This window comes from Pseudomonas sp. 18058, assembly GCF_902706155.1.
Classification (GTDB): Bacteria; Pseudomonadota; Gammaproteobacteria; order Pseudomonadales; family Pseudomonadaceae; genus Aquipseudomonas; species Aquipseudomonas rustica.
The window spans coordinates 1-91,024 of sequence record NZ_CACSJY010000024.1; the positions used below are offsets into that span (position 1 = coordinate 1).

Genomic DNA, 91,024 nt, shown 5'->3' on the forward strand with positions numbered 1-91,024 from the left:
GCCCCGCCCTCCCCTTCTGCAAGCCTGGATGCCATGCTGACTTGGTTACAACGCAACTCCCTGACTTTTCCGCCATTGGAAAAGGCCATGCGCGAACCCAACGGACTGCTCGCCGCCGGTGGTGATCTGTCCGCCGATCGTTTGATTCAGGCGTATCGTCACGGCTGCTTTCCATGGTTTTCCGAAGGCCAGCCGATTCTCTGGTGGTCGCCGGATCCGCGCACGGTGATGTTTCCCGACGAACTGCACGTCTCGCGCAGCCTCGGCAAACTCCTGCGCAAGGAACGCTACCAAGTCACCTTCGATAAACACTTCGACGCGGTCATTCGCGCCTGCGCCGCACCCCGCGATTACGCCGATGGCACGTGGATCACCGAAGCGATGCAGGACGCCTACGTTGAATTGCATCGACGCGGCTTCGCGCATTCGGTGGAGGTTTGGGATCAGGGCGAACTGGTCGGCGGCCTGTATGGGTTGGCGATGGGTCAACTGTTCTTTGGCGAGTCGATGTTCAGCCGCGCCGACAACGCCTCCAAGTACGGTTTCGCCACGCTGGTGCGCCATCTGCAAGATTCGGGTTTCGTGCTGATTGACTGCCAGATGCCGACCGATCATCTGCACAGCCTTGGCGCCCGCTCGATTCCCCGTCAGGAATTTGCTGACTATCTGGCCCGACATCTGGATCAACCCAGTCGCGCCACTTGGGTTTGCTGAGCGACTTTTGCGCGCGTGGCTTACACTTAATTCACCAGCTTATCCCGAGGGTTGATCATGACCGAGTTGGCGCGTCTGAAGTTCTATGCCACTCAACCTCACTCTTGCAGTTATCTGCCTGAGGAGCAGGCTACCACCCTGTTTCTCGACCCGAGCCAGCCCATGGATGTGCATGTCTACGCAGACCTGTCGGAAATGGGCTTTCGTCGCAGCGGCGATCATCTGTACCGTCCGCATTGCCAGAACTGCAATGCGTGCGTGCCTGCGCGCATCCCCGTCGCACAGTTCACCCCCAATCGTCAGCAGAAACGCATTTTCAAGCGCAACGCCGATTTGCAGGTGCGCCCGGTCAAACCGCAATTCAGCGAAGAATATTTCGATCTGTACCAGCGCTACATCGAACAACGCCACGCTGACGGCGACATGTACCCGCCGAGCCGTGATCAATTCTCGACGTTTCTGGTGCGTGATCTGCCCTTCTCGCGTTTTTATGAGTTTCGTCTCGACGGACGGTTGCTCGCCGTCGCGGTGACCGATTTGCTGCCTAATGGCTTGTCGGCGGTGTACACCTTTTACGAACCGGCGGAAGAGCGCCGTAGCCTTGGCCGCTTCGGCATCCTCTGGCAGATCAGCGAGAGCCAGCGCCTGGGGCTGGAGGCGGTTTACCTTGGTTACTGGATCAAGAACTGCAAAAAGATGAACTACAAAACCCAATATCGCCCCATCGAACTGCTGATTAATCAGCGTTGGGTCATCCTCAACTAAACCAAAGCCCTAAACCCCTTGGCGTAAACCCCATTTTTCGGGCACAATGCACGCCGCTTTTGCCTGGCGCAGTTGCACCGGGCCATTCATTGGATACCGAGGGCTTTACTGCATGTCGAAAGAAGACAGCTTCGAAATGGAAGGCACTGTCGTCGACACCCTGCCCAACACCATGTTTCGTGTGGAGTTGGAAAATGGGCACGTCGTAACCGCGCATATTTCCGGCAAGATGCGCAAGAACTACATTCGTATTCTTACCGGTGACAAAGTGCGCGTCGAGCTGACGCCCTATGACTTGAGCAAAGGGCGCATTACTTACCGCGCTCGTTAATCAGGTCAATACAAGACGCCCGGTTTATGCCGGGCGTTTTTGTTTGTGCGTTTTTTGGGGTTTTGGGGGCATATCCGTTGCTGCGGGTGATGCCGCTGGCGGTTTCGCTCTTACAGCGAGTCACCTTTTCCAGACGCCGAAAAGGTAACCCAAAAGGCTTAGCCCCGGCGTACGGCACTTCGCTTAGGCTCAGCGTTCCCTCGCTACGGTGCCCATCAGGGGGCATCGCCTACGGTTTGCTTCGCTGCACCTCCTCTCGATGTATGCGGCTACGCCGCATGGCGCTACGCGCCTACCCCTGATGGACACCTACGCTCGGCCTGCCGAAGGGGCTTGAGATCAAAAGCCACGTCAAAAGCCAGATCAAGATCAAGAGCCCCTCACCCTAGCCCTCTCCCGGAGGGAGAGGGGACTGATCGGGCTGTTTGGGCGAAATACGCCGACTTGAAATACCGAGTCGAACACACATTCTGAAAAACCCACCAATCGGCTCCCTCTCCCTCGGGAGAGGGCTGGGGTGAGGGGCGAATCCAACGCAAATCAAAAAGCCGTGCGCGCCCCGCTCTTCACCACTCAATAGGCCGAGTGTCAGCTCGCCTGCTTTTGATCTTAGAGCCCGTCGGCAGGCTGAGTGGAGGGATTGATCCGGGGGTGGGAGCGTAGCGACCGTTTGGCGCAGCCAAACACAGCGAGAGGAGGTGCAGCGAAGCAAACCGTAGGCGCTGCCCCCCGGATCGATCCCGCAGCGAAGGAACCCCGAGCCCCAGCGAGCGGGCCGAACGTCAGGGCACAGACCTTTTGGTTACTTTTGGGGCGTTTGCCAAAAGTGACCCGCCGTAAGGGCGGAACCCTAACCAGCCATCACCACAACAACGGATATTCACCCAAAAACACCAGACAACAAAAAGGGCGCCCGAAGGCGCCCTCAGCGTAACAACAACGATCAAGCCATCTCAGCAGTGGTCTCGAAATCAAAGGTCAACTCACCATCCTTGATATCGATATGAACAACCCCACCATGCTCAGCCAACTCACCAAACAAGATCTCCTCCGCCAGCGGACGCTTGATCTTGTCCTGAATCAGACGAGCCATCGGACGCGCACCCATCGCCGCATCATAACCACCCGCCGCAATCCAGCTACGCGCCGCGTCAGTCACTTCCAGCAACACACGCTTGTCTTCCAGTTGCGCCTGAAGCTCGGTAAGGAACTTGTCCACCACACTTTTGATAACCTCATGACTGAGGCGACCAAACTGAATAATGGTGTCCAGACGGTTACGGAACTCCGGCGTGAAGCTCTTCTTGATCACTTCCATCGCATCAGACGAGTGATCCTGATGGGTGAAACCGATCGAAGCCCGCGCCGCCGTTTCAGCACCGGCGTTAGTGGTCATGATCACAATCACGTTGCGGAAGTCCGCCTTGCGCCCGTTGTTATCGGTCAGCGTGCCGTGATCCATCACCTGCAGCAGCAGGTTGAAGACTTCCGGATGCGCCTTCTCGATTTCGTCGAGCAGCAATACGCAATGCGGCTGCTTGGTGATCGCTTCGGTCAACAGACCGCCCTGGTCGAAACCGACATAGCCTGGAGGCGCACCGATCAGACGCGATACGGTGTGGCGCTCCATGTACTCGGACATGTCGAAACGAACCAGTTCAATGCCCAACGCCTTGGCCAATTGCCGCGCGGCCTCGGTTTTACCGACACCGGTAGGGCCGGCGAACAGGAACGAACCGACTGGCTTGTCAGGCGACTTGAGGCCGGCACGGGACAGTTTGATCGCAGTCGACAGCGAATCGATCGCCGCGTCCTGACCAAACACCGTCAGCTTCAGGTCACGCTCCAGGTTACGCAGCAGTTCCTTATCGGAACTGGTGACGTGCTTCGGCGGGATCCGCGCGATCTTCGCCACGATGTCTTCGACGTGCGGCACTTCGATGCGCTTGGCGCGCTTCTCGACCGGTTGCAGGCGCTGATAGGCGCCCGCCTCGTCGATCACATCAATGGCTTTGTCCGGCATGTGCCGATCATTGATGTAACGCGACGCCAGTTCAGCAGCGGCACGCAGTGCTTCGTCGCTGTATTCGATGTTGTGGTGCTGCTCGAAACGCCCTTTCAGGCCGCGCAGGATACCGATGGTGTCTTCCACCGACGGCTCGACGACATCAACCTTCTGGAAGCGACGCGCCAAGGCACGATCCTTCTCGAAGATGCCGCGGAATTCCTGGAACGTGGTCGAACCGATGCAGCGAATGTCGCCAGACGACAACAGCGGTTTGAGCAGGTTCGAAGCGTCCATAACCCCGCCCGACGCAGCGCCCGCACCAATAATGGTGTGGATCTCGTCGATAAACAGAATGGCTTGCGGACGTTTTTTCAGTTCATTGAGCAGCGCTTTGAAACGCTTCTCGAAATCACCGCGATACTTGGTGCCCGCGAGCAGAGCACCGAGATCAAGCGAATAAACGACGCTACCCGCCAACAGATCCGGCACCTGGTTGTCGACAATACGCTTGGCCAGGCCTTCGGCAATCGCGGTTTTACCCACGCCTGCTTCACCGACCAGCAGCGGATTGTTTTTGCGCCGACGCGCGAGAATCTGCGCGACACGCTCGACTTCCGACTCACGGCCGACCAGCGGATCGATACGACCCTGGCGCGCAAGTTCGTTGAGGTTACTGGCATAAGCATCCAGAGGATTGCCTGAAGAAGAAGACTCACCGCCCTCGTCGTCCTGCATATCTTGTTCACCTTCAGAGTGATCGCCATGCCCCGGCACTTTGGAAATGCCATGGGCGATGTAGTTGACGACATCGATGCGCGCAACGCTCTGCTGTTTCAGCAGGAACACCGCCTGACTCTCTTGCTCACTGAAGATGGCAACCAGCACGTTAGCGCCGGTTACTTCGCGTTTGCCCGAGCTCTGTACGTGAAAAACAGCACGCTGCAGTACACGCTGGAAGCCCAGGGTTGGCTGGGTTTCGCGATCTTCGTCATGAACGGGGATCAGAGGCGTGGTGGAGTCGATGAACTCCTGCAGGTCATGCTTGAGTTTGTCGAGGTTTGCGCCGCAGGCACGCAAAACGGTGGCGGCAGCCTCATTATCCAATAGGGCCAGCAGGAGATGTTCGACGGTCATGAATTCATGACGCTTCGAACGAGCCTCCTTGAAGGCTAAATTGAGGGTGACTTCGAGCTCGCGGTTTAACATAGCTTCACCTCATACCCAAGTGGTCGGCGATTAACCGTCCTTCTCGATTTCACAGAGTAGCGGATGCTGGCTTTCCCTGGCGTACTGGTTGACCTGCATGGCCTTTGTCTCGGCGATGTCGCGGGTAAACACTCCACATACTGCCCGTCCTTCTGTATGAACGGCCAGCATGACCTTGGTCGCCAGCTCGCGATTCAGGTTAAAAAACACCTCGAGCACTTCGACGACGAAATCCATCGGTGTGTAGTCATCGTTGAACAAAACCACCTTGTACATCGGCGGCGCCTGTAATGCAGGCTTTGCTTCCTGAACAGCAACGCCCGCCGAACCGTCGTCGTGTTCCTCCGGGTGATCCTTTTGGAAAGTCGGGCGATCCTGATTGAATGTTAGTCGAATCTGGCTGATTGCATGCATGGAAAGAAAGGTTCGTCAGTTGTGCAAATACAGTGGTGGGGGCGGTTGTACACGTTTTCAACTCCGACTGCCCGGTCACCTTGACTATCGGGAAAACGGTGTTACAACCAATAGAGCCCACAGTGGGTAAAAAAGATCCGCGGAGTCAATCCTTTTAACGGATTAGATTGCGGATGAATTGGATGATACTCCAGCGATGGAATCTGTTGCAGAGGGATTTGAGCATGGCAGTCGGCAAGGTGAAATGGTTCAACAATGCCAAGGGATTCGGTTTCATCAACACCGACACCCATGAGGGCCGCGATGAGGATGGCAAAGACATCGACTTCTTTGCCCATTATTCGGCCATTGAAATGGACGGGTACAAAACCCTTAAAGCAGGTCAAGCGGTGAGATTCGATATCGTGCAAGGCCCCAAAGGCCTACACGCAGTGAAGATTACTTCGGCCGAAGTCTCGCCGGTGTCGAGCACGGTCGCCGCCGAGGAACAAACAGCGACCAGCTGACGCCGCAAACATTCAGCCATAAAAAAAACCGCCTGACTCAATTCATCGAGTCAGGCGGTTTTTGTGTACCTGCGTTTTACATGTGCGAGATCAGCGCATCACCGAAGCCCGAAGACGACACCAGTTTGGCCCCGTCCATCAGACGTTCGAAGTCATAAGTCACGGTTTTGGCCGAGATAGCGCCGTTGGTGCCCTTGATGATCAGATCCGCCGCTTCCGTCCAGCCCATGTGGCGCAGCATCATTTCTGCCGAAAGAATCAACGAACCCGGGTTGACCTGATCCTTGCCGGCGTACTTCGGTGCAGTGCCGTGGGTGGCTTCGAACATTGCCACGGTGTCGGACAGGTTGGCGCCCGGCGCGATGCCGATACCGCCCACTTCTGCCGCCAGGGCATCGGAAAGGTAGTCACCGTTAAGGTTGAGGGTCGCGATCACATCGTATTCGGCCGGGCGCAGCAGGATCTGCTGGAGCATGGCGTCGGCGATGGCGTCTTTGACCACAACGTTCTTGCCGGTTTTCGGGTTTTTGAACTGCATCCACGGGCCGCCGTCGAGCAGGGTCGCGCCGAATTCTTCAGCGGCCACTTCGTAGGCCCACTCTTTGAAGGCACCTTCGGTGAACTTCATGATGTTGCCTTTGTGCACGATGGTCAGCGAATCGCGGTCGTTATCGACCACATATTGCAGAGCCTTGCGCGCCAGACGCTTGGTGCCTTCCAGCGAAACCGGCTTGACGCCGATGCCGCAGTTTTCGTCGAAACGGATCTTGGTGACGCCCATTTCTTCTTTAAGGAATTTGATGACCTTGGTGGCTTCCGGCGAACCGGCCTTCCACTCAATGCCCGCATAGATGTCTTCGGAGTTCTCGCGGAAGATCGTCATGTCGACGTCGCCAGGCTTTTTCACCGGGCTTGGCACGCCTTCAAACCAGCGCACCGGGCGCAGGCAGACGTACAGGTCGAGCTGCTGACGCAGGGCCACGTTCAGCGAACGGATGCCGCCACCGACCGGCGTGGTCAGCGGGCCTTTGATGGAAACCACGTAATCCTTGACTGCGTCCAGGGTTTCCTGAGGCAGCCAGGTGTCCTGATCGTAAACCTGAGTGGCTTTTTCCCCGGCGAAGACTTCCATCCAGGAAATCTTGCGTTTACCGCCGTATGCCTTTTGAACTGCAGCATCGACAACCTTGATCATCACCGGGCTGATGTCGACACCAATGCCGTCACCTTCGATGAAGGGGATGATCGGGTTATCAGGAACATTGAGAGAATGGTCTGCATTGACGGTGATTTTGTCGCCGACGGCTGGAACCTGAATCTTCTTGTAACCCATGCTGAACTCCATTGTTTGGATTGAACATCTGGCTTGGTTCGAGCGTAACCCAGTTAAATCAACACGCAAACCCTCTGTTCCCGGCAATCGCACAACTCGTTTCGTACAACCCTGAAAGCAAAGGGAAAAGCGCCAAACTCAAGCATTCGCAACGACTCTACGCGCCCCCCTGCCCTGCGACCTTTAGACCAATGGACGAGATTGGTTGCATATGAACCATCGGCAGATTGCCAGCTACCTATGTATAATGCCCGCCGCTGACCACAGGGTCACGACGGCTGGCCTCTCTAGAACGAGACTTTCCGCCTGATTGGTCGGGTTGTTACCGCAGCCTGACTGCTTGACGCTCTACTGATGCACCCAACATCACCGCGAAGAATCTCGACATTCGGTTCATGGATGACTTTGAACGAACGCGCTTACCCGGCGCCCCTCGAGTTTCTGCGCACGCTTTAGCAAAGAAGAGAGAGTTAATCCGAATATGCCCACCCGCTCGAAGATCATCTATACCTTCACCGACGAAGCCCCAGCCCTCGCCACCTATTCCCTGCTGCCGATCATCGAGGCCTACACCGCTTCGGCCGATATCGCCGTGGAAACCCGCGATATCTCTCTTGCAGCACGTATTCTGGCCAGCTTCCCCGAGCAACTGGGTGACAAAGCCGTAGCCGACCACCTCGCCGAACTGGGCGACCTGGCCGTTACGCCTGAAGCCAACATCATCAAGCTGCCGAACATCAGCGCTTCGGTGCCTCAGCTGCAAGCCGCGATCAAAGAGCTGCAAGCGCAGGGTTACAACCTGCCGGACTACCCGGAAACCGTGACCAGCGACGCCGACAAAGACGCCAAGGCGCGTTACGACAAGGTCAAGGGCAGCGCCGTGAACCCGGTTCTGCGTGAAGGCAACTCCGACCGTCGCGCTCCGCTGTCGGTGAAGAACTATGCGCGCAAGCACCCGCACAAAATGGGCGCCTGGGCCAAAGACTCCAAGTCCCACGTCGCTCACATGAGCACCGGCGATTTCTACGGCAGCGAAAAAGCTGCCCTGATCGACGCCGCTGACGCCGTGAAGATCGAGCTGATCGCCAAAGACGGCACCGCGACCGTTCTGAAAGAAAAAACCACCGTTCAGGCTGGCGAGATCCTCGACTGCGCCGTGATGAGCAAAAACGCCCTGCGCGCGTTCATCGCTGCTGAAATCGAAAGCGCCAAGGCCCAAGGCGTGCTGCTTTCGGTTCACCTGAAAGCGACCATGATGAAGGTCTCCGACCCGATCATGTTCGGTCAGATCGTTGCCGAGTTCTATAAAGACGCGCTGACCAAGCACGCAGCCGTGCTGGCCGAGATCGGCTTCAACCTGAACAACGGCATCGGCGATCTATACGCTCGCATCAAAGCCTTGCCGGCTGAGCAGCAAGCACAGATCGAAGCTGACATGGCCGCGGTCTACGCCGCTCGTCCGTCGCTGGCGATGGTCAACTCCGACAAAGGCATCACCAACCTGCACGTGCCGAGCGACGTTATCGTCGACGCCTCGATGCCAGCGATGATCCGTGACTCCGGCAAAATGTGGGGCACTGACGGTCAACTGCACGACACCAAGGCTGTGATTCCGGATCGTTGCTACGCAACCATCTACCAGGCCGTGATCGAAGATTGCAAAGCCAATGGCGCTTTCGACCCGACCACCATGGGCAGCGTGCCAAACGTGGGTCTGATGGCGAAGAAAGCCGAAGAGTACGGCTCGCACGACAAGACCTTCCAGATCAAGGCTGACGGCGTGGTTCGCGTGACCGACAGCAAAGGCACCCTGCTGATGGAACAGGCTGTTGAAGCCGGCGACATCTTCCGCATGTGCCAGACCAAAGACGCGCCGATCCAGGACTGGGTCAAACTGGCCGTCAACCGTGCTCGCGCCAGCAGCACGCCAGCGATTTTCTGGCTCGACCCAATGCGCGCTCACGACGGCGTAGTGATCGAGAAAGTTCAGGCTTACCTGAAGGATCACGACACGGCCGGTCTGGACATCCAGATCATGGCGCCAGTCGACGCGATGAAGTTCACCCTGCAGCGCACCCGCGAAGGCAAGGACACCATTTCGGTGACCGGCAACGTACTGCGCGACTACCTGACTGACCTGTTCCCGATCATGGAACTGGGCACCAGCGCCAAGATGCTGTCGATCGTGCCGCTGATGAACGGCGGTGGTCTGTTCGAAACCGGCGCCGGCGGTTCGGCTCCGAAGCACGTGCAGCAATTGGTTGAAGAGAACTTCCTGCGCTGGGATTCGCTGGGCGAGTTCCTCGCACTGGCAGCGTCCCTTGAGCATCTGGGCGTGAACTACAACAACCCGAAAGCGCTGGTGCTGTCGAAAACCCTGGATCAGGCCACTGGCCAATTCCTCGACAACAACAAGTCGCCATCGCGCAAAGTCGGCAACATCGACAACCGCGGCAGCCACTTCTACCTGGCGATGTACTGGGCTCAGGCCCTGGCCGCCCAGACTGAAGATGCGGCACTGCAAGCGCAGTTCGCGACTCTGGCCAAGACTCTGACCGAGAACGAAGCAACCATCGTTGCCGAACTCAACGCCGTTCAGGGCAAGCCAGTCGACATCGGCGGTTACTACCACGCCAATGCCGAGCTGATCAGCAAGGCCATGCGCCCAAGCGCAACCCTCAACGCGGCGATTGCTGCGCTGGTTTAAGGTTGTAAAGGGAACATCACAAACCCCGGCCTGGTGCCGGGGTTTGTGTTTCCGGGTTTTATGATCACCACAAACCCTGTGTGGGAGCGGGCTTGCTCGCGAATGCGGTTTATCATTCAACCTCTTCATTGACTGACCCACCGCTTTCGCGAGCAAGCCCGCTCCCACAGGGGATTGGGTTTCAATTCAATATTTGAGGAAGACTCATGGAATGGCTCCCCCACATCACCGTCGCCACCATCGTCGAGGACAACGGTCGCTTCCTGATGGTTGAAGAACACAAAGCCGGGCGCAATGTGCTCAACCAGCCCGCCGGTCATCTCGATCCGGACGAAACCCTGATCGACGCCGCCATCCGCGAAACCCTTGAAGAAACCGGCTGGGACGTCGAACCCACCGGCGTCATCGGTATTTATCTGTACACCGCCCCGAGCAACGGCGTGACCTACCAGCGCGTATGTTTCAGCGCCAAAGCCGTTAAACACCACCCGGATTACCAATTGGACGACGGCATCGTCGGCGCCAAGTGGCTGACCCGCGACGAATTAATCGCCCAGCGCGACAACTGGCGCAGTGAGCTGATCATCCGTTGCATCGACGATTATCTGGCCGGGCATCACTTCAGCCTCGAACTGATCCGCCCTTCTCTTTAGCCTTGAGGCCGCGAGCCTGCTAGAATCGCGTCCTTTTTCAAGACACTCATTGAATCCCTATGCGTGATCCAGCCCCTTCTGACACATCCAAGAAGCGCGTCATTGTCGGCATGTCCGGCGGCGTGGACTCTTCCGTTTCCGCTCTCCTGCTGATCGAGCAGGGCTATGAAGTGGAAGGCCTGTTCATGAAGAACTGGGAAGAAGACGACGGAACGGAATACTGCACCGCCATGGACGACCTGGCGGATGCTCAGGCTGTCTGCGACAAGATTGGCATCAAGCTGCACACCGCCAACTTCGCCGCCGAGTACTGGGACAACGTGTTCGAGCACTTCCTCGCCGAATATAAGGCCGGTCGTACACCGAACCCGGACATCCTCTGCAACCGCGAGATCAAGTTCAAGGCGTTCCTCGACTACGCCATGATGCTCGGCGCCGACCTGATCGCCACCGGCCACTACGTGCGCCGCCGCGACATCGATGGCCGCACCGAACTGCTCAAAGGCCTCGATCCGAACAAGGATCAAAGCTACTTCCTGCACGCCGTTGGCGGCGAACAGATCGCCAAGACCCTGTTCCCGGTCGGCGAACTGGAAAAGCCGGAAGTCCGTGCAATTGCCGAGAAATACGAGCTGGCGACCGCCAAGAAGAAGGATTCCACCGGGATCTGCTTCATCGGCGAACGTCGTTTCAGCGACTTCCTCAAGCAATACCTGCCGGCGCAACCGGGCGAGATCAAAACCACCGAAGACGAAGTCATCGGCCGTCACCACGGCTTGATGTACCACACCATCGGTCAGCGTCAGGGCCTCGGCATCGGCGGCTTGAAAGACGCCGGCGACGAGCCGTGGTACGTGCTGCGCAAGGATCTCGACACCAACGAGTTGATCGTCGGCCAAGGCAACAACCATCCGTGGCTGTTCTCCGGCGCCCTGCTCGCTTCGGAAATCTATTGGGTCAACCCGATCGACCTGAGCCAGCCGCTGCGCCTGACCGCCAAAGTACGTTATCGCCAGAGCGACCAGGCCTGCACCCTGGAAAAAACCGCCATTGGCTACCGCGCCGTGTTCGACGAGCCGCAACGCGCGGTGACGCCGGGCCAGTCCGTGGTGTTCTATGACGGTGAAATCTGCCTCGGCGGCGGCGTGATCGAAGTGGCCGAGCCGTGGAGCGGCCAGGCATGAGCCCGACTCAGGAGCAACTGACGGCGCTGGGCGGCGTGTTTCTCGCCGCCGTGCTGGTCGACCGGATCGCCAAAAGCGGCCAGACCAGCGAAGCCGGCCTGACGTGCATGCTCGGCAGCCTGTTGGTGCGCGACCCGAAAGACACGCTGGACGTGTACGGCGGCGATGACCTCAATCTGCGCGAAGGCTACCGCGCGCTGATCGGCGCCCTCGAACGCGACCCGAGCACTTTGCAGCGCGAGCCATTGCGTTATGCGCTGTCGATGCTCGGTCTGGAACGCCAACTGGCGAAACGCGGCGACATGCTCGATGTGATCGGCAAGCGTCTGCCGCAGATTCAGTCGCAGGTCGAACACTTCGGCCCTGCCCATGAAAACGTGATTGCCGCTTGCGGCGCGCTGTATCAGGACACCCTGAGTACCTTGCGCCAACGGATTCAGGTGCACGGCGACATGCGCAACCTTCAACAGCCGAGCAACGCCTCGAAGATTCGCGCCCTGCTGCTCGCCGGAATCCGTTCGGCACGCCTGTGGCGACAGCTCGGCGGCCATCGCTGGCAGTTGGTGATCAGCCGGCGCAAGCTGCTCAAAGAGCTGTATCCATTGATGCGCAGCGAGTAAACGCTACGCAATAAACACTTTGTAGTCTGTAACGCGTAATACGCCGGTCAGTTGGCAACGGACCGGCGGATTTTTTCATGTATGATACGCGCCCCATTTCGTTGCCCGACTGTCCGAGAACACCCCATGCAGCTTTCTTCGCTCACTGCGGTTTCCCCTGTTGACGGCCGCTACGCCGGCAAAACCCAGGCCCTGCGCCCGATTTTCAGCGAGTACGGTTTGATCCGTGCCCGTGTTCTGGTTGAAGTGCGCTGGCTCCAGCGCCTGGCCGCCCACGCTGGTATCCCAGAAGTGCCAGCCTTCTCCGCCGAGGCCAACGCCGTTCTCAATGAACTGGCTGAAAACTTCTCGCTGGAGCACGCCGAGCGCGTCAAAGAGATCGAGCGCACCACCAACCACGACGTCAAAGCGATCGAATACCTGCTCAAAGAGCAGGCGGCCAAGCTGCCGGAGCTGGCCAATGTCAGCGAGTTCATCCACTTTGCCTGCACCAGCGAAGACATCAACAACCTGTCCCACGCCCTGATGCTGCGCGAAGGCCGTGACGACGTGATGCTGCCGCTGATGCGCCAGACCGCCGAAGCCATCCGCGAACTGGCCATCCGTTTCGCTGACGTGCCGATGCTGTCGCGCACTCACGGCCAACCAGCCTCCCCGACCACTCTGGGTAAAGAGCTGGCGAACGTGGTTTACCGTCTCGAGCGTCAGATTGCTCAGGTCGCTGCCGTACCGCTGCTGGGCAAGATCAACGGCGCTGTCGGCAACTACAACGCGCACCTGTCGGCCTACCCGCAGATCGACTGGGAAGCCAATGCCCGCGCCTTCATCGAAGACGAGCTGGGCTTGGGCTTCAACCCGTACACCACGCAGATCGAGCCGCACGACTACATCGCCGAGCTGTTTGACGCGATCGCGCGCTTCAACACCATCCTGATCGACTTCGACCGTGACATCTGGGGCTACATCTCCCTGGGTTATTTCAAGCAGCGCACCATCGCTGGCGAAATCGGTTCGTCGACCATGCCGCACAAGGTCAACCCGATCGACTTCGAAAACTCCGAAGGCAACCTGGGCATCGCCAACGCGCTGTTCCAGCACCTGGCGAGCAAACTGCCAATCTCCCGCTGGCAGCGCGACCTGACCGACTCCACCGTACTGCGTAACCTCGGTGTCGGCTTCGCTCACAGCGTGATCGCGTACGAAGCCAGCCTCAAAGGCATCAGCAAACTCGAGCTGAACGCTCAGAAGATTGCCGCTGACCTCGACGCTTGCTGGGAAGTATTGGCTGAGCCGATCCAGACCGTGATGCGCCGCTACAACATCGAAAACCCGTACGAGAAGCTGAAAGAACTGACCCGTGGCAAGGGCATCAGCCCTGAAGCGCTGCAGACTTTCATCGATGGTCTGGACATGCCAGCCGAAGCGAAAGCCGAGCTTAAGCAACTGACCCCGGCCAACTACATCGGCAACGCTGTAGCGCAAGCCAAACGCATCTGATCGACCGTTTGCCCCGTTTGAGACGCCCGGCCGCGCCGGGCGTTTTTATTCCCGTCTGAAAAGTGCTTTTTTTCAATAGGTTACACATGAATCCTGATATTCCTCTGCAACTTCTGGGTGGCATCACCGCACGCGAATTCCTGCGCGACTACTGGCAGAAAAAACCGCTGCTGATCCGCCAGGCAATCCCTGACTTCGAAAGCCCGATCGACGCCGACGAGCTGGCGGGTCTGGCCCTGGAAGAAGAAGTCGAATCGCGTCTGGTGATCGAGCACGGCGAGCGCCCATGGGAATTGCGTCGCGGCCCGTTCGCTGAAGACGAGTTCAGCAAATTGCCGGAAAAAGAGTGGACGCTGCTGGTTCAGGCCGTCGATCAGTTCGTGCCGGAAGTCAGCGAGCTGCTGGAAAACTTCCGCTTCCTGCCGAGCTGGCGCGTCGACGACGTGATGATCAGCTTCGCCGCCCCGGGTGGCAGCGTCGGCCCGCACTTCGACAACTACGACGTGTTCCTGCTGCAAGGCCACGGCAAGCGCAACTGGAAAATTGGCCAGATGTGCGACTCCGAGAGCCCGCTGCTGCAACACGCAGATCTGCGCATCCTCGCTGAATTCCACGAGAGCGAAGAGTGGACGCTGGAACCGGGCGACATGCTCTACCTGCCGCCACGTCTGGCTCACTGCGGTGTCGCAGTCGACAACTGCATGACCTACTCGGTCGGTTTCCGCGCGCCGAGCGCCTCTGAAGTGCTGACCCACTTCACCGACTTCCTCAGCCAGTTCCTGACTGACGAAGAGCGCTACACCGACGCCGACGCGCAGCCGGCCGCTGACCCGCATCAGATTCAACACGATGCGCTGGATCGCCTCAAAGCCCTGCTCGCCGAGCACATGAGCGACGAGCGTCTGCTGCTGACCTGGTTCGGCCAGTACATGACCGAGCCGCGCTACCCGGAACTGGTCAGCGGCCCTGACGACGTCGAGGAAGAAGAATTCCTCAACGCTCTGCAAGACGGCGCCGTGCTGATCCGCAATCCGAGCGCGCGTCTGGCGTGGTCGGAAGTCGATGACGACCTGCTGCTGTTCGCCAGCGGCCAGAGCCGCTACCTGCCGGGCAAACTGCGCGAGCTGCTGAAACTGATCTGCGCCGCCGACGCCCTGCACGCCGACAACCTCAGCGAGTGGCTGAACGACGAAGACGGTGCCGGTCTGCTCTGCGAACTGGTCAAGCAAGGCAGCTTGGGGTTCGCTGATGAATAAGATTCGCGTTCGTGTCGCAGACTGGCAGAAGGACATCGCCGAGATCCGGCGCATTCGTGAAACGGTGTTCATTGCCGAGCAATCGGTGCCACCTGAGTTGGAATGGGACGCGGACGACGCCAGCGCCGTGCATTTCCTGGCGTTTGAAGGCGACTTCCCGATCGGCACTGCGCGCCTGTTGCCTGACGGCCACATCGGCCGCGTGTCGGTGCTGAAAGACTGGCGCGGGATGAAGGTCGGTGATGCGCTGATGCAAGCGGTCATCGCCGAAGCAGAAGCACGCGGCTTGAAAGAGCAAATGCTCAGCGCGCAAGTGCAAGCCACGGCGTTCTATGAGCGCCTGGGCTTCAGCCTGGTCAGCGAGGAATTCCTCGAAGCCGGGATTCCGCACGTCGACATGGTTCGCCATTCGGCCTGAACCCCGCCCTGATCGTTCCCACGCTCTGCGTGGGAATGCCTCTCGGGACGCTCCGCGTCCCATGCGGCATTTGACGCAGAGCGTCACTGGCTGCATTCCCACCAGAGCGTGGGAACGATCATGTAAACCCTGTGGCGAGGGGATTTATCCCCGTTCGGCTGCGCAGCAGTCGCCAACCCGACAAACTCGGTCTACCTGATGCACCGCGTTTGAAGGATTTGGGGCTGCTTCGCAGCCCATCGGGGATAAATCCCCTCGCCACAAAGACCCTCGCTAAACACCACAGACCTGTGAACCCCCTGTGGTGAGCCACAAAAGCAGTTCTCGAAACGCCTCGGCATCCAACGATGCCGGGGCGTTTTGTTGTTCAGCATTCAACTTGCCCCACCCGAGGCCGACAAACTGGCAATATCAAGCCTTTCGAACGCGGAGATAACGGACATGTCCCTACGCACCCTGCTCACCACCCTGCTGCTCGGCTGCAGTTTTTCGGTGATGGCAGCCACAGAAATCGTCCCCCTCAAGTACCACACCAGCGCCGATATGTTGCCGGTGGCGCAGGACTTCATGGGTCAGGACGGCCAGGTCAGCGCCTACGGCAACCAGCTCATCGTCAAAGCCGAGCCGGGCAAGATTCAGGAACTCAAGGATCTGCTGTCACAACTCGACACCGCGCCCAAACGCCTGCTGATCACCGTCGACACCAACGAAAACAATGGCCGTGGCGATGAAGGCTATTCGGTCAACGGCGCCCCACCGAACCAGACCCGCATCATCAGCCGCAGCACCACCAGCCGTAACGGCGGCATCCAGCAAGTGCAGGCAAGTGAAGGCGCACCGGCGCTGATTCAAGTAGGCCAAAGCGTGCCGATCACCAGCAGCCAGAGTAATTCCTACGGCGATTACAGCAGCCAGACCCAATATCGCAACGTCACTCAAGGGTTCTACGTCACCGCCAGCGTCACCGGCGACACCGTTCACCTGGCGATCAGTACCAACCGTGACCGCATGAGCCAGGAACGTCCCGATGTAGTGAACGTGCAAAGCACTGACACAACCGTCACCGGCCGCCTCGGTGAGTGGATCACCCTCGCCGGTGTCAACAGCCAGACTCAGGTCGACAAACAGGGCCTGACCCGCAGCTACTCTACTCAAGGCCGGGATGACATGACCTTGCGGGTGAAAGTCGACACCTTGGACTAACTCACCGAAAACTGACTGATTAGTCGTATTAGACGAAAGATGTAGTGCTTGAAAAAAAGCACTACAAAACGTTTGACGAGGCAAAAAAGCAAAGGCATGATGGCCTCGCTCCCGCTAATCAGAGGCCCTGGCAAGGGCCTTCGAAGCGATGTTCGCACCTACCCCGCGAACCGCTTCGTGTCTGTACCGCCCACAAGGTGTGTTTGACGAGGTTGCCGACTGGAACGAAGTTGTCCCGAGGGACGGAAGCGTAATTAGGTAACCCGGCTCCACACTGTAGACCGTATAGAGGCCCACGACGCCCGAATGCGCCCACAGTCCGCCACTACCTGCTCACTTCCCCTCGAGCCCATCGTTCATCCCGTCGCCTACCCCGCCGAATCCGACTTGACCACCTAAGCTTCTGGTCAGCGAGCGCAGGAATTTTCCACCGCAGAACAACTTTTCATAAAAGACGCGACGAGGTTTATCTCCATGGCACTGACACGCGAACAGCAAATTGCAGCCCTCGAAAAAGACTGGGCTGAAAACCCGCGCTGGAAAGGCGTGACACGCGCTTACTCCGCTGCTGACGTCGTCCGCCTGCGTGGCTCGGTTCAACCTGAGCACACTTTTGCAAAACTGGGCGCCGAAAAGCTGTGGAACCTGGTGACCCAGGGCGCCAAGCCGTCCTTCCGTCCTGAGAAAGATTTCGTCAACTGCATGGGCGCCCTGACCGGCGGCCAGGCTGTGCAACAAGTCAAAGCCGGCATCCAGGCGATCTACCTGTCGGGCTGGCAAGTAGCTGCGGACAACAACTCCGCCGAATCGATGTACCCGGACCAGTCGCTGTACCCGGTGGATTCGGTTCCAACCGTGGTCAAGCGCATCAACAACTCGTTCCGTCGTGCTGACCAGATCCAGTGGAAAGCCGGCAAAGGCCCGGGCGACGAAGGCTACATCGACTACTTCGCGCCGATCGTGGCTGACGCTGAAGCGGGTTTCGGTGGCGTGCTGAACGCTTACGAGCTGATGAAAAGCATGATCGAAGCAGGCGCCGCCGGCGTTCACTTCGAAGACCAACTGGCTTCCGTGAAAAAATGCGGTCACATGGGCGGTAAAGTACTGGTTCCAACTCAGGAAGCCGTACAGAAGCTGACCGCTGCACGTCTGGCTGCTGACGTTGCCGGTACCCCGACCATCATTCTGGCCCGTACCGACGCGAACGCCGCTGACCTGCTGACCTCCGATTGCGACCCGTACGACCAGCCGTTCGTGACTGGCGAGCGCACTCAGGAAGGTTTCTACAAGGTACGTGCCGGTCTGGATCAAGCCATCGCTCGCGGTCTGGCTTACGCGCCATACGCCGACCTGATCTGGTGCGAAACTGCCAAGCCGGATCTGGACGAGGCTCGTCGCTTCGCCGAAGCGATCAAAAAGGAATACCCGGACCAACTGCTGTCGTACAACTGCTCGCCTTCCTTCAACTGGAAGAAAAACCTGGACGACGCGACCATCGCCAAGTTCCAGCGCGAACTGTCCGCCATGGGTTACAAGCACCAGTTCATCACCCTGGCCGGCATTCACAACATGTGGCACAGCATGTTCAACCTGGCGCACGACTACGCCCGCAACGACATGACTGCTTACGTGAAACTGCAAGAGCAGGAATTCGCTGACGCCGCCAAGGGTTACACCTTCGTGGCTCACCAGCAGGAAGTGGGCACCGGCTACTTCGACGACATGACCACCGTGATTCAAGGTGGCTCGTCTTCGGTAACCGCACTGACCGGTTCGACTGAAGAAGAACAGTTCCACTGATTCTGCTTCGCCTGAGCAAACGGCCTCTGCGGATCGGATAGAAAGCTAACCGCAGAGCCGCAAAACTGACGCCCCGACTGGTTCGGGGCGTTTTTTTGTCTGGGATTTGGCGGTCTGCTGAGGTGCTTAAACACAAATCCGCATGCGCGTTTAAATTACACAAACCGTTACGCCATAAAGGCTACAACGCCTTGCGCCGTTACCTACGCGCACCTCAGAATCCGCCGGCATACGCCGCTATGGGTCGGGTTATATCGTCTGCCTGTCACTGAAAAACAGTGATCGGGTTTGGTAGCCCGTCTGTAATAGATGTATGGCGACACCTTATGCAGCCTCTTTTTTGCGGCTCTGCTTTATATGGTGGTCATGCGGGGGGCTCTTTCGGGAGCGCCGGGTTCCTATTGCAGCCGGTCTACCAACCCGCGTATGGCCGCCACCCTCGTTTGGTAGCGAGAAGTGATGGCTCCTGAAACTGCGATAGGAGCTTCATTCATGTTCAAAGCCACACCGAATCCGCCGGAAACCAATGCAATCCCGTTTGACCCGTCGCTCGAACCTCAAAAGATAAAAGAGGCGACAGACCGGGCCATCAATTTCTACCTCAACCCCGATTCACTGAAACTCTCAATCCCCTCCCGCAAAACCAGCAAAATCTTCCTGATCGACCCCGCCGTGGACGAAGAAACATTACTCGTCGAAGCCTGTGAATCGTTGGCCGCCGCCAACGACATGGCGCGTGAAATTGGCGATGTCGTCGACAACACACAACGCCGATCCCTGTTGATGCTGCATCAGGTAATCATGCTGAGTGAACTCATGGTCAATCGAGTCCTGGACGGCCGACGCCTGCCGCACTAACAAACTCCGCCAATCCCCTGTAGGAGCTGCCGAAGGCTGCGATCTTTTGATCTTGGTTTTATGAAAAAAGATCAAAAGATCGCAGCCTTCGGCAGCTCCTACAGGGTGTCATTTATCCATCGGAGTTTCAGTTGATGTCCGAAACCACAAACAATCCGCCGGTCACAGACCCGGCGTCACCCTATGAATCACTCAATTCGAAAAAGCTTCATGCAGCGGCTGAGCGCGCGCTCGATCATTATCTTGCGCCTGAGAAAATCATGGCCACGCCGTACAGCCCCAGCACGTTGTTTATGGTTAATCCGCAATCTGATACTGAATCCCTGCTGGCTAATGCGTGCGAGTCGTTAGCCTCGGCCACGGTGATGCTGGGTGATTTTGCCGGGATGTTGGAGGGGCCGAATCGCAATACGTTGCTGGGGATTGCGCAGGTGGTGATGCTGGGGGAATTGGCGGTGAACAAGGCGCTGGATAATGTTGTGCCGAGTGCCTGAACCGCTGCCCTCACCCTAACCCTCTCCCAGAGGTAGAGGGGACTAACCGAGTTGTCTGGGCGTTATACATCGACCTGAAATAACCAGTCGATTATGGATTCAAAGCAGCACGTTCAAGTCGGCGTATCTCGTGAGCATCCCCCACTCAGTCCCCTCTCCCTCCGGGAGAGGGCTAGGGTGAGGGGCTTTTCAAGCTGACCGCTGATCGCGCAGGCAGATCTGCTCAACAGCATCCGCGCAATCTTCAGTAAACGTCTGTAATGGATCAACGTCCTTTCCCCTCACCCCAGCCCTCTCCCGTAGGTAGAGGGAGCCGACCGAGGTATCTGGCGTTATACATCGACCTGAAAAATCCAGTCGATTATGGATTCAAAGCAGCACGTTCAAGTCGGCGTATCTCGCGAGCATCCCCCATTCAGTCCCCTCTCCCTCCGGGAGAGGGAGCCGACCGAGGTGTCTGGCGTTATACATCGACCTGAAAAAACCAGTCGATTATGGATTCGGCAGAGCGTCCGCCCTCCATCCCCCGTCTTTGACACTCCCCCACCTAACACCCGCCACCTGTGACGACAGTTCACACCCTCTTTGAACCATTTAGGGCTAATACCCTCCCCTCTATCCGCTTAGGGTACGGCCCATCGCCGTGTCGTTGCGGCGTTTCAGACAATAATAAAGACGTTCATTCGAGGTACGAGCCGATGCGTGATGACAAAGACAAGGCTAACAACGAGCTAGGGAATGGCTTGAAAGGACGGCAGGTCACGATGATTTCGATCGGCGGCGTGATTGGCGCCGGTCTGTTTGTGGGTTCGAGTAATGCCATTGCCACTGCTGGCCCTGCGGTGTTGGTGTCGTATGTCTGCGCCGCGATCATTGTGGTGCTGGTCATGCAGATGCTCGGCGAAATGGCCACTGCGCGGCCGGACACCGGGTCGTTTTCTTCCTATGCCGATCAGGCGATTGGTCGCTGGGCCGGGTTTTCCATCGGTTGGTTGTACTGGTGGTTTTACGTGTTGGTGATTGCCATTGAAGCAATTGTCGCCGGCAATATTCTGGGCGACTGGCTGGGGATTTCGCATTGGGTGGCGGCGTTCGGCGTCACGTTTGCGCTGATCCTGTGCAACAGCCTCAGCGTCGGTTCGTTCGGTACGCTGGAATATTGGTTGTCGCTGTTCAAAGTCGTGTCGATCGTCGGCTTCATCATCCTCGGCGTGCTGGCGATTTTCGGGGTTTTGCCGGGTTCCTCGACCAGCGGGATTTCCAATCTCTACGCCAACGGCGGTTTTGCTCCCAACGGTAATGTGGCGATTGTCGCCGGTCTGCTGACAGCGATGTTCAGTTTCCAGGGCAGCGAAGTGGTGACCATCGCCGCCGCTGAATCCAAGGATCCGAAAGCCAACATCAAGAAAGCCATTCGTGCCGTGGTCTGGCGTCTGGGCTTGTTCTACCTCGGTTCGATGTTTGTGGTGGTGTGCCTGATTCCGTGGAACGCGCCGGATCTGGCGAAAGGTTCTTACCAGGCTGTGCTGAGCGCGATGAACATTCCGTGGGCGCCGCAGATCATGGGCATTGTTGTGCTGGTGGCGGTCACCAGTTGCCTGAACTCGGCGATCTACACCGCTTCGCGCATGGCCTACTCGCTGGCCCGTCGCGGTGATGCACCGAATGCGGTGTCGCACACCACCCGTCAAGGCGTGCCGCTGTTGGCCGTCGCGCTGACATCGGTCGCGGCACTGACGGCGCTGACTGCCAACTACCTGCTGCCCAAGCAAGTGTTTCAGTTTCTGCTGGCCACCAGCGGCGCATTGGCCTTGCTGATGTACCTGGTGATCGCCGTCACGCAACTGTGCATGCGCCGCAAACTGGTCGCACAGGGCAAGAAACTCGAAGTGCGCATGTGGATGTTTCCGTATCTGACGATCCTCACAATCGTGTTCATCCTCGGCGTGTTCGCGATCATGGCGGCTTTCCCCGGTCAGCGTGCGGAACTGCTCTCGACCCTTGGCCTGACTGCGGTGCTGGTGATCATCGGCGCGTATTTGCAGAAGTCGCAGCCCGAGCTGTCGGCACGACGCAGCGCCATGGCGCCAGTTGAAACCGCCACCCCGCAAGTATTGGCCTGAACACCGCCCGCCGCTGTGACTGAGCGTCACAGCAAGTGTGCCGGCGACCTGCTTTTTCACGACTGATCACCACACTACTCTGCTTGAAACCCCGGCCAACAACCGGCCGGGGGTTATCAAAACTTACAAGGAACGCCTCATGAGTATTGCGCCTAAACCCGACGAACTGGCCATCCCCTATCAACTGCCGCAAGTGCCGTACATGGCGCCCGACATGGTGCACCCCGGCGTCCTCGGCCAATGGCTGGAAGACGATCAACTGTGGGTGCCGGTGACCGATTCGGTGTCGTTCAAACCGGTGTTGCTCAGCGTGTCCGGTGGCTACTACATCAACCTGCTGCGCGTGCGCAAAAGCGGTGTGCTCTCGCGTCATCGTCATACCGGCGGCGTGCACGCGATGGTGCTTAAAGGTCGCTGGTACTATCTGGAGCATGACTGGGTCGCCGAGGAAGGTTCGTTCGCGTTCGAGCCACCGGGCGAGACGCACACCCTGTTCGTGCCGGAAGATGTCGAAGAGATGATCACCTGGTTCCACGTGCAGGGCGGCTACACCTACGTTGACCCGCAGGGTGTAGCGGTCGGCTACGAAGACGTTTTCACCAAACTGGAAACCGCTCGCGCGCATTACAAAACGCTCGGGCTGCCAGACGATTACATCGAACAGTTCATTCGCTGATCGACGCCGTGGCTGGCGTCGGATCGACACGGGAGGCATGCCTTGGATAACTACTCGCAGCTGCTGGCGTTTCTTTGGGCCACGGAGCACGGTAACTTTTCAGCGGCCTCTCGCGCCCACGGTCTGACGCCGTCGGCCATCAGCAAGCTGATTTCGCGTCTGGAAGATCGCTTGCAGGTGCGCCTGTTTCAACGCGGCACGCGCAGTTTGTCGCTGACCGAAGAAGGCGCGGCCTATCTGGTCAGCGCCCGCGCGGTGATCAACGCGATGGCCGAAGCCGACTCGCTGGCCGAAGCGTTTCCGACGCGGGTCAGTGGCATGCTGCGGATTCACACGATGTCGACGTTTGCCAAACACCAGATCATTCCGTGGCTGCCGGAGTTTTTGGCGGCCTACCCCGGGTTGACGATTGATATCCAGATCGGCGCGCAATTTTCCGATCAGTTCGATCAAGGGCTGGATCTGGCGATTCACAGCGGCGTGTTGCCGGACTCCACGCGCATCGCCCGCAAGATTGGCCAGAGTCGCTGGATCATCTGCGCCTCCCCGGACTACCTCGCCCGCCAAGGAACGCCCGAGCACCCGCAGCAATTGCTCGATCACACCTGTTTCAGCTTCGGCTTCAACAGCGTGTGGAACGACTGGGATTTCCTCATCGATGGCAATCCGACCAGCATCCCGGTGATTCCCAAAGCGACTTTCGCTCAGGGTGATCTGCTGCGCGATCTGGCACTCAGCGGCGCGGGCATTGTGCGCTTGGCCGAGTTTCATATCGGCCACGACATCCGCGAAGGTCGCTTGATACCGTTGCTGCAGAGCTACAGCCCGGACAGCTTCGAACCGATTTACATGATCTACACCAATCGCAAGCACCTCAGCCCCAGGATCCGCGTGTTCCGCGACTTTCTTGAACAGAAACTCGCGCAGAGTCCGTGGAACACCGAGCGCGGCTGAACGCTCACCTATTAATAAGCACAGAGGCTTCTATGCGTAACCTGATTGGCGATGTTTCCAGCGCCGCGCGCATCCTTCCGGAACTCAATGGCGAAACCCTGTTTATCCGCAATGGCAAGGATGCCTACGTGTATGACGATCAAGGTCGTCGCTACATCGACACCGCGCTTGGCTTTGGCGCGGTGCTGTTGGGGCATGCCAATAATCGTGTCAACGAACAGGTGGCGGCGGCGTTGGCCGATTCTGCCGCGCCGTCCTGGGCGCATGTTCGTGAACACGCGGCGGCTTCTGCGCTGGCGGCGCATACCGGCGCGCTGAGCAAAGTGATTTTCACCAACTCCGGCAGTGAAGCGGTGCACCTCGCCTGCCGCGCGGCTCGCGCGTATACCGGGCGTGGGCGTATCGCGAAAATGGCGGCGGGTTTCGACGGTTGGTTTGATGACGTCAGCTTTGGCAATGTGTCATCCAGTGAGGCGAATTTTGCTGACGGTCAGCGACCTTCTACGCCGCGCACCACGTTGCTGCGTTTCAATGATTTTGCTGATGTTGAGCGGTTGTTTGCTGAGGACTCGGACATTGCGGCGGTAATTCTTGAGCCGATGCTCGCCAATGCCGGCTGCATCATGCCGGCGGCGGGGTATTTGCTGCATGTGCAGGAAGTCGCGCATCGGCATGGCGCGCTGGTGATCTGTGATGAAGTGTTGATGGGGTTTCGTTTATTCGCCGGGCTCGCGGGTTTGCAGGCGGGGCTGGATCCGGACATCGCCAGTGTTGGCAAGGCGATTGGTAATGGTGTGCCGGTATCGGCGATTGTCGGCAAGCCGCATATTTTGGCGGGGTTTGAAGAGGGTCGCGTGCTGCGTGGCGGTACGTTCAGCGGCAACCCGATGGCGTGTGCTGCGGTGATCAGCACGCTGGCGCAACTGGATGACGCGGATTATCAGATTTTGATTGCTCGGGGTGAGGCGCTGCGCGTTTCGGTGGAAGCCTCGTTCAAGGCGCATGGGATGACGGTGAGCACCAGCGGTTACGGCAATGTGTTCGGGATCTGGCCTTCGGCGCAGGCCCCGACGAATTATGCCGAGGCGCTGGAATGTGGCGATGCGGAGTTTAGTAAGGCGCTGCATTTGGCGTTGCGCGAGGCCGGGGTGTTGGTGATGCCTTCGCCTTATGGGCGGGTTTATTTGTCGTTTGCGCATGATGATGAGGTGGTTGAGGAAATGAAGGCTGCTTTTGAGGTCGCGGCTTCGACGCTAGCTGGGCGGTTTGGCTGAGAGGATTGGAGGAGACAGGCCTGGCGTGCAAGGCGTCGGGTCTGGGGGTGGTTGATTTACCGCTTTCGCGAGCAAGCCCGCTCCCACAGGGGTTCTCGGTAGTACGCAAAACCTCGGGCGCACCACAAATCAATGTAGGAGCCGAGCTTGCTCGCGAAGGCGGTGTGTCAGGCGATAAATGGGTTGGCTGATCTGGCGCTTTCGCGAGCAAGCTTTGCTCCTACGGGTTCTCGGTAGTACACAAAACCTCGGGCACGCCACAAATCAGTGTGGGAGCGGGCTTGCTCGCGAAGGCGGTGTGTCAGGCAATAGATGCGTTGGCTGATCTGACGCTTTCGCGAGCAGGCTCGCTCCCACAGGGATCTGCGGCGCTCGGACAAAACATTGATCCAGAGCGGTAGCGGCGTAGGAAAATTCGTGTAAAACGGGCGCCGTCGCTACTTGCAGTAACGTGCAAGTAAGACAACTTCCCAATACCTCACCCGTTAAACAGTTACAAAACCGCGCCAAACAGTATTGATTATCATTTAGCAGCAACTATGTTCGTTACATTTCAAACAAAACTTATTTCCCGCAAAACCGGCTAATGCCCGCAACGCATGGGCTGGCGGGGCCTGGACGTGCGCTATGTCCTTATTCCAATAAATAATTTCGCTATAGGAATTTTACTTGCCGGGTGTTTAGCCATAAAATCAGCGCGATTGATTGCTGCGACATATCGTCACTGCCTTATTTCTTTATCAAGCTCAGAGACCTTTGCTCTCTGTTAAGGATTACCAGCATGCCCGAAGCGACAGGACTCATGGCCCACAACTGGGGCTTTGCCATTTTCCTTCTGGGTGTCGTTGGCCTGTGTGCCTTCATGCTCGGTGTCTCCAGCCTCCTTGGGTCAAAAGCCTGGGGCCGCAGCAAAAACGAACCGTTCGAGTCGGGCATGCTACCTACCGGTGGCGCCCGCTTGCGGCTCTCAGCCAAATTCTATCTGGTCGCGATGCTCTTCGTGATCTTCGATATCGAAGCCCTCTTTCTCTTTGCATGGTCTGTGTCCGTCCGCGAAAGCGGCTGGACCGGATTCGTCGAAGCTCTCGTTTTCATAGCAATTCTGTTGGCAGGTCTTGTCTACCTGTTCCGAGTGGGCGCCCTTGACTGGGCTCCGGAAGCTCGTCGCAAGCGGCAGGCGAAGCTGAAACAATGAGGCTTTGGCAATGCAATACAATCTCACCAGGATCGACCCCGATGCTCCTAACGAGCAGTATCCGATTGGCGAACGGGAAACCGTTTCCGATCCGTTAGAAGATCAAGTCCACAAAAACATTTTCATGGGCAAGCTGGAAGACGTGCTGAGTGGCGCGGTCAACTGGGGACGTAAGAACTCCCTGTGGCCGTACAACTTCGGCTTGTCGTGCTGCTACGTGGAAATGACCACCGCCTTCACGGCGCCCCACGACATCGCGCGCTTTGGCGCCGAGGTTATCCGGGCATCGCCGCGTCAGGCCGACTTCATGGTTATCGCCGGTACCTGCTTCATCAAGATGGCGCCGATCATTCAGCGTCTCTACGAGCAGATGCTCGAGCCGAAGTGGGTGATCTCCATGGGTTCGTGCGCTAACTCCGGTGGCATGTACGACATCTACTCTGTGGTTCAAGGGGTGGACAAGTTCCTGCCCGTGGACGTCTACGTACCTGGCTGCCCTCCTCGTCCGGAAGCATTTCTGCAAGGCTTGATGCTGTTGCAGGAATCGATCGGCAAGGAGCGTCGTCCGCTTTCCTGGGTCGTTGGCGATCAAGGCGTTTATCGCGCCGACATGCCTTCGCAGAAGGAACAGCGCCGCGAACAGCGAATCGCAGTCACCAACCTGCGCAGCCCTGACGAAGTCTGATCCAGATCTGTTCTGACAAAGAAACGAGAAGCTGGCTTCATTCTTTACGTTGACCGAAAGCGAAAAAATAACCATGACTACAGGCAGCGCTCTGTACATCCCGCCTTATAAGGCAGACGACCAGGATGTGGTCGTTGAATTGAACAACCGTTTTGGCGCCGAAGCGTTCACCGCTCAGTCGACCCGCACCGGCATGCCGGTGCTGTGGGTGGCGCGCGCCAAACTCGTCGAAGTCCTGACCTTCCTGCGTAACCTGCCCAAGCCGTACGTCATGCTCTATGACCTGCACGGCGTGGACGAGCGTCTGCGCACCAAGCGTCAAGGGCTGCCGAGCGACGCTGAGTTCACCGTGTTCTATCACCTCATGTCGCTGGAGCGTAACAGTGACGTGATGATCAAGGTCGCCTTGTCCGAGAGCGACCTCAGCTTGCCGACCGTTACCGGTATCTGGCCGAACGCCAACTGGTACGAGCGTGAAGTCTGGGACATGTTCGGCATCGATTTCAAAGGTCACCCGCACCTGTCGCGCATCATGATGCCGCCGACCTGGGAAGGTCACCCGCTGCGCAAGGACTTCCCGGCGCGTGCGACCGAATTCGATCCGTTCAGCCTCAACCTCGCCAAGCAACAGCTTGAGGAAGAAGCCGCGCGTTTCCGTCCTGAAGACTGGGGCATGAAGCGTTCCGGGACGAACGAGGACTACATGTTCCTCAACCTCGGCCCGAACCACCCTTCGGCGCACGGTGCGTTCCGCATCATTCTGCAACTGGACGGTGAAGAAATCGTCGACTGCGTACCGGATGTCGGTTACCACCACCGTGGTGCCGAGAAGATGGCCGAGCGTCAGTCGTGGCACAGTTTCATTCCGTACACCGACCGTATCGATTACCTCGGCGGCGTGATGAACAACCTGCCGTACGTGCTCTCGGTCGAGAAGCTGGCCGGCATCAAGGTGCCTGAGAAGGTTGACGTCATCCGCATCATGATGGCCGAGTTCTTCCGGATCACCAGCCACCTGCTGTTCCTCGGGACTTACATCCAGGACGTCGGCGCCATGACTCCGGTGTTCTTCACCTTCACCGACCGCCAGAAGGCGTACACGGTGATTGAAGCCATCACCGGTTTCCGTCTGCATCCGGCCTGGTACCGCATCGGTGGCGTTGCCCACGACCTGCCGCGCGGCTGGGAAAAACTGGTGAAAGACTTCGTCGAATGGCTGCCAAAACGCCTCGACGAATACACCAAGGCTGCCCTGCAAAACAGCATCCTCAAGGGTCGTACCATCGGCGTCGCTGCCTACAACACCAAAGAAGCCCTGGAATGGGGCGTCACCGGTGCCGGCCTGCGTTCGACCGGTTGCGACTTCGACCTGCGTAAAGCGCGTCCATACTCCGGCTACGAGAACTTCGAGTTCGAAGTGCCGCTGGCTGCCAATGGCGATGCCTACGACCGCTGCATGGTGCGCGTTGAAGAGATGCGCCAGAGCATCAAGATCATCGACCAGTGCATGCGCAACATGCCGGAAGGCCCGTACAAGGCGGATCACCCGCTGACCACGCCGCCGCCGAAAGAGCGCACGCTGCAGCACATCGAAACCTTGATCACGCACTTCCTGCAAGTTTCGTGGGGCCCGGTGATGCCGGCCAACGAATCCTTCCAGATGATCGAAGCGACCAAGGGCATCAACAGTTATTACCTGACGAGCGACGGCGGCACCATGAGCTACCGTACCCGGATCCGCACTCCGAGCTTCCCGCATCTGCAACAGATCCCTTCGGTGATCAAAGGCAGCATGGTCGCGGACTTGATTGCGTACCTGGGTAGTATCGACTTCGTTATGGCCGACGTGGACCGCTAAGCATGAACAGCACGCTTATCCAGACAGACCGTTTCACCCTCAGTGAAACCGAGCGCTCGGCCATTGAGCACGAGCTGCATCACTACGAAGACCCGCGCGCGGCGTCGATCGAAGCCCTGAAGATCGTTCAGAAGGAACGCGGCTGGGTGCCGGATGGCGCCTTGTACGCAATCGGCGAGATCCTCGGCATCCCGGCCAGCGACGTTGAAGGTGTGGCGACGTTCTATAGCCAGATTTTCCGTCAGCCGGTTGGCCGTCACATCATTCGCGTCTGCGACAGCATGGTCTGCTACATCGGCGGCCACGAGTCGGTGGTCAGCGAAATCCAGAACAATCTGGGCATCGGCCTGGGTCAGACCACCACCGACGGTCGTTTCACCCTGCTACCGGTCTGCTGCCTCGGCAACTGCGACAAGGCACCGGCGCTGATGATCGACGACGACACCTTTGGTGATGTGCAGCCTGCTGGCGTCGCCAAACTGCTCGAGGGCTACGTATGACCCTGACATCTTTCGGTCCTGCCAACCGCATTCAGCGTTCGGCCGAGACTCACCCGCTGACCTGGCGTCTGCGTGACGACGGCGAAGCCGTGTGGCTCGACGAGTACCAGGCCAAGAACGGTTACGCCGCTGCGCGCAAAGCCTTCGCCGACATGGATCAGGACGCCATCGTCCAGACCGTGAAAGACGCAGGCCTTAAAGGTCGCGGCGGTGCAGGCTTCCCCACGGGCGTGAAGTGGGGCCTGATGCCCAAAGACGAATCCATCAACATCCGTTACCTGCTGTGCAACGCGGATGAAATGGAGCCGAACACCTGGAAAGACCGCATGCTGATGGAGCAACTGCCCCATCTGCTGATCGAAGGCATGCTGATCAGTGCTCGCGCGCTGAAAACCTACCGTGGCTACATCTTCCTGCGTGGCGAATACACCACCGCCGCCAAGCACCTGAATCGTGCTGTGGAAGAAGCCAAGGCTGCGGGCCTGCTGGGTAAAAACATTCTCGGCAGCGGCTTCGATTTCGAGCTGTTCGTCCACACCGGTGCCGGGCGTTACATCTGCGGTGAAGAAACCGCACTGATCAACTCCCTCGAAGGCCGTCGCGCCAACCCGCGCTCCAAGCCGCCCTTCCCTGCCGCCGTCGGCGTGTGGGGCAAGCCGACTTGCGTGAACAACGTCGAAACCCTGTGCAACGTGCCGGCGATCATTGCCGACGGCGTTGACTGGTACAAATCGTTGGCCCGCGAAGGCAGCGAAGACATGGGCACCAAGCTCATGGGCTTCTCCGGCAAAGTCAAAAACCCGGGCCTGTGGGAACTGCCATTCGGCGTCACCGGTCGCGAGTTGTTCGAAGACTACGCCGGCGGCATGCGCGACGGCTTCAAGCTCAAGGCCTGGCAACCAGGCGGCGCCGGTACCGGTTTCCTACTGCCTGAGCACCTCGACGCGCAAATGTACGCCGGCGGCATCGCCAAAGTGGGCACCCGTATGGGTACCGGCCTGGCGATGGCGGTGGATGACAGCGTCAACATGGTCTCCTTGCTGCGCAACATGGAGCAGTTCTTCGCTCGCGAGTCGTGCGGTTTCTGCACCCCGTGCCGTGATGGTTTGCCATGGAGCGTCAAGCTCTTGATGGCCATCGAAGAAGGCCGCGGTCAGCCAGGCGACATCGAGACCCTGCTGGGTCTGGTCAACTTCCTCGGCCCAGGCAAGACCTTCTGTGCTCACGCACCGGGTGCCGTGGAACCGTTGGGCAGTGCCATCAAATACTTCCGTCCAGAGTTCGAAGCCGGTATCGCGCCAGTCAGCGCCGCCGTCCCGCCTCTGGCAAGGCCGATCGTAATCGGCGCGTAAACGCTTAATAAGGTGAAGGGCCTGAGCCCTTCGCCTCCTGCGATGACGCCTTTCGAGGCTGGTTTGATTCGCACGGATAACAAGATTCCATTAGCCACGCCCGCTGACACCGGGCCAACGAAGACCTTTGAACCATGGCCACTATCCACGTAGACGGCAAAGCGCTCGAAGTCGACGGGGCAGACAACCTGTTACAGGCATGTCTGTCGCTGGGCCTCGACATTCCATATTTCTGCTGGCACCCCGCGCTTGGTAGCGTCGGGGCTTGCCGCCAGTGCGCGGTCAAGCAGTACACCGACGAGAACGACACCCGTGGTCGCATCGTCATGTCCTGCATGACCCCGGCCACCGACAACACCTGGATCTCCATCGAAGATGAAGAATCCAAGGCGTTCCGCGCCAGTGTTGTTGAATGGCTGATGACCAACCACCCGCACGACTGCCCTGTGTGCGAAGAAGGCGGTCATTGCCACCTGCAAGACATGACAGTGATGACCGGCCACAACGAGCGCCGTTATCGCTTCACCAAACGCACCCACCAGAACCAGCAACTGGGCCCGTTCATTTCCCACGAAATGAACCGCTGCATCGCTTGCTACCGCTGTGTGCGTTTCTATAAGGATTACGCTGGCGGCACCGACCTCGGTGTGTTCGGCGCCCACGACAACGTGTACTTCGGTCGCGTTGAAGACGGCACCCTCGAAAGCGAGTTCTCCGGCAACCTCACCGAGGTCTGCCCGACCGGTGTGTTCACCGACAAGACTCACTCCGAGCGCTACAACCGTAAGTGGGACATGCAGTTCTCGCCGAGCATCTGCCATGGCTGCTCGAGCGGTTGCAACATCTCCCCGGGCGAGCGTTACGGTGAACTGCGTCGCATCGAAAACCGTTTCAACGGTTCGGTGAACCAGTACTTCCTGTGCGACCGTGGCCGATTCGGTTATGGCTACGTCAACCGCACCGACCGTCCACGTCAGCCGCTGCTGGCCGACGGCACCAAGCTCAGCCTGGACGCCGCACTGGATAAAGCCGCTGACCTGCTGCGCGGTCGCAACATCGTCGGTATCGGTTCGCCGCGCGCCAGCCTTGAAAGCAACTACGCGTTGCGCGAACTGGTCGGCGCCGAGCACTTCTACTCGGGTATCGAAGCGTCCGAGCTGGAACGCATCCGTCTGGTCTTGCAAGTGCTGAACGACAGCCCGCTGCCTGTGCCGAACATGCGCGACATCGAAGACCACGACGCGATCTTCGTCCTCGGTGAAGACCTGACCCAGACCGCCGCTCGCGTGGCGCTGTCGCTGCGTCAATCGGTCAAGGGCAAAGCTGAAGACATGGCCGAAGCCATGCGCGTTCAGCCTTGGCTCGACGCTGCGGTGAAGAACATCGGTCAGCACGCGCTGAACCCGCTCTTCATCGCCAGCCTGGCGGAAACCAAGCTCGACGACATCGCTGAAGAATGCGTACACGCTGCTCCGGACGACCTGGCGCGCATCGGTTTCGCCGTTGCCCACGCACTGGACGCCAGCGCCCCGGCCGTTGAAGGTCTGGACGCCGAAGCACTGGAACTGGCTCAGCGCATCGCCGACGCCCTGCTCGCGGCCAAACGTCCGCTGATCATCGCCGGTACTTCGCTGGGCTCCAAAGCCCTGATCGAAGCCGCCGCGAACATCGCCAAAGCACTGAAACTGCGCGAGAAGAACGGTTCGATCAGCCTGATCGTGCCGGAAGCCAACAGCCTCGGTCTGGCCATGCTCGGTGGCGAATCGGTGGATGCTGCGCTACAAGCAGTTATCGACGGTAAAGCTGACGCGATCGTCGTGCTGGAAAACGATCTGTTCACCCGCACCGCCAAAGACAAGGTCGATGCCGCACTGAACGCTGCGAAAGTAGTGATCGTTGCTGACCATCAGAAAACCGCGACCACCGACCGCGCGCACCTGGTTCTGCCGGCCGCAAGCTTTGCTGAAGGCGACGGTACGCTGGTCAGCCAGGAAGGTCGTGCTCAGCGCTTCTTCCAGGTTTTCGATCCGCAATATCTGGATGCGAGCATTCTGGTTCACGAAGGCTGGCGCTGGCTGCACGCCCTGCGCGCGACCCTGCTGAACCAGCCGATCGACTGGACGCAACTCGACCACGTCACCGCTGCCGTTGCTTCGAGCACCGCGCAACTGGCGCGTATCGTCGACGCAGCACCGTCGGCAGCGTTCCGTATCAAGGGTCTGAAACTGGCGCGTGAGCCGCTGCGTTACTCCGGTCGCACCGCGATGCGCGCCGACATCAGCGTTCACGAACCGCGCACTCCGCAAGACAAAGACACCGCGTTCGCCTTCTCCATGGAAGGTTACTCGGGTTCGGTTGAGCCGCGTCAGCAGGTTCCTTTCGCCTGGTCTCCGGGCTGGAACTCGCCACAAGCGTGGAACAAGTTCCAGGACGAAGTCGGCGGTCACATCCGTGCTGGCGACCCGGGCACCCGCCTGATCGAAAGCACTGGCGATTCGCTGAACTGGTTCGCTGCAGCACCGCGTGCATTCAACCCGGCAGCGGGTACCTGGCAAGCCGTGCCGTTCTTCCACCTGTTCGGCAGCGAAGAAAACTCTTCGAAAGCCGCGCCGGTTCAAGAGCGCATCCCGGCCGCTTACGTGGCACTGGCGAAATCCGAAGCGGATCGTCTGGGCGTCAACGAAGGTGCATTGCTGAGCCTGAACGTGGCCGGTCAGACTTTGCGTCTGCCGCTGCGCATCAATGAAGAACTGGGCGCCGGTCTGGTGGCATTGCCTGCGGGCATCGCCGGCATTCCATCGGCATTCGCCGGCGTATCCGTCGACGGTCTGCAGGAGGCAGCGCAATGACCTGGTTCACCCCTGAAGTGATCGATGTGATCCTGACGGTCATCAAAGCCATCGTCATTCTGTTGGCCGTGGTGGTCGCCGGTGCGTTGCTCAGCTTTGTCGAACGTCGCCTGCTGGGCTGGTGGCAGGACCGTTACGGTCCGAACCGCGTTGGCCCGTTTGGTATGTTCCAGATCGCCGCCGACATGCTGAAGATGTTCTTCAAGGAAGACTGGACGCCGCCGTTTGCCGACAAAGTGATCTTCACTTTGGCGCCGGTGGTGGCCATGTCCGCCTTGCTGATCGCGTTTGCGATCATCCCGATCACCCCGACCTGGGGCGTCGCGGATCTGAACATCGGCTTGCTGTTCTTCTTCGCCATGGCCGGTCTGTCGGTCTACGCGGTGTTGTTCGCCGGCTGGTCGAGTAACAACAAGTTCGCCCTGCTCGGCGCGTTGCGTGCTTCGGCGCAGACCGTGTCCTACGAAGTGTTCATGGGCCTGGCCCTGATGGGCATCGTGGTGCAGGTCGGCTCGTTCAACATGCGCGACATCGTCGAGTACCAGGCGCAGAACCTGTGGTTCATCATTCCGCAGTTCTTCGGCTTCTGTACCTTCTTCATCGCTGGCGTCGCCGTGACTCACCGTCACCCGTTCGACCAGCCGGAAGCGGAACAGGAACTGGCCGACGGTTACCACATTGAATACGCCGGTATGAAATGGGGCATGTTCTTCGTCGGTGAGTACATCGGCATCATCTTGATCTCGGCGCTGCTGGTCACCCTGTTCTTCGGTGGCTGGCACGGTCCGTTCGGCATCTTGCCGCAACTGTCCTTCCTCTGGTTCGCACTGAAGACCGCGTTCTTCATCATGCTGTTCATCCTGCTGCGCGCGTCTATCCCGCGTCCGCGTTATGACCAGGTGATGGATTTCAGCTGGAAATTCTGCTTGCCACTGACCCTGATCAATTTGCTGGTGACCGCTGCGGTCGTGTTGTGGAACACGCCTGCAGTCGCGGTTCAGTGAGGATTTGACCCATGTTCAAATATATTGGCGACATCGTTAAGGGTACTGGTACCCAGTTGCGCAGCCTGGTCATGGTCTTCGGCCATGGCTTTCGCAAGCGCGACACCCTGCAATACCCGGAAGAAGCGGTCTACCTGCCACCACGCTACCGTGGTCGTATCGTCCTGACCCGTGACCCCGATGGCGAAGAGCGTTGCGTTGCCTGCAACCTGTGCGCCGTGGCTTGCCCAGTGGGTTGCATCTCGCTGCAGAAAGCTGAAACCGAAGACGGTCGCTGGTACCCGGACTTCTTCCGTATCAACTTCTCGCGCTGCATTTTCTGCGGTCTCTGCGAGGAAGCCTGTCCGACCACCGCAATCCAGCTGACACCGGATTTCGAGATGGCCGAGTTCAAACGTCAGGATCTGGTGTACGAGAAAGAAGATCTTCTGATCTCCGGCCCCGGCAAAAACCCTGATTACAACTTCTATCGTGTTGCAGGTATGGCAATCGCTGGCAAGCCGAAAGGCTCCGCACAGAACGAAGCCGAACCGATCAACGTGAAGAGCTTGCTGCCTTAAGGAAGAACGATGGAATTCGCTTTCTATTTCGCATCGGGTATCGCTGTTGTGGCCACGCTACGTGTGGTCACCAACACCAACCCTGTGCACGCCCTGCTCTACCTGATCATCTCGTTGATCGCTGTGGCCATGACCTTCTTCGCACTCGGCGCACCGTTCGCCGGCGTGCTGGAAGTGATCGCCTACGCCGGCGCCATCATGGTGCTGTTCGTGTTCGTGGTGATGATGCTCAACCTCGGCCCCGCCGCGGTTCAGCAAGAACGCGCCTGGCTCAAGCCCGGTATCTGGGCAGGGCCGGTGATTCTCGCCGGGCTGCTGCTGGCCGAACTGCTGTATGTGCTGTTCGCTCACCAGAGCGGTCAGGCCATCGGCCACACCACCGTAGACGCGAAAGCCGTGGGCATCAGCCTGTTCGGCCCGTACCTGCTGGTGGTCGAACTCGCCTCGATGCTGCTGCTCGCTGCAGCCGTCACGGCGTTCCATTTGGGCCGTAACGAGGCGAAGGAGTAAGTCATGCCTGCTATCCCTCTCGAACATGGACTGGCCGTTGCCGGCATCCTGTTCTGCCTTGGTCTGGTCGGCCTGATGGTCCGCCGCAACATTTTGTTCGTGTTGATGAGTCTGGAAGTGATGATGAACGCCTCTGCACTGGCGTTCATTGTCGCGGGCGCCCGTTGGGGCCAGCCGGATGGACAGATCATGTTCATCCTGGTGATCAGCCTTGCAGCTGCCGAGGCCAGTATTGGTCTGGCGATCCTGCTGCAACTGTATCGCCGCTTCCATACGCTCGATATCGACGCTGCCAGTGAGATGCGCGGATGAACCTGATCTTTCTGACTTTCGTATTCCCTCTGATCGGTTTCCTGCTGCTGTCGTTCTCTCGTGGACGCTGGTCGGAAAACCTCTCGGCGCTGATCGGCGTGGGTTCCATTGGCTTGTCGGCGATTGTCGCCGCTTACGTCATCTGGCAATTCAACGTCGCGCCACCCGAAGGCGGTCACTACACCCTGGTGCTGTGGAAGTGGATGGCGGTCGAAGGCTTCAAGCCTGACTTCGCCCTCTACGTCGACGGCCTGTCGATCACCATGCTCGGTGTGGTCGTTGGCGTCGGTTTCCTGATCCACCTGTTCGCGTCCTGGTACATGCGCGGCGAAGCGGGCTACTCGCGCTTCTTCTCGTACACCAACCTGTTTATCGCCAGCATGCTGTTCCTGGTACTCGGCGATAACCTGTTGTTCCTGTACTTCGGCTGGGAAGGCGTGGGCCTGTGCTCGTACCTGTTGATCGGTTTCTATTACAGCAACCGCAACAACGGTAACGCGGCACTCAAAGCCTTCATCGTGACCCGGATCGGCGACGTGTTCATGGCCATCGGCCTGTTCATCCTGTTCCAGCAAGTGGGCACGCTGAACATCCAGGAACTGCTGGTGCTGGCACCGCAGAAATTCCAGGTCGGCGACTTCTGGATCACCCTGGCAACGCTGATGCTGCTGGGTGGCGCGGTCGGTAAATCGGCGCAACTGCCGCTGCAAACCTGGCTCGCGGACGCGATGGCCGGCCCGACCCCGGTTTCGGCACTGATCCACGCCGCAACGATGGTGACTGCCGGTGTTTACCTGATCGCCCGTACCCACGGCCTGTTCACCCTGGCGCCGGAAATCCTCCATCTGGTGGGCATCGTTGGTGGTGTGACGCTGGTACTGGCCGGTTTCGCCGCGCTGGTACAAACCGACATCAAACGTATCCTCGCCTACTCGACCATGAGCCAGATCGGCTACATGTTCCTGGCGCTGGGCGTTGGTGCTTGGGATGGCGCGATTTTCCACCTGATGACCCACGCCTTCTTCAAGGCCCTGCTGTTCCTTGCTTCCGGTGCGGTGATCGTTGCCTGCCACCACGAGCAGAACATCTTCAAGATGGGCGGTCTGTGGAAAAAACTGCCACTGGCCTACGCCAGCTTCATCGTCGGCGGCGCGGCACTGGCTGCCTTGCCACTGGTCACCGCAGGCTTCTACTCCAAGGACGAAATCCTTTGGGAAGCGTTCGCCAGCGGCAACCACGGTCTGCTTTACGCAGGTCTGGTCGGCGCGTTCATGACGTCGCTGTACACCTTCCGCCTGATCTTCATCACGTTCCACGGTGAAGCCAAGACTGAAGCCCACGCCGGTCACGGCATCGCTCACTGGCTGCCGCTGTCGGTGCTGATCGTATTGTCCACCGCCATTGGCGCGATGATCGTTCCGCCACTGCACGGCGTACTGCCAGAAAGCGTTGGCCATGCCGGTGGCGAAGCCAAGCACAGTCTGGAAATCGCTTCGGGCGCCATCGCCCTGGCCGGTATCCTGCTGGCAGCGCTGCTGTTCCTCGGCAAGCGTCGCTTCGTCACGGCGATCGCCAACAGCGGCATCGGCCGTTTCCTTTCGGCCTGGTGGTTCGCTGCCTGGGGCTTCGACTGGATCTACGACAAACTGTTCGTCAAGCCTTACCTGGCGATCAGCCACGTACTGCGTAAAGACCCGCTCGACCAGACCATCGGTCTGATCCCGCGTATGGCCAAGGGTGGTCACACTGCCCTGAGCCGCACCGAGACCGGTCAACTGCGTTGGTACGCTGCTTCGATGGCTGCTGGTGCCGTGCTGGTGATTGGCGCCATCGTGCTGGTAGCGGTCTGATATGAACCTTGCGAATTTGCGAAAGGAAACGAGCCCGTCATGATTCTGCCTTGGCTAATCCTGATCCCCTTCATCGGCGGCCTGCTGTGCTGGATGGGTGAGCGCTTCGGCGCTACCCTCCCGCGCTGGATTGCGCTGTTGACCATGACCCTGGAACTCGCCCTCGGCCTCTGGCTGTGGGCCCATGGTGACTATTCATTTGCCCCGGCGCCTGGCGCCGATCCGACCTGGGCGCTTGAGTTCAAGCACATCTGGATCGCGCGTTTCGGCATCAGCGTGCACCTGGCCCTCGACGGCCTGTCGCTGTTGATGATCCTGCTGACCGGTCTGCTGGGTATCCTCTCGGTACTCTGCTCGTGGAAAGAGATTCAACGTCACGTTGGCTTCTTCCACCTGAACCTGATGTGGATCCTGGGCGGCGTTGTCGGCGTGTTCCTCGCCCTCGACCTGTTCATGTTCTTCTTCTTCTGGGAAATGATGCTGGTGCCGATGTACTTCCTCATCGCGCTCTGGGGTCACAGTTCTTCGGACGGCAAGAAAACCCGGATCTACGCGGCGACCAAGTTCTTCATCTTCACTCAGGCGTCCGGCCTGATCATGCTGGTGGCGATCCTCGGTCTGGTGCTGGTCAACTTCAACAACACTGGCGTGATTACCTTCAACTACGCCGACCTGTTGAAAACCAAGATGTCGATGACCACCGAGTACATCCTGATGCTCGGCTTCTTCATCGCCTTCGCGGTCAAGCTGCCGGTTGTACCGTTCCACTCCTGGTTGCCTGATGCTCACGCCCAGGCGCCGACTGCAGGTTCCGTCGACCTCGCCGGTATCTTGCTGAAAACCGCTGCTTACGGTCTGCTGCGTTTCGCCCTGCCGCTGTTCCCGAATGCTTCGGCCGAGTTTGCGCCGATCGCCATGACCCTCGGTCTGATCGGGATCTTCTACGGCGCGTTCCTCGCGTTCGCACAAACCGACATCAAGCGTCTGATCGCCTTCTCGTCCGTTTCCCACATGGGTTTCGTGTTGATCGGCATCTACTCCGGCAGCCAACTGGCCCTGCAAGGTGCAGTGATCCAGATGCTCGCGCACGGTGTGTCGGCGGCGGCACTGTTTATCCTCAGCGGTCAGTTGTACGAGCGTCTGCACACTCGTGACATGCGTGAGATGGGCGGTGTGTGGTCGCGTATCGCTTACCTGCCGGCAATCAGCCTGTTCTTCGCAGCCGCGTCCTTGGGTCTGCCGGGTACCGGTAACTTTGTCGGTGAGTTCCTGATCCTGATCGGCTCTTTCGCGAGCTGGCCGTGGATTACTGCGATTGCCACTTCCGGTCTGGTGTTCGGTTCGGTCTACTCGCTGATCATGATCCACCGTGCCTACTTCGGCCCGGCGAAATCGGATTCGATCCTGCACGGTATGGACGCTCGCGAACTGATCATGGTGCTAGGCCTTGCGGTGTTGCTGATCTACATCGGCGTCTACCCGCAACCGTTCCTCGACACTTCTGCCGCCACGATGCATGGCGTTCAGCAGTGGCTCGGCACCGCCTTCACTCAACTCGCTTCGGCCCGGTAAGAGCGCTATGGAATTCACGATTCAACACTTTATTGCGCTTGCGCCACTGTTGATCACCAGCCTCACCATTATCGTGGTGATGCTGGCAATCGCCTGGCGCCGCAACCACTCGCAGACCTTCCTGATCTCGGTCGCCGGTCTGAACCTGGCCCTGTTGTCGATCCTGCCAGCCCTGAAAGTCGCGCCTCTGGCCGTGACCCCATTGCTGCAGATCGACTCGTTTGCCTGCCTGTACATGGCGCTGATCCTGGTCGCCACCCTCGCCTGCGTCACCCTCGCCCACGCTTATCTGGGCGATGGCGGTTCGGGTTACCCGGGCAACCGTGAAGAACTGTACTTGCTGATCCTGATGGCCGCCGCCGGTGGTCTGGTTCTGGTCAGCGCGCAGCACCTGGCCGGCTTGTTCATCGGTCTGGAACTGCTCTCGGTACCGGTTTACGGTCTGGTGGCTTACGCCTTCTTCAACAAGCGTTCGCTGGAAGCCGGCATCAAATACATGGTGCTGTCGGCGGCCGGTTCCGCGTTCCTGTTGTTCGGTATGGCCCTGCTCTACGCTGACGCCGGTTCTCTGAGCTTCACCGGTATCGGTCAGGCACTGGCCGCGACGGGTCTGCCTAGCCCGCTGGCACAACTGGGCCTGGGCATGATGCTGATCGGTCTGGCGTTCAAGCTGTCGCTGGTGCCGTTCCACCTGTGGACGCCGGACGTCTACGAAGGTGCTCCGGCGCCGGTGGCCGCGTTTCTTGCGACTGCGTCGAAGGTTGCAGTGTTTGCGGTGATGGTGCGTCTGTTCCAGATCTCCCCTGCCGCAAGCAGTGGCGTACTGAGCGACGTGCTGACCGTTATCGCCATCGCCTCGATCCTGTTCGGTAACCTGCTGGCCCTGACCCAGAGCAACCTCAAGCGTCTGCTCGGTTACTCGTCCATCGCGCACTTCGGCTACCTGCTGATCGCACTGGTGGCGAGCAAGGGGCTGGCGGTGGAAGCCATTGGCGTGTACCTGGTCACCTACGTGATCACCAGCCTCGGCGCCTTCGGCGTGATCACCCTGATGTCCTCGCCGTACAACGGCCGTGACGCGGATGCCCTGTACGAATACCGCGGCCTGTTCTGGCGCCGTCCGTACCTGACCGCCGTGCTGACCGTGATGATGCTGTCGCTGGCCGGTATCCCGCTGACCGCTGGCTTCATCGGCAAGTTCTACATCATCGCCACCGGTGTTGAAGCGCACCAATGGTGGCTGGTCGGTTCGCTGGTGCTGGGCAGCGCCATCGGCGTCTTCTACTACCTGCGCGTGATGGTCACCCTGTACCTGATCGAACCAAACCTGCGTCGCCACGACGCCCAGCTGCACTGGGAACAAAAGGCAGGCGGCGTGATGCTGCTGGCCATCGCCCTGGTCGCATTCTTCCTGGGTGTGTACCCGCAGCCATTGCTGACATTGGTTCAGCAGGCGGGGCTGGCGGGCTGATTGCTCGGCTGGCTACACATGAAAACGGCACCTTCGGGTGCCGTTTTTGTTTTTGTGGGATTTAACATTTTCATTGCCTGACCCACTGCTTTCGCGAGCAAGCTCTGCTCCCACAGGTTATGTGTCGTGCACCAATTCTGCGGTTATCCCGGATCATTGTGGGAGCTGGGCTTGCCCGCGAAGGCGTCGGCACATTCAATATCTTCATTGCTTGACCCACCGCTTTCGCGAGCAAGCTCTGCTCCTACGGGTTATGTGTGGTGCACAAATTCTGTGGTCATCCCGGATCATTGTGGGAGTGAGCCTGCTCGCGAAGGCGTCGGCACATTCAACATTTTCATTGCCTGAACCACCGCTTTCGCGAGCAAGCCCGCTCCCACAGGTTATGTGTCGTGCACCAATTCTGCGGTTATCCCGGATCATTGTGGGAGCTGGGCTTGCCCGCGAAGGCGTCGGCACATTCAATATCTTCATTGCTTGACCCACCGCTTTCGCGAGCAAGCTCTGCTCCTACGGGTTATGTGTCGTGCACAAATTCTGTGGCCATCCCGGATCATTGTAGGAGTGAGCCTGCTCGCGAAGGCGTCGGCACATTCAACATTTTCATTGCCTGAACCACCGCTTTCGCGAGCAGGCTCGCTCCCACAGGTTATGTGTCGTGCACCAATTCTGTGGTCATCCCGGATCATTGTGGGAGTGAGCCTGCTCGCGAAGGCGTCGGCACATTCAACATCTTCATTGCCTGACCCACCGCTTTCGCGAGCAAGCTCTGCTCCCACAGGTTATGTGTCGTGCACCAATTCTGTGGTCATCCCTGATCATTGTGGGAGCCGGGCTGGCCCGCGAAGGCGTCGGCACATTCAACATTTTCATTGCCTGACCCACTGCTTTCGCGAGCAAGCTCTGCTCCTACGGGTTATGTGTCGAGCACAAATTCTGTGGCCATCCCGGATCATTGTGGGAGCTGGGCTTGCTCGCGAAGGCGTCGGCACATTCAACATTTTCATTGCCTGACACCCCGCCGCTATCGCTATTCGGCGCTGGACACTGCTGTGGGATTGTTCTGACACGTGAGTTGCGAAGCTCTTCACAGATTAGTCGAACGATCCTACCTCTCCCGTCTACTCGTCCTACAGGTGATTTTACGACCGACGTCTACCGTTGAAAAAGGGGAGAAAAGCAAGGCCAGCAGGCCTTGACCTATTCGATTATCGGTACAACACTATACGCAGGCAACGTACAGAACATGGATGCTCTATTTATCGAATTACCTGTGATTCAGAAGCACCGAGACGACTATCTGGACGACGATCTGTTTCGCAGCTTTCAACTGGAGTTGCTGAAAAATCCGGAACCGGGGATCTCATCGAGGACACAGGCGGGCTTCGTAAAATTCGCTTTAGCGACCAACGAAGAGGGAAAGGTAAACGCAGCGGATTACGAGTGATTTATTACTGGTGGTCAGGCTTCGATCAGTTCTGGCTCTTTACCGTTTACGGCAAAAACGAGCAGGACGATTTGACGCCTGCCCAGAAAAAACTTTTCAGACAAACACTCAATAAAGAACTTAACGCGAGAACCCGCTATGAAACGTGACATTTTTTCCGAACTGATGGATGGACTGGAAGCACTGGCCGATGAACGCCAAGGCAAAATCACCTTGCGTACCCATAAGGTTCAGCTGCCAAAACTGATGCCGATCACTGCTGAGGAAGTGATAGCCATCCGTCAGCAACTTAACCTTTCCCGCTCAGTATTCGCGATGTATCTACGCACCAACACGCGAACGCTCGAAAACTGGGAGCAAGGACGAGCAACACCCAACGCTCAAGCCACAACCCTGATCCGTCTTGTCGAGCGTTTTCCACAGACGATCGAACAACTCGCAGCCCTGACCTGACATAGGTTTTCATTCCGGCCACATGACGAAATTGTAATTCCCTCATCACCTTGGCGTTATCCGCAGCTTGCAACGATGTCACCCGGCGACCATGCCGGCGGGCCCTCGCCCGTCGAACAATAAAACTCACGCCGAAGCACGTTCCCGTTCTGCCGAACTCCAGGAGTGACTGATGCTTAACCCTACAAAAATATCGATGGCCGCTTTAACGGTGGCGATCAGCGCCGCACCGTCCATGGTAGTGGCGGAGGAAAAAGCCGAAGGCTTTATCGAAGGCAGCAGCCTCACCGTCCTCAACCGCAATTACTACTTCAATCGTGATCACCGCAACGGCCAGTCCAGCCCTACCGGCAATGGCTATTCCGAAGCCTGGGCGCACGCAGTAATCAGCAAGTTCGAATCCGGATTCACTCAAGGCACTGTCGGCTTCGGTGTTGATGCATTTGCCATGATCGGCCTGAAACTCGACACCGGTGACGGCCGTAACGGCGCTCGTAGCTCCTTCGACGTGTTACCGGTCAACAGCGATGGCCAGGCGCAGGACGAGTACACCAAATTCGGCGGGGCCGCCAAAGTGCGCGCGTTCGATACGATCGTACGGGTCGGCGATGTGTTCCCTGCCACCCCGGTGGTCGCCGCCGGTGACTCGCGATTGCTGCCCGAGAGCTTCAAAGGCGTGACAGCCATCAACACCAGTATCGAAGGCCTGTCGGTACAGGGCGGTCGACTGCATGCAATGAGCCAACCGACCTCCAGCGACCTCAACGATAACTTCGCCACCTTCTACGCCGGCCCGGTCAATTCCCCGTGGATCGCCTACGGCGGCGGCGATTACGCGTTGAACAAAAACCTCACGTTCAGCCTGTATTCCAGCCGTCTCAAGGAGGCCTGGAATCAGTACTACGCCGGCACCGCATGGACGTATCCATTGGCAGATGACCTGTCATTGTTCGGCGACCTCAACTATTACAAGGCTGTCGACGAGGGCAAAAAACTGCTCGGCGAATTCGACAACAACATCTGGAGCGGCCGCGTCGGCGTCAAACTCGGCGCCCACTCCGTCGCCCTCTCCCACCAGCGCAACAACGGCAACGACGACTTCGATTACCTGCGCCAGTCCGACTCGATCTTCCTCGACAACTCCATCCAGTACAGCGACTTCAACTCGCCCAAAGAACGTTCCTGGATGGTGCGCTATGACCTCGACATGACCCCGTACGGCGTGCCGGGTCTGTCGTTCATGACCCGTTACGGTCGCGGCACCGATGCTGATTATTCCAACGCCAACGCTGTGTACATGCGCCGCGACGCGGAGGGTAATCCGCTCACCGATCAGAAGCGCTGGGAGCGCGATGTTGAAGTCAAATACGTGGTGCAAAGCGGCTCGATGAAAGACCTGTCACTGCGTTTGCGTCAGGCCACGACCCGCGCCACAGCGTTCGAGTCCGATCTGGAAGAAGTGCGGGTGATCGTCGAATACCCGCTGGCGATTCTGTGAATTTCATGAGCGATCAGATTCACCTTTAGAAGCTCCTTGCTCCTTTGGAAAGAGGTGAATTTTTTGGCGTCCTTCGGGGCGCCTTTTTTTACTCTGTGAAACACGAAAAACCTGTAGGAGCCGGTGCAGGCTGCGATCTTTTGATCTTGAAAGACACAACCAAAAGGTCGCAGCCTGCACCGGCTCCTACAAGTTTTGGCGATAGATCGGTTATCTGTTGAGCGAATTTGATCTAAGAAAACTGCACCACCCTGTCAGGTCTGACAGGTTACACCGCCGGTCTTTACCGCTAGCGTTAACCCGCCGGGCATCCTATCGATGCCACCCATCTGGCAGGGAGATTCACTGATATGGCCGTCGCCACCTCCATCATCGCTTACATACGTTTCACGGCCAGACGCAACGGCGGTTCGCTATGAGTGAGCAACCGCAGCAACAGTCAACGATGCAGATCAACACTCCCTCCCTGCCCAAAATGGGCGGAGCCATTCAAAGCATCGGCAAGGGTTGGGGCGGCGTCGGCACCACCGGCGCGGCATCGCTTGAATTGCCCCTGCCGATTTCCCCCGGCCGTGGTTTTGCCCCGGCGCTGGGGCTGGGTTACAGCAGTGATGTCGGCAACAGCCCGTTCGGCATCGGCTGGCACCTGACGGCCAACGCCATCACCTTGCGCACAACCAAAGGTGTTCCGGCCTACACCGGCAACGATATTGTCACCGGCCCCGGCGGCGATATGTGGATGCCCGAGCGCAGTGACGGCGACGGCAGCGTCATCTCCAGAAACGTCATGCGCTACAGCGAGTTCAATGCGGCACAGGTTCTGTTGGCCGATCTCGACGGCTCCGGCGCGGCGGATCTGATCTACCTGGAACCCAAGCGTCTGCGTGTGTTCATGAACCACGCCGGTAGTGGATTCGAGCAAAGCAGTGTCGACCTGCCGTGGCCCGAAGGCGTGCTTTACGACCGACTTACCCAGGTCAGCACCGCCGACCTGCAAGGGCTGGGTTGCTCAAGCCTGATCGTCACGGTGCCGTACATGGCCCCTCGACACTGGCGCTACGATTTCGTCAAAGCCAAGCCGTATCTGGTCAACCGCACCTGCAACAACATGGGTTCCAGCAGCGGCGTGACCTACCGCAGTTCGGCGCAGGAATGGCTGGATGAAAAAAACCAGCAACACGCGGCGGGCATCGAAAACCCGATCTCCCAATTGCCCATGGCGTTGCATGTGGTCAAGCAGCAGACCCAGCACGATGAGATCACCGGCAACACGCTGACGCAGGGTTTCAGTTATCGCGGCGGTTATTACGACCGCTTCGAGCGCGAGTTCCGTGGCTTTCGCCTGCTCATGCAGACCGATACCGAAGCGACGCAAGCCGAACGCGCGAGAACCGGTTTCACCGCACCGATCCTGAGCAAAACCTGGTTCCACACCGGCGAGGATATCGACCCTTCCCGCGACGGTTATTACACGGGCGACCCGTCTGCGGTGGCCCTGCAACCCACGCTGCTACACGATCACGCGGCGCAACCCATCGAGCCACCAGACGAAGACCTCCAGCGCGAAATTGCCCGCTGCCTGAGCGGCAGAGTCCTGCGCTCGGAGGTCTACGCCGCAGACGACGATCCCGCCACTGCCGTGCCTTACGCTGTTCAGGAAAGCCGCGTCGCCGTGCGCGTGTTGCGGCCCAAAGGTGAGCACAATCCTTACGCGGTGGTGCAGCCGCTTGACCTGGAATCGATCAGTTATCAATACGAGCCAGACATCGCCGATGACCCGCTATGTCAGCACACACTGAACCTGGAATGGGATGAGTACGGCAGCGTCATTCATGGCTTTACCGTGCACTACGCACGGCGCAAAACCTTGAGCGATACACCGCCGTTCAGCGACGAATATCACCAAACCTGGTGGAAGGATGCCCACGACGATGCCCAACAAAAGTGGTACCTGACGCAAACCAAAGCGCTGCACCTTCACCTGCCAAATCCAGAAGCCTGGCGCCTTGGCCTGCCTTATCAGGCGCGCGGCAACGCACTGGTGCTCGACAAACCGGCGATCACCGCCACCAACATCACCCATGAGTATTTTCTGCGACAAAGCGCCGACGACGGCGCGTGGGCGAAACAATCCGTGCTCACAGGCTTGTCGATGCAGCTCTACATGAACCCCGCCAACAACCAGCCCCTTGCACCCGGCCAAGTGACGTTCGAAGGTTTGCCCGCGCACATAGAAACGGCGGAGCTGGATGCCATCGCCCTCAGCGCTTACGACAAACTCAAGGACGCCGAGGGCAACATGCCCTTCAACCTGAAAGAAAAACTCGAGTCACCGGAAGTCGGTTACCACATCATGGATCTGTTCCTGCCTGAAGTGAAAAACACCCCACCGACCGATCCGGACGATGCAAAAAATTACCTGTGGTCGGTCCGCAAAGGCTTCCCCACCTATCACGCGCTGGACGGTTTTTTTAACATCCAGAAGTATCGCGAAACCCTTAGCCACGGTGAGACCCAGGTCTTTTACGACGACTATTGGTGCCTGACCAATGCCGTCACCCTGCCCGATGGCTGCACCACCCGCACGCTCGATGTGGATTACCGGAGCTTTCTGCCGGCCGCCATCGAAGACGCCAACCGCAATATTCAGGAGGCGCGTTACGACGCATTAGGCCAAGTGTTGGTCACCAGTTTCCACGGCACGGAATTAGGCCTGCCGGTGGGTTTTGATCGACTGGAAACCTACGTCCCGCCTCCCGACCGCCACCCGGCGATTGCCATTGCCGACCCGAAAAAAGCCATCGGCAATTTCGCCAGTGTCAGCTTCAGCGATCCTTTCAGCTGGATGGGCCATGTCTCACGCACCTCACCGCCCTCCCCTGAATGGCAGACATGGGCCAGACGTGAAGGGTTCATCCTGCCCGGCGGCCACTTCTGCGACAGAGCGCGGCAGTATCTCGCCGACGTGCAAACCCCAGACGCAAACGAGAAAATCCTCAAGCAACAACTCGACGCGGCCCACCGCGAACCGATCCATGCCGTCGCGATGCTGGCTGACCGCTACCCCGGTGATCCGGAGATGCAAGTGCGGGTCAGCATCGCCTGCTGGGACGGCTTCGGTCGGTCGCTGCAAACCAAACAGGAAGTCGAGCCAGGCAAGTCGTGGCAGGTCGGGGAAAACGGTGAATTAATCCTCGACTCCGACGGCAAGCCTGTCGAGGCCGATGTGCCACGGCGCTGGCGTGTCAGCGAGCCGGTCGAGTACAACAACAAGGGCGAAAAAGTACGCATCTACCGACCCTACTTTGCCGATCAACCGCGCTACATCAATGATCGCTCGATGCGCGAGCACGCCTTCCACGATCAGCAGTTTTACGACGCGGCCGGTCGCCCGACTGAAACCGTGCTGGCGAAAAAAATGCTCCAAGGTAATCCGCCGCAAATGAAGCCGTTACGGCGGGAGACGTGGTACTGGATCTGGTGCAACGTGGCGTTTGATGAAAACGACCTGTTTGAGCCGCCGCCGGAACAACCGCGCAAAAAAATGCCGTTTCCATGAGTTATTGGGTGGATGCGCAGACCCCACAGCTGACGGCGAATGACAGTCGTGGCTTGCCGGTGCGGCAGATTGCGTATTGGCGCCAGGATCTTAACGAGCTTGAGGCGCGGGTAACGACTCAGCAGCATGATGCGGCTGGTCGGCTGGTGGCGCAGCGGGATCCGCGGTTGATGGCGGATGCTTCGGCACCGGCCAATCTTGCGTCGATCTGTTCGTTGTCCGGGAAGGTGTTGAGCAGTCTCAGCGTCGATGCCGGGTGGCAAGTCAGTTTATTGGGTGGGGCCGATCAGACTGTGTCGGGATGGGATGTTCGGGGGCGTCAGCGCATTACGGAATATGACGATCAGGTTCGACCGCTGGCGGTGTTTGAGCAAGGGGTTGATGGCGAGTTGTTGTGTACCGAGCGTTTTGACTATGGCGACGACGATCCGGCATTTTCCGCGCGTAACCAATGCGGGCGACTGATTCGCCACGATGATGCGGCGGGTACACAGCTGTTCGAACAGTTCGGTTTGGCGGGAGAGGTGTTACAGCAGACACGCCATTTTTTGCAGACGCTGGAGTCCCCCGACTGGCCGGAGCCCATTGCCGAGCGTGACAAATTGCTTGAGCCTGGCGCCGGGTTCAAGGCGCGCGCACGGTTTAACCCGCTGGGTGAGGCCATCGAACAAACCGATGCCAGAGATAACCGGCAGATGTTCAGCCACACTGTTGACGGCCCGTTGCGCGAGGTTCGTTTGCAATTGGCGAAGGACGTCGCGCTGAAGGTATTAGTCAGCGCCATCCAGTACAACGCCCTCGGTCAGACTGTGCGGGAGACAGCCGGTAATGGCGTGATCACCTTACTGGATTACGCCGCTGAAGACGGTCGTCTGACGCGGTTGCGCATTTCGTCAGGGACGCGCATGAGCGTCGATAAGCTAACCCCAGACTGCACAGCCATCGACAGCCGTGGCATGGTGGTGCGGCAGATTGCCTATTGGCAGCAAGATCTCAGCAAGCATGAGGCAAGGAAAACCGTTCAACAGCGTGATGCGGCGGGAAGGATAACGGCCCAGCAGGATCCACGATTGATGAAGGATCCTGCTGCACCTGCCAACCTGGTGTCGACGTATTCGCTGTCCGGAAAGGCGTTGAGCACCGTCAGTGTTGATGCCGGATGGCGTGTCGATCTTTTCGGGGCGGCGGGTCAGAGTATTTGGGGATGCGATGCAAGGGGAAGTCAGCGTCAAGCGGGATACGACAACCTTCTTCGCCCGATCGCGGTATTTGAGCAGGCGAATGATGATGCGTTGTTGTGCACCGAACGCTACGAATATGGCTGGGCTGATTCAGCATTTTCCGAGAGAAACCAGTGCGGGCAGTTAATCCGCCACGATGAGTCGGCTGGAGCTCTGCGATTCGAACAGTTTGGCTTGGCGGGTGAAGTTCTGATGTTAACCCGGCATTATCTGCTCGCACTTGAAGTGCCCGACTGGCCTGAGCCAGTGCCTGAACGTGAGACTTTGCTTGAGCCGGGCACCGAGGCCACAAGCCGTTCGCGGTTCAATGCACTGAGCGAAGTCATCGAACAAACTGACGCCAGAGGTAACCGACAGTTTTTCAGCCAGACCCTCGCCGGCCAGTTGTGCGAGGTTCGTCTGCAATTGGCAAAGGACGTCGCGCCGAAGGTGCTGGTCAGCGCAATCCAGTACAACGCCCTCGGTCAGACTGGGCGGGAAACGGCCGGCAATGGCGTGATCACCTCGCTGGAATACGCCGCTGAGGATGGTCGTCTGAACCGGCTTCAAAGCAAACGTGGCAGCGACGCTCTGCAAGATTTGCGTTACGTCTACGACCCGGTAGGCAACGTGGTCAGCATTGAAGACGCTGCCCTGCCCGTTCGCTACTTTGCTAATCAGCGGGTTGAACCGGTTAATCGCTACGTTTACAACAGCCTCTATCAGTTGATCAAAGCGACGGGATGGGAGGCTGGCGGTTCTGATCAAGGCCCGGCATTTTCGCGGTTTGACGATCCGGCATCGTGTGCCAATTATTCGCAAACCTACCGCTATGACCATGGCTGTAACTTGCTGGAACTGACGCATGACGGGCCGCAGAGTCACGGTCATCGACTGGTGGCGGCTGCGCAGAGTAATCGCTGTTTGCCGGTGATCAATGGCTTGGAACCGACCGACGAGGACTTGCGAAAAAGTTTCGATGCCAACGGCAATTTGCTCAACCTTCAACCGGGGCAGGTTTTGCGATGGGACCTGCACAACCAATTGCGCGAAGTCAGCCCCGTGGCGAATGACCGTGAGGGTTACGTTTACGGCGCCGACGGTATGCGCGTTCGTAAAGTGCGCTCTACACAGACCAACGCCCGAACGCTGATTTCGGAAGTTCGTTATCTGCCAGGTCTGGAACTGCGCACCCACAGCGGAACGGGGGAAGCGTTGCAGGTGATCACCGTTCAAGCCGGACGCAGCAGCGTGCGGGTTTTGCATTGGGAGTCCGAGCCGCCGAAAGACATCGCCAACGATCAATATCGTTACAGCCTTAATGATCATCTCGGTTCCTGCGCGCTCGAGCTGGACAGCTCAGGCGACATCATCAGCCAGGAGCGCTATCACCCTCTCGGTACGACCGCATGGTTTGCCGGGCGCGGTGAAGTTGAGGCGAGTTACAAAACCGTGCGTTATTCGGGGCAAGAGCGGGATGCGACGGGGCTTTATTACTATGGATTCAGGTATTACATCCCGTGGTTGCAGCGCTGGCCAAATCCGGATCCAGCAGGGACGGTTGATGGCCTTAATATCTATAGTTTCGTTAAGAACAATCCTTCCAGTGGATATGATGATCAAGGGTTGGTGTATAGAGGGACAAACGACAGAATCGAAAAGCTATACACCAAGAAAAAGAACGGCTATCACTTCAAATACCGAGGAAACACGGACACCCTTACAGCTCAGCACACTGAATTATCGCACATGTTTAATTCAGCGATCACCTTATTTAGTCAGCTACTTAAAGAGACGACTGACGAATTAGAAAGTGGCAACACTGAAACATTCAGAAAATACTTAATGGGTTATAAAGCCCGCCAGACCTCAGAAAACAAGACCATTAGAATCATTGAAAAATACAAAACAGATTACAACGCCGTCCTTAAAGAAATACCACGATATCAACAATCCGGGGATCTTTACGACCAGGTTGCTTATATTCAAAACAAACGTGAAAACTTACACGACTACATCGCTTTCATGCACGGCAACGATCCTTATCAGCGAATATTCATCAGAGGGGCCAAATTCAGAAATTTAAATGTACTTGGCCAAGCAAGAGTCGTTGGCCACGAGCTCTTTCATATATTCCTTAAAAAAGCAGACTTTTTCTATTACCCCCTTGAGCTCTCAAGTAAACAATCCGAGAACGATGTCAGCAAAGCAATCAAAGGGCTGGCAACCGTAGTCGACCACACCCACGTACAACATAAAACCGTTTTCAACGTCATCAGATCGTTTGAAAGCGAGCAATTGGGCAATGCAGATACGTTTGCGGTATATCCAATATATAGATTGAAAGAATCTCAGATAAAGAATGCTCTCCGAAAAACTGCTATTTCCCCCTAGGAATGTTTTTGTTTGCATTCGAGATCGAGCTTGCTCCCGAAGACGTCGGCACGGACAACTTCTTCATTGCCTGACCTACCGCCATCGCGAGCAGGCTCACTCCTACAGGAGTTAGGCAGCGGGATCGACGTTATCGAGGGCTTTATTTACCGCCAATTCACCGAGCATGACCACTTGCGCAATACCCAGCAGGGTCTTTCGATGCGTGCCTTCGAGTTGCGCGGCGAAGTCGCCGAGCATGACGGTGGCCGAGGCGAGGGATTCGCAGGCGTTGGCCAGTAAGAATTCGCTGAGGGCAAATGCGCTCCACAGAAATCGACATAACACTGAGCAACCCAGAAAAACATCCAAGAGTCTACTGTCAACTATAACAGTAGATCACCGAATAAAAATATCGATACTATCGAACGGCTGCTTTTAGAAGCGGCTCAATATATTCATTACGTAAAGGAATAGACATGAGCAACTCTACTGAAATCTCTACCACGTCGTTGACCGGCCACTTTAAAGCTATTACCACACACGACAGCAAGCCGTACTTGACCAGCGATACAGTGACTTACGGCAGCGACAACGTGACCGGAAGCCAGGGCGCACGCAAACTCGAACTGAAATTTAAAAAAGGCACTCCACCAGGCGAATATCAATTTGACAAAGGGCATTTTACAGGAGGACGACTCACGAGCCAGCTTCCAGGCCCAGGGATCACCAACACACAATTCATTGTTATCCAAGGTGACTTAACGTTAACTGAAACAAGTCTTTCTAGAGTCACAGGCGCGTTTCATATCAAACTGATTGGCACACAAGACCCCAACGAAAAAATCGAACTTAAGGGCACATTTGATATTCAAGACATTTAATAACCAACCCCTTCATTTTCGTTATAAACAGCGGCATAGAGCCAGAATTGATGCCGAAATAAAATCCGTTCACTGGAGCTGCCGAAGGCTGCGATCTTTTGATCTTAAAAACCAAGATCAAAAGATCGCAGCCTCCGGCAACTCCTACAGGGGATCGTGGGGTTTTTTCAGGTTCCGCCGTTGCGACACACGCCCGCCACGCTGTATTTGATTGTGTTGAGCTGTCCCTTCGAATCTTCGTATGTCATCGCCGTCGGCACCACGGCACAGGCCGCCTCGGGCTTGACCACGCTCACCACTTTGACCACGTCGAGCTTCATCCCGTACGCGTAATCCTTCACCACCGGCGGCGCTTTGCCCTGGCTGGCGGCGTACTGTTCCATGGCTTTGCTGTTGGCGCTGAGTGCGCGTTCGAAGGTGCGATCACCGCCGCCCTCGGCCAGTGCACTCACCGACACTGCCATCGCTGCAGCGAACGCCATCCGTTTAAAAATCTTCATGTCCATTGCCTCATCGAAAAGCCCGGCATCGGCAGTCGATGACAGGCTTGCTCATTTTCCGAACGCTTACAGCGCTTTGGTTTTCTCGTCTTTTTTCTCGTTCAACACGACAGGGTCGCGGGCCTGTTCCTTGGCGACGAACAGTTCGACGGAACGGTCGTTGGCGGCAATCATTTTGGCGAACGTGCGGTCACCGCCACCTTCGGCCATGACCAGGGAAGACACCGCGAGCGCGGCTGCTAAGGCACTGAGTTGGGCAAGTTTCATGGTTGATTCCTCGTTTAAGTAGCTGACGGGATCAAGGTAACAAGGTGAACCTTTCGTGACGGTGGCGGGGAAATTACAGATCCGTTATCTGCCGAAACAGCCTTTTAAGTCCGCACACAAAACCAATGTGGGAGCGGGCTTGCTCGCGAATGCGGTGGGTCATTCAAATAATGTTTTGACTGATACACCGCTTTCGCGAGCAAGCCCGCTCCCACAGGGGGATTACCTATTTAGTTGGAACGTCGTCCTCATCCCGGCGATGGGCGAGTTGGTAGAGGGCCGGCAAGATCAACAGTGTGAGGATGGTCGAGGAGAGGATCCCGCCGATCACCACGGTCGCCAGCGGACGCTGCACTTCAGCACCGGTGCCAGTCGCGAGCGCCATCGGAATGAACCCCAGCGATGCCACCAGCGCCGTCATCAACACTGGCCGCAAGCGTGTCAGTGCGCCTTCGTTAATGGCATCGGAAAGCGAACGCCCCTCCTCCCGCAAATTACGAATAAACGCGATCATCACCAAGCCATTCAGCACCGCCACACCCGACAGCGCGATAAACCCGACCCCCGCCGAAATCGACAGCGGAATATCCCGCAGCCACAGCGCCATCACACCGCCGGTCAGCGCAAACGGGATCCCGGTAAACACCAGCAGACCATCCTTCAGATTGTTGAACATCATGAACAACAACCCAAACACCAACAGCAAGGCCACCGGCACGACAATCTGCAAACGCTTGGCCGCCGATTGCAGTTGTTCGAACTGCCCGCCCCAACTCGTCCAGTAACCAGCGGGCACCTGCACGTCACGCTCAATCACTGCGCCGGCCTCGCTGACAAACGAGCCAATATCACGCCCACGCACATTGGCGCTGACGATCACCAGGCGTTTACCGTTCTCGCGGCTGACCTGATTCGGGCCGAGCACCAGATCGAGGCTGGCGACTTCCTTGAGGGCGATAAAACCGATCTGACTTGCCGAGCCGTTCACTGAAGGCACCGGAATCAGCAGCGCCGAGAGCCCGTCGATGTCCTTGCGCATCGCATCGGACAAACGCACGACCATGTCGAAACGCCGATCGCCCTCATACAAAATCCCCGCCTGCCGCCCGCCCACCGCAACGGCAATCGTGTCCTGCACATCGCCAACATTGAGCCCATAACGCGCCGCTTTATCGCGATCAATATTGATGGTCAGCACCGGCAAGCCAGTGGTTTGTTCGACCTTCACTTCAGACGCGCCGTTGACCTTTTGCATGGCTGCGGCAATCTTCGCCGCCGTGGCGTTGAGCACATCCATGTCATCGCCAAACACCTTCACTGCGACATCGCTGCGCACCCCGGAAATCAGTTCGTTGAAGCGCAACTGAATCGGCTGCGACAGCTCATAGTTGCTGCCCGGCAAGGTCGCGGCAGCGGCTTGCAGTTCCGCCATCAAGGTTTCGCGCGACTTGCGCGGATCCGGCCACTGCTCTTTCGGCTTGAGCATCACGTAGCTGTCGGAGATGTTCGGCGGCATCGGATCGGAAGCGATTTCGGCAGTACCGGTACGAGCGAAGACGCGTTCGACTTCCGGCACTTTCGCCAGAATCAACGTCTCCAGGCGCTGCTGCATGTCCACCGATTGCGTCAGGCTGGTGCCCGGCACGCGCAGCGCTTGCAGAGCAAAATCCCCTTCGCTGAGGCTCGGCACAAACTCGCTGCCCATGCGACTGGTGAGCACGCCGCTGAGCACGATCACGGCCAACGCAGCGCTCACCGCGACAGCGCGATGACTCATCACCCAGGCCAGCGCCGGCGCATAAACGCAGCGTGCACCGCGCATCACCGCGCCCTCTTCTTCCTTGACTTTGCCGGTCACGAACAACGCAATCGCCGCCGGCACGAAGGTCACCGACAACAGCATCGCGCCAAGCAAAGCGATGACCACGGTGAACGCCATCGGATGGAACATTTTCCCTTCGACGCCGCTCAACGCGAAGATCGGCAGGTACACGACCATGATGATCAACTGCCCGAAAATCAGCGGCCGCCGCGCTTCTTTCGCCGCCGCAAACACTTCCTTGAAACGCTCGGCACGCGTCAATAAACGCCCATGATGCTGCTGCGCATGGGCCAATCGCCGCAGGGTGTTTTCAACGATTACCACCGCACCGTCGACAATAATCCCGAAGTCCAGTGCGCCGAGACTCATCAGGTTGGCGCTGACTTTGTTGCTGAACATCCCGGTGAAGGTGAACAGCATCGACAGCGGAATCACCATCGCAGTAATCAGCGCCGCGCGGATATTACCGAGGAACAAAAACAGAATCGCGATCACCAGAATCGCGCCTTCAATGAGGTTCTTTTTCACCGTGGCGATGGCTTTGTCGACCAGGTGTGTACGGTCGTAAACCGGCACGGCTATCACGCCTTCCGGCAGTGATTTATTGATCTGTTCAAGCTTGCTGGCCACCGCTTGCGAGACCGTTCGACTGTTCTCGCCGATCAGCATGAACACGGTGCCGAGCACCACTTCGCGACCGTTTTCCGTGGCCGCCCCGCTGCGCAATTCGCGGCCGATTTCTACCGTCGCCACGTTCTTCACGCGGATCGGCGTGCCGTCGACATTGGCCATGACGATGTTGGCGATGTCCTCGGTGCTCGCCACTTGCCCCGGTGCGCGAATCAGCAATTGCTCGCCACTGCGCTCGATGTACCCGGCGCCGACGTTGGCGTTGTTGCGCTCCAGCGCCGTGACCAGATCAGTGAGCGTCAACTTGTACGCCGCCAGCCGTTTCGGATCCGGCGCTATCTGATATTCCTTGGCGAAACCGCCGATGGTGTTGATCTCGGCCACGCCCGGTACGTTGCGCAATTGCGGCTTGATGATCCAGTCCTGAATCACCCGCAGATCGGTCGGCGTATAGGGCATGCCGTCGTCCTTGAGCGCGCCCTCCTTGGCTTCAACCGTCCACAGAAAAATCTCGCCGAGACCGGTGGAAATCGGCCCCATCATCGCTTCCGCGCCTTCGGGCAATTGCTCCTTGGCGATCTGCAAACGCTCGTTGACCAACTGACGGGCGAAGAACAGGTCGGTGCCGTCCTTGAAGATCACCGTCACCTGCGACAGGCCCGAACGCGACAGCGATCGGGTCTGCTCCAGCGCCGGCAAACCGGCCATCGCCGTTTCAATCGGGAAGGTGATGCGCTGCTCGGTTTCCAGCGGCGAGAACCCGGCAGCGCCGGTGTTGATTTGCACCTGGACGTTGGTGATATCGGGCACGGCGTCGATCGGCAGTTTTTGATAACTGGCGATGCCGAGGCCGGCCATAAGCAGAACGGCGAGCAGCACGATAATGCGCTGCTCGATGGCAAACTGGATCAGGCGTTCGAACATGGGAGTCTTCCGGATCAGTGGCTATGCTCGGCTGAGGCTTTGCCCAGTTCCGATTTGAGGACGAAGCTACCGGCGCTGGCGACTTGCGCACCCGGCTCCAGCCCTTGGGTGATTTCCACCTGGCCCGCCGCGCGACTGCCCAACTCCACCGGGCGCGCTTCGAAACCATCGTCGGTGCGCACGAACACCGTGGGTTTGTCCTCGACCGTCTGGATTGCGGTTTCCGGTACGGCGACTTTCGCTTCGCGGCTTTCGGTAGCGACCAGCGCGGTGACGAACAGACCGGGGCGCCATGAGCCTTGCGGGTTTTCCAGGGTCACGCGCACGGTTGCAGTGCGGGTTTGTTCGCCGAGCAAACTGCCAACATAAGCCACGCTGCCGACGACTTCGGCGTTCAATTCCGGCGCGCTGACGGTGACCGCTTTACCCACTTGCACCTTGGCCAAATCCTTCGGTGAAACGCCGAACGTCACCCACACCCGCGACAAATCCGAGAGCGTGAACGCTGCCGTGGTTTCATCGACCACTTCACCCGGCGTCAGGTGTTTTTCCACCACCACGCCGTCAAACGGCGCGCGCAATTCATAGCGATTGCCGCCGGTGGCGACCACGCTGCCACTGAGCACGCTGATCTTTTGCCGCGCATTGCTTACGGCGATTTCCGCCTCTTGCAACGCTTGGCGCGCCTGGAGGAAATCCTGCTCGGCGGAGATCTTGTCCTGCCAGAGTTTTTTCTCCCGTTCATAGGTCGTGCGCGCCAATGCCAAACGCCGTTGCGCCGCCGCTTGTTCGCTGCGCTGATCGGAGATCTGCTGACTGGCGATCACCGCCAGCAACTGGCCCTTCTTCACCGTCTGCCCGAGGTTGACCGAGACCGCCTCGACCACCCCCGGCACGCGCGGCACCACGTGGGCGGTGCGGTCTTCGTCGAAGCGCACTTCACCGGGGAACGGCAAGCCGAGGCTGATGTTTTGCGGTTTCGCTTCAGCCAATTGAATGCCGGCAGCGGTGATTTGCTCGGCGGTCAGTTCGATGTGCCCTTCTTCGCCATGCTCAGCCGCAGCGCCTTCTTCAGCGTGATCGGCGTGATCCGCCGCTTCATCGGCATGCGCGTCGATGGAGGCAGTGCCCGACCACATCGAGCCCACACCAATGCCCAACGCCAATGTCGCCGCAGCGACCACAATCAATTTTTTATCCATGGAAACTCCTCTGCGCCGTGCCATCGCGCAGTGCTCAAAAAGATGAAATTCAAGGGCTGACGGCGAGCTCGCCGAAGATCCGTTCGATGCGTACGCGGGCGTCGGTGGCCTCACTGACGGCCTGGATGTATTGGCTGCGCGCGGCGATCAGCGTGCGCTGCGCATCGAGCACATCGAGGAAGCCGAACTTGCCCATTTCAAAGCCGCGCGTGGCGCTGTCGACGGCACGTTGCGCGGCGGGCAGGATGGTCTGGTTGAACGCTGTGACTTCGCCGTTGGCGGTCTGCCATTGCTCAAGACTGGTCTGGATTTCGGTGCGCAAACGCAGTTCGGTGGCGTTACGCAGATCCCGTGCCTGATCGGTGCGGCGCGCAGCCGCGAGCACATTGCCCTGATTGCGGTTGAACAACGGAATCGGCATCGACAGCCCGACCACGTTGACGCGCTCGCGCTCGGTTTCGCTGTATTGGCTGCCGAGGCTTACGGTCAGATCGGGGATGCGCTGGGACTTCTCCAATCCCAATGAGGCTTCACGCTGATCAATCTGCAATTTGGCCAGACGCAGTTCAGCGGTCTCGTTCAGGCGCTCTAGCAATCTTGTCGGCGGCGGAACAGCCATCAGGCTTTTCGTCGGTGCCTGCACCTTGGTCGATGCCGGCAGAGGCGCGCCCATCACCTGCGCCAATTTTTGATAAGCGTTGGCCTGATCACGCTCGGCGCGGCTCACTTCTAGGCGCACTTCCGAGAGCTGCACTTGCGCCCGCGTGCCTTCAACCGGCGACGATTTACCGGCCTCAATGCGCCCGTCAGCCACGCGCAAACCCTTCTCGGCGAGTTGCAGCGATTGCCGAGACAGATCCAGGCGCTGCTGTGCGGTTTGCGCACTGTTGAACGCTTGAATCACATCGGCGCGCAAGGCATTGCGCTTGCGCTCCAGTTCGATGCCGGCGGCGTCCTGCGCGCGGCTGGCGACGTCGATCCGTGCACCGCGTTTGCCACCCAGTTCGATCGGCTGGCTGAGCATGATCGTCGTGGTGCGCGAATCGCGGCGAGTGTCTTCGGCCTCCCAGGAAACTTCGGGATTGGGGATCAAACCAGCCTGCACACGATCACCTTCGGCAATGCCGATTTCCCACTGCGCGGCGGCCAGATCGGGGTTACCGGCGAAGGCGCTTTGCAGGGCTTGATCCAGCGTCAGCGTCGAGGCATTCGCCAGGCTGGCACTGGCCAGTAACAGCAGGCCGCCGAGTGTTTTTTGCAGGCGTGATCGCGCCGTCAGTTCAATTAAACCGGGCAATGGCAGACTTCCTTTATTCAAGAATCTTTGATGCCGCCACGGTAGGGTTTTGAACTTATCGACAAGGTGACTGGAACATTACAAATCCGTTATCCACGGTTTGAACTAGTTGTTTTGTTCTAGGATGCGAAGTGCGAACGCTGTTGTCGTAATACATGGAAACAAATGCGAGTTAGATATCTGCTGAACAGCACTTGTGTAAATCAATGTCATGGGGGTTTTGCAGTTTGTGCTGCGACAGGCCGTCGCAGATGGCCGTTTTAAAGCGCTTGGCGGTTGACCCTGTAGCCACTACAACCTTTATTGTGCGACTTCTCCTCACCCCAGCCCTCTCCCGGAGGTAGAGGGAGCAGACCGAGTTGTCTGGCGTTATTTAACGACCTGTTACATCAAGTCGATTATGGATTCATCAGAGCTTTTTCACGTCGGCGTAGTTCTGAAATATCCCCCATTCAATCCCCTCTACCTCTGGGAGAGGGCTAGGGTGAGGGCCCTTTGTAATTAAATACCCATTAAATATAAGTGGTGAAAGATCATGCGAATCCTTGTCGTCGAGGACGAGCTTAAAGCTGCCGAATACTTGCATCAGGGATTGACCGAAAGTGGATATGTGGTTGACCACGCCGCCACCGGCGCCGATGGTTTGCACCTGGCGCAACAACAGGCCTATGACCTGATTATTCTCGATGTGAACCTGCCCGAACTGGACGGCTGGGGCGTGCTGGAACAACTGCGCAAAACCCACGCCACGCGGGTGATGATGCTCACCGCGCGCGGACGTCTGGCCGACAAGATTCGTGGCCTCGATCTGGGTGCCGATGACTATCTGGTCAAGCCGTTCGAATTCCCCGAACTGCTCGCGCGGGTACGCACCTTGATGCGTCGCAGCGAAAACATTCCGCTGCCACAGGTGCTGAAAGTCGCCGATCTGGAACTCGACCCGGGCCGCCATCGCGCATTCCGTGGCGAGCAACGCATCGACCTGACCACCAAGGAATTCGCCCTGCTGCACCTGCTGATGCGCCAGTCCGGCGAAGTGCTGACGCGCACGCAAATCATCTCGCTGGTGTGGGACATGAATTTCGACTGCGACACCAATGTGGTCGAAGTGTCGATCCGCCGCTTGCGCGCAAAAATCGACGACCCGTTCGACAGCAAACTGATCCACACCCTGCGCGGTGTCGGCTACGTGCTGGAGGCGCGCGAATGAAACCGGCCAGCCTGTCGATGCGCCTCGGTTTGACGGTGAGCATTCTCGGCGCGCTGCTGGTGGTGTTTCTGGCGATCCTTGCCTATTTCGCCCTGACCCATGAGTTGAACGCGCTTTCCAGAGACAGTCTGGAAAAGAAGATGCAACAGGTCGAGCACAGCCTGTCGCTGTACGTCGACGCCATTGAAATCAGCGGTAAACCACATATTTTGCTCGATCAGGTGATGGGCCATGACAACCTCACGCTGACGATTTATGACCGCTTGAATCAGCGTTCTCCGCTGCTCAAATCCGGCTCGGGACTGGCCGAGCCACGGGTTGAATTGAAAGCGGTTCGCGCCACCACAGATCAGTTGACCTACAGCGACAGCACCGACGCGGAAGGGAAGAAATTCCTCACTGCCTCGAAACTGATTCGCCTCAAGGACGGCAACAGCGTGCCGGTGCTGCTGTCGGTGGATAACGCCCACGACGAGGCGTTACTCAGCGCCTACTTGCGCTCGACGCTGATTGCCTTGCCGTTGTTGCTGGTATTCATCGGCCTCATGGCGTGGGGCGCGGTACAACGCGGACTGGCGCCGATGCGCGAATTTCGCAAAGTCGCGGCGATGGTCTCGACCCAGGATCTCGATCATCGCCTGTCGGTGGTGAACATGCCGCAGGAGCTCAGTGAATTGGCGCAGGGCATCAACTTCATGCTGCATCGACTGGATGCCGGGGTGCAGCAGTTATCGCAGTTCTCCGACGACCTGGCGCATGAACTGCGCACGCCGATCAATAACCTGATGGGCAAGGCGCAAGTGACGCTCTCACGCGAACGCAGCGTTGAGGAATACAAGGATGTGCTGGTGTCGTGCACCGAAGAACTGGAGCGCGTGGCGCGGATCGTTTCCGACATGTTGTTTCTGGCGCAAGTGAGTCATCCGTCGGCGCTGGCGCCGTTTGAATCGGTGGCACTGGAGGTTGAAGTGACGAAGGTGGCGGAGATGTTTTCATTGTCGGCGCAGGATAAGGGCATTCATTTGAACGTGGTCGGGAGCGCGACGGTGCTGGGTGATCGGCTGATGATTCAGCGGGCGATTTCGAATTTGTTGTCGAATGCTTTGCGGCACTGCCCGAACGGGAAAACCGTCACGTTGTTGATAGAACAAGGTGCGACGCAGACGTCGTTGCTAGTGAGCAATCCCGGCGCCGGGATCGAGGCGCAGCATTTGCCGTATCTGTTTGACCGCTTCTACCGAGTCGATAGCAGCCGCTCAAGAACGCAGGGCAGCACCGGGCTGGGGTTGGCGATCGTGCGCTCGATCATGAGCCTGCATCAGGGGGTGGCGGAGGTGAAGAGCTTGCCGGGGGTGATGACGGTGTTCCGCCTGGGCTTCCCCACCACCGAATCATCCCTGTAGGAGTTGCCGCAGGCTGCGATCTTTTGCTCTTGTTTTTTAGATCAAGATCAAAAGATCGCAGCCTGCGGCAGCGCCTACATAGATTTTCGGAGGTCGTGTCGGTCGATATTTTCGTACGACTTTTTACCGGTTTGCTCCCGTCCCTACGCAAACACCGAAAGCTCTCGCCGCAACCTCCGTTTTGCCCTACAGCCAGATTTGAGTAGGTAGTTCTATGGTGGTGGCCTTGGCAGATGGAATATCGACGAGAGGCAAAAAATGAACAGGGATATCGTTTGCGAATGGGCTGAAGAAGTCTATGAATTGGCAGTGCTGAAATATTCTGGCTATATTTGTCCAGAATACAGGGGTGAGCCGATGATCATCGTTCCGCTGGCTGAAGCAAAAAACAATTTATCCAAACTCGTCGATGATGCCGCTGCTGGCAAAGTCATTACGATTGCCAAGCATGGCCGAGCGATGGCTCGCCTCGTTCCCGTAGGAAAACCCAGCGCACAGCGAATTGGCGCAATGAAAGGCAAACTGGTGTTGCCCGACGATTTCGACTCACCATTGCCCGATGACATGCTTGATGCATTTGAGGGCACTCAAGCATGAGGCTTCTGCTCGACACGCACATTTTGCTCTGGACGCTCAGTGATGACGCGAGACTGTCCGGCAAAGCCAGAAAACTGATTGAGAACGCTGCCGATGTCTACATCAGCGCCGCCACCTTTTGGGAAATGGCGATCAAGGTCGGGCTCGGCAAGCTGAATGTTGATCAGGAAGAAGTCCGCCAATCTTGCCTTGATAGCGGCTTTATCGAACTGCCGGTGACTGCAGAACACGCCATCGCCGTGAAGGATCTTGAGCACCATCACCGGGATCCGTTTGACCGCATTATCGTGGCCACAGCAATGACCGAACCGATGAAGTTGCTCACGGCTGATCCTTTGGTTGCTCGGTACACCGACCTGGCTGTTTTGGTTTGACCTGATACCCCAGAAGCCTCAGGGCAGATGGCTTGCAAGCGATAGCGGTGGGTCAGTTGATTTCGATGTTGAATGGCAGACCGCATTCGCGAGCAAGCCCGCTCCCACAGTGGTTTGTGGCGTACCCAAATTTTGTGAACACTGCAAAAACCTGTGAGAGCCGGCTTGCCAGCGATGGCGGTGGGTCAGTTGATTTCGATGTTGAATGGTAGACCGCAATCGCTTGCAGGCAAGCTCCCACAGTGATTTGCGGCGTGCGCGGAGTCTGTGGTCATCGCAGAAAAATGTGGGAGCCAGTCTGCTGGCGAAAGCGGTGGGTCAGTTGATTTCGTCGTTGAATGGCAGACCGCCTTCGCGAGCAAGCCCGCTCCCACAGTGGTTTGTGGCGTACCCAAATTTTGTGAACACTGCAAAAACCTGTGGGAGCGGGCTTGCTCGCGAATGCGGTGGGTCAGTTGATTTCGTTGTTGAATGTGAGGCCGCTTTCGCGAGCAAGCTCAGCTCCTACAAAAGCAAGATCAACAGATCGCAGCCTTCGGCAGCTCCTACACAGGATGAGCGCAAGCTCGACAAGCTTTTGATTTTGATCTTAGAGCCCGTCGGGAGGCTGAGTGGAGGGATTCATACGGGGAAAGCATCGAGAGGAGGTGCAGCGAAGCAAACCGTAGGCGATGCCCCCGGATGAACCCGGAGCGAAGGAACCCGAGCCTTAGCGAGGGCCGGACGTCAGGGCACAGACCTTTTGGTTACTTTTGGGGCGTTTGCCAAAAGTGACCCGCCGTAAGGGCGGAACCCTAATCAGCCCCCCCCGCAGCAACGGATATGTACACCACCAGCCAAAAAAAAACGGCACCTCCCGATGCCGTTCACCTATCACACGCCCAATATCATTTCCGCGCATCCGCCCAAGATTTCAGCAGCTCGTTATAACTCACCGTCTCCCCCTTAGGCTTCTCATTCGCCAACTTAGGCTTCGGCGCCCCCGGCTGATCAAACCAATACTGCGCATCCCGCTCCGGATTCATCTTCGGCGCACACACCGCCTGCGCCTTCGAACGCTCCAGACGCGTCATGATCGCATCCTGATCCTTGGCCAACCCATCCAGCGCCTGCTGCGGCGTCTTCTCACCACTCGCCGCCTCAGCAATATGACTCCACCACAACTGCGCCAGACGCGGATAGTCCGGCACGTTAGTCCCGGTCGGCGTCCACTGCACCCGCGCCGGGCTGCGATAAAACTCAACCAGACCACCCAACTTCGGCGCCAGATCAGTCATCGCCTGCGAGTTGATGTCCGACTCACGAATCGGCGTCAGCCCGACAATGGTTTTCTTCAGCGAAACGGTTTTCGACGTCACAAACTGCGCATACAACCACGCCGCCAGTTTCTGCTTCTCAGGCGTCGACTTCATGAACGTCCACGAACCCACGTCCTGATACCCGAGCTTCATGCCCTCCTCCCAATACGGCCCGCGCGGCGATGGCGCCATCCGCCACTTCGGCGTGCCGTCGGCGTTGACCACCGGCAGACCCGGTTTGGTCATGTCGGCGGTAAACGCGGTGTACCAGAAAATCTGCTGCGCGATATTGCCCTGCGACGGCACTGGCCCAGATTCGGAGAAGGTCATGCCCGCCGCTTCCGGTGGCGCGTAAGCCTTCAGCCAATCGACATATTTTTGCGTAGCGAATACAGCGGCCGGGCCGTTGGTGTCGCCGCCACGGGTCACACTGGAACCGACCGGATGGCAGTCCTCAACACGAATCCCCCATTCGTCCACCGGCAAACCGTTGGGCAAACCCTTGTCGCCGCCACCGGCCATGGAGAACCAGGCATCGGTGAAGCGCCAGCCCAGCGACGGGTCTTTCTTGCCGTAATCCATGTGCCCGTAAACGCGCTTGCCGTCGATTTCCTTGACGTCTTCGCTGAAGAATTTGGCGATGTCTTCATAGGCCGACCAGTTCACCGGCACGCCCAATTCGTAGCCGTACTTTTCTTTGAACTTGGCTTTCAGGTCAGCGCGTTCAAACCAGTCAGCGCGGAACCAGTAAAGGTTGGCGAATTGCTGGTCAGGCAGTTGATAGATCTTGCCGTCCGGCGCGGTGGTGAACGAGATGCCGATGAAGTCCTTGATGTCGAGCGTCGGCGAGGTGAAGTTCTTGCCTTCGTTGGCCATCAAGTCGGTGATCGATTCGGTTTTACCGTAGCGAAAGTGCGTACCGATCAGGTCCGAGTCGTTGACCCAGCCGTCATAGATATTCTTGTCGGACTGCATCACCGTCTGCATTTTCTCGACCACGTCGCCTTCTTGCAGCAGGTCGTGGGTGAGCTTGATCCCGGTGATTTCGGTGAAGGCCTTGGCAAGCACTTTCGACTCGTATTCGTGGGTGGTCAGGGTCTCGGAAACGACCTTGATTTCCATACCGCGAAACGGCTCGGCGGCCTTGATGAACCACTTCAATTCTTCGAGCTGCTGTTCAGCCGTCAGGGTCGACGGTTTGAATTCACTGCCGATCCATTTTTTCGCCGCGTCTTCGTAGGCATCGGCCCACGCGGCGGCGCTCAAACCGCTGAGTGCCAGCATGGCTGCCAATGAAATGCTATGTCGCAGCTTATTGTTTTTGTCGAACATAGAGACCTCCTGTTTAGGATTTCGGAGCACGGTTGCCGATTGACTCGACTAGCCCCAACGCATCACAGCCAACAGCCACACCAGGGACAACGCGGACGCCACCCAGATGCTCCAGTCGGTGGCGCCGATCACCAGCAAATGCAGGTAGGCGCTGCCGAGAAGACCGATAAACAAACGATCGCCACGGGTGGTGGCAATCGGTAGAAAACCTCGCCGCAAGATGCTCGGCGAACGCAATTCCCACGTGGTCATGCCGACCAGCAGCAGACCGATGACGATGAAAAATGCTGCGGTGGGTGTGGTCCAACTCATCCATTCCATCATCAGTTCCTCAGACCCGACCGAGGGCAAAGCCCTTGGCCACGTGGTTGCGAACAAACCAGATCACCAGCATGCCCGGCAGAATGGTCAACACCCCCGCCGCCGCCAGCACGCCCCAATCGATACCCGATGCTGAAACCGTGCGCGTCATCACCGCCGCGATCGGCTTGGCGTTTACCGAGGTCAACGTGCGCGCCAGCAGCAGTTCGACCCAGGAAAACATGAAGCAGAAAAACGCCGTGACGCCGATACCGGAGCCGATCAGCGGAATGAAAATCTTCACGAAGAACTTGGGGAAACTGTAGCCGTCGATGTAGGCGGTTTCATCGATTTCCTTGGGCACGCCGGACATGAAACCTTCGAGAATCCACACCGCCAGCGGCACGTTGAACAGGCAGTGCGCCAAGGCCACGGCGATGTGCGTGTCGAACAGCCCAATAGACGAATACAACTGGAAGAACGGCAGCAAAAACACCGCCGGTGGCGCCATACGGTTGGTCAGTAGCCAGAAGAACAGATGCTTGTCGCCAAGAAAACGGTAGCGCGAAAACGCATAGGCCGCCGGCAGCGCCACACTCAACGAGATCACCGTGTTCAGGCTCACGTAATACAGCGAGTTGAGATAGCCGTTGTACCAACTCGGATCGGTGAAGATCACTTTGTAGTTCGCCAGCGTAAAGTCCTGTGGGAAAAGCGTCAGACCGCCGAGGATTTCGGTGTTGCTCTTGAAGGACATGTTCAGCAGCCAGTAGATCGGCACCAGCAGGAACAGGATGTACACCAGCAATGGGATCACTTTTTTCATAGGGGTAAGACGTTTGCTCATGGCCGGGCCTCAGCGGTTGGCGTCGGAGTGCGTCATGGCGGTGTAGAACAGCCAGGACACCAACAGGATGATCAGGAAGTACACCAGCGAAAACGCCGCTGCCGGACCGAGGTCGAATTGCCCTACGGCCATCTGGGTCAACGTCTGACTCAAGAAGGTCGTGGCATTGCCCGGCCCGCCGCCGGTGAGCACGAACGGCTCGGTGTAAATCATGAAACTGTCCATGAAGCGCAGCATCACCGCGATCAGCAACACGCTTTTCAGCTTGGGCAATTGGATGTGCCTGAACACCGCCCAGGCTGAGGCTCGATCGATGCGCGCCGCTTGGTAATACACATCGGGAATCGCGCGCAATCCGGAGAAGCACAGCAACGCAACCAGTGAAGTCCAGTGCCAGACATCCATCACCAGCACCGTTACCCAGGCGTCCATTGTGTTGGCCGCGTAGTTGTAGCTGATGCCCATCGCGTTGAGGCTTGAACCCAACAAACCAATGTCGGCACGGCCGAAAATCTGCCAGATGGTGCCGACCACGTTCCACGGAATCAGCAGCGGAATCGCCAGAATGATCAGCACCACCGACGACCAGCGGCCCTTGGTCGGCATGGTCAACGCGACGGCAATGCCCAGCGGAATTTCAATCAACAACACGCACGCCGAGTAGATGAACTGACGCAGCAACGAGTCGTGCAGACGCGGGTCCAGCAGCACTTGCTTGTACCAGTCGGCACCGACAAAGTAGCGGCTGGACTGGTCGAAGATGTCCTGCACCGAATAGTTGACCACGGTCATCATCGGGATCACCGCACTGAACGCCACCAGCAGGAACACCGGCAACACCAGCCACCAGGCCTTGTTGTTCTGCACCTTGTTCATGGCTGCACCTCGCTGCTGTCGGCTTCTAGCAGAAACTCATCGGCATAAACCATCAGCCACTGCGCCGGAAAACTGATGTACGCGGTGCCCTGCGGCACCGGTTTGTCTTCGGCCAGACGCACTTTCAAAGGCGCGCCGTCGAGGTCGAGGGTCATGATCTTGTAGGTGCCGAGGTCTTCGACGTGTACGACGTTTGCCTGCATCGCGTCATCAAACGGCTCGTCCCACACGTGAATAAACTCCGGGCGGATACCGACCTTCAGATTTTTCCACTGGCCGTGTTCGATATGTCGCTGCATGGCGTCGGACAACGGCAAGTGCGTCGAGGCGAAACCGACGCCGCCGGGTTGTGGCTGCACCTCGATCAGGTTCATTCCCGGGCTGCCGATGAAATAGCCGACAAAGGTGTGGCTCGGCCGTTCGAACAATTCCCGTGGCGTGCCGAACTGCACAATCTGGCCGCCGTACATCACCGCGATCTTGTCGGCGAAGGTCGAAGCCTCCAGTTGATCGTGGGTGACGTAGACCATGGTGATGTTGAACTGCTCGTGGATCTGCTTGAGCTTGCGCCGCAGTTTCCACTTCAGGTGCGGGTCGATCACCGTCAGCGGCTCGTCGAAAAGGATCGCGGAAACGTCATCGCGCACCAGACCACGGCCCATCGAGACTTTCTGTTTTTCGTCGGCGGTGAGGTTGCGCGCCTTCTTGCTCAGGAGGTTTTGCAGGTCGAGGACTTCGGCAATTTCCTGCACCTTGCTGTGCACTTTCGCCTCGGCCATGCCCTGATTTCGCAGGGGGAAAGCCAAGTTATCGAACACGGTCATGGTGTCGTAGACCACCGGAAACTGGAAAACCTGAGCGATGTTGCGCTTCTCTGGCGTCAGGTCGTTGACCGCTTTGCCGTCGAACAAGACGTGGCCCTGCGAGGGGCTGAGCAGGCCGGAAATGATGTTGAGCAAGGTTGACTTGCCGCAACCCGACGGCCCGAGCAAGGCATAGGCGCCGCCCTGCTCCCAGACGTGATCCATCTCGCGGATCGCGTAATCCTCCGCGCCGCCCGGGGTTTTGCTGTAGCTGTGGGCGAGGTGCTGCAATCGGATTTCGGCCATCAGGCAACCCTCGCGACACGCCGGCCCGGTGCTTGCACCAGACGGCCCTGCGCATCGAAAACGAACAGTTTGTGGGTCGGGATGTAAATGCGGATCGGCGCATCGACGTCGTATTCGTGAACGCCGGGCAGGTGCAGCACCAGCAGGAAATGCTCGTTGCGCACGTGCAGGAAGGTTTCCGAACCGCTGATCTCGGCGACTTCGACGGTAACCGCCAGTTCGAGGTCGTCATCATTGCTAGGCACCAGCGAGATATGGCTGGGGCGCACGCCAAAACGGAACTCGCCCTCGCCCACCGGGCGCAAATCGACGTTTAACGGGAAGTGCACAAAATTGGCGAAGCTGACTTCGTTGCCGGCGATGCGCCCCGGCATCAGGTTGATCGGTGGTTCGGAGAACAATTCGGCAGCGAGCACGGTTTGTGGCTGATGATACACCGACGTGGACGGGCCGCTCTGAATCACCCGGCCTTCGTGAAGAATGGTCGTGGTGCCGCCGAGGGCCAGCGCTTCGTTGGGCTCGGTGGTGGCGTAAATCGCAATGGTGTGGCGCGCCTTGAATAGCTCGCGCATTTCCTGGCGCAGTTCTTCGCGCAGTTTGTAATCGAGGTTGACCAGCGGTTCATCGAACAGGATCAGCTCGGCATCCTTGACCAGCGCGCGAGCCATGGCCGTGCGTTGCTGTTGGCCGCCGGACAACTCCAGCGGATAGCGCTGCAGAAACTTCTCGATGCGCAGCATCTTCGCGGTTTCTTGCACTTTGCTGTGGATGATCTCTTTCGACACACCGGCCTGGCGCAGCGGCGAGGCGATGTTCTCGAACACGGTCATGGTCGGGTAATTGATGAACTGCTGATAGACCATCGACACGTTGCGCAGGCGCACCGGGCGTTGGGTGACGTCAACGCCGTTCATCAGGATGCGACCGCTGTCGGGCTTGTCCAGACCAGCCATCAAGCGCATGAGGCTGGTTTTGCCGGACAGGGTGCGACCGAGCAAAACGTTGAACGAACCGGCTTCGAATTTCAGGCAGGCATCGTCGATCCAGGTCTGGCCCTCGACGGTGCGGCTGACGTGCTCCAGGGTGAGTGACATGGCTCGGCCTTTTTATTATTGGAGTCAAGCGACCTGTGCACGGGAGCGAGTTTCGTGCCAGAAATGGCAAGTGATTGATTAGTCGTGAAAATCGTTGAAAACGCAGGGATTGGGCGTTCATTGCTGAACACATTTGAACAGTCGGGCGATTGACAATGAACAATAGTGAACAACACTCTATGAACGCTTTTTACCCAATCTCGAATGCGATAGAGATCCCCTGTGGGAGCGGGCTTGCTCGCGAAAGCGGAGTATCAGTCACTGAATCAGTTGAATGACACACCGCATTCGCGAGCAAGCCCGCTCCCACAGTTGAATTGTGTCGTTCCAAAGATCGGGCCCATAACAACAATAAAAATCGCTACATCAGAGGCTGACTGCCATGGCCGCACCTGCCCCGCCGCTGTCCCACGACGCGATCGTCCAGACGTCCTGGCAACGTTGCCGCGCGTTTGGTCTTGATCACCAAAGCACCCCGGCCTTCGACCAACTCCCCGCCGCCGGCATCATGCACCTGCTCGACCGCCATCATTCACTGGTGCAAACCACGCATCAGGAAGTCCTGCCCTATTACGAAAACATCCTGAGCAATTCCAACTGCCTGATCATGCTCGCCGACAATCAGGGCCAGGTGCTGACATCGTGGGGCACGCAGCGCTTTATCGAGCCGAATCTGGCCAGGGGGTTTCAGGCCGGTGCGAGCTGGATGGAGCGATGCAGCGGCACCAACGCGATCGGAACGGCACTGGCGTGCGAACAAGCGGTACACATCGAACACGATGAACACTTCCTCAAGGCCAACCGCTTTATGACCGGTTCCGCCGCGCCGATTTTCGATGCCGAGCGCAAGGTGATTGCCGTGCTCGATGTGTCCAGCGACAGTTATCTACCGCCCTCGCACACCTTGGGCATGGTCAAGATGATGAGCCAGACCGTGGAAAACCGGCTGATCCTCAACCTGTTCCATGGTCAGCATTTTCAACTGACTTTCAATACCGGGCTGAACAACCTCGACAGCCAGTGGGCCGGGTTGTTGATTTTTGATGAGAGCGGGCAAGTGCTGTCGGCCAATCGTCGGGCGGATAATCTGCTCGGTGTGCGCTTGTCGCGGGTCAGTGTTGAGAGTTTGTTTAATGTGTCGCTGCTGGAGTTGCTCAATCAGCCGGATGATCTGCCGTTTGCCTTGCAGACTTCTGGGCGCAACCGCTTTCAGTGTCTATTGAAACGGCCGAAGCAGGCGTTGGTTCAGCCACGGGTGTTTATCGCGGAGGCCAAAGCGACCGCACCGTCGGGCATCAGCCTCAACACCTTGCACTTCGGTGACAGTCGCGTTGAAAAAGCCGTGCGCCAGGCGGAACGGCTGTTGGAGAAAGACATTCCACTGCTGATCCACGGCGAAACCGGCGTCGGCAAGGAAGTCTTCGTCAAAGCCCTGCATCAAGCCAGCTCGCGCAGCAAACAGGCCTTCATCGCCGTCAACTGCGCAGCGATCCCCGCCGAACTGGTCGAATCCGAACTGTTCGGCTACGAGAAAGGCGCGTTCACTGGAGCCAATCAGAAAGGCAGCATTGGCCTGATACGCAAGGCTGACAAAGGCACGCTGTTTCTTGATGAAATCGGCGACATGCCGCTGCCAACACAAGCGCGGTTGCTGCGGGTTTTGCAGGAGCGTTGTGTGCAACCGGTGGGCAGCAGCGAGTTGTTTGCGGTGGATTTGCGGATTATCTCGGCGACTAATCGTTCCTTGCGCGAACAAGTGCAATTGGGCCGGTTCAGGGAGGATTTGTATTACCGCATTGGTGGATTGACGCTGGAATTGCCGCCGCTTCGGGAGCGCAGTGATAAAGAGGCGTTGTTTAAACGCTTGTGGGAGCAGCATCGCGAGCCGACGCAATGGGCGGGATTGAGTCAGGAAGTGCTTGAGTTGTTTGATCGGCATCCGTGGCCGGGGAACTTGCGTCAGGTCAGTAGCGTGATGCAGGTGGCGCTGGCCATGGCCGAGGAGCAGCCAGTAAGGCCGGAGCATTTGCCGGATGATTTTTTTGTCGATCTGGAGATGGAGCCGGTGGAGACCTGCGCCCCGTTAGGGATTGATCTGAACGATGTCGAGGCGCTGAACCGGGAGCTGAAGGCTTCCGGGGGCAATATTTCGCATTTGGCGCGGCGGTTGGGGGTGAGCCGCAATACGCTTTATAAGCGGTTGCGGCAGATTGAGGGTTGAGTGAGCCGCTTTCCCTCACCCCAGCCCTCTCCCGGAGGGAGAGGGAGCTGACCGTGGTGTCTGACGCTGGACATCGACCCGAAAGATCGTGGCGATTATGGATTCGGTGCAAATCGAACAGGTCGCTGTATCTCGTGAGCATCCCCCAATCAGTCCCCTCTCCTACGGGAGAGGGCTAGGGTGAGGGCAAAAATTCCGGCTCAACCTGCACAGCCGAAGCCGCCGCCAATGTGCGCAACCCCACCAGCACAACGACCACCATCATCAAACCCGCACCAATAGCCACCGCAAATCCCGCTCGCGCGCCAAAGGCATCGATCACCATCCCCGCCAGCATGCCGCCGAGTGCAACACCCACGCTGATCCCGGTGGTCATCCACGTCAGCCCCTCGGTGATCCGCGACGGCGGGATAATGATCGTGCCCATTTTCATCACCACCACCATCGTCGGCGCAAACGAGATGCCGGCGATAAACAGCGCTGCGGTCAGCACATAAACGTCCGTCGCAAAAACTGGCAGCACACCGGTAAACGCCGTGACCAATATCCCGATCAGGAACTGTTTTTCAATCGCCAGGGAAACCCTCATCGCCCCGAACGTCAGGCCAGCCACCAGCGAACCAAAGGCATAAGCCGCGAGAATGAATGTCGCCGACGCTGGCCAGCCTTGCGCATTGGCGAACGCGACGACGGCGACATCGATTGCTCCGCCGATAACGCCCATCGCCAACAGCGCCAAAACAATGGTGCGGACGCCAGGGATCAGCAAGGTTGAGCCGGCATGACCGCTGTGGCCCACGACAACCTTGGGTTCGGTCTGGCGTTGCAGCACAAACGCCGTGACCCCGATGGCCAGCAATCCGACCGCGACCAGCGGCCCCGCTTCGGCGAAAAAGCTCACGCTCAGTCCGATTGCCAGTGGCGGGCCGACGATGTAGGCCATTTCGGTCAGAACCGTGTCCAGCGAAAACGCCGTGTGTAATTGCGGCTTGCCACGGAACAGCTGCGTCCATCGGGCGCGGATCATCGACGGCATGCTCGGCATCGTCCCCGCCAGAGCCGCCAGAATAAACAGCCATGCGGCGGGCGCGCGAATGTAGACGGCGATGATCAGCGCCAGCAGCATCACGATGCTGAAAGCCGTCACGACCGGCAGCACGCGGCTCTGGCTATGTTGATCAACCAGTTTCGAGATGGGCGGGCCGAGCAGTGCATTGGCAAGGGTAAAAGTGCCGGCGACTGCTCCGGCCAACCAGTAGACACCGGTTTGCTGAACCAGCATGGTGATGATGCCAATGCCGATCATCGCCTGCGGCAACCGCGCGATGGAGCTCGCGAGCACTAACCCGGTGGCGCCGGGGGTCGCGAACAGTTCGCGGTAATGATTGGCCATGATTTCTCCGTTGCAGAATCGTCATCGACGCAGCATCCGGCTGCGTCAGACATCAAGACCTACGCGCAGAGCAAAAGCAACCTCGGCTAAAAGCACAGATCAAAAGATCGCAGCCTTCGGCAGCTCCTACAGGAATCGCATTTCATGTAGGAGCTGTCGAAGGCTGCGATCTTGATCGTTCCCACGCTCCGCGTGGGCATGCAGCCGGGGACGCTCTGCGTCCCTGCAAAACCGAACGCGGAGCGTCCGAAGAGGCATTCCCACGCAGAGCGTGGGAACGATCAAAACCAGTCGATTACGGATTCGGTACAGCACGCTCAGGTCGGCGTATCTCGCGAGCATCCCCCATTCAGTCCCCTCTCCCTCCGGGAGAGGGTTAGGGTGGGCTCTTCTCGCGGCCAAACAAAAACCCGCACATGGCGGGTTTTGTTTTGCAGCAATAAAGCAATCAGTCAGCCAAACGCCAGGTAGTCCCACCCTTGCCGTCTTCCAACACCACACCCATCGCCGTCAACTGATCACGAATCCGGTCCGACTCAGCCCAATCCTTCCCGGCCCGAGCCGCCAGACGCGCAGCAATCAGCGCATCAACTTCAGCCGCATCGACACGCCCTTCAGCGCCCGCCTGCAAGAAGTCATCGGCTTCCAACTGCAACACACCCAACACGCTCGCCAGCTCTTTCAGACGCGCCGCCAGACCCGCCGCTGCATCGAGATCGCTCTCACGCAGGCGGTTGATCTCACGCACCATCTCAAACAGCACCGCGCACGCTTCCGGGGTACCGAAGTCGTCGTTCATCACGGTAGTGAAGCGTTCAACAAACGCTTCGCCGCCCGCCGGTGCAACGGTCGGCAAGCCTTTGAGCGCGTGGTAGAAACGCTCGAGTGCGCCTTTGGCGTCCTTGAGGTTGTCTTCCGAGTAGTTGATCGCGCTGCGGTAGTGGCTCGACACCAGCAGGTAACGCACGACTTCCGGGTGGTATTTTTCCAGCACGTCGCGAATGGTGAAGAAGTTGTTCAAGGACTTGGACATCTTCTCGCCATTGATGCGAATCATGCCGCAATGCATCCACGCGTTGGCGTAGGTCTTGCCGGTGGCCGCTTCGCTCTGCGCGATTTCGTTTTCGTGGTGCGGGAACTCAAGGTCGCTGCCGCCGCCATGAATGTCGAAGGTCTCGCCGAGGCAGCAGGTGGACATCACCGAGCACTCGATGTGCCAGCCCGGACGCCCGGCGCCCCACGGCGATTCCCAGCTTGGCTCGCCCGGTTTGGTGGCTTTCCACAGCACGAAGTCCAACGGATCCTGCTTGGCTTCGTCGACTTCAATACGCGCGCCGATGCGCAGGTCTTCGATCTTTTTGCGCGACAGTTTGCCGTAGCCCATGAACTTGGCGACGCGGTAGTACACGTCGCCATTGCCCGGGGCGTAGGCGTAACCCTTGTCGATCAAGGTCTGGATCATGCTCAGCATGCCCGGAATATGATCGGTGGCACGCGGCTCCATGTCCGGTTTGAGGATGTTGAGACGCGCCTCGTCCTCGTGCATCGCGGTGATCATGCGCTCGGTCAGCGCGTCGTACGGCTCGCCGTTTTCGCGGGCACGATTGATGATCTTGTCTTCAATGTCGGTGATGTTGCGCACGTACGTCAGGTTGTAACCGCTGAAGCGCAACCAGCGGGTCACCAGGTCGAACGCGACCATGCTGCGGCCATGGCCGATGTGGCAGTAGTCATACACGGTCATCCCGCAGACGTACATACGCACATTGTTGCCATCCAGCGGTTTGAAGACTTGTTTGCTCTTGGTGAGCGTGTTGTAAATCGTCAGCACTTTTAATTTCCTTGACGCTGAATCACTGGCCCCACGAATCACGCAGGGTCACGGTACGGTTGAATACCGGCTGACCTGGTTTCGAGTCCTTCAAATCGGCGACGAAGTAGCCTTCGCGCTCGAACTGGAAACGGTCTTCCGGCTGTGCATTGCCAAGCGATGGCTCCGCACGACAACCGGTGAGTACCTGCAGCGAATCAGGGTTGATGTTATCGAGGAAACTTGCGCTGTCTTCGGCCTTCTCAGGGTTGGCCGAACGGAACAGACGATCGTACAGACGCACTTCGCACTCGACGCTGGCCGCAGCCGGTACCCAGTGGATCACGCCTTTGACCTTGCGGCCTTCAGGGTTCTTGCCGAGTGTTTCCGGGTCGTACGAGCAACGCAGTTCGACGATGTTGCCGTCGGCGTCCTTGATCGCTTCATCGGCACGGATCACGTAGCTACCGCGCAGACGCACTTCGCCGGCCGGTTCCAGGCGCTTGTAGCCCTTTGGCGGCTCTTCCATGAAGTCGTCACGGTCGATGTAGATTTCCCGGGCGAACGGCAGCGCGCGTACGCCCATGTCTTCTTTCGGGTGGCGCGGCAGTTCGAGGTTTTCGACCTGGCCTTCCGGGTAGTTGGTGATCACGACTTTCAGTGGACGCAGGACGCACATGGCACGCGGCGCAGTGTGGTCGAGGTCATCACGGATGCTGAATTCGAGCATGCCGAAGTCAACCACGCCGTCGGAACGGTTGGTGCCGACCATTTCGCAGAAGTTGCGGATCGATTTCGGCGTGTAGCCACGGCGGCGGAAACCCGACAGCGTGGACATGCGTGGATCGTCCCAGCCATGCACGTGCTTTTCATCGACCAGTTGCTTGAGCTTGCGCTTGCTGGTGATGGTGTAGTTGAGGTTCAGACGGCTGAACTCGTACTGACGCGGATGCGCCGGCACTGGCAGCGCGTCGAGGAACCACTCGTACAGCGGACGATGGCTTTCGAATTCCAGGGTGCAGATCGAGTGGGTGATGCCTTCGATGGCGTCCGACTGACCGTGGGTGAAGTCGTAGTTCGGGTAGATGCACCACTTGTCGCCGGTCTGGTGGTGATGGGCGTGGCGGATGCGGTACATGATCGGGTCGCGCAGGTTCATGTTCGGCGAGGCCATGTCGATCTTCGCACGCAGCACGCGGGCGCCGTCCGGGAACTCACCGGCGCGCATGCGGGCGAACCAGTCGAGGTTCTCTTCCACCGAACGGTCGCGGAACGGGCTGTTTTTGCCCGGCTCGGTCAGGCTGCCACGGTATTCCTTGGCTTGCTCCGGGGTCAGGTCGTCGACGTAGGCCTTGCCAGCCTTGATCAGCTCAACGGCCCAATCGTGCAACTGGTCGAAATACTGCGAGGCGTAGCGCACTTCGCCGGACCATTCGAAGCCCAGCCATTTGACGTCGGCTTCGATCGCGTCGATGTATTCCTGATCTTCCTTGGCCGGGTTGGTGTCGTCGAAACGCAGGTGCGTGACGCCGCCGAACTCCTGGGCCAGGCCAAAGTTCACGCAGATCGACTTGGCGTGGCCGATGTGCAGGTAGCCGTTGGGCTCAGGCGGGAAACGCGTGACGATCTGGGTGTGCTTGCCCGAGTCCAGGTCTGCCTGGATGATCGGCCGCAGGAAATTGACCGGCACGGCGGGGCCGGACTTGGCATTCGAGGTAGGGTCGACAGTGGGCTTGCTCATAGGATCCTTGACTTACAGGTGCGCGGCCGCAGTGGGGGCCAGACAAAACAAAGCCGCTATCATAGCCGATGCTGTCAAGGGGCTGACAGAGCAGGCCCTATAAAGGCATGCATTTAATCGCCGGGATTTGAAAAACTGCCTCGAAATTCGCGCCTGTCACGCTAAACTGCGCATATTGGCCCACGCTGGCTGAACCGGTTTGGGGGCTCGATGTCCCAAAACCACGAATTCCTCTAAAGAGAAGCGATCATGACTCAAGTCAAACTGACCACCAACCATGGCGACATCGTCATCGAACTGAACGCTGACAAGGCGCCGATCACCGTCGCCAACTTCATCGAGTACGTGAAAGCCGGTCACTACGAAAACACTGTTTTCCACCGTGTCATCGGTAACTTCATGATCCAGGGCGGCGGTTTCGAGCCAGGCATGAAAGAAAAGAAAGACAAGCGTCCAAGCATCCAGAACGAAGCTGACAACGGTCTTTCCAACGACAAGTACACCGTTGCCATGGCCCGCACCATGGAGCCGCATTCGGCTTCCGCGCAGTTCTTCATTAACGTTGCCGACAACTCTTTCCTCAACCACAGCGGCAAGAACACTCAGGGCTGGGGTTACGCGGTATTCGGTAAAGTGACCGCCGGCACCGACGTTGTCGACAAGATCAAAGGCGTGTCGACCACCATGAAGTCCGGCCACCAGGACGTACCAGCAGACGACGTGATCATCGAGAAAGCCGAGATCATCGAAGCGTGATATTGCTGATTTCAGACTTGCATCTGGAAGAGGAGCGCCCGGACATCACCCGGGCGTTTCTGGATTTGCTCGCCGGACGCGCCCGCTCGGCGAGTGCGTTGTACATTCTTGGCGACTTCTTTGAAGCGTGGATTGGCGACGACGCCATGACGCCCTTCCAGCGTTCCATCTGCCAGGCCCTGCGCCAATTGAGCGACAGCGGCACGGCGATTTTTCTGATGCACGGCAATCGCGACTTCATGCTCGGCAAGGCGTTCTGCAAAGAAGCCGGCTGCACGCTGCTGAAAGATCCGAGTGTCGTGCAGTTCTACGGCGAGCCGGTGCTGTTGATGCACGGCGACAGCCTCTGCACCCGCGACGTCGGCTATATGAAGCTGCGCCGCTACCTGCGCAATCCGCTCACGCTGTTTATCCTGCGCAACCTGCCACTGAGCAGCCGCCATAAACTGGCGCGCAAACTGCGCAGCGAGAGCAAGGCGCAGACGCGGATGAAGGCCAATGACATTGTTGATGTCACGCCGGAGGAGATTCCGCGGATCATGCAGGAGTTTGGGGTGAAAACCCTGATCCACGGCCACACCCATCGCCCGGCGATTCACAAGTTGCAGATTGGTGATGAAGCGGCGAAGCGGATTGTGCTGGGGGATTGGGATCGCCAGGGTTGGGCGTTGCAGGTGGATGAGAGCGGCTATGCGTTGGCGCCGTTCGATTTCGCCCCACCGCTGGCATTGCCGCACGGCTGAAGATCGCCACCCCCTCACCCCAACCCTCTCCCGAGGGAGAGGGAGCCGATTTGTGGGCTTTTCAAAACCTGAGTTCGACTCGGTATTGCAAGTCGGTGTAGTTCAAACATCCATCTCGGTCAGTCCCCTCTCCCTCCGGGAGAGGGTTAGGGTGAGGGGCTTTTGACCTCAGTGCCCCGAAGCGGCAGGCCCTGCCTTCGCGGCAAACGGCGGCTTCGCCAGCCACACAATCAAAATCAACCCCATAAACCCCCACCCCAGCAGCGTGAAGTAATCCACGGTCGACAACATGTACGCCTGACTGGTCAGCACATGATCCAGCTGCGCATACGCCGGGTTGCTCGCCCCGCCCAACTGGTTCAGCGCCTCCCGCGTCGCCGGTTCATACGTGCTGATGCTCTCGCTCATATACGCATGATGCTGGTCAGCCCGACGAATCCAGATCCAAGTAGTCAGCGAAGCCGCGAAGCTGCCGCCCAACGTCCGCAGGAAGGTGGCAAGACCGGCGCCGTCGGCGATCTGGTTTGGTGGCAAGTCCGACATCAGAATGCTCAGGGTCGGCATAAAGAACAGCGCCACGCCAATGCCCATGAACAGTTGCACCAGCGCGATATGCTGGAAATCGACTTCGTTGGTGAACTCGGCGCGCATGAAGCAGCTCAAGCCAATCGCCAAAAACGCGATGCCGGCGAGTAACCGCAAGTCGAACTTGTGAGCGTACTTGCCGACAAACGGCGACAGCAGCACCGGCAGAATCCCGATCGGCGCCACGGCCAGACCGGCCCAGGTCGCGGTGTAGCCCATTTGCGTCTGCAACCACTGCGGCAGGATCAGGTTGATGCCGAAGAACCCGGCATAACCCAACACCAGCACCAGCGTGCCGATGCGGAAGTTGCGGTAAGCGAACAGCCGCAGATTCACCACCGGGTGGCGGTCAGTCATTTCCCAGATCACGAACACCGCCAGCGCCACCACGGAAATCGCCGCGCCGATGATGATGAAATTCGACTCAAACCAGTCGAGGTCGTTGCCCTTGTCGAGGATCACCTGCAAGGCGCCGACGCCGATGATCAGCGTGATCAGACCGACGTAGTCCATCGGCTGACGGCTGGTTTCCACCGGCCGCTTGGCCAGTTGCGAACGCACCACCATCACCGCAAAAATCCCGATTGGCACGTTGATGAAAAAGATCCACGGCCAGCTGTAGCTGTCAGTAATCCAGCCACCGAGAATGGGGCCTGCAATCGGCGCGACCACCGTGACCATCGCCAATAACGCGAGGGCCATGCCTCGCTTCGCGGGGGGATAGACCGCGATCAACAGGGTTTGCGTCATCGGATAGAGCGGCCCGGCGACCAGGCCTTGCAGGACGCGGAAGCCGATCAGTTCCGGCATCGACGTCGAGATACCGCAGAGAAACGAGGCCAGCACGAACAGAATCGTCGCCCAGAGAAACAGTTTCACCTCGCCGAAACGCCGACTGAGCCAACCGGTCAACGGCAGCGCAATCGCGTTACTCACGGCAAACGAAGTGATCACCCAAGTGCCCTGCTCCGAACTCACCCCGAGGTTGCCGGAAATCGTCGGCAGCGCCACGTTGGCGATGGTGGTGTCGAGCACTTGCATGAACGTCGCCAGCGACAGACCGATGGTGCTGAGCAACAGGCTGGGCGGCGTGAAAGAAGCGTTATTGCTCATTGTGAATCCTTTGGAACCTGATTAGCGCCGCATCTGTTACAGATGCAGCAGCCCTGTGGGAAGCAATCTTTGTGGTAATGAAAATTTTCTGTGGCCTGAGAATTTATGGTGGAGAGTGAATTCATTGTGGCGAGGGGATTTATCCCCGATGGACTGCGCAGCAGTCCCGTCTTTTCTGAATCAAAAGCAGGGCCGCTCCGCGACCCATCGGGGATAAATCCCCTCACCACAATAAATCCCCACTCAACAGGTAATTCCTTTTCCTCAGACAAATCCCTGGCCACAGGTAAAACCTGGATCCCCAAGCCTGTTCCCACAGGGGGACGTATCAGCGTTGCGCGGTTTTTCTCGCCGCAGCGCTGTTGTCGTGGATCAGTTGCGCGATCATCGCGTCGGCGTCGGCCAGTTGCTGATCGTAGATATTGGTGGTGAACGAGGCCTTTTGCGGTGGCTGCTGCGCCAGCATCGGGCCGCTCTGGTCGTGCAGGTTCACTTCAACGTTGGTCGACAGACCAACGCGCAGCGGGTGCTTGGCCAGTTCTTCGGCGTTGATGTGGATGCGCACCGGCACACGCTGAACGATCTTGATCCAGTTACCCGTGGCGTTCTGCGCAGGCAGCAGCGCAAACGCACTACCGGTACCGGCGCCGAGGCTGTCGACGGTGCCGCTGTATTTCACATCGCTGCCGTACACATCGGATTCGATATCCACCGGCTGACCGATGCGCATATCGCGCAGTTGGGTTTCCTTGAAGTTGGCGTCGATCCACAGTTGATCCAGCGGAATCACCGCCATCAGCGCAGTACCCGGTTGCACACGCTGACCGAGTTGCACGGTGCGCTTGGCCACGTAACCAGTGACCGGCGCGATCAAGGTGCTGCGCGCGTTGGTCAGGTAAGCCTGACGCAATTCAGCGGCGGCTTGCATCACGTCCGGGTGCGAGGAGACCACGGTGTCATCGACCAGCGCGCTGGTGGTTTTCAATTGCTGTTTGGCATTGGCCAAGGCGTTTTGCGCCGAGGTCAGGTCGTCGCGAGCGTGGGACAGTTCTTCCTGAGAAATCGCGCCGCCAGCGGCAAGGTTCTTCCGGCGATTGAAGTTGTCCTGGGCTTTCTGAACTTCGGCCTGTTGCGCGTTGACCTGGGCTTTCATGCCATCCACGTTGCTGTACAGACCGCGCACCTGACGCACGGTGCGCGCCAGTTTCGCTTGCGCACTTTGCAGGCCGACTTCCGCGTCGTTCGGGTCGAAGTTGATCAGCACCTGACCTTCGTGCACCAGATCACCGTCGTCAGCACCGATGCTGACCACAGTGCCGGTGACCAGCGGCGTGATTTCCACGACATTGCCGTTGACGTAGGCATCGTCGGTGCTTTCGTTAAAGCGCCCGATGAACTCGTGATACGCCCACACGCCAGCGCAGGCGAGCAGGACGACAACGGCCAGCACCACCAGCATCACTTTGCGTTTGCGCGGGTTGCCGTTGTCCGGGGTGTTGTCTTGAGCTTGAGTGTTTTCGGCAGTGGCCATGACAATTACCTTGAATTAGTTGTGCGGCGTGGCTGGGGTGGCGTTGGCTGCGCTCAGGGTCTGCCCCTGGAAGCCGCCGCCCAGCGCTTGCATCAGTTGAATCGACAGGTCGATCTGCTCGGCATTGAGGTTGGCCAGTTGGCGCTGGGCCTGCAGCAGTTGCTGCTCGATGCTGAGCACGTCCAGGTAGTTGCCGATGCCGGAACCGTAACGCTGGACGACGGTGTTGTAAGAATCCTGAGCAATCTCGGTGGCGTGTTGCTGCGCGCCGATCTGCCGGCCGATATCACGCAACTGGTTGATCGTGTCGCTGACATCGCCCAGTGCTTGCACCAGATTTTTGTTGTACTGCGCCACTGCCAGATCGTAATCGGCGTCGCGCGCGTCGAGGTTGGCGCGCAGGCGTCCGCCGTCGAAGATCGGCACCGAAATGGTCGGGGCAATGTTGAAGAAGCGACTGGCCGAGCCAAACATCGCGTCACCCAACAAAGATTCGGCACCGGCCGAGGCCGACAGGTTCAAGTTGGGATAGAAGCGGGTTTTCGCCGAGTCGATGTCTTTGCTCGCCGCTTCTACACGCCAGCGTGCGGCGACCAGATCCGGACGACGACCCAGCAGCTCGGCGGGCAATACCGACGGCACTGCGACGGCACTGGCTTGCAGGACTTTCGGCCGGGCAATTTCATTGCCGCGATCCGGGCCTTTGCCGAGCAGTACGGCCAGCGCAATTTTGGCGCTGTTCAGGCGCTTTTCCGCGTCGATCAGGTTGGCCTCAGAAGTGGCTTCCAGACTTTGCGTTTGTTGGTATTGATACTGGCTGTCGATCCCGGCGCTCAGGCGACGCTGGCTCAAGTCGAGCATTTGTTTGGTGCGTTTGAGGTCGTCGTTGGACAGGTCATAAACGATGTGCGCCTGACCGAGATCGCTGTAAGCGCGAGCGACGTCGGCAGCGAGGGTCAACTGTGCCGCCTGACGATCGACTTCGGCGGCGCGGGCCTGACCGAGTGCCGCTTCCCAGGCATCGCGCTGGCCGCCCCACAGATCGAAGTTGTAATTGAAACCGGCGCTGACATTACGCACGGTGGCGTAGGCATCGCCCTGCCCCAGCGGATCCTGATCCTTGGCCAGGCGCGAGCGGCTGATGCCGGCGCTGGCGTCGAGGGTCGGATAGCGTTCGGCATCGGCGGCATAGGCGGCGGCGCTGGCCTGGTGGGCGCGCGCTGCGGCGATCTGCATGTCCGGGCTGTCGTGCAGGGCTTCGCGGATCAAGCCGTCGAGTTGCGGATCGCCGAGGCTGGTCCACCAATCGCTTTTCGGCCATGCAGCTGGCGACAGGGTCACGCCGTTGAGGGACTGGCCGACTTTCAGGTTTTTCGCATCAAGGTTCTGGCCTTGAGTGTCGAGGCCGCTGTAGTTGGCGCAACCGGCGAGGATCATCGCCGACAGCACCAGCGTCAGGCTGCTGCGCAAGGTTTTACCGCTCATTGTGTTCACCTAACCGCTGGATAGTGATCGGGTCACCGGCTGCCAGCAGGATTTTCTTGAGGATGTATTCCAGGGTCTTCAACTCGTCCGGAGTGACGGCGCCCGCCAGTTCATTCATCGCGTTGGCGCCGATGTGCGGCAGGCGATCGGCCAGTAACTGGCCTTGCTCGGTCAGGGTCAGTTGCACCTGACGGCGGTCGCCTTCGCTGCGTTGGCGAGCCAGAAAACCTTTCTGCTCCAGACGATCGAGCATGCGCGTCATCGAACCGCTGTCGAGCGACAGATGCCGGCACAGTTCGGCCGGGGTATCGACGCCGTACTGGGCCATGATGATCAACACCTTGAACTGCGCGGCGGTGATGCCGTGGGGTTCCATGTGGGTGTCGATGATCCGGTCTTTGAGCAGCGCAGCACGGCCAAGCAACAGGCCGAGATGGCAGTGTTTGAATTCGTCCGGGGTGAAATGCTTCATTTGCTCACCTAATAACTGCCTAGGCAGTGAATGTATGTCGAGATGTTACTGCCTAGGCAGCGAATGTCAACGCAATAGTTAGGTTGCTTAGCAATTAGTTGACCAGTGGGCTTGGTTTTTGTGTTGCCCCGTGCGGACGCCTTCGCGAGCAAGCCCGCTCCCACACTGGATCTCAGTTCGACGCAAATTTTGCGTCTGTTGGAGATCCCCTGTGGGAGCGGGCTTGCTCGCGAAGGGTACAACTCGGTTTAGGAGGAAGCGCGGTCTAGAAATCGCGCTTGTAGAAGATATGGCTTGGTCTTTGTGCTGCCTGCGCGGACGCCTTCGCGAGCAAGCCCGCTCCCACACTGGATCTCCGTTCGATGCAAATTTTGCGTCTGTTGGAGATCCCCTGTGGGAGCGAGCTTGCTCGCGAAGGGTGCGACTCGGTTTTGGAGGGAGCTCGGTTAGAAATCGCGCTTGTAGAAGATATCCAGCCAACTCGCGGCTTGGTTTTTGTGCTGCCCGCGCGGACGCCTTCGCGAGCAAGCCCGCTCCCACACTGGATCTCCGTTCGACGCAAATTTTGTGTCTGTTGGAGATCCCCTGTGGGAGCGGGCTTGCTCGCGAAGGAAGCGACTCGGTCTAGGAGGGAGCGTGGTCTAGAAATCGCGCTTGTAGAAGATATCCAGCGAACTCGCGACGCCACTCGCCGCTTCGACGTAGACTTTTTTGCTCAGCTTGTAGCGCAAGGCAATGGTGCTGGCCGGTTCAAACACGCCAACGCCATAACGCAAACTGAGCTTCTCGGTAATGTTGCCGCTGGCCACCACGCTGGTGGCATCGCCGCTGCCCGCTGTGTCGAGCTGGAAATCCTGAATCCCGAGATCCTTGGCCAGGCTGCTGGTCACCCCGGCGCTGCCCATCAAGCCCAACCCCAACGCCGCTTGCGCGAGCATGTTGTTGTCTTCGCCGTTGGTACTCAGCGGACGGCCGAGTACCAGATAGGACAGCGCCTGCTCCTGGCTCATCGCCGGTTCGGAGAAGATCTGCGTGGTCGGCTGTTCGGCGCTGCCGCTCAGGCGGATACCGGCGATCACGTCGTCGGTCTGGCGAATCGCTTCGATGTCCAGGTATGGCTGATCGATGGGCCCGGCGAACAGCAGGCGCGCACGCCGCACGGACAGGCGCTGACCGTAAGCACTGTATTTGCCATCGTTGAGCCACAGCTCGCCACGGGTGTCCATGTTGTCGCCGATGTGCACATGCCCCTGCACATTAGCGGTCAGGCCAAATCCGGCGAAGGCGAGTTTGTCGTCGCCAACCTCCACGTCGATGTCCATTTTCATGGCCATCGGCGGTTTGCCCTCTTCGGTCTGCGCGCCGACGATGATCGTGTCGTCAGAGACTTTCACCGTCGATGGCGGCAGTTCACGCACGGTGATTTCGCCTTTCGGCACCCGCACTTTACCGGCGATTTTCAGCTCATCGCCGGCCATGGAAATTTTCAGATCCGGCGCCATTTCGAGTTTGGCGTACGGTTCGACAGTGACCGGCAACTGCGTGCCTTTCAGCGCCAGATCGACCACCAGCGCCTGACCCCAGGCGACGTTACCGTTCAAGCTGCCCTGCCCGCTCTTGCCGCTTTTCCAGCCGCCGTCCAGACGCACCGATTCACCGGCGATCAATGCGGTGAGTTGCAGATCTTGCAGCTCCATCGGCAACTCGGCGCCGGACATTTCGCCGTCACTGAGTTGCACCGTGCCGTTGACCAGCGGCGCCAGCAGGCCACCGGAAATCGTGCCGCTGCCGTTCAGGCGCCCAGTGAGTTTCTCGACCATCGGCACAAACGGCCGCGCCACCGACAGATCCAGACCGGTGAGGCGGAACGAGCCGCTCAGCGGTTTGTTTTTCGGCAGCGGGTTGAGCTGCGCCTGCACCATCAGTTCGCCGAGCTTGCCGCCGACGAAATTGAGGTCGGTGTCGACGCGCTTCGGTGTGAGTTTGCTGGTGAGCTTGAGCGTCTGGTACGGGAAGTCCAGCCACTGATCCTTTTCTTTCATGCGCAAAGTGCCACCGCTGGCATCGACGCTGATCACACCGTTCGGGCCGCTCGCCGGCAAGTCCAGTTGCAGATCGGCATTGAGCTTGCCCTGCCAGGCGAAGTCTTTTGGCAACCATTGCGCGAGGCTTTCAATCGGGAACTGCTTGAGGTGGTAGCGCAGTTTCGGCTCCGGCATCAGCCGTTGGTCTTCACCGCACAGGCTGGCATTGCCGGACAGCCAGCAATGCGCGCCGAAGTTGATTTTGCCGTCAGCCAGACGTTCGAGTTTGGCCGGGTTTTGCAGCTTCCAGTCCTGGCCACCGGCCTGAATATCACCGCTGGCCAAACGGCCGCGCCAGTTGCCCTTGTCCAGATTGCCGTCGAGACCGAGGGCCAGTTTCAGCTTCGGCCCGAGCAGGTCGAGGCTGAGTTTCTGGCTCTTGATGTCGCCTTGAGCGCTGGCGGTCAGCGTGCCCAAAGACGTATCACCGGCCTGAATGCCACTGCCCTTGAGGTCGATTTTCGCCCGTTGCGCACTGTCGAGGGTGGCGTCGAGGTTGAGGCTTTGCAGGCGATTATCCTGGAACGCCAGTTGTGAACCTTGCAGACCGAGTTTGCCCTGCGGGGCTTTCAGCGTGCCGGCGACGTCGACGCGGCCATTAATCTGCCCGCGCAGTTCTGGCCAGAGCTGGGCCAGACGCGCCAGTTTGATGTCGATCTGCCCGGTGAGTTTCTGTTGCAGACTGCCCTTGCCGTTGATGCTGTTGTCGCCGAGGCGGATTTGCAGGGCATTCAGGTTCCACTGTTCGCCAGCGCCGTCGGCCTTGGCTTGCAGGATCGCCGGTTGCCCGCGCAGTTTGCCTTTGAGGTCGAGGTCAGCGGTCAGGCTCAGGCGCTGGTTTTTCATCTCGCCTTTGCTTTTCAGCGGCCCGGCCAAGGTGCCCGGCAACTCGGCGACCCAGTACGCCGGGTTCAGCGCCGACAGATCGAGCGCCGTGTCCCAGGCGATGCCGTCGGCGAACTGCACGTTGACGTGCCCTTCAGCCTTGCCCTGCCCCGCTTCCATTTTCAGTTGCGGCAAAGCGATCTGTTTCAGGTTGCCGCTGAACGGACTGCTCAGAGTGAACGCGCCCGCCGGGCCATCCAGTGCGGCGGCGAAGTTGCCGAGGTATTGGCCGTCGGTGTAGGAGACTTCGCCAGTGAAGGTACGCAAAGCGACTTGCGGCTCGTCGATTTCGTTATAGAGCCGGTGCCACGGGAAATCCTGCCAATTGATGTTGGCTTGGGCCGTGAGGCCTTTGCTCCAGTCGACGCTGCCGGTGAGTTTGAGGCTTTGCTTGTCGTTGGCGCTCAGGTCGAGGCCGGCGATTTGCGCGCCGTTGGCGTCAACTTTGCCTTTGAGCAGCAGCGCCACCGGGCCTTTATCGGCGGGCAGCGCAGCGTTGCCGTTTAACTGGTAACCGTTTTTCAGGTCGCCTTCGGCGGTCAGCAGCAGTTGATTGAGTTGAAGGGTGTCCGGCAGATCCGCGCTCGGTTTGAACGCGTCGCTGGTGATGCGCAGCTTGGCCGGCAGGTTTTCCACCAGTGGTTGCAACTCGCCGTTCAATTGGCCGTCGAGGTAGCCACGACTGTCGGCGTGCAGGTTGAGGGTTTTCAGCAGGTCGCCGTCGATTTTTAGCGCCAGCGTCCATGGGCCCTTATCCGGCGATGGCAACGTCAGGTCACCGGCGATGTTCAGCGGCCAGTTACCGCTCGGCGCGAGGGTGCCGGACAGGTTCAGGCTGAGGTCGTCGCGCTGCAATTTGATGCTTTCAATCTGCATGCCCTGCGCCGTCCAGTGCGCCGCCAGTTGCAAGCCCTTGAGTTGCTCGCTGCCGTTGAACAGCAGGCTACCAACTTGCACGTCGCCCAGCTCGATGGCCACCGGCAATTGCAGATCCGGCAGTTTGATCGGGCCGCTTTCAGTGGTTTCTTCACTCGGCGGAAATTGCAGGATGACCTGATCAGCCTTGAGCTGTTCGATGCACAACGTCATGCGCGTCAGGCACAGCGGTGACCAGGCGAAGATCGCCTTGTTCAGCTCGACGCGGCTGGTGTCTTGCTGCCAGAGCAGATGATCGGCGCTCCACTGACCGCCGAGGCGACCCTGAAAATTCTCGACGCTGAGGCCCGGCACCAGACCCAACACCCAACGGCTGCCGGCCTGCGTGCCGAGCACCGTGGCGACGCTCAATACAATCAACAACACCAGCGCCAATAGCGTGAGTGCCGTTATTTTCAAACCACGCTTCACAGCTCAGGCCCCATGGAAAAGTGCAGCCGGATGCCGCCATCGTCGTCGAGTGCATGGGCCAGATCGAGGCGGATAGGCCCGACCGGCGAGACCCAGCGCACACCAATACCGACCCCGGTCTTGAGGTTCGGCAGTTCGAGTTTATTGAAAGAGTTGCCCTGATCGACGAAGGTCGCCACCCGCCATTTCTCGGCGATCGAGTATTGGTATTCGACGCTGCCGGCGACCATGTAACGGCCACCGATGCGATCGCCCTCGGAGTTTTCCGGGGACAGGCTCTGGTAGTCGTAACCGCGCACGCTCTGATCGCCACCGGCGAAGAAGCGCAGCGATGGCGGCACCGATTTATAGCCGTTGGTGGCGCTGCCGCCGACCTGCACGCGACCGAGCAAGCGGTGTTTGTCGAACACCGTGGTCAGGCCTTTGACCAGCGCGGTGCCATATAGAAGGTTGTTATCGGAACCGAGGCCTTCTTTCGCCACTTTGCTTTCGAAGCTCAGGCGATAGCCGTTGTGCGGGTCGATGCGGTTGTCGCTTTTCAGGTACGAGTAGCTGATGCCGGGCATCAGCAAAGTACTCAGGCCTGAGTCGTCACCGAGTTCGTACTCTTCGCGCTGCCATTTCAGCGAGATCACCCGCTGCCAGCCGCTCGGCAATTTGCTGTGCCATTCCGGGCCGAAGGTCAGCAGCTTGCTCAACGTGTCGGAACCGTCGATGTCTTCAAATTGATAACCGCCGGCCCAGCGCAGTTTGTCGGTCAGTGGCGGGTCGAGCGGGATGTCGTAGAACAGCCCGACGTTTTGCCGTGGCGCCGAGAGTTCGGCCTCCCAGCCATAACTGTCGCCCTGCGGGTTGACCCAATGACGCGTCCAGTTGGCTTTGATACGTGGGCCGACGTCGGTCGAATAACCAAGGCCGAGGCCCATGGTGCGCGGTTTGCGCGTGTCGAGTTTGACGTCGACCGGGATCACATCATTCTTCGCGGCAGTCGGTGCGGCATCGACGCGCACGCCTTCGAAATAGCCGCTCGATTGCAGGTCGCGGTTGAGTTCGGCGATCAGCTCCGAGTCGTACGGCTCGCCTTCCTTGAACGGCACCATGCGTTGCAGCAGGTCTTCGTCGAACGGCGTGTCGCCTTCGAATTTGACGCGGCCCAGCGCGTAACGCGGGCCGCTGTCGTAGATCAACTCAACATCGGCGACACCCGCGCGCGGGTCGACCAGGAGTTTTTGGCTGGTGAAGTGGCCGCTAAAGAAACCGAAGCGTGAAGCCTGATTCTGAATAATTCTTTTGGCGTCTTCATAACGCCCATGATTGAGCACCGCGCCGGACTTGAGCACGTCGCTTTTCGGAACACGAAAGGATTTGAGGGAGGCAGCCGGGCCGTCAACGCGGATGGTGACGTTGCGCAGACGAATCGGTTCGCCGGGATCGATGTTCAGCACCAGGCGCGGTTTTTCGCCGCCCTTCACGTCACTTTCAATCTGCGGCTGGTAGTAGCCCAACGCCTGGGCCGCTTTGCGCGCCTGCTCTTCGGCACCGCGACTGAAGCGCAGCAAGGCTTCTTCGTCACGGTCACCGAGGCTGCCGATATAGCCTTCTATATTGGCCTTCAGTTCATCGTTGGACGGTTTGATCCGCACATCCAATTCACTTTGCGCCAGCGCCGCGCAGCTGGATAACAGCATGAGCACGCCACTGGTAAATCTTCCTGGAAACTTCATAGGCGCGGATGCTATCACGAGCTTGGGAGCGTGATAGATCAAGACTTGTCCCGAAAAGTTCGACGCTTAAGCAGTCGCCGTTTGTAACACTTGCGGATTGGCGTGGAAAAATACGTGTTCTCGCACCGGGCCGACGGCAACCTCGCCGATCTCCTCGTAACCCTGCCTTTTATAGAATTCCAGATAACGTGGATTGCCGGTGTCGAGCACCACGCCTTGCGAAGTTTCATCGACGGCGCACCAGTTGTGCACGGCGGTCAGCAGTTGCTCGCCAAAGTGTTTGCCCTGGAACTGCGGATGAATGCCCAGCAGCGGCAGCATGTGCACTGACTCGGTCGGCACGCACGCGGAAACCGCGTCGTGGTATTCGAGATAGCGGCGGGTGCAACGGAAACCGGTGCTGAGCACCATGCGCAGGCGCCAGGCCCAACTTTCGGTGATGCCCAAGCGTCGTTGCGGTGGCGCGATCAGGGCGATGCCGATCAAGCGGTCGTTGACCAACAGGCCGATGGCCGGCAACTCCTGGAGGAAATGTTGTTTGACCAATTCACGCACGGTGGCGCGTACGCGTTGTTCGTAGCCTGGGCGCTCGGCTTCGAACAGGTAGCCGAAGGTCGGTTCGTGGCGGTAGGCCTGATAAAGCAGCGATCGGGCTTCGCGGGAATAACCGCGGTCGAGCATATGAATGTCGGCGATGGCGGTCTGGGTTTCAGGCATGACAGTGATTCTCCCCGGGGCGCGTCAAATGGCGGCGCTCTTGTTGGTACGAACCTTTTGGCGTTGGCACAGTTCCCCACAGGTATAGACCAACTCGGGATCTTCATCGATTTTGCTGGCCTCTTCGCGAGCAAGCCCGCTCCTACATTTGGAATGCATTCCCGTGTGGGAGCGGGCTTGCTCGCGAAGAGGCCCTCAAAGGCGACACAAATCCCACAGCCAAAAATGATTTCTCCCACACTGGCCCATCTCCCCCATGTCAGCTAGCATCGCCCTTTTGCCAGGACTGCCGACCATGAAGATCGTTTCCTTCAACATCAACGGACTGCGCGCCCGTCCGCATCAGCTGGCAGCGCTGATCGAAAAACACCAGCCGGACGTGATCGGCCTGCAGGAAACCAAAGTCCACGACGACCAGTTCCCGCTCGAAGAAGTCCGCGCCCTCGGCTACCACGTGTACTTCCACGGGCAGAAAGGCCATTACGGCGTAGCGATGTTGTCGCGTCAGGAACCGATCGCCATTCACAAGGGTTTCGCCACCGACGACGAAGACGCCCAGCGGCGCTTTATCTGGGGCACCTTCGCCGACGCCAATGGCGTGCCGGTGACGATCATGAACGGCTATTTCCCACAGGGCGAAAGCCGCGACCACCCGACCAAATTCCCCGCCAAGCAGCGTTTCTACAGCGACTTGCAAGCGCTGCTGGAAAGCCAGTTCCACAACGAACAACCGGTTGTGGTGATGGGCGATGTGAACATTTCCCCGGAAGACTGCGACATCGGCATCGGCCCGGACAACATGAAGCGCTGGCTGAAAACCGGCAAATGCAGCTTCCTGCCGGAAGAGCGCGAGTGGATGGCGCGCCTGAAGAATTGGGGCCTGACCGACAGCTATCGCCACCTCAACCCGGACGTGACCGACATGTTCAGCTGGTTCGATTACCGCAGCCGTGGTTTTGAAGATGAGCCGAAGCGCGGGCTGCGCATTGATGTGATTCTGGCGTCGCATGGTTTGTTGCCGCGGGTGAAGGCGGCGGGCGTGGATTATGAATTGCGCGGGATGGAAAAGCCGTCCGACCATGCGCCGATCTGGCTGGAACTGGCCTGATCTTCCTAACACCTGAAATCCCCTGTGGGAGCGGGCTTGCTCGCGAAAGCGGTGTATCAGACAAACATTTGTCACAGATAC

At 58.6% G+C, this 91,024-nt stretch carries 69 protein-coding genes and 2 pseudogenes; 46 read left to right on the top strand and 25 right to left on the bottom strand.

What is annotated here, in order from left to right; all coding sequences use genetic code 11:
• Positions 1–33: 33 nt before the first annotated feature.
• The 3 genes from aat to infA all read left to right on the top strand — a co-directional run bounded on the left by aat (position 34) and on the right by infA (position 1,810).
• Positions 34–714: a leucyl/phenylalanyl-tRNA--protein transferase gene (aat, locus tag GVL50_RS14755; RefSeq protein ID WP_159813874.1), complete on the top strand. Its 681-nt coding sequence runs from the start codon at positions 34–36 to the stop codon at positions 712–714.
• 57 nt (positions 715–771) lie between these two features.
• Entirely contained in the window at positions 772–1,479 is a 708-nt protein-coding gene (locus tag GVL50_RS14760; RefSeq protein WP_053121598.1) for an arginyltransferase, read from the top strand.
• 112 nt (positions 1,480–1,591) lie between these two features.
• Positions 1,592–1,810, top strand: coding sequence for a translation initiation factor IF-1 (infA, locus tag GVL50_RS14765; protein ID WP_002553999.1), 219 nt, complete (start codon positions 1,592–1,594; stop codon positions 1,808–1,810).
• A gap of 943 nt (positions 1,811–2,753) precedes the next feature.
• Here the strand turns inward: infA and clpA are convergent.
• Both clpA and clpS read right to left on the bottom strand, forming a co-directional pair.
• The gene (gene clpA / locus GVL50_RS14770; RefSeq protein ID WP_053121600.1) at positions 2,754–5,024 is read right to left on the bottom strand and encodes an ATP-dependent Clp protease ATP-binding subunit ClpA; all 2,271 of its coding nucleotides are present in this window, start codon (positions 5,022–5,024) and stop codon (positions 2,754–2,756) included.
• A gap of 30 nt (positions 5,025–5,054) precedes the next feature.
• Positions 5,055–5,438 carry an ATP-dependent Clp protease adapter ClpS gene (gene clpS, locus GVL50_RS14775; RefSeq protein WP_053121602.1) on the bottom strand — a complete coding sequence of 128 codons (384 nt, stop codon included), beginning with the start codon at positions 5,436–5,438 and terminating at the stop codon, positions 5,055–5,057.
• 224 nt (positions 5,439–5,662) lie between these two features.
• On the opposite strand from clpS, the gene GVL50_RS14780 reads away from it, so the two are divergent.
• Entirely contained in the window at positions 5,663–5,944 is a 282-nt protein-coding gene (locus GVL50_RS14780) for a cold shock domain-containing protein (RefSeq protein ID WP_053121605.1), read from the top strand.
• Between the two features lie 76 nt (positions 5,945–6,020).
• Here GVL50_RS14780 and icd read toward each other — a convergent pair whose 3' ends face one another.
• A complete protein-coding gene (gene icd, locus GVL50_RS14785) occupies positions 6,021–7,277 on the bottom strand; it encodes an NADP-dependent isocitrate dehydrogenase (RefSeq protein ID WP_159813875.1) in 1,257 nt (418 codons plus the stop codon).
• Between the two features lie 481 nt (positions 7,278–7,758).
• On the opposite strand from icd, the gene GVL50_RS14790 reads away from it, so the two are divergent.
• The 33 genes and pseudogenes from GVL50_RS14790 to GVL50_RS14950 all read left to right on the top strand — a co-directional run bounded on the left by GVL50_RS14790 (position 7,759) and on the right by GVL50_RS14950 (position 51,283).
• A complete protein-coding gene (locus GVL50_RS14790) occupies positions 7,759–9,984 on the top strand; it encodes an NADP-dependent isocitrate dehydrogenase (protein ID WP_053121607.1) in 2,226 nt (741 codons plus the stop codon).
• A gap of 206 nt (positions 9,985–10,190) precedes the next feature.
• The gene (locus GVL50_RS14795; protein WP_053121609.1) at positions 10,191–10,637 is read left to right on the top strand and encodes an NUDIX hydrolase; all 447 of its coding nucleotides are present in this window, start codon (positions 10,191–10,193) and stop codon (positions 10,635–10,637) included.
• Positions 10,638–10,696: 59 nt separating this feature from the next.
• Positions 10,697–11,821 (top strand): tRNA 2-thiouridine(34) synthase MnmA, encoded by a 1,125-nt coding sequence (gene mnmA, locus GVL50_RS14800; RefSeq protein WP_159813877.1) that lies wholly within the window; start codon positions 10,697–10,699, stop codon positions 11,819–11,821.
• Positions 11,818–12,441, top strand: a complete 624-nt coding sequence (gene hflD / locus GVL50_RS14805) for a high frequency lysogenization protein HflD (protein WP_053121613.1) — start codon at positions 11,818–11,820, stop codon at positions 12,439–12,441. The genes mnmA and hflD overlap by 4 nt, the downstream gene beginning before the upstream one ends.
• A gap of 126 nt (positions 12,442–12,567) precedes the next feature.
• Positions 12,568–13,938, top strand: coding sequence for an adenylosuccinate lyase (purB, locus tag GVL50_RS14810; RefSeq protein ID WP_159813879.1), 1,371 nt, complete (start codon positions 12,568–12,570; stop codon positions 13,936–13,938).
• 86 nt (positions 13,939–14,024) lie between these two features.
• Complete coding sequence (locus tag GVL50_RS14815) at positions 14,025–15,194, top strand: cupin domain-containing protein (RefSeq protein WP_159813881.1); 1,170 nt, start codon at positions 14,025–14,027, stop codon at positions 15,192–15,194.
• Positions 15,187–15,612, top strand: a complete 426-nt coding sequence (locus GVL50_RS14820; RefSeq protein ID WP_053121618.1) for a GNAT family N-acetyltransferase — start codon at positions 15,187–15,189, stop codon at positions 15,610–15,612. The genes GVL50_RS14815 and GVL50_RS14820 overlap by 8 nt, the downstream gene beginning before the upstream one ends.
• 441 nt (positions 15,613–16,053) lie before the next feature.
• The gene (locus GVL50_RS14825) at positions 16,054–16,815 is read left to right on the top strand and encodes a secretin N-terminal domain-containing protein (RefSeq protein WP_159813883.1); all 762 of its coding nucleotides are present in this window, start codon (positions 16,054–16,056) and stop codon (positions 16,813–16,815) included.
• Positions 16,816–17,289: 474 nt separating this feature from the next.
• On the top strand, positions 17,290–18,615 hold the full coding sequence (gene aceA / locus GVL50_RS14830; RefSeq protein ID WP_008032724.1) for an isocitrate lyase: 1,326 nt from the start codon (positions 17,290–17,292) through the stop codon (positions 18,613–18,615).
• Positions 18,616–19,107: 492 nt separating this feature from the next.
• Positions 19,108–19,473 (top strand): DUF6124 family protein, encoded by a 366-nt coding sequence (locus GVL50_RS14835; RefSeq protein ID WP_159813885.1) that lies wholly within the window; start codon positions 19,108–19,110, stop codon positions 19,471–19,473.
• A gap of 134 nt (positions 19,474–19,607) precedes the next feature.
• On the top strand, positions 19,608–19,967 hold the full coding sequence (locus GVL50_RS14840; RefSeq protein ID WP_159813887.1) for a DUF6124 family protein: 360 nt from the start codon (positions 19,608–19,610) through the stop codon (positions 19,965–19,967).
• Between the two features lie 698 nt (positions 19,968–20,665).
• The gene (locus tag GVL50_RS14845; RefSeq protein WP_159813888.1) at positions 20,666–22,090 is read left to right on the top strand and encodes an amino acid permease; all 1,425 of its coding nucleotides are present in this window, start codon (positions 20,666–20,668) and stop codon (positions 22,088–22,090) included.
• 139 nt (positions 22,091–22,229) lie between these two features.
• Positions 22,230–22,766 (top strand): 2,4'-dihydroxyacetophenone dioxygenase family protein, encoded by a 537-nt coding sequence (locus GVL50_RS14850; RefSeq protein ID WP_159813890.1) that lies wholly within the window; start codon positions 22,230–22,232, stop codon positions 22,764–22,766.
• A gap of 42 nt (positions 22,767–22,808) precedes the next feature.
• Positions 22,809–23,720, top strand: a complete 912-nt coding sequence (locus GVL50_RS14855) for a LysR family transcriptional regulator (RefSeq protein ID WP_159813892.1) — start codon at positions 22,809–22,811, stop codon at positions 23,718–23,720.
• 32 nt (positions 23,721–23,752) lie between these two features.
• On the top strand, positions 23,753–24,994 hold the full coding sequence (locus GVL50_RS14860; RefSeq protein ID WP_159813894.1) for an aspartate aminotransferase family protein: 1,242 nt from the start codon (positions 23,753–23,755) through the stop codon (positions 24,992–24,994).
• Positions 24,995–25,775: 781 nt separating this feature from the next.
• Positions 25,776–26,189 carry an NADH-quinone oxidoreductase subunit A gene (locus GVL50_RS14865; protein ID WP_003223812.1) on the top strand — a complete coding sequence of 138 codons (414 nt, stop codon included), beginning with the start codon at positions 25,776–25,778 and terminating at the stop codon, positions 26,187–26,189.
• A gap of 10 nt (positions 26,190–26,199) precedes the next feature.
• The gene (locus GVL50_RS14870; protein WP_053121628.1) at positions 26,200–26,874 is read left to right on the top strand and encodes an NADH-quinone oxidoreductase subunit B family protein; all 675 of its coding nucleotides are present in this window, start codon (positions 26,200–26,202) and stop codon (positions 26,872–26,874) included.
• A gap of 73 nt (positions 26,875–26,947) precedes the next feature.
• Positions 26,948–28,732, top strand: a complete 1,785-nt coding sequence (gene nuoC, locus GVL50_RS14875; RefSeq protein WP_053121630.1) for an NADH-quinone oxidoreductase subunit C/D — start codon at positions 26,948–26,950, stop codon at positions 28,730–28,732.
• A 2-nt stretch (positions 28,733–28,734) separates the two neighbouring features.
• Complete coding sequence (gene nuoE / locus GVL50_RS14880) at positions 28,735–29,232, top strand: NADH-quinone oxidoreductase subunit NuoE (protein ID WP_007920186.1); 498 nt, start codon at positions 28,735–28,737, stop codon at positions 29,230–29,232.
• Positions 29,229–30,584: an NADH-quinone oxidoreductase subunit NuoF gene (nuoF, locus tag GVL50_RS14885; RefSeq protein WP_008082856.1), complete on the top strand. Its 1,356-nt coding sequence runs from the start codon at positions 29,229–29,231 to the stop codon at positions 30,582–30,584. Before nuoE ends, nuoF begins: the two co-directional genes overlap by 4 nt.
• A gap of 134 nt (positions 30,585–30,718) precedes the next feature.
• Entirely contained in the window at positions 30,719–33,433 is a 2,715-nt protein-coding gene (gene nuoG, locus GVL50_RS14890; protein WP_159813896.1) for an NADH-quinone oxidoreductase subunit NuoG, read from the top strand.
• Positions 33,430–34,437 carry an NADH-quinone oxidoreductase subunit NuoH gene (gene nuoH / locus GVL50_RS14895; RefSeq protein WP_008082852.1) on the top strand — a complete coding sequence of 336 codons (1,008 nt, stop codon included), beginning with the start codon at positions 33,430–33,432 and terminating at the stop codon, positions 34,435–34,437. Before nuoG ends, nuoH begins: the two co-directional genes overlap by 4 nt.
• 11 nt (positions 34,438–34,448) lie before the next feature.
• A complete protein-coding gene (gene nuoI, locus GVL50_RS14900) occupies positions 34,449–34,997 on the top strand; it encodes an NADH-quinone oxidoreductase subunit NuoI (RefSeq protein WP_007920177.1) in 549 nt (182 codons plus the stop codon).
• A 9-nt stretch (positions 34,998–35,006) separates the two neighbouring features.
• Positions 35,007–35,507 carry an NADH-quinone oxidoreductase subunit J gene (gene nuoJ / locus GVL50_RS14905; RefSeq protein WP_008082850.1) on the top strand — a complete coding sequence of 167 codons (501 nt, stop codon included), beginning with the start codon at positions 35,007–35,009 and terminating at the stop codon, positions 35,505–35,507.
• Positions 35,508–35,510: 3 nt separating this feature from the next.
• Positions 35,511–35,819 carry an NADH-quinone oxidoreductase subunit NuoK gene (gene nuoK / locus GVL50_RS14910; protein ID WP_003223790.1) on the top strand — a complete coding sequence of 103 codons (309 nt, stop codon included), beginning with the start codon at positions 35,511–35,513 and terminating at the stop codon, positions 35,817–35,819.
• Positions 35,816–37,669: an NADH-quinone oxidoreductase subunit L gene (nuoL, locus tag GVL50_RS14915; RefSeq protein ID WP_038362640.1), complete on the top strand. Its 1,854-nt coding sequence runs from the start codon at positions 35,816–35,818 to the stop codon at positions 37,667–37,669. Before nuoK ends, nuoL begins: the two co-directional genes overlap by 4 nt.
• Positions 37,670–37,708: 39 nt before the next feature.
• On the top strand, positions 37,709–39,241 hold the full coding sequence (gene nuoM, locus GVL50_RS14920) for an NADH-quinone oxidoreductase subunit M (RefSeq protein WP_008082846.1): 1,533 nt from the start codon (positions 37,709–37,711) through the stop codon (positions 39,239–39,241).
• 7 nt (positions 39,242–39,248) lie between these two features.
• On the top strand, positions 39,249–40,712 hold the full coding sequence (gene nuoN, locus GVL50_RS14925) for an NADH-quinone oxidoreductase subunit NuoN (RefSeq protein ID WP_159813898.1): 1,464 nt from the start codon (positions 39,249–39,251) through the stop codon (positions 40,710–40,712).
• Between the two features lie 1,246 nt (positions 40,713–41,958).
• Positions 41,959–42,308: pseudogene (locus GVL50_RS14930) on the top strand (toxin).
• Complete coding sequence (locus GVL50_RS14935; protein WP_027614657.1) at positions 42,298–42,612, top strand: DNA-binding transcriptional regulator; 315 nt, start codon at positions 42,298–42,300, stop codon at positions 42,610–42,612. Before GVL50_RS14930 ends, GVL50_RS14935 begins: the two are co-directional and overlap by 11 nt.
• 172 nt (positions 42,613–42,784) lie before the next feature.
• Positions 42,785–44,110 (top strand): OprD family porin, encoded by a 1,326-nt coding sequence (locus GVL50_RS14940; protein ID WP_159813900.1) that lies wholly within the window; start codon positions 42,785–42,787, stop codon positions 44,108–44,110.
• 415 nt (positions 44,111–44,525) lie between these two features.
• Positions 44,526–47,669 carry a toxin TcdB middle/C-terminal domain-containing protein gene (locus tag GVL50_RS14945; RefSeq protein ID WP_159813902.1) on the top strand — a complete coding sequence of 1,048 codons (3,144 nt, stop codon included), beginning with the start codon at positions 44,526–44,528 and terminating at the stop codon, positions 47,667–47,669.
• A gap of 8 nt (positions 47,670–47,677) precedes the next feature.
• A complete protein-coding gene (locus GVL50_RS14950) occupies positions 47,678–51,283 on the top strand; it encodes an RHS repeat-associated core domain-containing protein (protein WP_256671870.1) in 3,606 nt (1,201 codons plus the stop codon).
• Between the two features lie 111 nt (positions 51,284–51,394).
• Here the strand turns inward: GVL50_RS14950 and GVL50_RS14955 are convergent.
• Positions 51,395–51,574: pseudogene (locus tag GVL50_RS14955) on the bottom strand (DUF6124 family protein); the annotation flags it as partial.
• Positions 51,575–51,741: 167 nt separating this feature from the next.
• Between GVL50_RS14955 and GVL50_RS14960 the strand changes: the two are divergent.
• Entirely contained in the window at positions 51,742–52,146 is a 405-nt protein-coding gene (locus GVL50_RS14960; RefSeq protein ID WP_159813904.1) for a hypothetical protein, read from the top strand.
• Positions 52,147–52,313: 167 nt separating this feature from the next.
• On the opposite strand, the gene GVL50_RS14965 is transcribed toward GVL50_RS14960, so the two are convergent.
• From GVL50_RS14965 to GVL50_RS14985, 5 genes are all read right to left on the bottom strand, one after another.
• On the bottom strand, positions 52,314–52,646 hold the full coding sequence (locus GVL50_RS14965) for a DUF2790 domain-containing protein (RefSeq protein WP_159777056.1): 333 nt from the start codon (positions 52,644–52,646) through the stop codon (positions 52,314–52,316).
• Between the two features lie 66 nt (positions 52,647–52,712).
• Positions 52,713–52,913: a co-regulatory protein PtrA N-terminal domain-containing protein gene (locus tag GVL50_RS14970; RefSeq protein ID WP_159813906.1), complete on the bottom strand. Its 201-nt coding sequence runs from the start codon at positions 52,911–52,913 to the stop codon at positions 52,713–52,715.
• Between the two features lie 226 nt (positions 52,914–53,139).
• Positions 53,140–56,289 carry a CusA/CzcA family heavy metal efflux RND transporter gene (locus GVL50_RS14975; RefSeq protein WP_159813908.1) on the bottom strand — a complete coding sequence of 1,050 codons (3,150 nt, stop codon included), beginning with the start codon at positions 56,287–56,289 and terminating at the stop codon, positions 53,140–53,142.
• A 14-nt stretch (positions 56,290–56,303) separates the two neighbouring features.
• The gene (locus GVL50_RS14980) at positions 56,304–57,491 is read right to left on the bottom strand and encodes an efflux RND transporter periplasmic adaptor subunit (protein ID WP_159813910.1); all 1,188 of its coding nucleotides are present in this window, start codon (positions 57,489–57,491) and stop codon (positions 56,304–56,306) included.
• Between the two features lie 49 nt (positions 57,492–57,540).
• Positions 57,541–58,788 (bottom strand): TolC family protein, encoded by a 1,248-nt coding sequence (locus tag GVL50_RS14985; RefSeq protein WP_159813912.1) that lies wholly within the window; start codon positions 58,786–58,788, stop codon positions 57,541–57,543.
• Between the two features lie 535 nt (positions 58,789–59,323).
• Here GVL50_RS14985 and GVL50_RS14990 point away from each other — a divergent pair.
• The 4 genes from GVL50_RS14990 (at position 59,324) to GVL50_RS15005 (ending at position 62,372) form a co-directional block, all read left to right on the top strand.
• The gene (locus GVL50_RS14990) at positions 59,324–59,998 is read left to right on the top strand and encodes a heavy metal response regulator transcription factor (RefSeq protein WP_053121655.1); all 675 of its coding nucleotides are present in this window, start codon (positions 59,324–59,326) and stop codon (positions 59,996–59,998) included.
• Positions 59,995–61,401, top strand: coding sequence for a heavy metal sensor histidine kinase (locus GVL50_RS14995; RefSeq protein WP_159813914.1), 1,407 nt, complete (start codon positions 59,995–59,997; stop codon positions 61,399–61,401). The genes GVL50_RS14990 and GVL50_RS14995 overlap by 4 nt, the downstream gene beginning before the upstream one ends.
• A gap of 258 nt (positions 61,402–61,659) precedes the next feature.
• Positions 61,660–61,998, top strand: a complete 339-nt coding sequence (locus GVL50_RS15000; protein WP_256671872.1) for a type II toxin-antitoxin system Phd/YefM family antitoxin — start codon at positions 61,660–61,662, stop codon at positions 61,996–61,998.
• Positions 61,995–62,372, top strand: coding sequence for a type II toxin-antitoxin system VapC family toxin (locus GVL50_RS15005; RefSeq protein WP_159813916.1), 378 nt, complete (start codon positions 61,995–61,997; stop codon positions 62,370–62,372). Before GVL50_RS15000 ends, GVL50_RS15005 begins: the two co-directional genes overlap by 4 nt.
• 887 nt (positions 62,373–63,259) lie before the next feature.
• Here the strand turns inward: GVL50_RS15005 and GVL50_RS15010 are convergent.
• The 6 genes from GVL50_RS15010 to GVL50_RS15035 are packed head-to-tail and all read right to left on the bottom strand — an operon-like array spanning position 63,260 to position 69,228.
• On the bottom strand, positions 63,260–65,002 hold the full coding sequence (locus GVL50_RS15010) for an ABC transporter substrate-binding protein (protein ID WP_053121662.1): 1,743 nt from the start codon (positions 65,000–65,002) through the stop codon (positions 63,260–63,262).
• A 48-nt stretch (positions 65,003–65,050) separates the two neighbouring features.
• Positions 65,051–65,323 carry a DUF2160 domain-containing protein gene (locus tag GVL50_RS15015; protein ID WP_053121664.1) on the bottom strand — a complete coding sequence of 91 codons (273 nt, stop codon included), beginning with the start codon at positions 65,321–65,323 and terminating at the stop codon, positions 65,051–65,053.
• 10 nt (positions 65,324–65,333) lie between these two features.
• Entirely contained in the window at positions 65,334–66,128 is a 795-nt protein-coding gene (locus GVL50_RS15020; protein WP_371926003.1) for a carbohydrate ABC transporter permease, read from the bottom strand.
• Between the two features lie 30 nt (positions 66,129–66,158).
• Positions 66,159–67,025 carry a carbohydrate ABC transporter permease gene (locus GVL50_RS15025; RefSeq protein ID WP_007912484.1) on the bottom strand — a complete coding sequence of 289 codons (867 nt, stop codon included), beginning with the start codon at positions 67,023–67,025 and terminating at the stop codon, positions 66,159–66,161.
• Positions 67,022–68,134 carry an ABC transporter ATP-binding protein gene (locus GVL50_RS15030; RefSeq protein WP_159813919.1) on the bottom strand — a complete coding sequence of 371 codons (1,113 nt, stop codon included), beginning with the start codon at positions 68,132–68,134 and terminating at the stop codon, positions 67,022–67,024. The genes GVL50_RS15025 and GVL50_RS15030 overlap by 4 nt, the downstream gene beginning before the upstream one ends.
• Positions 68,134–69,228 (bottom strand): ABC transporter ATP-binding protein, encoded by a 1,095-nt coding sequence (locus tag GVL50_RS15035; protein WP_064117772.1) that lies wholly within the window; start codon positions 69,226–69,228, stop codon positions 68,134–68,136. The genes GVL50_RS15030 and GVL50_RS15035 overlap by 1 nt, the downstream gene beginning before the upstream one ends.
• A gap of 382 nt (positions 69,229–69,610) precedes the next feature.
• On the opposite strand from GVL50_RS15035, the gene GVL50_RS15040 reads away from it, so the two are divergent.
• Complete coding sequence (locus tag GVL50_RS15040) at positions 69,611–71,449, top strand: sigma-54-dependent Fis family transcriptional regulator (protein WP_159813921.1); 1,839 nt, start codon at positions 69,611–69,613, stop codon at positions 71,447–71,449.
• A 175-nt stretch (positions 71,450–71,624) separates the two neighbouring features.
• Here the strand turns inward: GVL50_RS15040 and GVL50_RS15045 are convergent, their stop codons facing one another.
• The 3 genes from GVL50_RS15045 to GVL50_RS15055 all read right to left on the bottom strand — a co-directional run bounded on the left by GVL50_RS15045 (position 71,625) and on the right by GVL50_RS15055 (position 76,393).
• The gene (locus GVL50_RS15045; protein ID WP_159813923.1) at positions 71,625–72,842 is read right to left on the bottom strand and encodes an MFS transporter; all 1,218 of its coding nucleotides are present in this window, start codon (positions 72,840–72,842) and stop codon (positions 71,625–71,627) included.
• Positions 72,843–73,290: 448 nt separating this feature from the next.
• Complete coding sequence (gene cysS, locus GVL50_RS15050) at positions 73,291–74,673, bottom strand: cysteine--tRNA ligase (protein ID WP_159813925.1); 1,383 nt, start codon at positions 74,671–74,673, stop codon at positions 73,291–73,293.
• Positions 74,674–74,695: 22 nt separating this feature from the next.
• Positions 74,696–76,393 (bottom strand): glutamine--tRNA ligase/YqeY domain fusion protein, encoded by a 1,698-nt coding sequence (locus tag GVL50_RS15055; protein WP_008082132.1) that lies wholly within the window; start codon positions 76,391–76,393, stop codon positions 74,696–74,698.
• Positions 76,394–76,642: 249 nt separating this feature from the next.
• Between GVL50_RS15055 and GVL50_RS15060 the strand changes: the two genes are divergently transcribed.
• Positions 76,643–77,149: a peptidylprolyl isomerase gene (locus tag GVL50_RS15060; protein WP_053121679.1), complete on the top strand. Its 507-nt coding sequence runs from the start codon at positions 76,643–76,645 to the stop codon at positions 77,147–77,149.
• Entirely contained in the window at positions 77,146–77,892 is a 747-nt protein-coding gene (gene lpxH, locus GVL50_RS15065) for a UDP-2,3-diacylglucosamine diphosphatase (protein WP_159813927.1), read from the top strand. Before GVL50_RS15060 ends, lpxH begins: the two co-directional genes overlap by 4 nt.
• Before the next feature lie 168 nt (positions 77,893–78,060).
• On the opposite strand, the gene GVL50_RS15070 is transcribed toward lpxH, so the two are convergent.
• The 7 genes from GVL50_RS15070 to GVL50_RS15100 all read right to left on the bottom strand — a co-directional run bounded on the left by GVL50_RS15070 (position 78,061) and on the right by GVL50_RS15100 (position 89,835).
• Positions 78,061–79,590, bottom strand: a complete 1,530-nt coding sequence (locus GVL50_RS15070) for a DHA2 family efflux MFS transporter permease subunit (RefSeq protein WP_053121684.1) — start codon at positions 79,588–79,590, stop codon at positions 78,061–78,063.
• A gap of 328 nt (positions 79,591–79,918) precedes the next feature.
• Complete coding sequence (locus tag GVL50_RS15075) at positions 79,919–81,121, bottom strand: efflux RND transporter periplasmic adaptor subunit (protein ID WP_159813929.1); 1,203 nt, start codon at positions 81,119–81,121, stop codon at positions 79,919–79,921.
• Positions 81,122–81,136: 15 nt separating this feature from the next.
• Positions 81,137–82,606 carry an efflux transporter outer membrane subunit gene (locus GVL50_RS15080; protein ID WP_159813931.1) on the bottom strand — a complete coding sequence of 490 codons (1,470 nt, stop codon included), beginning with the start codon at positions 82,604–82,606 and terminating at the stop codon, positions 81,137–81,139.
• Positions 82,596–83,078, bottom strand: coding sequence for a MarR family winged helix-turn-helix transcriptional regulator (locus GVL50_RS15085; protein WP_159813933.1), 483 nt, complete (start codon positions 83,076–83,078; stop codon positions 82,596–82,598). Before GVL50_RS15085 ends, GVL50_RS15080 begins: the two co-directional genes overlap by 11 nt.
• 641 nt (positions 83,079–83,719) lie before the next feature.
• A complete protein-coding gene (locus GVL50_RS15090) occupies positions 83,720–87,394 on the bottom strand; it encodes a translocation/assembly module TamB domain-containing protein (protein ID WP_159813935.1) in 3,675 nt (1,224 codons plus the stop codon).
• Positions 87,391–89,118 carry an autotransporter assembly complex family protein gene (locus GVL50_RS15095; RefSeq protein WP_159813937.1) on the bottom strand — a complete coding sequence of 576 codons (1,728 nt, stop codon included), beginning with the start codon at positions 89,116–89,118 and terminating at the stop codon, positions 87,391–87,393. Before GVL50_RS15095 ends, GVL50_RS15090 begins: the two co-directional genes overlap by 4 nt.
• Before the next feature lie 66 nt (positions 89,119–89,184).
• Positions 89,185–89,835, bottom strand: a complete 651-nt coding sequence (locus tag GVL50_RS15100) for an N-acetyltransferase (protein WP_159813939.1) — start codon at positions 89,833–89,835, stop codon at positions 89,185–89,187.
• 295 nt (positions 89,836–90,130) lie between these two features.
• Between GVL50_RS15100 and xthA the strand changes: the two genes are divergently transcribed.
• Complete coding sequence (gene xthA / locus GVL50_RS15105) at positions 90,131–90,943, top strand: exodeoxyribonuclease III (protein WP_159813941.1); 813 nt, start codon at positions 90,131–90,133, stop codon at positions 90,941–90,943.
• The last annotated feature ends 81 nt before the right edge of the window (positions 90,944–91,024 follow it).

Excerpts from the sequence above, each read along its gene's own strand:
- GVL50_RS15030 (WP_159813919.1), bottom strand. The coding sequence starts at position 68,134 with ATGGCCGAAATCCGATTGCAGCACCTCGCCCACAGCTACAGCAAAACC.
- GVL50_RS14995 (WP_159813914.1), top strand. The coding sequence starts at position 59,995 with ATGAAACCGGCCAGCCTGTCGATGCGCCTCGGTTTGACGGTGAGCATT.
- GVL50_RS15070 (WP_053121684.1), bottom strand. The coding sequence starts at position 79,590 with ATGAGCAATAACGCTTCTTTCACGCCGCCCAGCCTGTTGCTCAGCACC.
- GVL50_RS15100 (WP_159813939.1), bottom strand. The coding sequence starts at position 89,835 with ATGCCTGAAACCCAGACCGCCATCGCCGACATTCATATGCTCGACCGC.
- GVL50_RS14865 (WP_003223812.1), top strand. The coding sequence starts at position 25,776 with ATGCCCGAAGCGACAGGACTCATGGCCCACAACTGGGGCTTTGCCATT.
- GVL50_RS15095 (WP_159813937.1), bottom strand. The coding sequence starts at position 89,118 with ATGAAGTTTCCAGGAAGATTTACCAGTGGCGTGCTCATGCTGTTATCC.
- nuoL (WP_038362640.1), top strand. The coding sequence starts at position 35,816 with ATGAACCTGATCTTTCTGACTTTCGTATTCCCTCTGATCGGTTTCCTG.
- GVL50_RS14960 (WP_159813904.1), top strand. The coding sequence starts at position 51,742 with ATGAGCAACTCTACTGAAATCTCTACCACGTCGTTGACCGGCCACTTT.
- purB (WP_159813879.1), top strand. The coding sequence starts at position 12,568 with ATGCAGCTTTCTTCGCTCACTGCGGTTTCCCCTGTTGACGGCCGCTAC.
- GVL50_RS14815 (WP_159813881.1), top strand. The coding sequence starts at position 14,025 with ATGAATCCTGATATTCCTCTGCAACTTCTGGGTGGCATCACCGCACGC.
- GVL50_RS14990 (WP_053121655.1), top strand. The coding sequence starts at position 59,324 with ATGCGAATCCTTGTCGTCGAGGACGAGCTTAAAGCTGCCGAATACTTG.
- GVL50_RS14795 (WP_053121609.1), top strand. The coding sequence starts at position 10,191 with ATGGAATGGCTCCCCCACATCACCGTCGCCACCATCGTCGAGGACAAC.
- GVL50_RS14820 (WP_053121618.1), top strand. The coding sequence starts at position 15,187 with ATGAATAAGATTCGCGTTCGTGTCGCAGACTGGCAGAAGGACATCGCC.
- GVL50_RS14845 (WP_159813888.1), top strand. The coding sequence starts at position 20,666 with ATGCGTGATGACAAAGACAAGGCTAACAACGAGCTAGGGAATGGCTTG.
- GVL50_RS15000 (WP_256671872.1), top strand. The coding sequence starts at position 61,660 with ATGAACAGGGATATCGTTTGCGAATGGGCTGAAGAAGTCTATGAATTG.
- mnmA (WP_159813877.1), top strand. The coding sequence starts at position 10,697 with ATGCGTGATCCAGCCCCTTCTGACACATCCAAGAAGCGCGTCATTGTC.
- GVL50_RS14870 (WP_053121628.1), top strand. The coding sequence starts at position 26,200 with ATGCAATACAATCTCACCAGGATCGACCCCGATGCTCCTAACGAGCAG.
- xthA (WP_159813941.1), top strand. The coding sequence starts at position 90,131 with ATGAAGATCGTTTCCTTCAACATCAACGGACTGCGCGCCCGTCCGCAT.
- GVL50_RS14940 (WP_159813900.1), top strand. The coding sequence starts at position 42,785 with ATGCTTAACCCTACAAAAATATCGATGGCCGCTTTAACGGTGGCGATC.
- nuoM (WP_008082846.1), top strand. The coding sequence starts at position 37,709 with ATGATTCTGCCTTGGCTAATCCTGATCCCCTTCATCGGCGGCCTGCTG.
- GVL50_RS15010 (WP_053121662.1), bottom strand. The coding sequence starts at position 65,002 with ATGTTCGACAAAAACAATAAGCTGCGACATAGCATTTCATTGGCAGCC.
- GVL50_RS14780 (WP_053121605.1), top strand. The coding sequence starts at position 5,663 with ATGGCAGTCGGCAAGGTGAAATGGTTCAACAATGCCAAGGGATTCGGT.
- GVL50_RS15085 (WP_159813933.1), bottom strand. The coding sequence starts at position 83,078 with ATGAAGCATTTCACCCCGGACGAATTCAAACACTGCCATCTCGGCCTG.
- aceA (WP_008032724.1), top strand. The coding sequence starts at position 17,290 with ATGGCACTGACACGCGAACAGCAAATTGCAGCCCTCGAAAAAGACTGG.
- nuoK (WP_003223790.1), top strand. The coding sequence starts at position 35,511 with ATGCCTGCTATCCCTCTCGAACATGGACTGGCCGTTGCCGGCATCCTG.
- GVL50_RS15015 (WP_053121664.1), bottom strand. The coding sequence starts at position 65,323 with ATGGAATGGATGAGTTGGACCACACCCACCGCAGCATTTTTCATCGTC.
- GVL50_RS15045 (WP_159813923.1), bottom strand. The coding sequence starts at position 72,842 with ATGGCCAATCATTACCGCGAACTGTTCGCGACCCCCGGCGCCACCGGG.
- GVL50_RS15055 (WP_008082132.1), bottom strand. The coding sequence starts at position 76,393 with ATGAGCAAGCCCACTGTCGACCCTACCTCGAATGCCAAGTCCGGCCCC.
- GVL50_RS14760 (WP_053121598.1), top strand. The coding sequence starts at position 772 with ATGACCGAGTTGGCGCGTCTGAAGTTCTATGCCACTCAACCTCACTCT.
- aat (WP_159813874.1), top strand. The coding sequence starts at position 34 with ATGCTGACTTGGTTACAACGCAACTCCCTGACTTTTCCGCCATTGGAA.
- GVL50_RS15020 (WP_371926003.1), bottom strand. The coding sequence starts at position 66,128 with ATGAAAAAAGTGATCCCATTGCTGGTGTACATCCTGTTCCTGCTGGTG.
- nuoJ (WP_008082850.1), top strand. The coding sequence starts at position 35,007 with ATGGAATTCGCTTTCTATTTCGCATCGGGTATCGCTGTTGTGGCCACG.
- infA (WP_002553999.1), top strand. The coding sequence starts at position 1,592 with ATGTCGAAAGAAGACAGCTTCGAAATGGAAGGCACTGTCGTCGACACC.
- GVL50_RS14850 (WP_159813890.1), top strand. The coding sequence starts at position 22,230 with ATGAGTATTGCGCCTAAACCCGACGAACTGGCCATCCCCTATCAACTG.
- nuoI (WP_007920177.1), top strand. The coding sequence starts at position 34,449 with ATGTTCAAATATATTGGCGACATCGTTAAGGGTACTGGTACCCAGTTG.
- GVL50_RS14935 (WP_027614657.1), top strand. The coding sequence starts at position 42,298 with ATGAAACGTGACATTTTTTCCGAACTGATGGATGGACTGGAAGCACTG.
- GVL50_RS15040 (WP_159813921.1), top strand. The coding sequence starts at position 69,611 with ATGGCCGCACCTGCCCCGCCGCTGTCCCACGACGCGATCGTCCAGACG.
- GVL50_RS14945 (WP_159813902.1), top strand. The coding sequence starts at position 44,526 with ATGAGTGAGCAACCGCAGCAACAGTCAACGATGCAGATCAACACTCCC.
- GVL50_RS15025 (WP_007912484.1), bottom strand. The coding sequence starts at position 67,025 with ATGAACAAGGTGCAGAACAACAAGGCCTGGTGGCTGGTGTTGCCGGTG.
- nuoF (WP_008082856.1), top strand. The coding sequence starts at position 29,229 with ATGACCCTGACATCTTTCGGTCCTGCCAACCGCATTCAGCGTTCGGCC.
- clpS (WP_053121602.1), bottom strand. The coding sequence starts at position 5,438 with ATGCATGCAATCAGCCAGATTCGACTAACATTCAATCAGGATCGCCCG.
- hflD (WP_053121613.1), top strand. The coding sequence starts at position 11,818 with ATGAGCCCGACTCAGGAGCAACTGACGGCGCTGGGCGGCGTGTTTCTC.
- GVL50_RS14835 (WP_159813885.1), top strand. The coding sequence starts at position 19,108 with ATGTTCAAAGCCACACCGAATCCGCCGGAAACCAATGCAATCCCGTTT.
- GVL50_RS15080 (WP_159813931.1), bottom strand. The coding sequence starts at position 82,606 with ATGAGCGGTAAAACCTTGCGCAGCAGCCTGACGCTGGTGCTGTCGGCG.
- nuoN (WP_159813898.1), top strand. The coding sequence starts at position 39,249 with ATGGAATTCACGATTCAACACTTTATTGCGCTTGCGCCACTGTTGATC.
- GVL50_RS14860 (WP_159813894.1), top strand. The coding sequence starts at position 23,753 with ATGCGTAACCTGATTGGCGATGTTTCCAGCGCCGCGCGCATCCTTCCG.
- GVL50_RS14790 (WP_053121607.1), top strand. The coding sequence starts at position 7,759 with ATGCCCACCCGCTCGAAGATCATCTATACCTTCACCGACGAAGCCCCA.
- GVL50_RS15005 (WP_159813916.1), top strand. The coding sequence starts at position 61,995 with ATGAGGCTTCTGCTCGACACGCACATTTTGCTCTGGACGCTCAGTGAT.
- GVL50_RS15075 (WP_159813929.1), bottom strand. The coding sequence starts at position 81,121 with ATGGCCACTGCCGAAAACACTCAAGCTCAAGACAACACCCCGGACAAC.
- GVL50_RS14825 (WP_159813883.1), top strand. The coding sequence starts at position 16,054 with ATGTCCCTACGCACCCTGCTCACCACCCTGCTGCTCGGCTGCAGTTTT.
- nuoE (WP_007920186.1), top strand. The coding sequence starts at position 28,735 with ATGAACAGCACGCTTATCCAGACAGACCGTTTCACCCTCAGTGAAACC.
- GVL50_RS14840 (WP_159813887.1), top strand. The coding sequence starts at position 19,608 with ATGTCCGAAACCACAAACAATCCGCCGGTCACAGACCCGGCGTCACCC.
- GVL50_RS15060 (WP_053121679.1), top strand. The coding sequence starts at position 76,643 with ATGACTCAAGTCAAACTGACCACCAACCATGGCGACATCGTCATCGAA.
- nuoH (WP_008082852.1), top strand. The coding sequence starts at position 33,430 with ATGACCTGGTTCACCCCTGAAGTGATCGATGTGATCCTGACGGTCATC.
- icd (WP_159813875.1), bottom strand. The coding sequence starts at position 7,277 with ATGGGTTACAAGAAGATTCAGGTTCCAGCCGTCGGCGACAAAATCACC.
- GVL50_RS14975 (WP_159813908.1), bottom strand. The coding sequence starts at position 56,289 with ATGTTCGAACGCCTGATCCAGTTTGCCATCGAGCAGCGCATTATCGTG.
- GVL50_RS14980 (WP_159813910.1), bottom strand. The coding sequence starts at position 57,491 with ATGGATAAAAAATTGATTGTGGTCGCTGCGGCGACATTGGCGTTGGGC.
- clpA (WP_053121600.1), bottom strand. The coding sequence starts at position 5,024 with ATGTTAAACCGCGAGCTCGAAGTCACCCTCAATTTAGCCTTCAAGGAG.
- nuoC (WP_053121630.1), top strand. The coding sequence starts at position 26,948 with ATGACTACAGGCAGCGCTCTGTACATCCCGCCTTATAAGGCAGACGAC.
- nuoG (WP_159813896.1), top strand. The coding sequence starts at position 30,719 with ATGGCCACTATCCACGTAGACGGCAAAGCGCTCGAAGTCGACGGGGCA.
- GVL50_RS15035 (WP_064117772.1), bottom strand. The coding sequence starts at position 69,228 with ATGTCACTCACCCTGGAGCACGTCAGCCGCACCGTCGAGGGCCAGACC.
- GVL50_RS14970 (WP_159813906.1), bottom strand. The coding sequence starts at position 52,913 with ATGAAACTTGCCCAACTCAGTGCCTTAGCAGCCGCGCTCGCGGTGTCT.
- GVL50_RS14965 (WP_159777056.1), bottom strand. The coding sequence starts at position 52,646 with ATGAAGATTTTTAAACGGATGGCGTTCGCTGCAGCGATGGCAGTGTCG.